Below are 113358 nucleotides of genomic sequence, written 5' to 3'. Positions count from 1 at the left end.
CGATCGTGGTGGTCCCGGTACCGCCGCCGAGGGTGATGCGGCGGAAGTCGGCCGCGCCGGTGCCGTCGTCGTCATAGGTCACCGCCAGCGTGCCGACCGCGTCGATCTGCGCGATCGCGCCCTGCAACTGGGCGACATTCACCGCATCGCTTGCCGCGCTGCCCGCAGCAACATGGCTGATCTGGCGTTCGCCACCGGCGAAGCCGACCGAGACCTCACCGGCCGACACCTGCGTGCCGTTCAGGCCGAATGCGGTGTAGCTGGCCTGCGCACCGCGATTGGCGGCCGAACGATAGCCCAGCGCGACACTGTTGGCTTGGCTCGAGCTGGCCTCCGCGCCCAGGATGGTCTGGCCGTTGGCCGTGCCCAAGGCACTGTCACCGACGATCACGGAATGTCCCATGCGCGCGGCATAGTCCGCAGTCGGCACGCCCGTCGGATCCCCGGCATGGTTCAGACCCGCGCCCGGGAATGCCACATTCGCATCCTGCATCGGCAGCTCATGACGAGCATTGGCACCGATGACCACCTCCTTGGAACCATTGGCATACGCGCCGTCGCCGACCAGCACTTGATAGTCCTGGGCTGCATTGACCGCCCAGCAGTCCACGCTGGCAACGAGCGCGTTGACACAGGTGTTCGACCACGCTGGCGATCCGTCGGGCAACAGCAGACCCAGCAGGCCGTTCGGATTGCCGTTGTTGATGTTGTAGATGTAGCTGTCGGAGGTGACACCACCAATCAGGGTGAGGTGCGAGCTGCCGCCCGTGCTCGCGTTGCCCAGGCCGTCGAGCAGCGTACCGACAGGCGTCAGGTTCACAGTCGGGATGCCCAGTACGTTGGTCACCGCATACGTCTGCATGACGTTGGCGCTGCTGACCGCCAGGTTGCCGTTGCGCACATACCCATCACCGCCCAGCAGTCCTTGCCCGGTCGGGCCCACCAGCTGGGACAGGGAGCCAACCAGACCACCGGTGCCGATGATCAGCCCGGCATTCGGGTCCGCCGGCGCCGGTGCCTTGGGGTGGCCCGGCGGCAAGGAAGTGGGTGACGGGAGTACCGTACCGATGATCGGGGTGGTGATCGTGCCCACCGCCCCGAGGACCGGCGAGGTGATCGCGCCTACCGTGCTGCCCACGCCATCGAGCAAGCCGCCCACAGCGCCACCTACGCCATTGAGCAGGCCACCCAGTGCGTTGCCCAGCCCATTGGGTGCCAGCGCCATTGAGGTGGTCTGCACTGCAGTGATGCCGGCATCGACGAGCTTGGGGTTGCGGTCGGCGGCATCGACCACATGGCCGAGCGCATCCACGCGCACACGGCCGGCCACGTTGCTGGCCAGCGAGCCGTTTACTGCGTCAGGTGCATCCGGCGTGACGGTTGCTTCGGCGATGAGCGCCGCGGTCGCCTCCACATCCGCCGCCACGCGTGCCTGTGCGGCAACATCGACCTTGGTGGTCAGGGCAGCCTTGAGCGCGGACGGCGACGCCGCCACGGCGACGTTCGCGTTCGTGCGGACCTCGGCGCGCACCGCGGGTGCGGCAACGCGCTTTGGCGGCGCCGGTTGGCTGGCCGGCGGTGTGCCGAGCGTGAGGTTGACGCTGGCATCGGCACTCAGCAGCGGTGCGGTGCCACGGTCCCGTGCGGCTGCCGCCAGGGCAACCTCGGCGTCCAGCTTGACCGGCAACGGCGCGGTGTACTTGGCCGCCAGTGCCTGGAGATCCGTGAGCGTCTGGTTTTCTCCAGCCCATGCACTGCCTGTGCACAGCGCCAGCGACAAGCCCAGCGACAGGACCGACATCGGCACCTTCAGGTGCACCACCACCGGGCCGGCGGCCAGGCTGCCGCGCGCGGTGGCGATTTCGGAGACGACCACCAGGGCATTCAGCCGGTGGCTCCACACCAATCGAAAGATACGGTTCATCAGGTATTCCCCCGTGTACGAACGCGTTGAACATCACCGGTGCCTGAGGGCACGTGGATGTCATTACAGACGAGGGGGCAAACCGCGGGCACTTCATTCCGGCAGCACGAACGTGCGTTCCGGCAAGACGACGGGTAAAACCGGCAGCGGTATAGGCAATTCCGGCAGGTTGCCGAATATGTGCACGCCGCACCGGCGCGGTGGAGAAATGAATCAAACGAAGACGATCAGGCCGGGCTGCCCATCTGCGCAGGGGCGCGCATCAAGGTATCTCTCGGCAATTCACCGAATACCCGGCGGTAGTTGTCGGCAAAGCGCGACAGATCCCACAGACCGCAGCTCAGTGCGATGGCCTTGACCGATTTCCGGCTTGAATCGGCCATGGACAGGCCTCGGCACGCCGCGCACAGGCGAAGCATCGACAGATAGCGGTTGGGCGAGGTTCCGAAAAGATCTTCGAACGCATAGCGCAGCGCACGCTCACTGACACCGGCCGCATCACAGATTTCATTCATGTAGATATAACGGCGCAGATTCAGCCGCATGAAATTCTCGGCCCGCTGCGCAATCAGATAATGCGTCCGCCGACCACGGCTGCAGACGGGGTGGTCATCGCCACCGGCGCCGAGCAGCGCCTGGATGTGGTCGTGCAGCAGCGTGTCCACGGCATCGCTGGCGAGCGGTTCCTGCTGCGCGGTCAGGCAGTGGTGCAGTGCTGCATACCGTTCCCGCAAGCGGATACCGCCAGGCCCGCCACCGGTCTGGAACAAGGAGAGGCCTTGACCGGAAGGCAACGTACTGCGCAGGCTGAGTTCGGTCAGCTTGCGTTGCACGCGCTGCACCGGGGCCAACAGCAGGGTCAGATGGGTACCGGCACTGAGCGTGAACTCGCTGATGCCTTCGGGCAACACGGTCAAGGCCATGCCTGCCGCCAGCGGCATGCCGTGGCACCAGCTGATCGCCTCGTCGGTGTCATGGATCATGCCCAGCAGGCACCAGTCCTGGGGCAGCATGAAGCGGCCGCGGAAATGGAAACCGCTGGTTGCAGTGCAGAACAGCGCCTGATCGTGCACCTGCGATTCAATCGACGCGCGCGGTCCGTTCCCGTCCAGCAGCACCATTTCCAGATCGCAGACACGCAGCACGCCGCTGAGCGTGGCCAGGTCGAATGGCCTCAACTCGCGCTCGATACGGTCGTCCACTACACCATCTACCATGACAGTGATGCCCCCTCTGGCCTGGATCCCCGGTGCCGCGGCTGCACGCCCACCGGGTTCGCACTCCTGCGTTTCCTGCTGCGCATTGTGTTACGGCGCACCTGCCACGACGATGCCCATCCGCACCGCCTTCTAAATCACTCAGCGACTCTGACTAAATGACCCGGTCACGTTTCCGCCGGATGCCCGAGAGATTATCCCTGCGCATTTCCGGAAAGTATGCCCGAACTGGACGCAGCATAAACAGAATCACGCTGCACGTCACAAATGTGGCCTGAACCCGCGAAACCCCACGTTTATGCGGCTTATAACCGCGCCAATTAATTGACATCACGCAGCCATCACATTCTGTACACCTGACGTTTACTTTGCGGCGCTTACATGGAGCCACACCTATAGCGACAGTGCGGCGTGCAGATTCACTCAAGTTGATGCCACCACTGCCGATTTTGTGCATTGGATACCGCGTTATTCGCCGAGCATCCCATCAGGACGCCCGGCTGCACCGAAGCGGTCACCGCGACGTAGAGAAACAAGGGGGAACGCCATGGACAGCAACCTTCACCGCGACTGCCTTCACTGCCGACGCCGCACGCCGGCACCAGTGACCGCACTGTCCAACGCGATCTGCCACCAATGACGTCGGCCGGGCATTGCCCGGGCGATAGCGCAGGCCAGTAATGGCCGCACCACGCAGGACGCGTGGTCGGGATGGCAGTCCTGGCGGAGCCAGGCAACACCATCGGCACAGGGGCTGTATCCGCCCGTTCGGGCTCTGATTGGGAAAGGGAGAAACCGTCATGAATGCATCCGTTCGCAAGTTCCTCGTGGAAGAAGATGGTGTGACCGCACTCGAGTACGGCCTGCTGGCCGCGGTGATCGCGGGCATTCTGGTCGCGGTGGGCAAAGACCAGATCACGGACTTCTTCGAGAATCTGTTCGATAAGCTCGGCAAAGTCGTCGACGACGCTACGGCGGAAGCCGCCTGATCCAGCGATGTTGACTGCGAGCCTGTCGCCCGGCGTTGCCGCGGCGACAGCGCGGCGTGGGCCGGAACGTCGCACGACCGATTCGGGGGACTCAACGCATATGGAACTTCTTCCCCTGGTGACACTGTTGCTCGGCGTGCAGGTAGTCATCAACGACCTGTACGCCCGGCGTGTGTCCAACCGCGGGTTGCTGATTGCTTCGGCGGTCGCGCTGATCGGCCTGGCCTGGCAGTGGCTTGGCGCTGCTCGCGGTTTTCCAGCCATGCACCTGATCGGCTTCGCGCTGGGCCTGCTGTCGCTGTTGCCGTTCTACGCGATCGGCTGGATGGGCGCGGGGGATGTGAAGTACTTCGCCGTGCTCGGGCTGCTGCTCGGGGCCGGCCCGTTGCTGCCAATCTGGATCGTCGCCAGTCTGCTCGCCGGTGCCCACGCGGTATGCGTGATCGTGGCGCGTCGCTGGGCCCCGCGCCTGGCGGGCCTGCCACTTGCCGATCCGAGCGGCCCGGTGACGCGTCGGCTGCAGCCGGTCATCGCCCAGTGGCGTCAGGCTCGCCAGGGACGCGTTGGCATTCCGTATGCCGCCTACCTTGCGCTTGGCAGCATGGGGTGGGTGGTGCAGCAGTACCTGGGAGCGCCCAGATGAAGACCGCCTTCGCGCGCACCGGAACGACCCGACGCCAACGCGGCATCGCCACGCTCGAGTTCGCCTTGATGCTGATGTTCGGCCTGTTGCCCTTGCTGCTGGTGATGTACTCCGGCGTGATGATCATGGCCGTGCAACAGACGCTCTCGGCGGCTTCCGCCGAGGGCGCACGTGCCGCCTTCCGGCATGCGACGCCCACAGAACGGCGCACCGCGGCCTGCCTGGCGGCACGCCGCTCGATGCAGTGGCTGCTCACCTATGCCAAGCAGACGCCCAGCTGCACCACACCGGGCGCAGCACCGATCCATGTCTCGGCCCCTGCACCGTGCGCGGACCTGCCCAGCGCGCAGTGCATCAGCGTGCAGGTGAGCTACGACTACCGCACGCACCCCTTCCTGCCCGGTACCGGGCGTGTCTATGGCTGGGTGATGCGCACGCCCCTGCGCAGCACGGCCGTGTCGCAGCTGGATTTGGGTGGCAATTGATGATTTTCCGGAGAACCCCATGCTCAAGTTGACCCGCGTCGCCGCGATACTGCTGATCGGCCTGGCCGTGATCCTGGCGATCGTTGCCTTCGGGATCAGCCGGCGCGCCGCACCGGTGGCACCGGGCATCCCGGCCACGGCCAGTGCGCCGGCGCAGCCTGCCACCTGGCCGGTGGTCGAGGCGGCCGTCGCGCTGCCGGCAGGACGCCCCATCGAAGCGGGGGATCTGCGTGTCGCCGGCCATCCCGAACAATCCACGGGAGGCTATACGTCAATCAACGCGTTGGTGGGTGCCGTGCCCACGCAGGACATTGCCGTGGGAACCCGAATCAGCACCTCCCAGATCGCGCAAGGTTTCTCGCTGCGCCTGAACCCGGGCGAGCGTGCGCTGGCGGTGCCGGTGGATGAACTGGCTGCGGCGGGCAACCGCATCCAGCCCGGCGACTTCGTGGATGTGTTCCTCAACCTGCGTGCCTCCGGGGGGCTGCGCAACGAGGGCGACGCCCAGACGCGGCTGCTGGTGTCGCGCCTGCGCGTGCTCAGCTACGGTGCCCACGATCTGCAGACCGCCACCGACCTCGCCAGCGATGGCGCTCAGGCGACGGCGGACAGCCGCGCACAGGACATCACCGGCGAAGGCAGCGCCAGCAACCGTTCGCGCAATGACCCTGCCACTGCCCCTGCACGCAGCGCCGTGCTGGCGGTGCCGGTCGCCGAGGCGAACCGGCTGCTGCTGGGCGCGCAGCAGGGCAAGCTGTTCCTGGCCCTGCGCAATCCCGCCGACATCGGCCTGCCCGACCACGCCTTGTTCCCCACCCCGGGCGGCGTACTCAGCCCGCGGCGCGAACTGTCCGCCGAGGAACGGTTGGCGTTGCAGCGACCCGAGAACGATGCCTATGCGGGTCTGGACAGCGATGCGCTGGCCGGACGCGGGCGCAGCAGTGTGGCCGCGCTGCCCGGTCCATCCAGCACGCCGCGCCGTGCATCACCGCGAGCGGATCGCGGCATCGAGATCATCCGTGGCGATGTTTCCTCCCACAGCGGGTCGCGTTGAGCCCATGCCGAGACAGCCCATGACCGAATGCCCCACCCTCGCGCATCGCCTCCGCCACGCCCTGCCACGCTCCCTGCTGGTGGCGGTTCTGATCGGCAGCCCGTTGCTGGCCAGCGCCGATGCCGAGCTGGTGCTGCAGACCCGCGAACAGCGTCCGTGGTCATTGCCGGCCAATCTGGAGCGGGTGGCGATCGCCGACCCCAGCGTGGCCGACGTGGTCATGCTGCGCAGCCGCGAGGCCCTGCTGGTCGGCAAGGCACCGGGGAGCACCACGCTGCTGCTGTGGCGCAACGGCAGCCGCGAGCCGGAACGGCTGCAGATCGAAGTGCGCAGCGCGGTGCAAGGCGCGTTGACCGCACAGGGCGGCGGCACCGGGCTGATCGTGCAGGATGGCCAGGGCCTGCTGCAGGGCCTGAGTCCGTCACTGCTGGACCACCAGAACAGCATCAAAGCCGCGGCAATGGCGGTGGGCAAGGAAGGGCAGTTGGCCGACATCTCGACCATCGGCAGCGGTGGCGTGGTCCAGGTGGAAGTGAAGATCGTGGAGTTCAACAAGTCGGTGCTGCGGCAGATCGGCATGAGCTTCGGCAACAAGAACTTCAACGGCAACAACGGCTTCTACTACGGCATCACCCGCCCGGGCGCCACCCTGCCCGGCGTGCTGCCCGTCGGGGAATCGGCAGGCGATGATTTGATCGTCACCAACCCGCTTTCCTCCGCGTTCGGGCTGGTGTTCAAGTCCCTCACCCACGGCTGGGATGCCAACATCGAGCTGCTGCAGAGCAACGGCATGGCCCGCGTGCTGGCCGAACCGACCCTGGTCGCGCTTTCCGGGCAGAGCGCAAGCTTCCTGGCCGGTGGCGAGCTTCCGATCCTGGAACCGCAGGGACTGGGCACCACCACGGTGACCTTCAAACCGTTCGGCATCGGCCTCACCGTGACCCCGACCGTGCTCGGCCCCAATCGCATCGCCCTGAAGGTCGCTCCCGAAGCGAGCGATCTGAACTATGCCGCCGGCATCACCTACAACAACGTGCAGGTCCCTTCGATCACCACGCGCCGCGCCGATACCACCGTGGAGCTTGGCGATGGCGAGACGTTCGTGATCGGCGGGCTGGTCAGCAACAACGTCTCGTCCAACGTGGACAAGGTGCCGCTGCTCGGCGATCTTCCGATCATCGGCTCGTTCTTCCGCACGCTCAACTACAAGAAAGAGGAAAAAGAGCTCGTCATCATCGTCACGCCGCGGCTGGTGCAGCCGCTGGCCCAGGGCACGGAAGTTCCGTTGCCGGGCCAGCGCGAGGCCTCGCCGAATCTGCCGGTCTGGGGCGCCTGGCTGTTGAGCCCGGCCTCGTCGGACCAGCTGCCCGGGTTCTCGCGCTGAACCCGATGACAGGAACCCGCCCGTCATGTCCACCGCCCTCCAGCTTGTCCACCCCCGGGATGCGTCGATGAAGCTCGTGCTGTTCGCGCCGGATCGCGAGCTCGCCACGCTGTTGTCGGCATTGCTGCCGTCGCTGGGTGTGCAGTGGCTGGACAGCGCAGCGCCGGCCTCCGCGCTGGAACCGCTGCGCGATACCGGCTGCGTAGTGCTGCTCGATTTCCGGCATCAGCACGCGGCGTTTTCCGCGGCGCTGACCCGCCAGCTGCAGGCCCAGGCACCGGAGCTGCCACTGGTGGCGATCGGATCCACCCATGCCGACCATATGGATGGCGTGGTCGCCGCCCTGCGTGCGGGGCTGCGCGATCTCCTCGACCTGGACGGTGCGCCGCAGGAAATGGAAGCGGTGCTGCGCCGCGCCGCTGCGCTGGCCCTGCGCGGAGAGAGCGCCGCCACGGCCGCACTCCCGGCGCCGGCCAAGGCGCGGATGGTGCTGCTGCTCGGGGCCCGCCCCGGCGTGGGCAGCAGTACGCTGGCGGCGCACCTGGGCGTACTGGACCAGCAACTCGCCGCCAGCCAGACCCCGCCCCCTGAGGCCGCCCAGCCCGGCAACCATCTGCTGCTGTTGGATCTGGGCCAGCCGACTGGCGATGCAGCGCTGTACCTCAATGTCGACCCGACCTTCCACTACGAGGATGCGCTGCGCAACGTGGGGCGGATCGATGCCACCCTGGCCCGCACCGCCATGGCGCAGCATCCCACCGGGCTGACCCTGCTGGGGCAGCCGCCGGGCATGGAAGGCACTGCACTGGCCGACCCGGGCATGCTCATGCAGCGCCTGCGTGGCGTCTTCCATACCGTGCTGTGTGATCTCGGCGGGATCTGCCCGCGCCAGTTGCCGATTTCCCTGCTCAACAGCGCCGACGAGATCTGGCTCATCGCCGATCAATCGATCGGCACGCTGGTCTCGCTGGATCAGTTGCTGCGCCACCTGGAGCAGGTCGGTGCACGCGACGCACGCCTGCAACTGGTGATCAACCGCCACGATGATGCCAGCGGACTGAGCCCCGACCAGATCGCCGCGCGCTTCGCGCTGCCGTTGCTGGCCACCCTGCCCGACCGCGCCGCCCTGCGCTCCAGCGCCAGCCATGGCCGCCTGTTGCTGCAGGACGCCCCCCGTGACCCGTATGTGCGTGCCCTTGCCCCGCTGCTGTCGCACCTGGATCCGGCGGCTCCCGCGCCGGCCAGGGGCTGGCGGGAACACCTCGCCCTTCGCCTGAGTGGTTCCCCATGGAAGACAAAGTGACCCCGTTCCCTTCCGGTGCCACGCGTGCCGACGCCGGTCCCGAACCGGACGGCCAGCCGCCCTCGTTCGAGCAGTCCGAGCAGTACCAGAAGGTACTGATCGCCGCGCATGAGCACCTGCTCAACAGCATCGAGGATGAGCGCATCGACATCGACGCGTGGGCGCCGGACACCGTGTCGCGCTATGTGCACGCGCAGACCGCCGGCTTCGTCCACGAATGGCGTATCCCGATCAACGAGGCCGAGAAGGACATCGTCGCCAATGCGCTGGTCAAGGAGCTGACCGGCTTCGGCCCGCTCGACGATCTGCTGCACGATCCGGAGATCGAGGACATCCTGATCAACGGCTACAAGGACATCCATGTCTCTCAGGGCGGCATGCTCAAGCGCGCCCCGCAGCGCTTCAGTGACGACAGCCACCTGCTGCGCATCCTGCGCCGCATCCTGGCCCCGCTCGGCCGCCGCCTGGATGAATCCAATCCGATGGTGGATGCCCGCCTGCCCAATGGTGGGCGCCTCAACGCCATCATCTCGCCGCTGGCCGTGGATGGGCCGATGGTCTCCATCCGAAAGTTCCGCAAAGACCCCTTCACGCCGGACGAGCTGCTGCGCATGGGCACCTTCGACCGGCCGATGCAGGCACTGCTGCACGCGATGGTGCTGGGCCGCTGCAACATTCTCGTGTCCGGTGGCACCAGCTCGGGCAAAACCTCGCTGCTCAATGCACTGGCGAACTACATTCCGGCCAATGAGCGTGTGATCACGGTGGAGGACACCGCCGAGCTCTCGCTCAACCACCCGCACGTGGTGCGCCTGGAAAGCCGCATCGGTGGCGCCGACGGCAACGGCGCGATCAGCATCCGCGATTTGGTACGCAACAGCCTGCGCATGCGCCCGGACCGGATCGTGGTCGGCGAAGTACGTGGCGCCGAAGTGCTGGAAATGCTGCAGGCGATGAACACCGGGCATGACGGATCCATGGCCACCATCCACGCCAATTCGCCGCGCGACTGTCTCTACCGCATCGAGATGCTGGCCGGCTTCGCTGGTTTCCAGGGCAGCGAGGACAGCCTGCGCCGCCAGATCGCGAGTGCCATTGATTTCATCGTGCAGATTTCGCGCCTGGGCAGTGGCCGCCGGGTGCTGGTCTCGATCACGGAAATCACTGGCGTCACCGACAACATGATCGCCACCCAGGAGATGTTCCGTCACGAGGTGCAGCTCGACGCCGACGGAAAGGAATACGACCGCTGGGTCGGGCTGGGCTTCCAGCCGCATTCGCACAAGCTTGAGCCGTTCCGTCGTCAATTGCGCGAAGCGCTCGGTGGAGGTTTCTGAGCATGGTCACGGTCCTGCTCCTGTGCAGTGCGGCGCTGGTGCTGGTGGCGCTTGCCGTCGGCCTGTGGAGCGGTGCCAGTGCGCGCGAGCAGCGCCGGCTCTCCACGCAGCACGCCGAGCAGCGCCTGAGCCGGACTGACAGTGCGCCGCGGCTGGCCGGGCTGGGCGACGCGCCCGCACCGATGCCGGTCAGCAACGCCGTGCCGGCCGGCCTGCCGTGGGACGCACTGATGCGCCGCGCCGCCCTGCCGACCGGCTGGCGGGTACCGCTGCTGATCCTTGCGGGCGCCGCGTTGCTGGCATGGATCACCGCCGCACGTCTTGGCACTGCGTGGGCAGTGCCGATCGTTCTGGCGCTGAGCGCACTGGCAAGCGGGTTCTGGATATCGCGGCGGATCTCCCGCCTGCAGTCCAAGCTGTTGCGCCAGCTGCCGGACTTCCTGGACAACCTGGTCCGCCTGGCGGCCCTCGGCAACAGCCTGCAGATGGCCTTCCAGACCTCGGCGGCACAGGTGCCGATGCCGTTGCGTGGGCTGCTCGACACGACGCTGTCCTACACCCGCAGCGGGCTGGACCTGGACCGCGCCCTGGCGCAGGCGGCGCAGCCCTATCGGCTCGAAGCCTTGAACGTGCTGTCGGTCGTGCTCGGCGTCAGCGTACGCATCGGTGGGCGGGCCGATCAGATCCTGCAGCGCATGGCCGATTTCATGCGCGACCTGGACCAGGCCCAGCAGGAGCTGATGGCCACCACCTCCGAGACGCGCATGTCGGCCTGGGTGCTCGGCCTGCTGCCACCGATCAGCGCGGTGCTCATGGCGATCACCAGTCCCGACTTCTTCCAGCCCATCATCCACGAGCCGCTCGGCCACACGCTGCTGCTGTGGGCATTGGGGCTGGAACTGATCGGCGGCTTCCTGCTCTACCGTCTGGCCAAATCGATATGACACACCGCCGCCCCGCGTCCGCCCAAGGAGGCCATCAATGAGCGCCGATCACTGGTGGATCGCGGCCCTGTTGGCCCTCGCTGCCGGCATTGCCCTTCTGGGCCTGCGCGGCTGGGTGTTGAGCAGCCGTGATCAACGCAGCCAGCAGGCCCTGCAGTCCGCACTGCGCCCGCGCGATGCCGCAGCCATACCAGCAGCGTTGCCCACGCCCAGGCGGTCGCTGCGGCAGCACTGGCTCGATGCCATTGCCGCGTTCGGCGAGCGCTTCAACGGCGGGCGCATCGAGGCGGCCCTGCTGGCCCCGGAAGATCGTCTGCTGCTCGACCAGGCCGGATGGAACACGCAGGCCGGTACCGCCATCTTCCTGGGCCTGCGTGTTCTGATCGCGGTCGCTACCGTGCTGCTGGTGCTGGCCTTCAATCACAGCACCGGCTTCAGCCGCGCCATGGTGATCTTCGGTGCGCTGGCCTTCGGCATCCTGTTGCCCAAGGTCGCCCTGCGCGCGTGGGCAACGCGTCTGCGCAGGCAGGTCACGGCCGAATTGCCGCTGCTGATCGATCTGCTGCGTCTGCTGCAGGGCGTCGGCTTCAGCATGGACCAGAGCCTGCAGACACTCGGCGACAAGCTGCGCAACGCCGTGCCGGTGCTTGGCCGTGAGATCCACCAGGCGAACCTGGCCTACATGCACGGCCGCAGCCGCGAGCAGTCGCTGCGCCGGCTGGGTGAATCGTTCGACGACGAGGATCTGCGCAGCCTGGTGCAGCTCATCCTGCAGGTCCACGCCCACGGCGGCGCGGTACAGGAGCCGCTGCGCCAGTTCAGCCTCCGCCTGCGCGAACAGCGCCGGTCCACCCTGAAGGAGAAGGTCGGCAAGCTCTCGGTAAAGATGACCGTCGTGATGATGTTGACGCTGTTGCCGGCGCTGATGCTGGTGCTGGCCGGCCCGGCGATCATCGCCCTTGCTTCCGCCCTGACCAAACTGGATTGACCACCATGCGCCATGCCGTGCTGTCCCGCGTCTGCCTGCTGCTCGCCGCCACCGCCGTGTGCGCCGCGTGTTCGAACATGCGCAACGGCTATCGCCAGGATCCGATGGCGCTCGCCTCGCCCGAGGTGCAACCGCAGGACGACAAACAGCTGTATGCCGAGCTCATCGCCAAAATGCAGCAGCAGGGCGCTTACTACGCCTCGCTGGCGCATGTGGATGCCTACCGCCAGCGCTACGGCGACAGCCCGCAGCTGCGCCTGTTGAATGCCGATGCGCTGCGCGAGACCGGCCAGCGCGAGGCTGCCATGACGATCTACAACAGCCTCACCAGCGGGCCGCAGGCAGCGGCGGCCTGGCACGGCCTTGGCCTGATCGCCGCCCGCGAGGGTGACGCCGCCCGCGCCGAACAGGCCCTGGCCCGTGCCGTGCAACTGCAACCGCTCAACACGGGCTACCTGGGCGATCTCGGGTTTGCGCGGTTGCGCGCGGGCGACTGGTCGCGCGCGCAGGAGCCGCTGGCCAAAGCCGCCGAACTGTCGCCCGGCAGCGCCAAGGCGAATGCGAATCTGGCGGTGTGGGCCCTGCTGCGGGGCCAGAACGAGATGGCCGAGACGATCATGCGCAATGCACGGCTGACCGATGCCGCACAGGCCGAGGTCCGCCGCCTGGCCGACCAGCTCCGCCAGCAGGCCACCCCGGCCCCCTCGATACAGCGCGCTCCGGCCAGCGTGGCGGCAACAGAGGCCACACCCACACCGACATCGCGCCCCGCGCGAGTACCTGCATCAGCACGCCGCGTGGCGGTCGATACCGAACGCCGTATCGGCGCCGACGCGCGGCTTGCGCCGTCCATGCTCGAGCGCTTTGGCGCCTCCCCCCCTTCCAGCGAGATCACCCCATGACCCGGTTGCCACGCCTTTGTACTCCGTTGCGGCGCGTTGGAACGACCGCGGTGCTTCTGGTCGCTGTGCTGCCCGCGCTCGCGGCTGCGCAGCAGGCCCCGCTGACGGGCCAGATGCTGGGGGGACACAACGCCGCCCCGGCCGCCCCTGCACCGCTCCCTGCGGCTCCGCCGGCAGGAGCTGCCCCGCTCCCCACGGCGAGCGCGCCGGTCGAGCGGTACACGCCTCCGTCACCGCCGCCACGTACCGAGATCGGCCAGACCACTCGCGATCTGCTGCGCATGCAGGCCCAAGGAACACACGCCGGCCCGCGCCTTCCGATCCTGGGCGATCAGGCCGCCGCAAGCTACCAGCGCTACCTGAAGAGCTTCGAGCATGAGATCCCGGAGTTCCTCAAAACCAGCGTGAAGAAGGATGTCAGCGGGACCAACTAAGGAGGTTGAGGCCATGTACCAGTCCAGCGTCCGTGTGCCACGCACCTCCCGGCAACGGCTGCGCGGCGGGATGTCGGTGACGATGATGCTGCTGCTGCTTGGGCTGGTCGGCATGCTCGGCCTGGTGGAAGTGGGTTATCTGTACTGGGCCAAGCGCGATGCACAGAAGGTCGTGGACCTTGCCGCACTTGCCGGCGCCCAACGGTTGGACCTGTGCGCCGCAGACAACCGCGACAACCGTGCCGCGCGCGGCAACGCAGAGGGCGACAATGGCTTTGCGGGCACGTTGGCGATCCAGTGCGGCAACTGGAATCCCGCGCACACCACTCCTGATCATTTCAGCGTGACGCTGGATGCAGGCAACCCGCTCAATGCGGTCAAGGTCGAGGCGACCCGCTCGATCGTGCCGTTCTTCGGCCAGAACACCCGCCTGCCAACGCTCCGCGCACAGGCCGTAGCGACGCGCGCTCCCCCCATGGCCGTGTTCTCGGTGGGCTCGCAGCTGCTGCGGGTCAATGGCAGCACGCCGCTGGGCAACGTGCTCAATCTGATCGGGGTGAACCTGGATCAGACCACCCTGCTCGGCTACGACGGACTGGCGCAGGCAAAGGTCACTCCGGGCGGTCTGCTGCAGGCACTAGGCATTCCCGTCAAGGCCGATATCGGCGTCGCCGAGTTCAATGCCCTGCTTGCCGCCAACCGGGTTTCGCTCGGGCAACTGCTTGATGCCACCGCCACCGTGCTGACCAACAGCGGCGTCGCCCATGTGGATCTGACCGCGTTGCGCACTGCGCTCGCGGCGCGGATGGATCTCAACCAGCTCAACGTGCAGCTCGGCAGCACCGACAGCGCGGGCGGCCTGTTTGCGCGCGTGGTGGCCCCCGAGGGCCTTGCATCGCCCGCCCTGCAGGCCGACGTCAGTGCGCTGGACCTGATCACCACCGGCATCAGCATCGCCAGCGGCGGCAACGGCGTTGCAGTGAACAATCTCGACATCCTGGGCCTGGTACAGACCCGCGCGGCGATCATCGAGCCGCCGTCCATTGCCATCGGCGGCGTAGGCACCCGTGCCTACAACGCGCAGGTCCGGCTGAAGATCAACATCGATACTGCCGGGCTGGCGCTGCTCGGCCCGGTCCTCAGCGGTCTGGGCATCCGGCTCAATCTGCCGATCCATGCCGACGTGACCAACGCGATGGGCACGCTGGAATCGCTGCAGTGCGGCGCCACCCCGCCCACCGCGACGGTGCGTGTGCAGTCCTCGTTGCTGCGCGCATGTGTCGGCAAGGTCGCCGAAGCGAATCAGTTCTCCCAACGCAACGTCTGCGATGCCGGGCTGCAGAACGAACAGCTGCTCACCCTGCTCGGCGCCCCGCTGGTGACCGACAAGATCATGCTCGATACGTTGACGCACACTGAGAGTGTCACCCTGACCGCGGGCGAGACCGCCTCCACCCGCTTCAACCAGGCCCAGGTAGGCGCGGCGGTGTCCGCGCTGGTGAGCGAGCTGCTGCGCGTGCTGAGCAATGTGGTCACCCCGGGCAAACAGGGCAGTAATGATGCCGCCACGGCCGCGCGGCTGGCGGATCAGTATCTCAAGGCAGCCAATCCGGGTAACGGGTTCTACGACGCAAAGAAAACCATCGAGCTGCTGCGCCATGGCGATCCGGCCCGCGGCATCGGTGCGCTGGGTGACTGGGAAGTACCCAACGGCGTGCCCTATCCGTGCGGCCTTCTGAATCTGGAGACCTGCTTCAAGCCGGGTTCGGTCTGGGTCGGTTACAACGCCACGGTCACGGGGGAAGGCATGGGCGGACTCAGCGGCGTGCTTGGCCCGATTCTCGGCGGACTGCTGATCAACCGCTGCAACAGCCTGCTCAGTACCCTGCTCAACTACAACAACTGCGTCAAATCCAACCTGACCTCGTACCTGCAGACCCGGCCCGGTGGCCTGCAGGATGTGGGCGGGGGCAGCGGTGTGGCCGAGCCCGGCACCGACCAGGTCCGCTGCAGCGGCCTGCTGTGCCTGGCCCTGACACCGGTACTGGAAACGCTCAAGCCACTGCTCAATGGCGTCGGCACCCTCCTCTCCCAGACCCTCGGGCAGATACTCGGCGTAGAGCTGGGGCGGACCGACGTGCACATGCAATCGATTCAATGCACGCCGGCACAGTTGGTTTATTGACGCTGCCGTGGAATGCAGGCCGAAGGAAAGTGCATGCTAGACTCCGGCTGGGGACATTACTTCACTGATAATCCACTTGTGGATGGCCTGAATATGCGAGAGAGAAAAGGGGTTGGTTCCATCGTCACGCACACGCTGACCGGTGGGATCGTATTGCTGCTGTCGTTGAGCCTTGTGCCGCAGGCAATGGCCGCACGCACGCCGCGTGCCGAGCCGGCGTTGGATGCTGACGCGCGCCAGGCACCGGTGGTGCGCAATACCGTGGACGAACTGCGCCAGCTGGTGGATTCCAAACAGCTGACCGAGCTGCGGACCACCTATAACGGCAGTTACGGTGCCAGCCTGCTGTTCAATACCAGCACGCTCAATTACTACGTGGCGCTGTTCCACGACAAAGACTTCTGGCGCGTGATCAAGACCGATTCGGTGGACAACGCGGAGAAGGTCTACCGCACGTTTGTGGAGCAGACCGAACAGCTGGCCCAGGTGTATATCGATACCACCCGCCTGCAGGCCGGCAAGCGCTATACGGAAAACCTGGTCGCCTACAACGAACAGCGCCTGCGCAGCCTGCAGCAGGAAGCGGATCTGCAGCGCCAGCAGTCGCTGCAGGTCAGTGCCGCACTGGAACAGGCCAAGCAGCAGGCGGTCAGCCTGAGCACGGACCTGCGCAGCAGCCACAGCGAACTGGACGCGCTCAATCAGCGTATTCAGACCCTGCAGGCCCAGCAGCTGAACCCGGCCATGTCGCTGCCTTCGGCCGAGGCGGCCACGCAGCAGCCGGCGTCGCAGGGCAATCCCGGCACACCGTAACGGCGGGCAGCGCCCTGCCTTGGCAGGGCAGGTGACGGACGGCGCCGATGGAGCGCGACCGAGGGCAGCGATCGTTCACCATGAATGAACCTCAGCGGCAGGCATCGTGCACCAGGTCGTCCATCTTCCGGCTCAGCGCCAGGCTCGGCCGGTCGCCTGCCTTGCGGTACGTCGCCTCGCGCTGACGGCGCGCGGCGGCGCAACGGACCGGATCGGCATGCACGGAGATGACCGCACCCCGGATGGCAGGCAGCTGCCGCAGGCCGGGCCGCTGCGATCGACGCGGGCGCACCGGCGTCGATTTTTCGCCGTGTTTGTCCTTGAGCGACTGACGAAGCGATTCGATGTACAGCTCATTGGCCCAGGTGTCGGTGACCGGTGGCATCTCGCGGATGCGTTCGGTCCGGCCTGTGCAGGGCAAGGACTGGTACTGACGAGCACCATCCACGACACAGGTATGCACTTGCCGCGGCGCAGGCACGTTCACTACGGCGCCCATCATCATGGCGAACATCCACACAGGCATGGCTCAGCTCCATCCAGGAGAGCTGCAGCATGTCCTCGCACCGTGACTCATCGCCGTGACCGGCCGCACGCAAGTGGTGCGATGCGCAGGATTCCGACACGGAATCACTGCCACGCCCTACGCAAATGTTACGGCGTCGCGCCCACGTGCAGTTCCAGCACCTCATCGCCCAGCGCATCGATCTCGCCGGTCGGTCGCCAGCCCAGGTAGCGATAGAACCCATGCGAGCGCACCGCCGGATCGGCCGCACACCCCAGAATCAACCGCGAATGCCCCGCCTTCACCAGATCGGTGATGGACAGATCCAGCAAGCACCGCCCGATGCCCTGCCCTTCATACGCCGGGAGCAATGCGAGCACCACGATCTCGCCGCCCTCGCGATCGCCGAAGCAGTAGCCGACCATACGCTCACCCGCCAGCGCGATATGCCCCGGCAGTGCGTCGTCACGGATGCCCGCCGCCCAGCTGTCTTCGGTAATGCCGAGTTCGGCGAGATCGGCCGCGGAAAAAGCGTTCTCGCGGGTGCGGCCACGGAGATCGATCCAGGCAGCGGCATCATCCGGCAGCGCGCGGCGATAGTGAATCAGATCGGTCATACGTACATCCTTGCAATCACCGAATGCTCGGCAGCGCGCAGTATGCCGTCGCCTGCATTGAAAACCCAAACGCAGCGGGCCCGGCATTGCCGGGCCCGCGAGCGGATTACAGGAAGCGGTAATCAAACTCCAGCCATAGCTGACGGCCGTAAGGATCGTAGTTGCCGACCGGGTAGAACGGCCAACCACCACCGTTCTTGTCTGCCGGTGGGCGGCTGTCGCGCAGGTTGTTGACGATCAGGCCCAGCGTGGCGTTGTCGCTGAGCTTGCGGTAGAGACTGGCGTTGTAGGTCATGTACGGCGCGATGCGGCCGCTGCCGTCGGTCTTGGGCAGCGAGCCGTAGCGCATGCCGTACAGCGTGGCGGTCCAGTCGTTGATCGCCCAGGTCACGCTGCCGTTGACCTTGCTGCGCCACTGGTAGGAATCCAGCGAGTTACGCTGGTCCTGCACGTCATCGCCGGCGAACTGGCGGTAGCGGTGATCGATCACCAGCGAGTACGCCATGCGGGCGGAGAAGCGACCGTAACGGCCCGCATCCCAGCGCACCGTCGACTTCAGGTCGATACCGCGCACGGTTTCGGAGGCGGCATTAATCGGGTTGATCAGCACGCGCACCACCTGGTTGGGCTGCACGGCGGCATCGGCCGGGTTGCGGATCACCCGGCGCAGCGCGTCCTGGCATTGTGCCGAGCCGATATCGCGTGCGTCGCCGCCCATGGTCTGCCCAAGGCGGCAGTCCGCTTCATCCTGGAGGATGCGGGCGGCATCGAGGTTGGTGACCTCGTCGTCGATGCGGATGTCGTAGTAATCCGCGGTGAAGTCCAGATTGTCCGACGGCGACCACACAAACCCCAGTCCATACGATTTGGCGGTTTCCGGCTGCAGCTGCGGGTTGGCGCCACTGGTGTAGTCGATCGCCAATCCGCTGAAATCGCAGTCGTCATATGCTTGGCCGGCGCTGCGACAGCGCCAGTAGTCGGTCATGCCGGGGTTGTAACCCCGCGTTTCGGTTGCGAATACATAGTTCATGTCCGGCGCGCGGAAACTGGTGGCCGCACTGGCGCGCAGCAGCAGCGTATCGAACGGACGGAACTCCAGGCCGGTGCTCCAGGTCGCCTTGCCCAGGTGATCACCGGCCGCACGGTACTGGTCATAACGACCGGCCACCGTGGCGGTCAAGCGCTCCAGCAACGGCAGCTGCAGTTCCACACCAGCCGCATACCGGTCACGCTCGCCACCGGCGGGGACGCCCGCGTTGAGGTTCCAGAACACGCCCTGCGCCAGGGCCGGGTCCGGGCGGTTGCGGTAGCCCTGGCTGCCCGCTTCAACGACCGCTGCCAGCGCGGCACGGCCACCGGGCAGATCAAACAGCTGGCCGTTGACGCTGACGCTGGCCGTCTGCAGCCACGCGGCGTTGCGGCTCTCATACCGGCCCGACAGGCCTTCATACTCGCCCGGGGTCAGCGGCTGGTACAGGCGCGACGGATCCGGCGCATACACCTCCACGCCATCGCGGGTGCCCAGCTGCGGGCCGAGCAGGTACGTATTGACGTCGACCAGCAGGCCCGGGCGCTGCGTCCTGTTCTCATAGCGCGAACGGCTGTAGGCCGCTTCGTAGTCCCAGTCCGAACTGCCGATGCTGCCGCGTGCGCCCACGTTGAACGACCAAGACTGCTCCAGGAATCGATTGGCATTGCGCTGCACGCCGCCGATCTCCTCCGGTGCGAAACGCCGGTACCAGCTTTCCAGCTGACCGCTGTTCTGGTTGTAGAAGTAGTTGCGCGAAGACGTCCAGCTCGGTGCACGGGTATTGTTGTAGATGCGCGCGGTGCCGATGGCCGCATCGGCGAACAGTTCCTGGCGATCATTCAGACGCCAGGTCACTGCACTGTAGGCATCGATGTTGCGCTTCTCGGTCTGCACGGTCCAGAACGTGGGCGAGGCTTCATTGCTGCCGCAGTACCAGCCCTGGCGCGGATTCTGTGCGCGGAACACGCTGCCGCCGTAGAGCGCGCTGGAGGTATCGCAGCCGTCGGCACCGGGATCGATATAGTTGTTGGTGGAGGCGTTGCGGCGATACGCCACCGCCGTCGCCAGCGGCGTGACGCCACGCGGGTCATCGGTCAGCGAGTCCATGAAATCGCGCTGCGAGCCGTAGATCGCCTTGCGGTTGGCGATCTCCAGGCCGAAGATCGCGTCCCACTGCTCACCCGAGCCGCCGCCGACCGCCTGCAGGCGCTGGTTGTCACCGCCGCCCTGTTCGGTGGTGCCGGCGCGCACATTGATGCCGACACCGTCATAGGTCTTCTTCAGGATGATGTTGACCACACCGGCGATTGCATCGGAGCCGTACACCGCCGAGGCACCCCCGGCCAGCACTTCGATACGGTCGATCAGCGCGCTGGGAATGTTGGCCAGGTTGACCACATTGACCGAGCCTTCGTAGGCCAGCGGGTAATCGGACTGACGGCGACCGTTGACCAGCACCAGGGTGCGATTGGGGCCAAGGCCGCGCAGATTGATGGTGTTGGCGGCCGGGGTGAAGGTATTGCCGAAATCCTCGCCCTGCACGTTGCCGGTGTTCTCGGTCAGCGCGCTGAGCGCTTCGAAGGCACTGCGGTAGCCCTGCGCCTCGATCTGCTCCTGGGTGATTACGGTCACCGGAGAGGGGCCTTCCACACTGGCGCGGGGGATGCGCGAACCGGTGACCGTGACCGCATCGAGCTGGGTGGGCGGATCGGCCGCATGCACCAGTGAACTTGCGCCAAGCAGGGGCAACAACGACAACACCAAGGCCCGCCGACGCAGCGGGCGATACAGCACAGACATGCAGAATTCCGGTAAATAAGAACGCGCCAGCGCGGGAAGGCCCGCGCCGGATCGTGGTGGAGAGAGGGCCGGGATTTTGCTGAACAGGCAGCGAAGGGGGAAATGACCGGCCGGGATATGCTTATCGGGAATTTGCCTAAGCCCTGCCCTGCAAGGACTCCGCATGCGCTTCATCCAGACCTTCCAGTTGTACCCCTTCCTGGACACCGTGGTCAGCCTGGTGGCCGCCTTCGTGCTGGGCACACTGATCGGTGCCGAGCGCCAGTACCGTCAGCGCACCGCTGGGCTGCGCACCAATGTGCTGGTGGCGGTCGGCGCGGCGGCCTTCGTGGATCTGGGCATGCGCATCGCCGGCAGTGTCGAGGCGGTACGGGTGATTTCCTACGTGGTGTCCGGTGTCGGCTTCCTGGGCGCGGGCGTGATCATGAAGGAAGGCATGAACGTGCGCGGCCTCAACACCGCCGCGACGCTGTGGTGTTCGGCGGCGGTCGGTGCATGCACCGGTGCGGACATGCTGGCCGAAGGCGCGCTGCTGACGGTGTTGATCATCGCCGGCAACACCCTGCTGCGGCACTTGGTCAACGCGATCAACCGCATCCCGATCAATGAGGCCGCCTCTGAAGCCACCTACGAGGTGCGCCTGAGCGTGGACCCTGCCGCCACGCCCCTGGCACGCGAACGCCTCGTCGACGCGCTGGAGGCCGCACAGTATCCGGTCAGCGATGTGCAGGTGATCGAGCACGGCGACGGCCCGGTGGAGCTGGTCGCGATCCTGGTCAGCACCGCCGTCAGCGCCGATGAGCTCGATACCGTGGTCGCGCGGTTGCAACGTCAGCCGGGTGTGGTGCACGCCAACTGGGAAGTCAGTACCCGCGACTGATCGCGGCGGTTCCCGAACAATGAAAAACGGCGGCCCTGTGGCCGCCGTTCCGGTTGCTGCCTGCGTGCCGGGCCTCAGGCCTCGGCAGGCACCTGGCTCTGCCGGTTCACCAGCGCGCTGAAGCGCGCCAGCGAGCTCAGGTGGTGATGCACCAGGGCCAGCCAGCCGCTGCGGTGCCACGCCACCACGGTCTCGTCCGGCAACGCGGCGAACTTCTCCACATCCACCACCTGGAAACCGTTGACCGACATTTTCCGACCATCGGCCAGGGTGACATCAATATTACGGTCGATGAGCAGATCGTTCTCGATCAGGGCGGCCGAGAAGCGACGGGTATGTTCGTGCTCGCGGGTGTAATCGCCGCAGAAACGCATCGCGTTGTCGACCAGTTCGGTCGCCTTGCCATCCTGGAACAGCGGCAGGCCTTCTTCGCTGTCGCCCTGGTTGACCTGCTTGGCGGCCGCATCCACGGCGAGGACGTAGTTGTCCGGCTCACCGGCCTGCATGAACACGAACGGATAGCGGCGCACGTACGCCGGTACGTAGCTCTGCTCATCCCATACGCCATCGGCGACGAACAGATTGCGATGGGACAGGCCCACGGCCACCAGCGGCATCGCATCCTGACCGGTGAAGATGATCGGGTAGTGCTGCGCCAGCGAGCCGAACTCGCCGATCACCGCGGGGATCGCGTTGGTGTCAGCCGCGAAATTCGCGGTGTCAGGCAGCAGGCGCCAGTTGGCGTGCTCGTCCGAACGCAGCGGCACAGCCTGTTGGTAAAACAGCGGACCGGTGGCCTGGGACGGCGCAGCGGTGGGCGGAGTCGTGGTTTCAGCAGTCATGGAATAAGTCGAATACGACGCGCCAGTCAGCCCGGGCGCGAAAGCGGGAATTGCATTGAATTAGCACTATAGCGTGCCGGGCCTCACAGCACGCCATCCAGCGGGCCTGCCGCCCCGGTGAGGGCTGCGCAGGCGTGGTCCTGCAGTTCCTCGCCGCTGGCCTTGTTGCCGGCCTCCAGATCCAACCGCGTGGCCAGCAACACGAAACCCGGGGCGCCGGCGACATCAGTCTTGCCGGCCACCACCAGCGACCAGTTACCGAGATCGGTGGGGTCTTCCAGATAGTCGGCAAGCAAACGGACCGGGTTGGCCGTCAGTTGGGCCCCCGGCAGCCCGCGGGCGAGATACGCATGCCCACGCAGCGGCTCCGGCAGCGGCTGCCAAGCGGTACCGATGGCAGGCTGCAGCCGGTGCAGCTGCGTCATGACATCAGCGCGCAGGCAATCCACGTGGATGTGCAGCTGGTGCTGGGAACGTCCGTGCGGTGAGTTCAGGGCCAGGCTGGCCACGTCACGCGGTAATGGCCGGCCCAGCGCCCGCTCGGTGTGGCTGCGGGCGGCCCAGGCGGCAGCGAAATAGTTCGGCGCATCAGCCCTCAGCAACGTCGGGCTTTCAATGCCCGAGACCCGGTCCAGCGGCAGCACCAGGAACTGGAAGTGGCCGTGCGAATCCTTGAGCAGCACATCGCGCCGATGCGCGTCGGCGGACACCGCAAGGCAGCTGCCACGGGGTGCGCCATCACCGGCGCAGTCGCGCTGGATGATGCTCCACAGGGCATCCGGGTTGGCGGTGGGCTTGGCCGGCGGCAGTACCGGCGTGGCGCAGGCGGTCAACAGCAGCAGCGCACAGAACAAGGACAATCGGGCGATCACGGACAGGCTCGTACAAGGGTGCAGGCCCGGCCAGGTACGGGCGGCGGGCGATCGCGATTGTACCGTGCCGGTTCTGTCGCTTTCGTGTCAGTACGTGCTGTAGGGCACCTCGACCACCACCGGCGAGGCGGGCGCCGGCGGCTGCAGGGTGTAGCGATCCAGCGCACCGTTGTCATCGGCGAACCGCTGCGACTGGGTCTGCAGGCGGTAGCTGGTTGCACCGAGCTTGACGCTGCCGCCCTCTTCCAGCGCGGCACCGGCCGGCAGCAGCAGCCCGCCCAGGTCGCTGTAGGCACCCCCGGCATCGGAGAAGACGTGATCCACCAGAGCATCCTCGCGCTTCATCGCGAACACGTGGCGGTCGCCATGACGCTGGTTGAAGTCTTCGTTGCCGAGCAGATCGGCGATCCAGACGCCGGGCAGGCGGTAGCGGGTTTCCAGCGCGATCGCATCGAGCCGTTCGCTGTCCACGACCAGGCAGCACACCGCCTGCTTGTTCTCGCGGTCCAGGACCGCAAAGCGGCTGCCCTTGGCGACGTCCCGCGGCAGGATCGCGAACGGCAGATCCTCCAGCACGGGCGCCGCCCCATTGGCCGAATGCAGGTTGCGCCAGCCGCCAAACACCGGCGCTTCCGGCTCGGCGGCCATCACGCTGCCTGCCAAGGCCATTCCCACCGTCACGATCAAGGCGGCCGTGATCTTCCTGCTCTGCATGCTCTGTTTCCGTTGGTTGACCTGTCGCGGCGATATCGCCGGACCTCACAAGACCGCGACACTATGCGCCAGCGACAGGCCGACGGGCAATCGGTGCCGCTCAGCCGATCACGATGTAGTCACTGACCAGGGTGATGCCCTGGTGGTCCCCGCGTTCGAGCTGCACGTGGCGGCCGCCGACCTGATCGATGGCGATGCAGTCATCCACTTCCAGCAGCGCATCGGTATGCGGCTTGAACCAGCTGGCATCGCGCAGCGCCTTGGCTTTGCGCTTGGCCTCTTCGACACTGGTGGCGACCAGCAGCTGGTAGTCATGCGCCTCGCCCAACGCGCCGGCGGCATACCCACCGAGATTGAGAAAATACAGCCGCGGCCCACCGGCAGCCGGAGCCACATCGGCGAAGCGAACCCGGTACTCCTCCACTCCATCCACGGCGAGCCAGCCATCGACATGCAACCCTTTGCGCTCGCCGAACCAGTCCTGGCGCAGCTGCGGGTAGGCGTCCTCGATGACATCGACGTTGGCGAACGCCACATCGTGGACCTCGATCCGGGCCCGGGCGTGCCGCCCACCAAGCATGAACACGTGCAGCACCTGCGACTCCCGGCATGACCGATGTTGAGCGGGTCTCCAGTGTAACGCCAGGCCGGCGGCGTCCTGGCCCCGCGCGCAGTCCACGCTGCGTCGAATAGTCGCGCGGTAGCCACCACACGTCCATGCGCGCCGCGGTGGTATGGTCGGCGCCTGACCCCGCAGGAGCGACCCGATGGCATCCCTTTCCCGTTATCCCCTCGCCGCGATCATGTTCGCAGGCACCCTGTCACTGACCGCCTGCGTCAGCACGCCGGGGCCGGAAATCAAGGGGCCGGGCCTGTGCAAGGCCGACGCGCTGGGCTGGGCCGTGGGCCAGAAGGCCGACGAAGCCAACATGCGCAAGCTGCTGGTGCAGAGCGGCGCCGGCCTGATCAATCCGATCGGCCCGGCCACGATCACCACCCGTGACCTGCGCCAGGACCGCCTGCGGGTGTTCATCGACAAGGACAACGTGATCACCGCCGTCCGCTGCGAGTGATTCCACGCAGGTTGAGCCACCCCACGGGTGGCTTGGCCACTAGATGGCAGGGTTTTCGTGCAGCCACCCATGGGGTGGCTCTGCCGGTGGTTGGCGCCGTTGGGTGGCGTCCACCAGCGAATCGGCACCGATATCGGCGATGGTCTTGGCGCCGGTAAGCGTCATCGCCACGCGCATTTCCTTGGCCATCAGGTCCAGCAGATTGGCGACGCCGGCCTCGCCCTGCGCAGCGAGCGCATACACGAACGCACGCCCCAGCAGCACGCTGTCCGCGCCCAGGGCAATCATGCGGACCACATCCAGGCCGTTGCGGATGCCGGAGTCGGCCAGGATCTTCAGCTCGCCCTTGACCGCGTCGGCAATCGCCGGCAGCGCCCGCGCGGTGGACAGCACACCGTCGAGCTGGCGCCCGCCATGGTTGGAGACCACGATGCCGTCGGCCCCGAAGCGGACCGCATCTCGCGCATCCTCCGGGTCAAGGATGCCCTTGATCACCATCGGGCCGGTCCAGAACTCACGGATCCACTCCAGGTCTTTCCACGAAATGGACGGATCGAAGTTGGCGCCCAGCCAGCCGATGTAGTCGGCCAGGCCGGTCGGGCTGCCGCGGTAAGTGGAGATGTTGCCCAGGTCGTGCGGGCGCCCGAACAGGCCGACGTCCCACGCCCAGCGCGGGTGCGTCACCGCCTGCAGCATGCGCCGCGCCGGTGCATTCGGGCCGCTCATACCCGAGTGCGCGTCACGATAGCGCGCGCCCGGCGTGGGCATGTCCACGGTGAACACCAACGTGGTCACCCCGGCCGCCTTGGCCCGCTCCAGCGCATTGCGCATGAAGCCGCGATCCTTGAGCACATACAGCTGGAACCACATCGGCCGATCAATCGCCGGAGCCACTTCCTCGATCGGACAGACCGACACGGTAGACAGCGTGAATGGAATCCCCCGACTCGCCGCTGCCCGCGCCGCCTGCACTTCACCGCGGCGCGCGTACATCCCGGTCAGCCCGACCGGCGCCAGTGCCACCGGCATCGCCAGGCGTTCCCCGAACAGCTCTGTCTCCAGGCTCAGGTCGGACATGTTGCGCAGGATGCGCTGGCGCAGCGCGATGTCCGACAGGTCGGCGACGTTGCGCTTCAGGGTGTGCTCGGCGTATGCGCCGCCATCGATGTAATGGAACAGGAACGGCGGCAGACGGCATTGTGCCGCTGCACGGTAATCGGTGGAGGCGGAAATGATCATGGGTCATCTGCGCTGGAACAGCCTCCAGTGAACCGCAGAATGCAGAGCATGCCAACTAGACCATTGGTCGAGCGCCTTTCCGGCAGCTCTGCGGGCTATCAGCCGCAGTCGCTGGAGCGACCCTTCAGTTCCACCAGGTTGCCGTCGGGGTCACGCAGGCGCAGCGACAGCCCATCGCCTTCCGCGCCGTAATTGCGCTCGGCCTTCCCTTCCAGCGTGAGCTGCTGCCCCTCCAGATGCGCGCGCACGTCTGCCTCATCGAAGGGCTCCACGCGCAGGCACAGATGATCGAGGTTGCGTCCTTCGCGTCCCGGCGCCGCACCGCCTTTGACGCCCAGGGGGCCGTCCACGCTGACAAGGTCGATCATCGATTCGCCTGCATGCAGATGCACCATGCCCAACGAGGGACGCTCACGGGCGACCGTGCAACCGAGAACGTCGCGGTAGAAGCGCACCGCACGCGGAAGATCCTGCACCCGCAGCACCACATGGTCGATGCGTTGGATCTGGAAGGGACGTTCGCTGCTCATGACGAGGACTCCAGTTTTTTGGCGATACGGCTGAACACCACCAGCACGATCAGGCACAACACACTTACGCCGATGGCGATCACGTACTCACCGATGCCGACCGCGATGCCGATGGCAGCGGCCATGATCAGCGAGCTGGCAGTGGTCAGTCCGCTGACCTGATCATCGCGCGAGCCCCGCAGGATCGTGCCGGCGGCGACGAAGCCAACGCAGGCCACTACCGCTTCGATCAGTCGCACCGGATCGACCTGCAGCAGGTCGCGGTAACGCTCTTCCTGGAAGTGTTCGGCGATGCTGTCACCGAGCCCGACAATCAACGCGGCCGCGCCTGCGATCAGCATGTGCGTGCGCAGGCCAGCCGCATGCTTGCCCATCTCGCGCTCGATGCCGAGCGTGGCCCCCAGCAGCATCGCCACGGCTATCCGCAGCAGGATCGATAGATCTTGTTCCAGTCCCATCTGCGTCTCTCATCCGGCAATGGACGGAGCGTCGCAGACAGGGGCGTCTGAGCACCGTGAAGCAAACGGCAGGCCTTGGTGAGCCTGCCGTCGCAGGGCCTACTGCGCCAGATAACCGCCATCGATCGCGTAGTACGTGCCCGTCGCAAAGCCGGCATCGGCACTGGCCAGCCAGGCTACCAGCGCGGCAACTTCTTCCGGCTTGCCGAGACGCCCCAGCGCATGCTTGCTTTCCAGCGCCTGCTTCACCTTCGGGTCCATCTTGTCCAGCAACGGCGTGGCGATGAAGCCCGGGCCGACCGCGTTGATACGGATCTTGTCCGCCGCGTGTTCCCACGCGGCCGTCTGGGTCAGGCCGACCACGCCATGCTTGGCTGCGACATAGGCTGCTGAATTGTTGAACCCGACCTGGCCGAGGATGGAGGCCATGTTGATGATGCTGCCACCATTACCCGAGCTGCGCATCGCCTGGATCTGCGCCCGCTGGCACAGGAACACGCTGTTGAGATTGACGTCGATGACGTTCTTCCAGCCATCCACCGGGTAGTCACCGCTGGCCGCCGACGGCCCGCCGATACCCGCGTTGTTCACTGCGATATCCAGCCCACCGAGTTCCTCGACGGTCTGCTTCACGGCCGCTTCAACGGCGTTCTCGTCGGTGACGTTCAACGCGATGCCGATCGACTTCGCGCCTTTCCTGCGCAGCGCTTCGGCAGTCTTCTCGACGGCATCGGCCTTGAGATCCCATACCGCGACCGCGGCGCCGGAATCGGCCAGCAATTCAGCCACGGCCAGGCCGATACCGGAGACGCCGCCGGTGACGATGGCGACCTTGCCCTTGAGTTGATAATCAATCATCGCGTTGTTCCTCGGGTTGGAATAAGGCTGCGGGCAGTGCCTGCCCATGCCTCGACCATACGCCGCGAAAGCGTTACAGAACGTGCACAGCAGGCTCCGCAACAATCCTTCCCATCGCTGCAACGCACCTGGGCCTATGCTCGGGGTCGTATGCCCACATACCTGTTTCATCCGCCGATGGCGGTCCCCCTCCCCCAAGGTAAGCCCATGACAGAGTCCAGTGACGGCCAGTTGTTCTCCCCCACCCGTCTGGGGGCCATCGAGGTCGCCAACCGCGTTGCGATGGCACCGCTGACCCGCAACCGCGCGATCCACGACCGCATTCCCAATCCCCTTGCGATCCAGTACTACGAGCAGCGCGCCAGTGCTGGGTTGATCATCGCCGAGGCCACCCAGATCAGCCCGATGGGCCAGGGCTATCTCGACACGCCCGGCATCTACAGCCAGACGCAGATCGATGCCTGGAAAAAAGTCACCGATGCCGTCCACGCGCGCGGCGGAAAGATCGTGCTGCAGCTGTGGCATGTTGGCCGTATCTCGCACACCAGCCTGCTGCCCGAGGGCGAGGTTCCGGTAGCACCGAGTGCACTGCGTGCCAACACCAAAACGTTCACCGCCAAGGGCTTTGAAGAGGTTTCCGAGCCCCGCGCCCTGCGCCTGGATGAGATTCCCGGCCTGATCCAGGACTTCCGCCAGGCCGCGCGCAACGCGATCACCGCCGGCTTTGACGGCGTGGAAGTGCATGCCGCCAACGGCTACCTGATCGATCAGTTCCTGCGCGATGGCAGCAACCAGCGCACCGACGAATACGGTGGCAGCATCGAGAACCGCACCCGCCTGCTCGATGAAGTGGTCCGCGCGATCGTCTCTGAAATCGGCGCCGAACGTACCGGCGTGCGCCTGTCACCGGTGACGCCGGCCAACGATGCCGCCGATTCCAACCCGCAGCCATTGTTCGAACTGGCGGTCGAGCGCCTGGATGCCATCGGTCCGCTGGCCTTCATCCACGTGATCGAAGGCGCGACCGGTGGTCCACGCGACAACATCGCCTTCGACTATGCCGCGCTGCGCGCCAAGTTCACCGGTGCCTGGATCGCCAACAACGGCTATGACCAGGCACGCGCGGAAGCGGCCGTGGCGTCCGGCTATGCCGATATGGTCGCGTTCGGTCGCCCCTTCATCGCCAACCCGGATCTGGTCGAGCGTTTCCGTCTCGGCGTGGCGCTGTCCGAGCTGGACCAGGACACGCTGTATGGCGGCGGTGCGCAGGGCTACACCGACTACCCCAGCGTTTCAGGCTGATCCGCGTGCTGCTACCGGTCGCGCATCGCATCGGTCACATCGCCGCCGGCCAGCACCGGCAGCAGCGCTGCAGGTAACTTGCAGGGGCGCGTGGGCACACTGTCCACGCGCCACCCGCGTCCGAGCAGGACGCCCTTTCCCTTTGAAGGCGGACCATCGCCGGGTGCCGGGCAGCTGATATCACTGAGCAGCACCTGTCCGTCGCGATCCAGCCATTGCTGGACGAAGTACTCGCCATCGGCAAAACGCATCGTGCCGAGATTCACCAGCGTCAGCGGCTGCCGTTCCACATCCCCCTGCCAGGTGGACTGCAGTTCCACACCACTGAACAGCAGACGTCGTCGCAGCAGTACCTGGTGGTTCTCGTCCAGCAGGGTCAGCGCCTCATCGCCCCCGTCCAGATGGCGGCGCGTCCAGGTGCGGTCCGTGCCCCAGGGCAGGATATCGAAGCTCTCTGGCGGCGCCGGTTCGCTGCCATCGGCCAGCATCATTCCCAGTTTTCCGTCCCGGCGGAATACCACCCGGCCCCCGTCCATGCGCACCACACCTTCGAAGGGACGCCCCACGATGCGGCCACGCTCGAGGTTGTACAGGTGGTTGACGCCGGCGGCCTGCTCCCGGAGCAACAACAACGGGGGGCTGACGTGGTCATCGTCGATGGCCATGTCGGCAGGTACCGTGAAGGCCGTGCGTCCATCCCACCACAGGCGGGGCGAGGATTCGCCGACGAGCGTGCCCAGCAACCCGCCGGCAACCGAATCGAAGCTGTCCACGTTCGGCGGCGCGAACACCACCTCGCCGTAGCAGTCCAGTACCGCAGCGGTATCTGTATCGGTGGCATGCCGGACGCGCCACGGCGGTGCCTGTCGCTGTTGGGCATCGGGTTCGTCGAGCACGACTGCCAGCGCCGCGGGGGCGGCGGTGGGCGGAATGGCACCCGCCTTGTCCAGTACCTGCCAGCGGCCACCACAGTAGTCCAGGCGCACGTTGCCGTGCTGTGCGGCAAAGTGTCCGTCGGCCATCAGCCAGCCGGGCTCGGGCGTGTCCTCGGCGCTGCCGGTGGCGTGCCGATAGACCTGCTCGGGCCAGTCGCGCCGGCCTGCGCTACCGCCGTACTGTCGGTAGCGGGGATACAGACCATCCTGCTGGTAGCGGGCGATGTCCGTCGCCCTGCCCTGTGCATCCACCCGCCGCCACAGCTCGCCCTTGCGCAGCCACCAGCCACCGTCGGTGACCGGCAGCAGTGCGTCGATGTCATCGGAAAACAGCGTCGTACCGGATTCATCCCGCACGTCGCAGTGCTCAGGTACCTGGACACTGCACGCGACATACACGTGGCGGCCGGCGAACGGCCCAGCCACCCATTGGACCTGCCGCTCGTCCAGCTCCATGACCGCCCGCCCGTGCAGGTCATGGAAGCGCAGCGGACCACTGCGGGCGTTCCACAGCACGCGATCGGGTACCGCCAACGGCACCCATTCGCCATCCTTCAGCGCTGGAAAGCGAACCTGACCCAGCGCATCCACCACGCCCCGGCCACCGGCCGCCTCACCATCGGCCTGGATGAACGCCTCCCACAGCGGATCACCGGAGACGGCCTGCCGCAGCACGAACCGTTCGTGGTACTCGGTGTAACCGCGGTCCTCACGCAGCAGGCGTCCTGCATCGTCGTACCACTGCTGCGGCGTGGTGGGGCCCTGTGCGCGCATCCAGCGGTCGGCGGACAGCCGATGCATGCGCGCGCCATTGGGCGGCACCAGCAGGCGGCCATCGAGGGACACCAGCGCCTCGGCGCCGAAACTATTGCCCAGCACGGTGAACGACTGCGCGGGCGCGCCGCCTGCCAGCGACATCAGCGCGCCTGCCACGAACATCCTTTTCATCGGTCGCATCATGCAAAGTGGAGCTGCACGCTAGCGCCTGTCCCTTGGCGATGCAATGCATCTGGCACCATCCGTGCGCGCGATACTCCTGGACTCAGTACACCGGCAACGAAATGAAACTGGCCTGCTGCGGCGCGTGCCAGATCTGCTGCGTCGCCTTCTGGTAATCGCCCGGCTTGGCAAGATAGATGTTCGGCACGAACGTCTGCGGATTGCGGTCGTACAGCGGGAACAGGCTCGACTGCACCTGCACCATCACCCGATGGCCCGGCTGGAACACATGGTTCGCCGTTGGTAGACCGAACGTGTAGTCCAGCACCTGGTTGCTTGCGATCGCCTTCGGGTCGCTGAAGCTCTCCCGGTACCGGCCACGGAAGATCGCCATCGAGACCGACAGCTCATAGCCGCCCATCTCCGGCGTCGACGGCATCTGGTCCGGATACACGTCGATCAGCTTCACCACCCAGTCGCTGTCACTGCCACTCGTGGCTGCCTGCAGATTCACCTGCGGCGCACCGCCGATCCGCAACGGCTCGGTCAATGGTTCGCTGACGAAGGTCAGCACGTCCGGGCGACCGTCCACGAAGCGCTGATCCTTCACCAACCAGCTCGTCCACATATCGCGGTCGGCGAAGCGCACCGGGCGCGGCACGAACGGCACCGGCTTGGCCGGATCGGACACATAGGCCTCAAAGGTCGCTTCACCGGCCTGCGGTGCCTCGAAGGACAGCTTGCCGCCCGCCCGCAGGTACAGCGGCTTGGACTGCGCCACGCTGCGCGGCCACTGCTGCAGCCTGTCCCAGTGGTTCTCGCCGGTGTTGTAGATCAGCACCGGCGGTGTCTGCGCCTTGGGCGCGCCATCCACCAGGTACTGATCGAAGAACGGCTTGAGCACATCGCGGCGGAACTGCAGCGCGGTGTCCCCGTCGAACTTCAAGGCGCCCAGGCTGCTGCCGTCATAGTTGACCTGGCTGTGCCGCCACGGCCCCATCACCAGATAATTCAGCGTGTTGCTGGTGTCACGCGGCTCCATCGCCGCATAGCTGTGCACCGCACCCCACATGTCTTCTTGGTCCCACAGGCCCTGCAGCCACATCGTGGGCACCTTCAGCTCGGTCTTGGCCATGCGCGCGTCCAGCGCCTGTTCCTGCCAGAACGTGTCGTAGCTGGGGTGCTCGATCAGTTTGTGCCACCACGGCAACTGGTCCAACCCATTGGCCTTGGCGTAGTCCCCGGCCGAGCCGGCGCGCAGGAAGGTGGTGTAGTCGTCGTAGCCCACGCTGGGAATGGATGGGCCTTTGCCACGCTTGGCCAGCTGCCCGGTGAAGTAGCCGAAATTGACTTGCCGGAACGCGCCGTAGTTGAGCCAATCATCACCCATCCAGCCATCGATCATCGGGCTCTGCGGCGCAGCCACCTTCAATGCCGGGTGCGGGTTGGTCAGCGCCATCACCACGGTGAAGCCCTCATACGACGAGCCCAGCATGCCGACCTTGCCATTGCTCTCGGGCACGTGCTTGACCAGCCAATCGATGGTGTCCCACGCGTCGGTTGCGTGGTCCACCTTCGTGGTGTTGAGCGGCCCACGCAGCGGCCGGGTCATCACGTAATCGCCCTCGGAGCCGTATTTGCCGCGGATGTCCTGGAACACCCGGATGTAACCGCCATCAACGAACACCTCATCGCCCTGCGGCAGGATGTCGCGCATGTTCGGCGAATCCATGCGTTTGGCGCGGTTGGCGGCATCGTACGGCGTGCGGGTCAGCAGGATCGGCGCGTGCCTGGCGCCCTTGGGCACCACGATCACCGTGTAGAGTTTCGTTCCGTCACGCATCGGCACCATCACCACGCGCTTGTCGTAGTTGTCCTGCGCCGTGGGCGTCACGAACCCCTTGGCCGGAATATCCGGGGTCATCGGCGAGGTCTGCGCCGACACACTGGCCGCCACCATCAGACTCAACAGCGCAACTGGCACTACACGCACACGCATGGGGGCTCTCCCGGCAGTGATGGCAACCTCCGCAGCCTAGCGCCGCGCGGCCTGCGCCGGTAGATGCCGATCGGCGTGTTGTCGGGCCGCTTGGCGCATTCAGCCGCCAACCGCCGTTTCATGCAAAGCCTGCCAGCGCAGCGTGCCGTCCGGGCGGCTCACGAGAACCGCCAAGGCCTCACGTCGATTGCCGGTGGCATCCGCGCCGATCTGATCCTCGCGATAGCGCACCGCGCAGGCGTTGGCACCCAACGGCAGATACTGCAAGGCACCGACGGTGATCTGCAGGCCTGGCCGGCTGCCATGGGCCGATCCGAAGAAGCTTGCCAGCGCCGGCTTGTCCAGGCGGACGCCACGAATCCCGACCATGCTGAAGTCCTCGCTGAAACGGGCCAGCAGTGTGTCCAGCGCAGCCAGTGGCGAGCGCCCGGTGAACCAGTCTTCGATCAGCACATGCAGGTCATGGATCTCGTTGAAGGCAAGCGTGTCATTCATGGGGAGGTTCTCAGGGAAAGGGAGGACGCCGACAGGCGCCACAACAACAGGGTCGGCAGCAGGCTCATACCGGCCGCCAGCATCAGGGTGAGCGTGAATGCCTGTGCCGGCAGGACGGCGGAGAGCAGCGCCAGGACGCAGGCCAGCAGTGCGGCGGCCAGGCAGAAACTGAGCTGGCGGTTGAGATTCCACAGCGCGCTGCCCGGCAGCAGCTCCGCGTCCGCCAGCCCTTGGAAGGCGAGCGTCTGCGCGCTGCTGCTGCACAGGCTCCCGCCCAGCCCCATCAGCCCGAAGGCCAGCACGGGCAGCCAGGGCTGACCGGCCTGCACGCCGATCAGCAGCACGATCCCGACGGCCTGGCATCCCATGCCGACGCTCAACAGCGGGCGCGCCCCGATGCGTGGCAGCCAGTGCCTGGTGGTGGCGATCGCGCAGGCCGAGGCGATCGCCCACGGCAACATGAAGCCACCAATGGCAGCGGCGCCGTAACCCTGCCGATGCAGCATCAGCGTCGCCACCAGTTGCGTGCCGATGAAGGTGCCCGGCACCAGTAGATAGACCAGCATCGCCAGCCGCAGCGAGGCATGTCGCAGCAGCGACCAGTGGAGCACCGGCTGATCGGTTCGATGCGCACTGCGGGCGTAGAGAAACAGCACCACGGCGGCGGCAACCAGCAGCCCAGCGCCCACGCGCCGCTGGCCCGGTTCGGCGATCAGGCTCAGCGCGACCAGCAGCACGCTCAGCCCCGTCGAGCCCAGCAGCAGCCCGCGCCGGTCCAGCGCTGGCGCGGACAGCGGCGCACCCGGACGGACCCAGCAGGCCGCCAGCACCAGGGCCACTACGGCCAGCGGCACACTGACCAGCAGCACGCCCCGCCACGAGCCCCACTCCACCAGCAGGCCGCCCAGCGTGGGTGACAGCGCCGGCACCAGCAGTGCGACCGCCATGATGCGGGCGGTCAGGCGCCCACGATCGGCCGGTGGGCATTCGCGGTAGGCCATCGCCTGCCCCACCGGAATCAACAGCCCACCGCCCAGCCCCTGCAGCAGGCGCCACGCGATCAGCCACCCGATGCTCGGCGCGGTGCCCGCCAGCACGGCGCCTACGGTAAACAGGGCCAGCGAGAGGCACAGCACCCGGCGCTCGCCAAGGCGCGCGGCCAGCCAACTGCCCAGTGGAATCACCACGGTCAGGCCGAGCATGTAGGCGTTGCCGATCCACGCCAGCTGCGGCACGGAGGCCTGCAGGTCGGCGGCGATGGCCGGATATGCGACGGTACCGATGAACATGTTCACCAGGTCCAGCGAGAATCCCAGCAGGTACAGCGTTTCCACCCTGGCCCGGTATGTCATGCGGTGCTCCGATTGCGAGGCGGCAGCATGCGCGTTGGCGGCGGCTGGATAAACGGGCAACCGGATGCAAGACTGTCAAACCATTTTTGACAGTAAAAACGTCGCCATGGTCAGCCTGGACCGCTTCGAGACCTTCAAAACGATTGTCGATGCCGGCAGCCTGACCGCGGCCGCGCAGCGCCTTGGCCAGAGCCGGGCCGTGGTGAGCTTCAACCTCAAGCGACTGGAGCAGGAACTGGGCGTGACCCTGCTGGTGCGCAATACCCGCAGCCTGGCACTGACCGAGGCCGGCGAACGCTTCTACCAGCACTGCACCGCCCTGCTGGCGACTGCCGAGCTGGCGATCGAGGAGGCCCGCAGCGAACAGCTGCAGCTGCGTGGCACGCTGCGGCTGACCACCACGCCGGAATATGCGATCGCACGGGTCGTGCCGGTGTTGGAGTCGTTCCGCGCCCTGCATCCTGAGCTGCGCCTGCACCTGTCCACCTCACCGGCGCCGGCGGACCTGATTCCCGAGCGGTTCGATCTGGCGATCCGGTTGGGGCGGCTGCAGGACTCGCAGCTGCGCGCGACCCTGCTGGACGAACACGCGCTGTGCGCGGTCGCCGCGCCGTCGTTGTTGTCCACGTTGCCGGATGATGCCGCGCGCGATGACCCGGACTGGGTCCGCATGCTGCCACGATTGGGGTATCCGCGCCTGGCGGATCTACCGCTGGTGGCGCCCGATGGCAGCGACCAGGTATTTGCCTGCAACCCCGCCCATGCGGTGGTTACGGTCGATAACGCCTCCACCCTGCGTGCCTTCGCGCTGGCCGGGGCCGGCGCGACCGTGTTGCCGCAGTGGTTGATCGATGACGATCTGGCGCAGGGCCGGCTGCTGCCGATCCTGCGCCGTCATCGTTTTCCGCGCCAGGGCGTCTATGCGGTGTTTCCCAACACCGCCCAGCCCTCGCGCCGGGTCCGGCTGCTGCTGGCGCACCTGCGCGAGCACCTGCCGGGGTAACCGGGGCACGACCCACGGCCGTGCCCCGCCCGTCAGCTCAGCGGACGACCTGCTCCGTCAGCTCCAGCGGCACGCGCTGCACCGGCGCATTGGCCGCGCGCGAGAGCTGCACTTCGTACTGCCCACCGGCAATCTTCCACTGCTTGGCGGCGGTATCGAAGCTGGCCAGCGTCTTCGGCTCGGCTTCGATGCGGATCCGGCGGCTTTCACCCGGCTGCAGCGTCACCTTCTGGAAACCGATCAGGCGGATCGGGGTGGTGCTGCCCTGCGGCAGCTGCAGGTACAGCTGCGGCACGTCCGCACCGGCAACCTTGCCGGTGTTGCGCACGTCCACGCTGGCGACCACACGCTGGCCTTCCACCACCACCTGCAGGTTGTCGTAGCCGAAGCTGGTGTAGGACAGGCCATGGCCGAACGCGTACTGCGGGGTCAGGCCCTTGGCGGCGAACCACTTGTAACCGACGTTGGCACCTTCGATGTTGTAGTCGATGGTGTCATCCGGCTTGTTCTTCGGGTTGAAGCCCAGGCCGTTGACGTGCGGGCGCGGCAGCTGGCTGACATCGGTCGGCCAGGTCACCGGCAGGCGACCGGACGGATTGACCTTGCCGGTCAGCAGTGCGGCGATACCTTCACCGCCCCGGATGCCCGGGTACCAGGCCTGCAGGATGGCCGGCACCTGCTGCAGCCACGGCAGCTCGACCGGGCCATTGGTTTCCAGCACCACCACCGTCTTCGGGTTGGCCTTGGCCACACCGGCGATCAGCTTGTCCTGGTTGTCCGGCAGCTGCATGTGCGGCAGATCGACCGATTCGGCCGACCACTGCGTGGCGAACACGATGGCCACATCGGCGGCCGCGGCAGCGCGCGCGGCGGCGGCCACATCGCGGCCATCCACGTAATCGATGCGGGCATCCGGACGCTCGGCACGCAGCGCTTCCAGCGGCGAGGACGGGTGGAAGATCACCGGGCCCGGCCAGGTGGTCGGCATCACGCCCGGCACCGCATTGGTGCCCCGCGCGGTCCAGCCCACCATGGAAGAACCACCGCCACCGATCACGCCCTTGTCGGCATGGCCACCGATGATGACGATGCGCTGCACGTCCTTGCCCAGTGGCAGCAGATCATCGGCATTGCGCAGCAGCACGCTGCCTTCTTCAACGGTGCGCTGCGCGGCATGGAAGCCGGCGTCGTCGTCGATCGGCTCATGCACCGGCGGCAGATCGAAGTTGCCGTGCGCGAACATGGTGCGCAGGATGCGACCGACCATGTCGTCCAGGCGCGCCTGCGGCACCACGCCACCGGCCACGGCCAGGCGCAGCGGTTCGTCGAAATAGACCGCCTTGTCGAACACTTCGCCGGCCGACTGCTGGTCCAGACCGGCCAGCGCCGCCTTGGAACCACTATGCACGCCGCCCCAATCGGACATCACGAAACCGGGGAACTTCCATTCCTGCTTGAGCACCTCGTTCATGAGGTAATCGTGTTCGCAGCCGTAGGTGCCGTTGATGCGGTTGTACGAGCACATCGCCGAACCGGGCTTGCCGATGTCCATGGCGATCTCGAACGCCAGCAGGTCCGATTCGCGCATCGCCTGCTCGCCGATCTCGGCACTGTGGAAATTGCGCGAGGTCTCCATGTCGTTGAGCGCGAAGTGCTTCATCGTGGAGATGACGTGCTGGCTCTGCACGCCGCGGATCGACTCGCCGACCAGCACACCGGCCAGCAGCGGATCTTCACCGGCATATTCGAAGTTGCGGCCGTTGCGCGGATCGCGCTGCAGGTTGACGCTGCCGGCCAGCAGGATGTTGAAGCGCTGCTGCCAGGCTTCACGGCCCATGGTGGCACCGCCAGCGAAGGCGATATCCGGGTTCCAGCTGGAGGCCGTGGACGGGCCCGACGGCATCGCGGTGGCGTGGTCGCCCTTGCGGATGCCGCCCGGGTTGGTCACGCCGACACCGGCATCGGCCGACTGCTGCGAGGGAATGCCCAGGCGTGGAACGCCCGGCACGAAACCGGCCGAACCGACCGCGCCTTCCGGCAGCGGACCGCCGTCTTTGCCCAGCCCGAAGTAGCTGTGCAGCATCTGGAACTTTTCGTCCACGGTCATCTGCGCGACCAGGGCCTTGGCACGGGCATCGGCGTTCAGGCCGGTGTCCATCCACGGCGTCTCGCCACCCACCGGCGCGGCATAGCCCAGGGTCAGCAACGTGGCGGCGGTGGTGCCCTTTTTGCCCTCATGGGTGCGCAGCTTGATCGCCGCCGACGTGGCCGACTGGAAGCCATCGCTGAAGTAGCTCTCGTTGGCTTCCAGCGCGACGCGCGACGGATCGAACCCGGCGGTGGTGGCCGCATCGGCGCTCACCGCGCCCAGCAGCACGGCCGGTGCGCCCAGGCGCGAGCCGGTGACCAGTGGCGGCAGTGCTGCGGCATCGGCGGCGCTGGTGTACAGCGCGACCACGTGGCGGCCATCGTTGAGGCGCAGGTAATTCAGCGACGGCTGCTCGGTGCCCGACTCGGCCTCGATCGGCAGGCGGGTCAGCACGACGCTGCCGGTCTGCTGGGCGGCGGCAGGATCGGCGGTCACGAAACGATAGTGGTAGCCCAGCGCATCGGCCAGACCCTGCAGCGGATCCACGCGATCGGCGCGGCGCTCCACGTTGCGCACGGTCACGGCATCGACCTGCAGTTTGTCCAGCTGGGCGGCGACCACGGCCGCATCCAGGTCGCCCGGAGTCTGCTCCAGGGTGAGCACGGTGAACGCGTCGGTGGTGGCGACCGGGGCGGCAGCCCAGGCGGAAGCGCTCAGCGAGAGCGCGATGGCGGCCGTCAGGGCCAGGGGCTTTGAAATCGTTTTCATGAGCGGACGAAACACCTTTGCTTGCGCAATAAATCCAGGGAGTCTTGCCGCAGAAGGGTGCAGCGCCATGTCGGCGGGAACCACGCGCGGGCGCGCGGAACCGTTTACAACGCAAGGCGATGACGGCTACGTCCAGGCCCCTCCGCCCGTCGTGACAGCCGCACCACCCGGGAGGCCCTGACCAGCGCCTCACCCCCGAAGAGTGTCCGAGCCTGTTCATGCCTGTCAACAGGATGCTTACATTTGAGACGCCAGGGGCGTTCCCTTTTACGCCGAAACCGGCTTGATCACTGCTGTAGCGGCGGCGTCCACGACCTGCCCGCGCTGGTCACGCGGCTGCATCAAGGCCAGCGGCAACCCATCGCTGGCGGCCTGCAGTACCGAGCGCGGCTCGCCCGGCGCGAACAGGAATGCCTCGCCCCATTGGCGCAGCGCCACCACCAGCGGGAACAGCGCGCGGCCGCGCTCGGTGAGCACGTACTCCTGATAGCCGCGGCCCTCGCCCAAGGGCTGCTGGGTCAGCACGTCCGCCTCCAGCAAGGCCTGCAGGCGCTGGCTGAGCATGCTGCGCGACATCCCCAGGCGGCGTTGGAAGTCACTGAAACGGCGCGCCCCATCGAAGGCCTCGCGCACGATCAGCAGCGACCAGCGGTCGCCAACCAGATCCAGCGCGCGTCCAACCGGGCAGGTGGTTGTGGGTTCGATTGCCATGAGCACTCTCCTTTCAAGGTTTCATTTTAGAACCACTTACCCCAGACTCAACTGGTTCTATTTTGAGACTATGCCGTGACTGTCCTCACTCCACCCTCCGCGTCCCGCCTTCCGTCCGCCCTGCTGCTGTTGTTTGCCTGCGCCGCGGGCCTGAGCGTGGCCAATGTCTATTACGCCCAGCCCCTGCTGGATGCCCTCGCCGCCGATCTGCAGATCAGCACCGCCCGCATCGGCGCAGTGATCGCCGCGACCCAGCTGGGTTCGGTCGCCGCGCTGCTGTGGGTGGTCCCGCTGGGCGACCGCATGGACCGGCGCCGCCTGATGGCGATCCAGACCGGCGGCCTGGTGCTGGCGCTGTTGGCCGTCGCGATGGCGGCGCAGGCCTGGAGCCTGCTGCTGGGCATGTTAGCGGTCGGCCTGCTGGGCACGGCGATGACCCAGGGGTTGATCGCCTATGCGGCCGCCGCCGCAGGCGAGCACGAGCGTGGGCGCGTGGTCGGCGCCGCACAGGCGGGGGTGGTGGTCGGCTTGTTATTGGCACGCGTGGTGGCCGGCGCGGTGGCCGATCTGGGTGGCTGGCGCGCGGTATACCTGCTCTCGGCGGCGGTCATGCTGGTGACGGGCACGCTGTTGTGGGCGCGCCTGCCGCGGTTGCCGGTCTCGACGTCCCCCACCGCGCGAACCGGGTTGATCGCCTTGCTGCATCAACAGCCGGTGCTGCGCCAGCGCGGCGTGCTGGGCCTGCTGCTGTTCACCGTGTTCGGCCTGTTCTGGAGCAGCATGAGCCTGCCGCTGGGCGCACCGCCGTATGCCCTCAGCCACACCGCCATCGGCGCCTTCGCGCTGGTCGGCCTGCTCGGTGCGTTGGCGGCCGCACGCAGTGGGTACTGGAGTGACCGTGGCCATGCCGGGCGGGTCACCAACGGTGCCCTGTGGCTGATGCTGCTGAGCTGGTTACCGATCGCCGCGATGTCCCACCATCTGGGCTGGCTGGTGCTCGGCGTGTTGCTGCTGGATCTGGCGGTACAGGCGCTGCACGTGACCAACCAGAGCCGGATTCTGGCCGCAGCCGCGCACGCACAGGCCCAGGTGATCGCCGCCTACATGCTGTTCTACGCTGCCGGCAGTGGGCTTGGGGCGCTGGCTGGCAGTACGTTGTTTGCCGCGTTCGGCTGGCCCGGGGTCTGCATGGCCGGCGCGGGCGTGTCGCTGTTCGCGCTGGTGGTGTGGTGGGCGATGCCGGGTCATCTCGCCCCGCGCCCAGCGCGTAGATCCACGCCCTGCGTGGATGGGCGCCTGAAGCATTCAGCACCTTCAACCGGTTCGGAATCCGGTCGCCGAATTCGTTAGCATTTTTACTAATTGCGGGTAGGATTGTCGGTCTCAGCCTTTGACACGCGTGCTGCCGATACTCGCCGCCATGCCCTTGTTTCCTGCCCGTTTCCGCCTGCTCCAGCCCTGCCGGGAGGCCCGCTGATGGGCGCCGTGCTGGCCCTGGACCGGCTGCTGGAAACCCGCCGGGTCTGGCGGGGGCAGCCGCGCGCGGCCTTCCCGGAGGTGGCGCCCCACCCGACCGGGCACCCCGCGCTGGATGCCCGCCTGCCCGGCGGCGGCTGGCCGCCCTCGGCGCTGTCGGAGGTGCTGCTGGCCTCGCCCGGGGTCGGTGAGCTGGCCCTGGTCTGGCCGACCCTGGCGCGGCTGAGCCAGCAACAGCAGACCGTGGTGCTGATCGCCCCGCCGCACCTGCCGCATGCCCCGGCCTGGGCCCGCGCCGGGTTGGCACTGGGCCAGGTGCAGGTGGTCCAGGCCAGCCCGCGCGATGCGTTGTGGGCCGCCGAACAATGCCTCCGCTCGGCCGCCTGCGCGGCAGTGCTGTGCTGGCCACAGCAGGCCGATGACCGGGCGCTGCGCCGGCTGCAGGTGGCGGCCGAAACCGGCCAGTGCCTGGGCTTTTCCTTCCGCGATGCCCGGCACGCGCGCAATCCCTCCCCGGCCGCGCTGCGCCTGCAGCTCGACGATGGCCAGGTGCGGGTGCTCAAGTGCCGCGGCGGGCTGGCACCGGCGCAGCCGTTGCCGCTGGCCGTGGCCCATTGAGCCGCCATGGACTGGGCCTGCCTGCTGCTGCCGCACCTGGCGCTGGATGCTGCCCTGCGCCAGCAACCGGACCCGGCCGCGCCACTGGTGCTGGTCACCGGCCCGGCGCAGCGGCGCGTGCTGCATGCCGTCAGTCCCGCGGCACGGCAGCGGGGGCTGCGCCGCGGCATGCTGCTTTCGGCCGCGCAGGTGCTCACCCGCGACATGCTCACCGTGGAGTACGACCCGCGCGCCGAACAGGCCACCCAACAGCTGTTGGCCAGTTGGCTGTACGGCATCAGCTCGCAGGTCAGCCTGGATTTCCCGCACGCGCTGGCGTTGGAGATCCGGGCCAGCCGCGCGCTGTTCGGTGATTGGCCCAAGGTCGAGCAGCGGCTCACCCGTGGCCTGACCGAACTGGGTTTCCGGCATCGGCTGGTGGCCGCACCCAATCCGCATGCCGCCAGCGTGCTGGCCCGCGTGCATGGCCGGCTCGGCGTGGATGCACATCAGTTGGATGCCGCGCTGGCACAGGTGCCGATTGAACGCAGCGGGTTGCCGGTCGAGGCGGTTACGGTGCTGGCGCGCTCGGGCCTGCGAACGCTGGGCGCCGCCTTCGGTCTGCCGCGCGAGAGCCTGGCCCGGCGCTTCCCACCGCAGGTCCTGGCGCATCTGGATGCGCTGCGTGGGATCAGCACGCCGCCGCTGCGCTATTTCCAGCCACCGGACCGCTTCGATGCGCGCATCGAGTTCGAGTACGAGGTCGAGTCCACCCAGGCCATGCTGTTTCCGCTGCGCCGGCTGACCGCCGATCTGGCCGCATTCCTGTGCTCACGCGATGGCGGCGTGCTGCAGTTCGATCTGTGGTTCGAACACGAACACCATCCCGATACGCGGCTCTCGATCGGCCTGCTCGCGCCCGAGCGCGAACCGGCGATCCTGTTCGAGCTGGCCCGCAACCGTATGGATCATCTGCAGTTGCCAGCCGGCAGCCGCGGCCTGCGCCTGCAGGCCGAGCAACTGCCACCGTTCGTGCCGGCCGCACGCGATCTGTTCGACCCGCGCCCGCAGCAGGCGATGCCCTGGGAACAGCTGCGCGAGCGTCTTCGCGCCCGGCTCGGCGATGACGCCGTGCAGGGGCTGGGGCTGCGCGCCGACCATCGGCCCGAACGCGCGACCGGTGATGCCCAGTGTGCGCCCAAGGCTCCGCCCCCGGCACTGCCTATGCGCCCGGGCTGGCTGCTGGCCCAGCCGCAGACATTGCAGGATCCGCACCTGCGCATCCTGTCCGGGCCGGAGCGGATCGAATCGGGCTGGTGGGATGCCGAGGACATCCGCCGCGATTATTACGTGGTCGAAACCACGCAAGGCCAGCGCGGCTGGGCCTACACCGCCGCCGATGCACGCAGCGGACCGTTCATGCTGCACGGCTGGTTCGCATGAGCGCACCGCTGCCCGGATACGCCGAGCTGCATTGCCTGTCGGCCTTCAGTTTCCAGCGCGGCGCGTCCATCGCCGAAGAGTTGTTCGCGCGCGCCAAGGGCCAGGGCTACCATGCGCTGGCGATCACCGATGAGTGCTCGCTGGCCGGCATCGTGCGCGCCTGGCAAGCGGCGCAGAAGCACGCACTGCCCTTGATCACCGGTGCCGAATTCCAGCTGGAAGATGGCCCGAAACTGGTGCTGTTGTGCACCGATCAGGGCAGCTACGCCGCGCTGTGCCAGCTGATCACCACCTGCCGCCGGCGCGCGCCCAAGGGCGAGTACCGCTGCCTGCGCAGCGACATGGAACAGCTGCACGCCGGCCTGCTGTGCCTGTGGGCAGACCCTGCCCCCGGCATCGAGGATGCGCAGTGGCTGCAGGCCTGCTTTCCACAGCGGCTGTGGCTGGCAGTCGAGTTGCACCGCGAGGCCGATGATCGCGCGCGCCTGCAGCGCCTGCGTCGTTTCGGCCGCGACCAGGGCATTCCACTGGTGGCCAGCGGCGATGTGCACATGCACGTGCGCCGCCGCCGCGCACTGCAGGACACCCTCACCGCGATCCGCCACCACTGCACGCTCGGCGAAGCCGGCTGGCGCCTGTTCCCCAACGGCGAGCGCCACCTGCGCACCCGTCAGGCCCTGGCCACGCTCTACCCGCCCGAGCTGCTGGCCGAAACCCTGCGCATCGCCGAGCGCTGCCACTTCGATCTCAAGCAACTCAAGTACACCTACCCGCGCGAACTGGTGCCGGCCGGACACGACCCCGCCAGCTGGCTGCGGGTGCTGGTGGAAGAAGGCATGCAATGGCGTTGGCCAGCGGGCGAGACGCCCCAGCAGCGCCACCAGATCGAACACGAACTGGCGCTGATCCATACCAAGCAGTACGAGTCGTACTTCCTGACCGTGCACGACATCGTGCGCTTCGCGCGCGGCCAGCAGATCCTCTGCCAGGGCCGCGGCTCGGCCGCCAACTCCTCGGTGTGCTACGTGCTGGGCGTGACCGAGATCGACCCCAGCGAGATGGCGCTGCTGTTCGAGCGCTTCATCTCCGCCGAACGCGACGAGCCGCCGGACATCGACATCGACTTCGAGCACGAGCGCCGCGAGGAAGTGCTGCAGTACGTGTTCAACCGCTACGGCCGCGAGCGCGCCGCCTTGACCGCCGTGGCGATCAGCTACCGGGGCCGCAGCGCGGTGCGTGATGTGGCGCGTGTACTGGGCCTGCCGCCGGACCAGGTCAACGAACTGGCTGCCTGCCTGGACCGCTGGAGCAGCCACGAGCCGCTGCCCGAGGCCCTGCGCGAGCGCGGCTTCGATCCGGAGACCCCGCTGATGCGGCGGGTGGTGGCGCTGACCAGTGAGCTGGTCGACTTCCCGCGCCACCTGTCCCAGCACCCGGGTGGTTTCGTGATTTCCGAACATCCCCTGTCCACGATGGTGCCGGTGGAAAACGCGGCCATGGCCGACCGCACCGTGATCCAGTGGGACAAGGACGATCTGGATGTCACCGGCCTGATGAAGGTCGACTGCCTGGCGCTGGGCATGCTCACCGCGGTACGCAAATGCCTGGCCATGCTGGAGGCGCATGGCGGACCGGCGATGACCATGGCGAAGATTCCGCAGGACGATGGGCCCACTTACGACATGATCTGCCGCGCCGATACCCTGGGCGTGTTCCAGATCGAATCGCGCGCGCAGATGGCGATGCTGCCGCGCATGCAGCCGCGCTGCTTCTACGATCTGGTGATCGAAGTGGCGATCGTGCGCCCTGGCCCGATCCAGGGCGACATGGTCCATCCGTATCTGAACCGGCGAAAGAAACTCAAGGAAGAAGGCATCGAAGAGGTCGACTACCCGCCCGAGCTGGAGAAGGTCTTCAGACGCACCCTTGGCGTGCCACTATTCCAGGAACAGGTGATGCAGCTGGCGGTCGCCGCCGCCGGTTTCAGCCCCGGGCAGGCCGACGCACTGCGCCGCTCGATGGCCGCCTGGAAGCGCCACGGCGGACTGGAGCCGCACCGCGACAAGCTGCTCGCCGGCATGGCCGCCAACAATTACAGCCGCGAGTACGGTGAGCGCCTGTTCGAGCAGATCAAAGGCTTCGGCAGTTATGGCTTCCCGGAAAGCCATGCGGCCAGCTTCGCCCTGATCACCTATGTCAGCTGCTGGCTCAAGTGCCATCACCCCTCCGCATTCGCCGCCAGCCTGATCAACAGCCAGCCGCTGGGGTTCTACACCCCGGACCAGATCCTGCAGGACGCGCGTCGCCACGGCGTACCGGTGTTGCCGGTGGACGTGCGCTACAGCGCGTGGGACTGCACGCTGGTGCCGCCTACCTCGCCGGGCAGGCCGTTCGGCATCCGGCTGGGCATGCGCCTGATCGACGGCTTCAGCGAGGCCGTCGCCACCGGCGTGGTGCAGGCGCGCCACCGCGCGCCCTTCGACAGCGTCGCCGACCTGAGCCAGCGCGCACAGCTGGACCGTCGCCACCAAGGCCTGCTGGCCGATGCCGGCGCACTCAAGGGCTTGAGCGGCCATCGCCATCGCGCGCGCTGGGAAGTCTCCGGCGTGGAGAAGCCGCTGCCGCTGTTCGAGGCTGCACGCGCCACCGCCGAAGCCGCCGTCCCGTTGCCGCTGCCCAGCGCGTTCGAGGACATGCAGGCCGACTACAACACCACCGGCACCACGCTGGGTCGGCACATGGTCTCCTTCATCCGCAGCCAGCTGCGCCAGCGCCGCTGTCACCGCTCCGACGAGCTCGCCGCCCTGCCACACGGGCGCAGCGTGCGCTTTGCCGGGCTGGTACGCATGCGCCAGCGCCCGCAGACCGCCAGCGGGGTCACCTTCCTCACCCTGGAAGACGAATGCGGCATGGTCAACGCGGTGGTCTGGCGCAAGATCGCTGACCGCCAGCATCGCGTGCTGGTTGAAGCGCAACTGATGCAGATCGATGGCCGGCTCGAACGCGTGGACGGCGTGCAGCATCTGATCGTCCGCCAGATGCACAACATTGACACCCTGATCGACGGCGTGCGCACCCACAGCCGCGATTTCCGCTGAGCCATCCCGTGACAGACGTCACGCTCTGAATGTAATTCCAGACTTTTCCGACTGGTGTCGTGAACGGCCTATCCGGTATCGTCGCAGCCTTCCAAGGATCCGGAGAACTGCATGTCGCGCGCGTTGACTGTCACCACGCTGGTCATTTCCAGCCTCGCTCTGGCCATCTCCGGCTGGACCGCGCTGCAACTGCATCAGAGCCAGTCCGATGAGCGCGTCATCACTGCACGCGGCCTGGTGATCCGCGATGCCAGCGGCCAGGCGCGGGTGATCCTCGGCGCGCCGGTCCCGGATCCGCTCACCCAGGACGCCCGCCAAGGTCCGCGTGCCTCGCCGTTGTCCGGCATGGTCCTGCTGGGCACGGATGGCGCCGAGCGTGGCGGCTTCGGCACCGCCGAACTTGGCGATGAGGCGATCCTCACCCTGGACGATGCCACCGGCACCACCGAGGTGTTCAAGGTGACCGCCAATCCGGACCGCGGCGCGACCCTGGTGATCAAGCACCAGAACAGCACCGGTGCGATGCTGACCTCCTGGCAGGGCAAGCCGGAACTGATCTTCGTCAATGACAACGGGCAGTCGCACTACGTCAGCCCGAACGCCGCCGCCGCACCCTGAGCTCAGCCGGCCATCGCCTCGCCCAGATCCTTGGCGAAGCGTCGCGCCTCCGTGGCAGTGAGCATTGCAGTGGTGATACGCAGCCCGTGCACGGGCGTATTCACCGAGAACACCTCGCCGGCCCGCACCTGCCAGCCACGCTGGGCCAGGGCCATCACCAGCGGTTGGCTGTCCTGCTTCAACGACAGCCACAGATTCAGCCCGTCCATCTGCGCCGGCACCGCGATACCTTCGTCCTGCAGGGCCTGCCGCAGTCCTTCCCGGCGTGCCATGTAATCGTCGGCGGCCCGCTTCACCCGCGCAGCCACGCGCGCAGAACCCAGCGCCGCAGCGGCTGCGTCCTGCAATAGATGGCTCACCCAGCCCGTGCCCGGCGCCATCCGCAGGCGTAGTCGCGCCGCGGTTTCGGCGTCACAGCCGACCATCGCCAGGCGCAGGTCCGGCCCCAGTGACTTGGACAGCGAGCGCACCAGTGCCCAGCGGCGGGTCGTGGGCGGAATCACGGCGTGATACGGCTGCCGGGACAACCATGCGAAATGGTCATCGACCAGCACCAGCACCTGTGGGTATCGTTCCAGCACCTGCCGCAGCGCGCGCGCACGGCGCCGGCTGAGGCTGGCGCCGGTCGGGTTGTGCGCCCGCGGGGTCAGCAGCACTGCCCGCGCGCCCCTCGCCAGGGCCTGCTCAAGTACCTCGATCTGCATGCCCTCTTCGTCGATTGCCACGGCCAGCGCGTCGTAACCGGCGGCACGCAAGGTATTGAGGCTGCCGAGGAAGCACGGATTCTCGACCGCCACAGGATCGCCAGCCACCAGCCAGCACGCCAGCACCCGCTCGATCGCGTCAACCGCCCCATGCGCCAGTTCCAGCGCATATCCGGGCGGACAATCACCGGCCAATTGCTGATGCGCGAGCGCGGCCAGTACCGGATCGATCGTCGGTGTGCCATACAGACGCGGCGGCCGCGCCGGCAGCAGTGCGCGCAGATCCGGCAGGCAGCGCGGGTCGGGATTGCCGCTGGCCAGATCGTGCAGCGTCGAGCCCGGCTGCGTGCCTTCCTGTGCGCCCTGGCTGGGCCGGGCGCTGACTACCGTCCCGCGCCGGCCCTGGGTCTGGGCCAGTCCTGCGGCATCCAGTCGTTTGTACGCGGCGGCGACCGTGTTGCGGTTGATGCCCAGCGCGAGCGCGAGATCGCGCACCGGAGGCAACAGTTGCCCGGGCGCCAGTGCACCACTGAGCACCTGCTGACGGATGCTCTCGAACACCGCACTGGCGGTCTGGCCGATGATTTTCATTTTGTCCTATGCCAATATATCCATCGTCACGGGACAGTGTTGCACGTGCGACGCCGCCGTGCAGCCTCCCCCGCCTCCGGAGCTGTTCATGCCCATTGCTGCCCCCACCTGGCCACAGGCCACCACCGTCGATGAGATACGCCACAACCTGGAGGCGGTGCGAGCGCGCATCGCCCGCGCCTGCCAACTGGCCGGCCGCGACCCGGCCAGCGTGCGCCTGTTGCCGGTCAGCAAGACCGTCGATGAAGCCCGGCTGCGCCTGGCCTGGGACGCCGGTTGCCACGAACTGGGCGAGAACAAAGTGCAGGAAGCCCAGCGCAAAGCGGCGGCCATGGCCGACCTGCCCGGCCTGCGCTGGTCGGTGATCGGCCACCTGCAGACCAACAAGGCACGCGACGTTGCGCGCTTTGCCAGCGAGTTCCAGGCACTGGACAGCCTGCGCGTGGCGCAGGCACTGGATCAGCGTCTTGAACTGGAGCAGCGCACGCTGGATGTGTTCGTGCAGGTCAACACGTCCGGCGAAGACAGCAAGTACGGCCTGGACCCGATCGAGGTCGCCGACTTCGTGCAGCAGCTGCCCGCCTTCTCCAACCTGCGAGTGCGCGGCTTGATGACCCTGGCGCTGTTCTCATCCGACCCGGAACAGGTACGCCCCTGCTTTGCGCGTCTGCGCGAGCTGCGCGAACGGCTGCGCCCCACGCTGCCGCCGCGCATCTGCCTTGACGAACTTTCGATGGGCATGTCCGGCGACTTCGAAATCGCCATCGAAGAGGGCGCAACCGTCGTGCGCGTGGGCCAGGCCATCTTCGGCGCGCGCTCGACGCCGGACAGTTTCTATTGGCCAGCGCCTGCGACGGAGGGCGCGCCATGATGCCTGCTGCACGTCGCCACGCCGTGGCCATCCATCACGTCGCCTTCGAAGACAGCGGGACCCTGGCACCCTTGCTTGCCGAGCGCGGCTGGGCGCTGCAGCGCCTCCAGGCGGGCATCGATCCACTGGAGGCTGCCGAACATGCCGACCTGCTGATCGTGCTGGGTGGCCCCATCAGCGCCAATGACCACGACAAATACCCGCATCTGGTTCGCTTGCAGGCGATGCTGCAGGATCGCCTGTCGGCGCATCGCCCGACCGTGGGCATCTGCTTGGGCGCACAACTGATCGCCCGCGCGCTGGGTGCCACGGTGACCCCGATGGGCGGCAAGGAGATCGGCTTCGCACCGCTGTCGCTGACCGATGCCGGACTGGCGTCACCGTTGCGCGCGCTGGTTGGAATCCCTGTCCTGCATTGGCATGGCGAGGGCTTCAGCCTGCCGGCCGGGGCAACGCGATTGGCGGCGACGGCCGCCTGCGCCCAGCAGGCCTTTGCTGTCGGCCGCCATACGCTCGCGCTGCAATGCCACCCCGAAGTGGACGCCACCCACCTGGAAACCTGGCTGATCGGCCACGCCGACGAACTGGATCATGCAGGCATCGACCCACGCACCCTGCGCGAACAGGCCCAGCGCTACGCCGCGCCGCTGGCGGCTGCCGCGCGCGATCTGTTCGGCAGTTGGCTGGATGGGTTGCCTGTCCGTACCGCTGACACACACAAGGCCCACGCATGAGCAACTATCGTCTCATCGTTCATTGCCACGACCAACGCTGGGGACAGTTCGACAGCGACGGTCCGCAGGCACGTGAGCATCTGATCGCCCTGGCCGCCCGGCTGCCCGGCGCGGAAGGGTTCAAGCTGCAGTGGCAGCAGACCATCGGCGAGCAGCGGCTGCTCCACAGCGGTCCGGATGGATTGAAGGTACTGAGCAGCCAAGCGCTCTATCGGGACATGCCCGCGCCCTGAGCCTGCAGAAAGAAAATGGACGAGCCGCCGAAAAGCAGCTTGTTCAGTTGCGTACCCGCGATGCCCTGCTTTCCAGCCGCAGGCGGCCGGCATCCTTCGCCGGCGGTAGGCCGAACAGTCGCGAATAGTCCCGACTGAACTGCGAGGGACTGTCATAGCCCACCGCATACCCGGCATTGGCCGCCTCCATCCCGTCGCCCACCATCAAGCGCCGGGCTTCCTGCATGCGTAGTTGCGTCCTGAAATCCAGCGGACTCATTGCCGTGACGGCCCGAAAATGCTGGTGGAAGGTGGATCGACTCATGCCGGCCACACGTGCCAGCTCTTCTACCCGGCAAGCGCCCGTGAAGTTCGCCCGGATCCACGCAATCGCGCGGGCAATCTGCCCCTGCCGGCTGTCGGCCCGCGTCATCGCCTGCAGCACGCCACCATTTGGGCCCGTCAGCAGCCGGTACAGGATTTCCCGGACGACCAGGTCGCCCAGGGCCCGTGCGTCGTCCGGTGCATCCAGCAAGGCAACCAACCGGGTGCACGCGTCCAGCAGCCCAGGTGTCATTGCAGTGAGGGTCAGACCCGCGGCGACCGCGCGCTCGCCGGCCGGTCGAGGGTGTTGCAGCGCAAGCTCACTCACCAGTGCCGGATCCAGATCGAGTTGAAGGCTCAGATAAGGGTGCGCCGGCGTCGCTTCGATCACGGCGCCCATCACCGGCAGCCCCACCGAGGCCATCAGGTAACTGGTGGGATCGTAGTGAAGCACGCTGGCGCCCAGCGTCGCGCGCTTGCGCCCCTGTGCCACGAAGCAGACGGTCGGCTCGTAAATGACCGGCATCGGCATCGTCGGCGTCGCGCAGCGGATCAATCTCACCCCGGGCAGCACGGAGGCGAAGGTGCCATCCCCCGGCGCGTGCCGGGCGATGGCGTCACGGAACTGCGCCAATGAGGTCATACCAAGGATCTCCGATCATGCGCTGGGCGACCCCATCATCCGTCGCATCCGGACGATCGTGCAAGCATTCCGGAGGACGTTGCTACCGGCCCGGCATGGGCTGACGGAACAATGCGGCCACGCAGGCACCGCCCTGTCCCGCCATGGAGAACGCCCGCATGACCTCACCCACCTCGCTCGATCACTATCGCCTGCTGGGCCGCTCCGGCCTGCGCGTCTCGCCGCTCTCACTGGGCACGATGACCTTCGGCGCCGACTGGGGCTGGGGTGCAGACGACGCCGAGGCCCGGCGGATCTTCGATGCCTACCTCGACCGTGGCGGCAACTTCATCGACACCGCGGTCAACTACACCAACGGAGCCGCCGAGCAGATCCTCGGCCGTTTCGCCAAGGCCCAGCGCGACCGGCTGGTGCTGGCCACCAAATTCACGATGGCCCGTGATCCCACCAATATCAACGCCGGCGGCAACCATCGCTACAACCTGGTGCGCTCGGTGGAGACCAGCCTGCGCCAGTTGGATACCGATCGGATCGACCTGATGTACCTGCATGCGTGGGACTTCACTACCCAGCCGGACGAAGTCATGCGCGCACTCGACGATCTGGTGCGCGGTGGCAAAGTGCTGTACCTGGGTATCTGCAACACCCCTGCCTGGCGCGTGGCCGAACTGCAGACCCTGGCCGACCTGCGTGGCTGGGCCCCGTTGGTGGCGCTGCAGATCGAATACAGTCTGGTGGAACGCACCGTGGAACATGAGCTGCTGCCGATGGCAAAGGCCCTGGGGCTGGGGGTACTTCCGTGGTCGCCACTGGGCGGCGGCATCCTGACCGGCAAATACACGCGCGACGATCTGTCCGACGAAAATGGCGCGGATGTGGCGAGCAGCCGCAAAGGCGTGATCGCATCGATCGGTCATCTCAACGAACGCTCACTGGCCATCGCCGAGGTGGTGGGTGAGGTGGCCGGCGAACTGGGTGTCTCCCGCTCGCAGGTGGCCATCGCCTGGACGCTTGCCAACCCGGCCGTGGTCTCACCGATCATCGGCGCACGCACCGTGGCGCAGGCGGAAGACAACCTGGGCGCGCTCACCGTGGTGCTGAGCGATGCGCAACTGACACGACTGGATGAGGCCAGCGCCCCGGCACCGATCTTCCCTGCACGCTTCATCGGGCGGCCCATGGCCCAGCAGCTGATCTTCGGCACCTCCACCCTCAACGGGCGACGGTAATCGATGGCGATCACCCAACCGACAGATTGAGTGAAAAAGCCTGCCAGACCCCCGTGAGACAATGTGGTTCATGACTTCACCGGACTCTCAACGCCCGCTCCTGTCCAGGGACGCGTGGAAGCGGCGTGCCGCGCTGTGGGGCGGCGCGGTAGCCGTCGCTCTGGTCGCGATCGTGTTCGCCAAGGCCAGCGACGCGGCCTTCCGGGTGTTCCAGTGGATCATCGCGCATTCGATCTGGTGGGCGCTGCTGGTGACGCCGGCAGTGTTCGCCCTGTTGGCCTGGCTGACCAGTGGCGCACTCAAGCCGACGCGTGGCAGCGGGATTCCACAGGTGATCGCCGCACTGGACGTTGCCACGACCGAGTTCCGGCGCGACAACCTCTCGCTGAAGGTATCGGCCGGCAAACTGGCGCTGACCACACTGTCCCTGCTCGGAGGTGCATCGGTGGGCCGTGAAGGCCCCACGGTGCACGTCGGTGCCAGCCTGATGTACATGTTCGGGCGCTGGTTCGGCTTCCGTGACCCGAAGGAGCTGTCGCATTTCCTGCTGGCCGGTGGCGCAGCCGGTATCGCCGCCGCGTTCAATACACCGCTGGCTGGCATCGTGTTTGCCATTGAAGAGCTCAGCGGCCGCTTCGAGCACCGTTTTTCAGGCACCTTGCTCACTGCGGTCATCGTCGGAGGCGTGGTGTCGCTGGGCCTGCTCGGCAACTACACCTACTTCGGCAAAGTCAGTGCCACGCTCCCGTTGGGTCAGGCATGGCTGGCGATCCTGGTGTGCGGCACGGTCGCAGGCCTGCTCGGTGGCGTGTTCGCCAAGGCGGTACTGCTCACCATGGAGGGCCGACCGCGATGGCTGGGCAGGCTGCGCCAGCGGCACCCGGTGCTGCTGGCTGCCCTGTGCGGGCTCGCGCTGGTGCTGCTCGGTGCCGCCTTCGGCGCGGGTGCGTTCGGCACCGGCTACGAGCAGGCCAGGGGACTGGTCCAAGGCGGCGCAACCGTCGGTCACGAATTCGGCCTGATGAAACTCCTCGCCAATCTGGTGTCGTACGTTGCCGGCATTCCGGGCGGGTTGTTCTCGCCCGCACTGGCCGTTGGTGCCGGGCTGGGACACAACCTTGCCGCCATCATGCCGTCCGTGGATGAGCGCATCTTTGTCCTGCTCGGCATGTGCGCCTATCTGACCGGGGTGACCCAGGCCCCGCTGACCTCTGCGGTCATCTCGCTGGAACTGACGGACAGCAGCGACATGCTGCTGCCCATCCTGGCGACCGTCCTGATTGCGCGTGGCGTCTCCGGGCTGGTCTGCCGCGTGCCGATCTACAAGGCCATGGCCGAACAGCTGGTCAAGCAGCTGCCGGGCCCCCACCCGCGTTCGGCCTAGCGCACTGGCGAGAGGCTGGAACCAACGCCCTTCGTCAGCGTCCGGCGGCAGGATCACGCGTTGACGTCGACCACCGTGCGGCCCTGCACACGCCCCTGCAGCACCTGCTCGGCCAATGCCGGCACCTCGGCCAGGCCGATCATCTGCGTGGTGCGAGCCAATTTGCCCAGATCCAGATCGGTGGCCAGCCGCGTCCAGGCCTGCTCCCGCGCAGCGTAGGGCGCGTTGACCGAATCAATGCCCGCCAGGGTCACGTTGCGCAGGATGAAGGGAAGGACGGAGCCCGGCAGATCCGCGCCCTGGGCCAAACCAAATGCAGCCACCACGCCGCGATAGCGGGTCTGCGCCAGCACATTGGCCAGGGTGTGGCTGCCCACCGCATCGATCGCACCGGCCCAGCGCTCCTTGGCGATCGGGGCTCCGGCCTCGGAAAGCGTCGCGCGGTCGATGATCTCCGCCGCGCCGAGTTCCTTGAGATAGGCCGATTCCTCCAGTCGGCCGGTCGACGCGACGACCCGGTAACCCAGCTTGGAGAGCAGTGCGATCGCGATGGACCCGGCACCGCCGTTGGCGCCCGTGACCAGAATATCGCCCTGCCCCGGTGACACGCCGCCATGCTCCAGCGCCAGCACCGAGAGCATCGCGGTATAACCGGCGGTGCCGATGGCCATTGCTTCCTGGCTGGAAAACGCGGCGGGCGTTTTCACCAGCCACTCGCCCGGCACACGCGCCTTCTGCGCATAGCCGCCATGGTGGGTCTGGCTCAAGCCCCAGCCGTTGACCAATACACGGTCGCCCGGCGCGAAACCCGGATGGGCGGACGTTTCGACCACACCGGCCAGATCGATGCCGGGGATCAGCGGGAAGGTGCGGATCACCGGCGAACGGCCGCTCAGCGCCAGCGCGTCCTTGTAATTCACCGTGGAGTACTCCACGGCAACGGTGACGTCGCCGGGCATCAGGTCCTGCTCGGTCAGCTCCACGACGCCGGCACTGATGGCGTCACCGTTTTTGGTCGCAAGAAGGGCATTGAAGGTCATGGGATCTCCGGTTGCTGTGCATGAGGGACGTTGCAGACGGGGTAAGTGTGCGCACGGCGCTGTACCGTCCTGTTAAATCATCCTTTTCGGGCGGGTGCCTCACTCGTCCAGTATGTGCGCAATCGCACGCGAGAGCAGGCCCCGCACGGTCTCCGCCGCGAGGTCTGGATCGCGCACTGCGCGCATCGCCAGCCCCTCGACCAGCAACCGCATCAGCAACGTGCGCCGTTCCAGATCGGCGTTCTCCGGCGTGCGCCCACGCGCGCTGTCGTGCTGCCGAAGCCAGCCGGTGATGGCCGCGCTGGTCTGCCTGTCGTGCCGGCGCAGCACCTGCGCGACCACCGGATCGCGGTGCGCTTCAGCGGTGATCTCCGCATACAACGCGACATTGGCGATGGCATTGCCACGGGTTTCCAGCGTCTCCCCGCGCGCCCACAGCTGGTAGCAACGCAGCAGTCCGTCAACCAGATCGGCCGCCGCCGGCATGTGGCCGATTGCGTCCTGGTCGTAGGCGAGCTGTCGTTCGATCAGCGCCAGGATCAGCGCACGTTTGTTCTCGAAGTAGCGGTACATCAGGCCCTGGCTGATCTCCGCCTCTGCGGCGATGTCACTGATCGAGCCGGCATGGAAACCGCGGGCGATGAAACAGCGCTGCGCGGCGTCCAGGATCCGCTGGCGCTGCGCTTCGGCACGCACGGCTGCAGCGTCTTCGGCGGCGGGGCCGGAAAGGGGGGTAAGCGTCATTGCTAGTCGTAGATGGCGTCCAGTTGAGGGGTGATGGTACGACAACCGGACGCTGAATGAACGGTCATTCATCTGTCATTTTGCGCGCACAGACTGCGCCGGCCCCCTCCTCCCGTGAACGAACCCGATGCGCCACGCCCAGCTGCACCGCCGCCTGTTAGCTCTTGCCATCGCTACCGCCCTGCCCGGCCTCGCCGTGGCCAATGACGCCACCACTGTCGCCACCGCCGATACCGCCGCCCGCGATGTGGTCGCGCTGGACCAGGTGGTCGTTACCGCCCAGAAGCGTGCCACCAATCTGCAGGACACCCCTATCTCCGTGTCCGTGGTGGATGCCGAAGCACTGAAGGACCGCAGTGCGATCTCGATCGGCAGCCTCTCCGATGGCTCGATCCCCTCACTGCGTGTCACCCCCTTCGCCACCCGCAGTTCCGCGCTGAACCTCGGCATCCGCGGGATCGGTGCCTCCGGTGACGCCAACCAGCCAGCGCGCGATGCCGGCGTCGGCGTGTATGTCGATGGCGTGTTCATGGGCCGCGCGCAGGGCCTGGGCAGCATGCTGTATGACGTAGAGCGCATCGAGGTGTTGAAGGGCCCGCAGGGCACCCTGTTCGGCCGCAACACCGAAGGCGGTGCGATCAGCATCGTCACCAGACAGCCCACCGGCGAGTTTGGCGGCAGCGTCAGCGCCGGCGTCTCCAACTACAGCGGCTACACCACCGGCCTGCATCTGGACCTGCCGAAGGTGGGCGATGTGAGCTTCAAGATCGACGCGGTGCAGGCCAAACGCGGCGGTACCACCGACAACCCGATGCGCGGTCAGCGCGACTTCAACAGCTACGACAAGCGCGGCGCACGCTTCACCGCGCTGTGGCAGCCCAGCGGTGATTTCTCCGCGCTGTATGCCTTCGACCGCTCCTACGATGCCACCACGCCGTACCACACCCAGTTACTGGTGCCGGGCGCCTACGTGAGCCCGCTGCAGAAGGCCAGCGCCAGCGAGGATCGACGCGATTCCGCCATCCTCGGTGGCCCGCAGGAAGACAACATCGGCCGTACCAGCGGGCATCTGCTCAACCTTGGTTGGACCCTGAGCGACAGCCTGGAACTGAAGTCGATCAGCTCCTACCGTGAACTGACCCAGGGCCAGTTCGACATGGGTCTGGTCGACGCGATCTCCGCCTATGGCGGCCCCAACACGCCGTTCGGCCGCTACAGCCTCGCCCAGGTCTACCAGCACCAGTACAGCCAGGAATTCCAGCTGATCGGCACCACCTCACAGGTGCAGTTCCTGGCCGGTGCCTTCTACTATCACGAAACCGCCGGCGACAACGCCCAGACGCCCAACATGCTGCTCTGGGGCCCGGGCGGCAACAGCTACACACTCAACCCGGCCACCACCCCCTTGAATCTGGGCAACGTGCGCATCGACCGCGCCAGCAAGGCGTGGACCGACAGCCTCGGCATCTTCGGCCAGGCCACCTGGACGCCGGCCTCGCTCGAACGCCTGCACCTGACCGCGGGTGGCCGCTACACGCGCGATGACAAGAAGGGCAGCCTGTACATCGTCAATGGGGCGGCTAAAGACCTCGCCTTCGATGATGCATGGGGCCGCTTCGATCCGATGGTCAACATCGCCTACGACCTCGGCGGGAACGCCATGGTCTATGCAAAATACAGCACCGGGTTCAAGGCAGGCGGTGCCAACTCGCGCTCGACAACCTATACCGCCTTCGCGCCCGAAGAGGTGACGGCGATCGAGCTCGGCTTCAAGTCGCAGTTCTGGGACAACCGCGCGCGCCTGAACCTGGCCCTGTTCGATTCGAAGATCGAACACAAGCAGATGGATTTCTCGCTGCCGTTCGATCCCAACAGCGGCGAAACCCGCACCACGATGGTCACCACCAACGCGCTCAGCAACGGCACCTCGCGCGGTGCGGAGCTGGAGTTCAACGTGATGCCGGTGGACAACTTCACCGTGGGGTTGAACTACGCCTACACCCGCATCGATGCGCAGAGCGCGGTCGACCCGTTCGGCGCCGGCGTGCAGGTCACGGTGCAGCCATTGCTGGCGCCGAAGAACGCCGGCAGCGTATCGCTGGACTATCTGGTGCCGTTCGCCAACTTCTCCGCGCTGAAGTTCCATCTCGACGGCAACTGGTCCGACGGCTTCTACACCAGTGAGTACGACCAGATGCTCACCGACAGTTCCTTCATCGTGAACGCCCGTGTCGCCCTGATAGACGTGCCCCTCAACAGCACGGGCTCGACCATGGCCGTCTCACTGTGGGCGCGCAACCTGCTGGACGAAGAGCACCTGTTCTACAAGCTCAACAACGCCTCACTGGGCCAGAGCGGAATCTTCAATGACCCGCGCACCTATGGCCTGGACGTCACCGTCACCTTCTGATCGCCCTGGAGATCCTGATGCACCTGCGCCGCACCCACCTTGCCCTTGCCGTTGCCCTCAGCCTGCCGATGCTCGCTGGCGCCGGCCTCGCACTGGCCCGCTCGCCCGTCACCGATACCGCCGCCGCGCCCACCACCGCGGCAAGCGCCAACGTGCAGCCGGTTGCCGCCGATGCGCAGCGCGTCATCCCGCTGCAGGGCGCCTGGAACACGCGCACCTTTGCGGGCCTGCAAGGCAGCCATGGTCCGATCCCGGCCAGCGCCTTCGTGCGCACCTCGGACCTGGGCCGCCTGACCCCCGCCGACCGCGACGCCCTGGCCGCTGCCGGCGTCACGCTGGATATCGACCTGCGTACCGCCGATGAGCAGGCGCAGTCGCCGGATCTGCTGGCCACCGATGCCCGCTTCGCCTACCAGCGCACCTCGCTGATGGGCACCGAAAAGATGGACCTGCAGAAAATGATGACCACCTTCCCCGACTCGCTGGGCGCAGCCTATGTGCAGTGGCTGGATCACAGCCAGCCGCAGTTCAAGCAGGTCTTCCAGCGCATTGCCGCCGAGCGCGACGGCACCGTGCTGTTCCACTGCACCGCCGGCAAGGACCGCACCGGCATCATCGCCGGGCTGCTGCTGGACCTGGCGGGTGTGCCCCGGGCGGACATCGTGCACAACTACGCGATTTCCGCGCACTACCTCGAAGGCCAGCCCAAGGACAGCGCGATGAACGCGCAGATCATGGAGCTGATCAAGCAGAACCCGGAGATCGGCAGGAAGATGGCCGGCATGTCCGGCACCGCGCCGGAGAACATGGAGATGTTTCTTGCCGCTCTGCATGCGCAGTACGGCGGTGCCGAGGGCTATCTGAAGTCCATCGGCGTCAGCGAGGCGGAGATCGATCAGTTGAAGGTGCGGTTGGGTCAGGCGGGCTGATCTGACCAGCGTGTCGCGTGTCGGCCATGGATGGCCCACACGTCACGCACTGCATGGCGCATGCCGGCGCTCGCCACTGGCAGGACGTGCAATCGGCTGGATCGAACCCACTGAGGTTGTCTGCGCTGGTTCGGCCATGATGCGCTCGATCCAGTTACGATAGTGACTCACGCGCACATTGCAGGTGACCTGCCCATAGCGCCCGGGCCGGGTGGTCAGCACATTGCCCTGGACGACCTTCCACGCGCCCTGCCCGGCCAGCAGCCACTGACCATCGCGCTCGATGAGCACGGGGCCACCGCTGTCACCGTTGCCCAGCACGCCCTCCAGGGGCAGCGCTTGCGGCGGTTCGTCGAAGACATAGCAGAGCCAGCGGTCGTAGGCACTGGTGATCGTGTTGAACGCGCGCCGCAGCTCGGTGCGATTGGGGCCACTGGGAGAATGCCCGGTGGCGCCCGTGCCCGTAGCGCCCTTTCCCAGAATCTTCGCGATCTGACCGGCCTCGTCGGTGCCACTGTAGATGGCCACAGGCGCAACGTCGGTCACCGGCGCCTTCAGCCTGATCAACGCAACATCGTCGCCCGATGCAAGGAACACTACGATCAACATTGCCTCGCCACTGGCCATCGCCTGATCGATCAATGTCTGCGGCAGCGTCCTGTAGCCGGGATGGACGACAACGCGCTCGACGTCCCGGGCCGTTCCGTTGATCACTACCTGCTTGAGGTCGGCATGCATCGGCAGCGTGTGCGCGGCCGTCAGCACCCATTGAGGGGCGATCAACGCGCCGTGGCCTTCGCCGGGCATGTCCACGAGCGCGGGAAACTCGGTGGCGGGAACGCGATACTTCGCATCATCCACGTCATGCCGGATGACGATGGCATGGGCAGTTGCGGACACGGCGAGCAGTACCCCGAGTAACAACAATCGCTTCATATGTGATGCCTTGTGAGGTTCCGACAGCGGGATCAAGATGCCGGGCGCGGCACCGCAGGCTGGCTGGGTGTGCCGTTACGGCTCACGCTCACGGGATTCCAGCGCGCCGGCGAACTTTGCCATCAATCGCACCAGCTCCGATACGTCCTGCGCGGGCCATGAGGCGAAGATCTCCCGTCCGATCCGCTCGCGGGCCGCGTCCAGCCGGTCCGTCATGTCTGCGACAACCGACGCGGCCGGGAGGTCCATCAGCTTGATCTCGGGTACGCGGACGCATCGCTCTCGCTACCGGGCGAGCCCCGTACCGGACGCATCAACCCCGGCAGCCACGCTCCCGACGCCCTGTTGCAGGGCGCAGGTGGGCAGCCAATGCGCTTGTTTGAGGTGCTGCGCGGGACGCATTGGACGTTTTATTTGCGAGCGGAACGTGCGCTGCTTGCCTCGTTGTCCTGCGCAGCCTCACGGCTTTTCGCGAACTCCGGGAAAGTTTCGGCTATCGAAGCGTTGTCCGGCAGAACGTAGAACACTCCGCCCCGCTCGAAGGTGGAACGGATGACCGCCTCGTAAAACCCTGGCGAGACATTGATGCAGCCGTGCGTCACGCGGTTGTCGTCGGGCGAAGGCGATGCGAGGCGTTCGGCGCGCCTCTCGGCCGGCACACCGGTAGCGGTCGGGTGAATGGAGACGGCGGACTCGTAGTCCACCCACAGCACGCGCCCCGCATCGATTGATGGGCCGTAACCGCCCACAAAGCGACCGGCGGGTGTCGTGCGGTCCCGCCCTGGAATTTCGCGAAGCGCGAGGCCGGCAACGCCGGGCGCCGTGTGGTCCCCGGTTGCCGAGCCAAACAGACCGGACGCCGCGCCGCGAAGCCGGCCGTTGCCATCAAACACCAGTACCTGTGCCGCCGCTTTGTCCATGATCGCAAATGGATAGCCTTGCGCATCCTTGCTTGCGACCACCCAGCCGGCAAGCTCGATCACGGTTTCGGACACCTCTTGGCCCTGCGGCAGCTCGTCAACGGCCGCCGCCGGCGGCGCGGCCGCATCCTCAGCGCCAGCGGTGCCGATACCAGCAAATGCCAACGCCATGGCCAACGCACCGGCAAGGGCACGGTTCACGGGGTATGAGTGCGTACGAATGGGACACTTCCTTTCAATGCAGACGGTACCGCCAAAGGAAACCAGCGGCCTGCATCGGCCACTGGTCCCTGATTCAGACGTTCCTCACCAATGGTGCAGGAGCGATCAACCGCGCGGCTTGCGGCGAGGGGCCTGTTCAAGCTGCTGGACGCGGCCTTCAATCTGATCCAGACGCTGGTTGGCCTGCTGTGCGGATTGATTGGCGGACTCGGCGCTCTGGGCTGCGCCCTGCACCTTCGTGTCGAGCTGATCAAGGCGTGAGTTGATCGTGGCGAACTCGTCCTTGTACGTGGCGCAGGAGCTGAGGCCTACGGTAGCGATGATTGCCACAGCCAGCGTACGCGCCGTCGTCAGTTGCTTTGTGGTCATAAACATTGCGGTGCCTCCTTTGTCTGGGGTGTTCGGACTATAGCGGCGTTTTTGCCAGCGCCATGACCGGCATTCAGTTGAAGCTGGGAGACGTGGAGGGAGCGTGATGACGGCTTACCGCGGGCGTGATACAAGACGCAGCCTTCCGCTCAAGGCGGAAGTCAGGACGGGGCAGCTTGGTTGATCAGCACTGCGCCTGCCCAGCGACCGATGAATCGACGGCCGCAGCGGACGCCAGCAGACCCGCACTCAGCGTTGTTGGTAAATGACCAGAATCCTCCGATCACTACGCCAATCAGCGCACGGCCGATCATGTTGACCGGGTAGTTCGGCGCCAAGGCAACCACCAGGCCGGATACCGCCATCAATGCGGTGAGCATCAGAAGCGCCGTTCGCCTGTTAAGGTTTCCGGCCATCGGGAAATCGACAGGCCGACAAGCACGGCGACGGCCCCCTGAGATCACCATGCCGTACGTCGACATGGCCGTGATGGGCGTCGGCTATCCTTCTCACCTTGACCAGAACACGGAATAAACCGCATGGCGTCCATCGATGTGCGCGCTGGATGTGCCCTTTGCCGCGATGCGAATCCGCTGCAGTTCGACTTCAGTTACGCATTCCAGCCCATCGTGGATGTTCATGCACGAAAGGTGTTCGCACATGAAGCGCTGGTGCGCGGCCCTGCCGGGGAACCGGCAAGCTCGGTACTGTCACGTATCACCGCGGACAACCGCTATTCGTTCGACCAGGCCTGTCGCGAGAAGGCGATCCGGATCGCTGCGTCGTTGAATCTGCCGTCCCATCTTTCAATCAATTTTCTGCCCAATGCAATCTACCGGCCCGAGGTGTGCATCCGCTCTACGCTTCAGGCCGCGGATCGGCATGGCTTTCCGGTTGAGCGAATCATCTTTGAGACCGTTGAGGGAGAGCAGGTCAGCGATGGCAAATGGCTGGCTGAGATCCTGAGTGAATACAAACGGATGGGCTTCAAGACCGCGATTGATGATTTCGGGGCCGGGTTTGCCGGTCTGAACCTGCTGGCCGATTTCCAGCCGGACATGGTCAAGCTGGACATGGCGTTGATCCGGGGCATCGACCAAAGCGCGTCACGCCGTGCCATCGTGGCCGGCGTGGTACGCATGTGCGGGGAATTGGGTATCGACGTGATTGCTGAAGGTATAGAAACCGGTGATGAGGCGAACTGCCTGTCCGATCTCGGCATCCGGCTGATGCAAGGCTACTGGTTCGGCCGCCCGCAGTTCGAGGGCGCTGCGCGGGAAGCCGACATACCCATGCATCCTGCATGAGGAGCGGGCTCCCTGCTTACCTGACGCGTAGATCGCAGGCGCGTAGGAACAGCGCGGCCGTTGCATGACTGTCAGGCGCTCGCCTGCGCCCTTGAGGCAAGCCATGCTCTGCAAGAAGGAGGCTGACAAACCGCTCCCCGTCGCCGGAGCAGGTCGAGCCGACAGAAACGCGCTCAAAGGCCTTTTCCGCCAGATCGAGATACGGTTCCAGCACCGTGCTCCAGCGTTCCCGGTAAAGGTCGATGCCAGGACCGGAGCGCAACAACGATCTGCAGAATGCCAGACACGAGGGGTTTGCGGCCAATCGTTCAATGCCGCCGGCGATGCACATCAACGCGTCGCCAAGATCGGTGCCCGCAGGCAGGCTGAGCTCGCCTGACGTCATGGATGCCAGATGACCGTCCATGACCGATGTGTAGAGACGCTCCTTATCACGATAGTGGGCATAGATCGTCACTTTGGTGACACCACAAACGCTGGCGATTCGCTTCATCGTGGTGCGCTCAAAGCCGTCCTCCGCGAAGACGGTACCGGCCGCGTCCAGGATGCACTGCCGGCTCTGCGCCCTCGCCCGCTTCCAGCGCAACGCGGTTCTGCTTGGGAAGGTGGGTGACTCAACCGTGCTCATAGACGTGTTCACAGGCGCCGGAATACTGCACTGGCATTCACGCCACCAAAGCCAAAGCCATTGGTCAGCGCAAAGGCCATATCGGCATGACGAGGCTCCCCGGTGACGATCGACAGCCCTTCCGCCAAGCGATCTGGGCTGAGGAGGTTGAGCGTCGCTGGCGCGACCTGATCGCGCAGCGCGAGCACGGTGAAAATGGCCTCGATGCCGCCAGCCGCCCCGAGAAGGTGGCCCGTGCTGGACTTGGTGGCAGAGATCAGAAGATCGGGGCGGGAACCGAACAGCGCCCGCATCGCCGCGAGCTCCGCCCGATCACCCACCTGGGTGGACGTCGCATGCGCATTGATGTGATCAACCTGATCCGGCGTAATACCCGCCTGCGCCAGCGCAATTTCCATCGCCCGCCGCGCGCCACTGCCGTCGTCGGGGCCGGCCGTCAGATGGTAGGCATCAGAGGTTGTGCCGTAGCCCACCAGCTCGGCAAGCGGCTTGGCACCACGCGCCGAGGCGTGATCCAGACGCTCGATCACCAGCAACCCTGCCCCTTCGGACATGACAAACCCGTCCCGCTGCTCATCAAAGGGGCGAGATGCAGCTTCGGGCGCGTCGTTGAACGACGTGCTCAACGCCTTGGCCGCCGCGAAGCCGCCGAGGCTGACCCGGTGCATCGCCGCCTCGGCACCACCGCACAGCGCGATGTCCGCCTCACCTGAGCGGATCAGGCGCGCAGCATCGCCGATCGCCTGGACGCCCGCTGCGCATGCCGTGACGGGTGCGCCCTGCGGACCCTTGAACCCGTAGCGGATCGATGCCTGCCCTGCCGCCATGTTGGCCAGAAAGGTGGGCGCAGTAAACGGTGACAACCGACCAGGCCCACGGCTTTCGGTAGTGTGGACCGCATTGACGATCGATCCAAACCCGCCGATTCCAGTGGCAATCACGGTAGCGGTTCGCAGCAACCCCCGCTCATCAGCATCACGCCACCCCGCCTGCGCAAGCGCTTCGTGGGCAGCGACCAGCGCGAACTCAACGAACCGATCCATCTTCTTGAGATCTTTCGGCGCGATGATCCCGGTGGAATCAAAGCCCGCCTCCGGATCTTGAACGCGGTCAGGCACGCGGCCGCCTACTTCGCAGCCGGTTCCCGCCGCAAGATCGGCACCCAGCGACCCGATCCCGGAGCGCCTCGCCAGGAGGCGCGACCAGACGATCTCGACCCCGCAGCCGAGTGGGCTGACCACGCCCATTCCGGTCACCACGATGCGGTCTTTGTCAGCAATGCTCATGAATCACTTCCCATATAAAAGAGGTCCGGGCCAATGTCAGGCAACGGGGGTCTTTTCCGCTCGGACCTTGAACCAGATGGCATACATCGCCGGAAGGAAGGCCAGCGTCATCACGGTGCCGGCGATGGTGCCGCCGATCAGCGTGTAGGCAAGCGTTCCCCAGAACACCGAATGGGTCAGCGGAATGAAGGCAAGCACCGCAGCCAATGAGGTCAGGATCACCGGGCGCGCCCGGTGAACGGTCGCCTCGATGATGGCGTGGAAGGTCTCCATCCCAGCTTCTTCGTTCTCGTGGATCTGCCCGATGAGGATGAGCGTGTTGCGCATCAAGATGCCCGACAACGCGATCAATCCCACCAGCGCGTTGATGCCGAATGGCTGCTGGAACAACAGCAACGTCGGCACAACGCCGATCAGCCCCAACGGACTGGTCATGAAGACCATGATCATTGCCGAGATGGACCGCACCTGCAGGATGATGATCAGCAGGGTCACCGCCAGCATGATCGGGAACAGCGGCAGCATGGCGCTCATTGCCTTGCCCGATTCCTCGATGGAACCGGCCTGGGCAATGGCGTAACCCTCTGGCAGAGCAGCAATGAGCGGCTCAAGCTGCTTGCTGATCGCGGTGGATACATCCGGTGGTTGCAACGCATCGTCAATGTCACCCCGCACAGTGATGGTGGGCACCCGATCACGACGACGCAGCACCGGCTCTTCCATCCGAACCTCGACCGTGCCGATCTGGGAAAGGGGCACGCGCTGGCCAGCAGCCCCGACCAGGGTGAAGTCCGCAATCCGCGCAGGATCCAGGCGCGTGTCCCCGCCTGAGCGAGCAACAACCTCGACGGTGCGGATGTCCTCACGCACGGCAGTGACCGGCACCCCGCTCAGGAAGAACTGCAATTGTTGTGAGACGGATGCCGACGTCATCCCCATCGCCTGCAGACGGTCCTGATCCAGGGTGAAGTGCAGCGTCGGCGTGCGCACGCCCCAATCGGTATTCACAGTGCGCATCATCGGGCTGGCGTGCAGGGTCTGCTCGACCTTGGCCGCAATCCCACGGATGACATCCGGATCCGGGCCACTGACACGGTAGGCCACCGGATAGGGCGAGTAAGGCCCAAACACCAACTGGGTCACGCGCACCCGCGCCTCGGGCGCCAAGCCCTCGGCCACGGCCTGACGGAGTTTGGCTTTCAGTGCATCGCGCTGTTCCTGGCTGTCGGTGCGAACCACGATCTTGGCAAACGCCGGGTCCGGCAGTTCCGGGGAAATGGCGAGGTAGAACCGGGGCGCGCCCTGACCGATGTAGGCCGTGACGATCTTCGCTTCTTCCTGCCCAGCGAGCCACTGCTCCACCTTCCTGGTGGCCAGGCTGGTCTGTTCGATGGCGGTGCCGTAGGGCATCTGCACTTCGACCAACACCTCCGGACGGTCGGAGATGGGGAAGAACTGCTTCTTGACCAGCCCCATGCCCACCACAGAGAGCACGAACAGCGCGATCACCGATCCGGCGGCAAGCCACTTGCGCGCAATCACGCGCGCCAGGATTGATCGGAAACGGTGGTAGCGCGGCGTGTCGTAGAGGCTGCTGTGCCCGCCTTCCACGGTCTTGAGTTCAGGGAGAAGCTTCACCCCCAGGTAGGGCGTAAAGAACACCGCGACCACCCACGACACGATCAGCGCGATGCCCACGATCCAGAACATGTTGCTGGTGTATTCGCCCGCGGTTGACCGGGCAAAGCCATTGGGCATGAAGCCCACCGCCGTCACCAGCGTGCCGGCGAGCATGGGCGCTGCGGTATGACTCCAGGCATAGGCCGATGCCTTGACCCTGCTGTAGCCCTCTTCCATCTTCACTACCATCATTTCGATGGCAATGATGGCGTCGTCAACCAGCAGACCGAGCGCGAGGATCAACGAGCCGAGCGTGATGCGGTCAAAGTTCTTGCCGGTGGCGGCCATGACCAGGAACACCGCGGCCAGCGTCAGCGGCACGGCTGCCGCCACCACGACACCCACCCGCCAGCCCATGCTGACAAAGCACACCAGCATCACCACCAGCAGCGCGGCGAAGAACTTCATCATGAACTCGTCAACCGACGCGCTGATGTTCACGGCCTGATCGGTGACCTTGTCCAGTGCCATGCCCACAGGAAGCCCGTCATTTATCTTCTTGACCTCCGCGTCGAGGGATTCACCAAGATCCAGGCCATTCCAGCCGTCACGCATGACGATACCCAGCAGCATGGCCGGCTCGCCGCCGTTGCGGATCATGAAGGTCGATGGATCCTCATAGCCCCGCTTGACGGTGGCAATGTCCTGCAATTTGAGGGTCTTTCCCTGTGCAACGATGGGCGTATCGCGAATCTTGTCCAACTGATCCAGTGCGCCATCGAGGCGAATGAAGATCTGTGGGCCCTTGGCCTCGACCGAGCCTGCGGAGGTCAGGGCATTCTGTCCGTTCAGCGCTCCGAAGACCTCCTGTGGCGTGATACCGAGGTTCGCCAACCGCTCGTGGGAAAGCTCCACATAGATGCGCTCGGATTGCTCACCGATGATGTTGACCTTTTTCACGCCAGGAACGTGCAGCAAGCGCTGACGCAGCGTCTCGGCATCACGCGCAAGCAGGCGGAACGGCTCACCCTTCGCTTTCAGTGCGAACAGAGCGAAGGTGACGTCCGCATATTCGTCGTTGACCATCGGGCCGATCACGCCTGCGGGCAGGTTCGCCGCTTCGTCATCCATCTTTTTGCGCGCCTGATAGAACTCCTCCTGCACCTCCGAAGGCGGCGTGCCGTCCTGCAACGTCAGCGTGGTGAAGGACAGCCCAGGCCGCGTGTAGGTTTCGCTGCGGTCATACCAGCGAAGCTCCTGCAATCGCTTTTCCAGCTTCTCGGCGACCTGGTCCTGCATTTCGGTGGGCGTAGCGCCAGGCCACGCCGTCACGATGGTCATGACCTTGACCGTGAAAGCAGGATCCTCAGCGCGGCCGAGCTGGAAGAAGGACACGATGCCGGCCACGGAGATCAGAAAGATCAGGAAAACAGTGATGGCGCGCTCGCGCACCGCAAGCGCCGACAGATTGAACCCACTCACTGATGGGCTCCGTTTGCAGCGGTGGTCTTGGCGCTGTCAGCCAGGCGAACCACCTGCCCTTCGCGGAGCATGTGTGCGCCAAGCGCCGCCACGCGATCAGAGGCCTTCAATGCGCCTTCGACCAAAGCATGATCATCGCCCAGCTGCTTGACGGCGACCGGCGTCCAATGAGCTTTGAGCGGCTCACCGTTGATTACCCATACGCCCGTTCCGGTGCCAGGATCGAACAGTGCGCCCAGCGGAACCGCAACTCCGGCCGAGACGCCGACAGCTGCGGCGCCTGCAAGCTCTACGGCCACCGTTGAACCCAGCGGCAATGGGGTGTTGCCCTCTTCCAGCGTGTAACGGGCTTCGAAAGTTCGGGTGGCGGGGTCTGCCGATTGAGAGAGCACGCGCAACCGTGCCGGGATCTTGCCGCTTCCCCCAAACGAGGACGCCGAGGCCACGGAGCCGATCTGGGGACGAAGCGTCTCTGGGAGCTGAACAACTGCTTCCCTGCTCCCAGCGCGGGCAAGCCGGGCGACAATCTGCCCCGCCGCCACAACCTGACCGGGCTCAGCGGAGATGGCCATGACCATCCCATCGGAATCTGCAACGAGCGCGGTGTATTGACTGGCATTACGCGCTACCCGGGCTTGCGCTTCGGCCGCGTTGAGCTGTGCCGTTGCTGCGTCTGCCCCCGCTTTGATCTGATCATAGGCCGACCGGGACACGACACCCTTTGCCGCCAGATCTCGATACCGCGCTTCGTCGGCAATGGCCTGAACGCTTTGCGCACGGGCCGCAATCACCGCTTGCTGCTGAGAGGCCGCTGCCAAGTTCAGATCGATCGGATCAATCCGGTAAAGCACATCGCCACGCTTGACCGTTTGCCCGGTCTCGACGAGGCGTTCAGTGATCTTGCCACCCACTCGGAAAGCGAGATCGCTCTGCACCCGCGCGGCGATGGTCCCCGTAAACGTGCGTGCATTTCCGGCGCCTGCTTGGACCTGAGCAAGCCGGACGATAGGCGGCGAAGTGCGGGGGTCGATTTCGTCAGACTTTCCGCAGGCTACAAGGAAAAGCGGAGCGACACAGGAGATGGCTACGACTACAAAGCGGCGACGCATACGGCCTTCCGGAGTGGGATATCCGGACGCATTCTGTTCCTAGTGACCGCTTTCGTCAATAGTCACAACCGTTGAGGTGAAAGGCTCCTGAGAACCAGCTCCTGCAAGGCTTTGGGCGATTCTTCGTGCATGACCGACACGTGTGGAAGCGTCACCGGATTCAGATACGGGACCAGGATCTGGTACACCGCGCGACTGGTCTGATCGAGCGGTGTCTGGGTCTCAAACGCCCCGGAGGCGCGGCCATCTTTCAAAATGACCTCGACAAGCTGCCGGATGCGGCCTTGGTAGGCCTGGGTCGACGGCCATTGATCCGTCGCGGCCGCCACAGCGATTTCATAGAGGCGGCGATCCTGGAGAAACAAGCGAAGACTGGCCTCCACGATGGTGGTGAAGAGCACCCGCAGCCGATCGGGCGCAGCGTCTACTCCCCGCAAGGCCTCATGTACATCACTTTCGATCTGGGCGAGGCAATTGGCACAGATGACCTCTCCGATCGCCTGCTTCGAGGCGAAAAACTTGTAGATATAGGCCTTGGAAAAGCCAATCGCCTTGGCCAGGTCGGACACCGTGGTCTTGTCGTAGCCGTAATGGCTGAAATGCGCGGTGGCAGCCTCGATGATCTGCGTGCGCACATCGTGCTCAGCGGGGCCGCGCCCGGCGTCCAGTGCTGCGGAGGGTGAAATAGACATCGGGCAAGGGTAGCGCCGTGTGCCGATGCGGGCAAACAGCTACCATTCGAGTATGGGGTCACGCGCGCCATGCACTGCACACCGATCACACCGCCACATGCCCGGTTCCGTTCTTCCATGTCCGGTTAAGGCCAGAAGCAGACATCCAAGACGTCGTCCGACTATCAACAACCACCTTGGCGCTTGACTGCTGCGATCAGTTAGTAGACTCCTGCTGTCGGGTCTATGATCAGTTGCGCCTTGTTGGTTACGCACCACTGTGCAAGCTCACTTCTAAGCTCCAGCCAAAGGTGCTCGGCCCATGAGGGCGCCGCTCTCTTGAACGCATCTTCAGTTGGGAGGTAGGCAGTAAGAATTCCCATTGGCAACTCAAGGACGAACGTGCCGCCCGGCCCGGTGCAGACCAATTCTTCCTTCCACCTTGCCCTGAACTCGAAGACGGACATTAGCACCCAGCCTCTTAATATTTGAACGCACAGGACAGATTATCCCATTAATACCCGGCATCCTCTGGGTCGATAGCCAACAGTAGCACTGGCGGGTTGCTAAGGTAGTCCTCATATCAGCTTTCGGCCAAGAGCAGCCGTTCCCAGCAGACAGTCAGGCCGAGCCGCAAAGCGGCGTCGCCTTGAATGAATTCTTAGATCCGCTCACAGGTGGACTCGACAGCCGCATCTTTGTAGATGGAGTTGACTGGAATGGAGCGCGAGTGCGTGCCATTGAACTCAAGGATCCGAGATTCATAGACGGACTTCTTGGCTAGCTGCTCATCTTGCGCCCTCTGCCCGGCATCCTTGGTGATCGATGGATCTGATGCCGAGAGAAACTCGACATGGTTGATCCGAGACCTCACGACGTCACCGACAAGCTCCCACGTGCCGCTACTGCGATCTTGGAGTGCGAGAGGAGCCTTACCTGGAGCGGAGATCACGCTACGGGAGTGACCAGTGAAGGTGCCGTCCGGAAGCTTGGTGGTTTCATCAGTTACCGTGACAGTGAAGCCTGGTCCCTGCATGACAGTTGGGCCGCACCGCCAAGTGCCAAAGAAATCTGATGGACTGAGGGGCGACGTCGCTGCCGCTGCGGAGCCGGCAGCGACGAGAAAAATGGCAGCTGCACATTTTCGATGCATTTTTGCTCCAAGCGCATTCAACTCCGGAATCAAGCCGACTCGCGTAGCGAGTGAAGTCCTTGGGCCCGGAAGCTGGATCTTAGGGCGGCTGGGTGCAGCTAACAAGCCAGCGTCTAGCCGGTCCCCGCGATCGTAAGCTCCCCCGGCACCCAGCCTTGCGGATCGTCGATGCCTCGTTGATCATCCTGTGCCCGCTCACTTCCGCGGGTGCGCCTGCACTACTTCGTACGTTTCACCGGATGTCCATCGCACGCAGATCGGCCATCCCCTGAAATCTGCGCAAGACCCTGAATGCCACTACCCGCATGGAATGCACAATGTCCCCCTTCCCCCGTGCGTTGGCTGTCCTGCTGAGCGTGTGCCTGCCGGCGGCGGCCCAGGCCGAACCTGTTTTCTTTACCAGTTATGGCGATTTCTACCGGTCACTCGGCGGTGCCTTGTTTCCGGAATCGGGAACGTCGCTGGGCATGCCTTGCACGGAATCACCCCGGAACTGCATCTGGGTGACCTCCATGCACCAGGCGCTGCGCCGGTACGACCAACCGTTGTGGACCACGCCCGGCGATCTGCCCATGATGCCGCCCAAGGGTGGCCTCGATGTTGCCTTTGATGGCCAAGCGTTGATGGTGGGGACGCGGCGCTGGCCACTGAGCCGTGCTGTGAGCCTGGCGTCATCGCACTGGCGCAGCGAGACGGCGATCGACCCGGAGAACCTGACGGCCGTAACGGCCTGGCAGCGCGGCACGTCGGTTTGCCTGGATATGCGCTATTCCAGCAGTGGCACAGCCGTCCGCTACACAGTGGTGCTGTTGTTGCATGGTGAGCGCCTGTACACGCTGCCACCGCTGTTTGCCACGTGTGCAGCCGTACGGAAGGCGCCCCATGGCGGCTTCAGCTATCCGAGCAACACCTACCTCGGTGCTGAGCAGGAACACCCTCGGCCCGGCCTGCAAGTGGACTATGTGTTGCCCGATGGCAAGACACGCATTGCGCGCTACTTGCTGCGCTTTTCCGATCAGGGCAATCCCTACCGCTTTGAAGCAACACGCGGCGAATGACCGTGATGCCAGTCACCGCATCAGGGCGGTGCCGCTGACGGCGGCGGGGAATCGGGTGTTCGCGGGGAAACCCCTAGCGGTGTCTGTTGGGCACACCACCCAGCCGCGCCAGCACGTCGTCCCGGCACGCATCCAGGATCTCGTCCGCCAGCGGCGAGTCGTCCGGGCAGGACCTGGACAACACCATCGCGCCGACAGCCTGGGCCATCAAGGCGATACGCCGCGCACGCGCCTGTTCGGACCTGGGGCCGTCTGACTGGCCTTCCGGGTAGTGGCGGGATACGCCCAGCTGCGCCTCGATACCTGCCGCGAAGGCCGCCTTGACCGGATCCGGCTGACGCGACGCGTCGGTGCACAGCGCTGACATGGTGCAACCCTGGCCTGGCGCGTCACGATGCTGCCGGGAAAGGTAGTGGCTCATGAAGCTCGCCAGGTCCATGTCGGCCGCGGCATCGGCCGATTTTTCCAGGCCGCAGCTCGCCGCCTCCGCCATCAGGTCGGCCTTGGAGCCGAAGTGCTTGTAGAAGCCGCCATGGGTAAAGCCGGCGGCCGCCATGAGGTCTGCCACGCCCACACCGTCGTAGCCCCGCTCCCTGAAAAGGGTGGAGGCGGTGTCGACGATGTGCGCCCGGTTGGCCTGCGCCTGTGCCTTGGTGACCTTCATGACTCGTTGTCTCTTGACGCTCTGCCGCGATAGGCCCGCAGTTTACCAAGTATAGATGGCCATCATCATCAAACCATTGACACCTAAGATTACGATCGTCATCATTGCAGCGCTTCCAGGCGCCGCCACTGCCGGCCCGCCCGCGCCACCCCCTCAACGACCACGACCCCGCACCCGCCATGACGACCTCGACACTCTTCCAGCCCTACCCCTTGGCCCGCTGACCCTGGCCAACCGCATCGTGATGGCACCGCTGACGCGCAACCGCGCCGGTGCCGGCCTGGTGCCCGGTCCGCTCGCCGCCACCTACTACGCCCAGCGCGCCTCGGCCGGCCTGATCATCACCGAGGCCACCCAGATCTCGGCGCAGGCCCAGGGCTACCAGGACACCCCGGGGCTGTACACCCAGGATCAGATCGATGGCTGGCGCAAGGTCACCGACGCCGTGCACGCGCGCGGCGGACGCATTTTCGTGCAGCTGTGGCACGTGGGCCGCATCTCCCACGTGGATCTGCAGCCCGGCAACGCCGCGCCGGTGTCCGCCTCGGCCATCCGTGCACAGACCAAGACCTTCGTCCACAACGGCTTTGTCGATGTGTCCGAGCCGCGTGCACTGGAGATCGACGAACTACCGGCCATCGTCAACGACTTCCGTCAGGCCGCCGCCAATGCGATCGCCGCCGGGTTCGACGGCGTGGAACTCCACGGTGCCAACGGCTACCTGCTCGAACAGTTCATCAAGGACGGCGCCAACCAGCGCACCGACGCCTACGGCGGTTCGATCGAAAACCGTGCGCGCCTCCTGCTGGAGGTCACGGCCGCCGTAGCAGCCGAGATCGGTGCCGATCGCACCGGCGTGCGCCTCTCGCCGGTCTCCCCGGCCAACGCCATCGCGACCATCAGCGATCCGCAGCCGCAGTACGACTACATCGTCGATCAGCTCAGCGCGCTGGGCATCGTCTACCTGCATGTGGTCGAAGGCGCGACGGGCGGCCCGCGCGATGTCGCCCCGTTCGACTTCGACGGCCTGCGCCGCCGTTTCACCGGCACCTACCTGGCCAACAACGGTTATGACCGGGAACTGGCCAACGCGCATCTGGCCAGTGGCAAGGCCCACCTGTTCGCCTTTGGCCGTGCCTTCATCAGCAATCCGGATCTGGTCGAACGCCTGAAGACCGGCGCGCCCTTGAACCCCCTGAATCCGGCCACGTTGTATGGCGGCGGCGCGGAAGGCTACACCGACTACCCCGCCCTGACCGCCACGCTCGCGCAGTAACTCCGTCGCCATCGCCACGCTGCATCCCCAATGCCCCATTACTTTTCAAGAGACACACCATGAGCCTGCTTCCTGCTGTCCTCATCACCGGCGCCTCCAGCGGCATCGGCACCGTTTACGCCGAACGATTCGCGCGCCGCGGCCACGATATTGTCCTGGTCGCGCGCGACACGGCGCGGCTGGACGCACTGGCCGCGCGCCTGCGCCACGACACCGGCGTTGCCATCGACGTACTTCCGGCCGACCTCACCCAGCGCGCCGACCTGGCCGCCGTTGAAACCCGCCTGCGCGACGATGCCCGCATCGGCATCCTGATCAACAACGCGGGCATCGCCCAATCCGGTGGCTTCACCGAGCAGTCGGCCGACAGCATCGAACAACTGATCACGCTGAACACCCTCGCCCTGACCCGCCTTGCCGCTGCCGTTGCACCGCGGCTGGCCAGCGCCGGCGAAGGCGCGATCATCAACATTGGCTCGGTGGTTGGCCTGGCGCCGGAGTTCGGCATGTCCGTCTACGGTGCGACCAAGGCGTTCGTGCTGTTCCTGTCGCAGGGACTGAGCCTGGAGCTGTCGCCCAAGGGCGTCTATGTGCAGGCCGTGCTGCCCGCGGCGACACGCACCGAGATCTGGGAGCGGGCCGGGATCGACATCAACACGCTGTCGGAGGTAATGGATGTCGGCGAGCTGGTTGATGCGGCGCTGGTCGGCTTTGATCGCCGCGAGACCGTCACCATTCCACCGCTGCATGTGGCCGAACGCTGGGACACGCTGGACGCATCGCGTCAGGGCCTGCTCTCGGACATCCGGCAGGCGCAGGCGGCGGAACGCTATCGCCCCACCGAGTGAAGCCCTGACCCCACAGGTACGCGACCATGACGCTTTCCAGCACGCTCCCCGAATCCAGGCACGGGTTCGAGAATGCACCAACCGGCTCGCTGGAGGTCGATGGCACCCGGTTTGCATACCGCGAACTGGGGCCACGGCACGGCATCCCGCTGGTCATGCTCAACCACTGGGGTGCGGTGCTCGACAACTTCGACCCGCGCATCGTGGATGGCCTGGCCAGCAGTCATCGCGTCATCGCCATCGACTACCGTGGCATTGGAGGATCAGGTGGGAAAGCACCGCTAACCGTCGCGGAAATGGCGCAGGACACGATTGCGCTGATTCGCACGATGGGCTTGGGCTGCGTCGATCTGCTCGGCTTTTCGCTCGGCGGCTTCGTCGCGCAGCAGGTGGTGCTGGACGCGCCCGACCTGGTGCGGCGGCTCATCCTGACCGGCACCGGGCCGGCGGGTGGCCGCGGTATCGACCGGGTGGGCCGCGTGTCCTGGCCCTTGATCCTCAAGGGCCTGCTGACGCGGCGCGATCCCAGGTACTACCTGTTCTTCACCGCCAGCGCCCGCAGCCGACAGGCAGCCACCGCGTTCCTGCAACGCTTGAGGGAACGCGCGAATGATCGCGACAGGCCGGCCTCACCCGGGGCGTTCCTGCGGCAACTGAAGGCGATCACCGCGTGGGGCAGGCAATCGCCCCAGGACCTGGGCGACATCCGCATCCCGGTACTGATCGCGAATGGGGACAGCGACATCATGGTCCCCACGCCCAACAGTGGCGATCTGGCGCACCGCATTCCCGATGCGACGCTGGTCCTCTACGACGACGCCGGTCATGGCGGGATATTCCAGTATCACGCAGAGTTTGTACGGGACGCGCTGGCGTTCCTCGATAACTGATGCACCCACCACCCCCCTGCCCCGCAGCCCGACGGCATCCCTCAACCAGAGACACACCGCCCATGAAAGCCTTCGACCGTTATGGCAAAAAGGAGACCGGCGGCATCGGTGACGCGCCGCAGCCGCCCCTGCGCGATGACGATGTTCTCATCCGTGTGCACGCGGCCAGCGTGAATGCACTGGACACCAAAATCCGGACAGGCGAATTCAAGTTGATCCTGCCCTATCGCCTGCCGCTGGTTCTGGGCAACGATGTGGCTGGGACGGTGGAGCGTGTCGGTGCCGGCGTACGTCAGTTCAAACCGGGCGACGAAGTGTATGCACGCCCCGACGATGATCGCATCGGCACCTTCGCCGAGTTCATTGCCATCAAGGCAACCTCTGTCGCCCTCAAACCCGGCAACCTGGGCATGGTGGAGGCCGCCTCGCTGCCCCTGGTCGCACTGACCGCATGGCAGGCGCTGGTCGAAACCGCCCAGCTCAAACCAGGCCAGAAGGTCTTCATCCAGGCCGGCTCCGGCGGCGTCGGGACGGTGGCGATACAGCTGGCCAAACATCTGGGCGCTTTCGTTGCCACTACCACCAGCACGGCCAATGTCGGGTGGGTAAAGGCATTGGGGGCGGATGTCGTCATCGATTACAAGCAGCAGGATTTCGCCACCGAACTGGCTGATTACGATGTGGTGCTCAACAGCCTCGGCAAAGATGAGCTGACCCGCTCGCTGAAGATTCTCAAGCCGGGCGGGCATCTCATCTCCATCTCCGGGCCGCCCACGCCCACCTTTGCCACTGCGCGCGGGCTGGCTTGGCCACTCAAGCAGGTGATGCGCCTGCTCAGTCATGGCATCCGCAGCAAGGCCGAGCAGAAGGGCGTGACCTACACGTTCGTGTTCATGCGGGCCAGTGGGCAGCAGTTGGGCGAGATCACCTCGCTGGTGGAGGTCGGTGCGATCCGTCCGGTCATCGACAGGGTCTTCCCGTTCCAGGAGACCCAGAGCGCCTTGGCCCATGTCGAGAGTGGCCGGGCCAAGGGCAAGGTGGTGGTGGAGATGCGGTAGGTCGCAGGCGATCCAGAACCTCTTCTACCTGCGGTTAGCACCTTCCTTCAGGCTCGTCAGACGCCAGCCGTCAGAGTCCTTCTCCAGTTGCCAGCCCTCGCTGAGAGCGAGGGTCCAGCCTGGTCCTGTCCAGTTCGAAGCACCACCAGCAAGCGCGCCGCCGCCCAGGGTCACAAGCGTCCAGTCTTTCGACAGCAACGCACCAGATTCCGCCGTCAGCTCGCCCCATTCGTCGCGCACCGTCAGCGGCGTATAGACGGTTCCCGATTCGCCCAGCGGAAAGAGCGTGCGAGGATCGAACGACGCGGAGGGCTTGCTCAGTGGCAGGCGAACTGCATCACTTCCGAGGAACCGTTCCCGATACACGGCACTGCGCTGCGCCCGGATCGCTGCGCGCTCCTGCTCCTGGGCACGCACCTCCTCCATCTCATAACGGCGACCGACACGTTCCGCGCCGGTCGCGGTGATCGGAGTGCCCAGGTATTTGGCCAGCAGGCCAGGCAGGTCAGAGGCAGGCGACAGGCCGTTGCGCCAGTGCGGCGACCACCGATCCAGCAACATCGCGTACGCCGGCCCGGTCACGTAGGCTGCCGAGCGTACGAAGCTTGGTGAGGCATCCGCCGCAGCCAGAGACTCCACCAACGCCGGCACCACGTTCCCCCCGTTGGCAGCAGCCGCGACCCGGCGGCCTGTGTATTCGGCAAGGCCCTCATTGCGCTCAACCCTCGCCTCTTCCGCCAGCAAGCGGGCGCCCGATGCCGAGCCCGCCGAACGAAGTGCGCGGAATCGCAGCGCTGCGGCGACATGCGGCCGGGCATCACGATCATCGTTGGCGGACAGTGCCTTCGCCAACGCACGCATCTCCAACCTCAGCGCCATTCGGCCAAGCTCACCATCAAGATGCGCTGTGTCGCCTTCGGAAGCCGAAAGACCAAGCACGGCCTGCACGCAGTGCCATTGCTCATGCCAGAACAGCGTCGCGAGTACGTCGTTGTCTGTGGGCAGCGGCAGCATCAACAGGACGTTGGCGGCGCCGTCGATATCAATGCATGTATTCGCAGGCGGCTGGTCCTTCCGCAGAGCAACAGACTCCACATCCCCCGTGGCGACGTTTCGACGCCAACTCGTTCCGGTAGCGCGGTCATGCAGCACCACAGGGGCATCCATCGGAACTCCCCAGAGTGCCTCTGCTGCCTGCTTCGACGCGGGCATCTGCGCAATCGTCGTCACGCGTTGCAGCGCCTCTTCCAGCCCAGACGGCTGCGCCGCTCCCGCTGCCGCAAATGGAATCATGCCAGTAACGGCAATCGCAACGCTACGAAACTTGGCTATAGACATCCGTGTCATCTCAGGCGCGTCTCCTTGACGGTGGGATACCGGACATGATCCGCGACACGGCGAAGGTCTGCTTCGGACAGTTGCATGCCAGGTTCCGCCGATTCTAGTCTTCGCGGCGCTTGAAGGTGTAGGGGCGCGGTCTCCGTGTGGAAGTTCCGCCCGAGAGGTAGCCTGGGCTTGTAGCGGCGCGCTCCTGCTGGCCGAAGCCGGGTTGCTCGATGGCCGTGAAGCGACGCCCGCTTGGAGCGATGTCCGAGAACTGCGCGAACGCTATCCCAGGGTGCGTGTACAAGCCGACGCCATCTATACCCACGACGGCCGCGTGTGGACCTCGGCGGGAATCACTGCGGGAATGAACATGGCCCTGGCCTTGGTCGCAGAGGACCATGGGGCATCGCTTGCACTCAACGTGGCAAAGCGGATGGTCATGGCCAACAAGCGCTCTGGCGGGCAAAGCCAGTTCAGCAGACAGCTTCAGTCACTGGATCTGCCTGACCAGTTCCAGCAGCTGGAGTACTGGATGCGCGACAACCTGCATCAGGGTTTGAGTGTGGACGAGCTTTCGCAATGCCTCCACATGAGTCCCAGGCAATTCAACCCTGCACTTCCAGGTGACCACGCGACCCGGGATCATGAGCAGCGAAAGGTTGCCGTTTGTGCTTGATCAGTTCCGTGCCAAAGGATCTTCGGGCGCATGGAGCGTCAGACACAGTGAGTTTCCGTTGGCCGAGAGTGAGTTGGAACTTTGATGGCGGGATAGTGGCCGATCATAAGGATAGACGACGGTCGATCTCCGCACTCCGGAATGATCGACCGTCGCCCAGCAGACGGCCCCCGCTCTGCTCCGATCAGCGCCAGCCGCGGTTGTGGTTGCGGCGGTCATGGTCCCAGCGACGCTGGTCATGACGACGATCGTGGCGGCTGGTGCGCTCGTAACGATGGTCGCGGTCATAGCGGCGATCGCGATCATGGCGATAGTCGCGGTTGTCGCGGCGATCCTTGGTGGTCACATTGCCGATCGCGCCGCCGGCCACAGCGCCGCCAGCGGTCATCATCGGGTCGCCGTTGGACAGCACGTGCCCCGCAACGCCACCCACGACGGCACCGACCAGTGTGTTCCTGTCCTTGCGCGACAGCGCGGAGGCATCGCCTGCGGCGATGACGCCAGCGGTCAGAGCCAATGCCATGGCCAGGCCACGGAAGCTGAAAGCGGTTGAGGTGAGCATCGTTGGATCCTCCAAACGTATCGGTGTGGAATCGAATCTGGTGGCCGAAGATTGCCGGAACATTGCGTACCCTCCACTGAACCGCCCCCTGTTCAGGTTGGAGTCCGGCCGGTCGATGCGAACGCCATCCGGACGTTACTTCCGGCATTCGCAGGATGAGTCGGTAAAGCCGCATCGTCACGCTCCGTCTACCGATGAGTCAGTCGCCCATGCTTCGCGCCGCGCTATATGTTGTGTTGCTGGTCGCCCTGCCCTCACTGGTCCATGCAAGAATCCAGGCTTCTGCCGTGTCGTGCGACGATGCGGCGCCGTCGCCGCAGCTGCGCGACTCGCGCTGCATGACCGTGCAGGTACCCCTGCGGCATGCCGAACCGGACGGCGAAACGATCTCGTTGTTCGTTCGTCGCGTTCCGGCAGCGACCGATCTCGCAAGACGAGGAGAGGTCTGGTTGCTGTCCGGCGGTCCCGGCGAAGCCGGCGCCTCGCTGTATCCGATGCTGTCTACCTACCAGCGCGCGTTCCCGGGCTTCGACCTGGTGATTGCCGATCACCGCGGCACTGGACGCTCATCGCGGATCTGCCCGGTTCAAGAGGCACCCGACAGCCCAGACGGTGTGGGGCTTGCCGGGACCGAATGGGGGCCGTGCATCGGGGCAATGTACGCCAACCCCACGCGGACCATGGCGTTTTCCATCACCGAAGCCGCGCAGGACCTTGGTCTTCTGATCACAAGCCAACGCGGCAGCGGCGAGTTGCTGGTATATGGCGTTTCCTACGGCACCCAGCTCGCGCTGCGGGCGTTGCAGGTCGCACCCTTTCCGCTGGACGGACTCATTCTGGACGGCTTGGTGCCACCCGAGGCAACCCAGCAGTGGGACCTGAGCCGGCGCACGGCACTGGTGGACGAAGTCGGCCGTCAGGTGCTGCGCGGCCCTGATGTGGCGGCGTACTCGCAACTGCTTGCGTCTGGACCTGATGCGTCTTGGCGTAAGCAGGTGCCCGGCGGCGACCTGCGCCGGTTCTATGGCGCGCTGCTGAGCTTCCCGGCGCTGCGCGATCGTATTCCACAGATGACGCGGGACCTCTCCCGCGGCGATGCCCGCTCGCTGGAGCGCACAGTGACCGACTGGAATGCCGCATTGGCGCAGCTCGGACAAAGCGGGGACAACCGCCCTGCCCTGCCCCTGGTGATGCTGATCGCCGCATCGGAAAACAATGCGCGCCCGGACCTGACCAAGGCCACGGTGGAGGCCGAGGAAAAGGGGAAACTGTTCGTCAGTCCGATTCCTGGATTGTTGGTCGACAGCCCGGTGCCGCGCTATCCGCGCGACGCGTGGTTCGGCAAAACGCCAACCGGCCTGCCAAAAACGCTGGTGGTGCACGGCACACTGGATCCGAACACGGCTTACGCTGGTGCCCGCGAGCATGCCGCCGAGCTCGCCAGGACCACGGCACTGACATTCCACACAGTAGACGGTGGCGCGCACCTGCTGGCGTTGGTTGCGCCATCCTGCTTCGCCAACGCGGCGCGGGCCTTCGTTGAAGGGCGCAAGGTGTCCCAGCGGTGCACAGAACCGAAGGAGCCCTGATCCTGGTCGAACGGCTTGGCGCCAGCGCAACCGCTGTTCCAGGCAGCATCGCGCGCGAAAAGATGACTTCACACCGGCATTTGCTATGGTGCCCACCGACAGTCCCCTCTTACTTGGAATTCCATGCCCCGCAAGCCCTCCACCGCCTCCTCCGCATCAACGATGAACGCCACCTTGGCAGCTGCGGTCGCGCGATCGGGGATGGATGAAAGCGCGCTGCTGCGGGCCGCCACGAAGGAGGCGTTCGAGCGCGCACTCGTGCTGCTTACCGCCTCCTACGCCGATTTCAGCCCGGAACAACAGCGCAGGATCCGGGCAGCGGTGGGCAGCGAGGGATCGGCCAGCGCCATTGCACGCGCCAAGCCAGCGAAAGTCCCCCGCGAAGCGCTGCCGCCCCGCTTCTGGCTGCCGCACAGCGGTGCCACCTGGTCCGGCCGCGGGCGCATCCCCGGTGCCTTCCTCGCCTGGGAGGGCACCGTGGCACATACCGAATGGAAGAAAACACACCCGGATCAGCGCTTCCCGTCCTACCCGGGCTGAGCAGGCACTGCGTTTCGCGACGCAGGGCGATTGATCCAAACGACTATGATGGTCGCCATTGAACGAAGCAGTGGTTGCACATGAGTCGCGGAATCAAGATGCGCAAGGCCGTGGGAACGCACGGCACCCTGCACCGGTTGGCCGACCTGCAGAAGCGCCATGACGCGCAGCAGACCCTGCCCACGTTGCTCTGCGATGGCTGCGCCGTGCCGGTCCGATTCGTCCCCGCGCACGACAGGAGCGGTGCCGACGGCGCCTTTCCCGCCTCGGTTCCTGCGTACATCGCGTTGAACAAGGGGACTGAGCACCTGCCAGGGTGCCGCTACAACGCCCCCTCACATCTCCAGACCCTGCTCGCCAGCGGAACCGATCCCGAGTTCCTGCCCGCCTTGGGTGATGGCGCGTATGAGCTGCGCCTGTTGATTCTCCAGCAGGCCCTGAAGCGCCGCAGCGCCGGATCGACCCTGCTCCCGGCCGACGCGCCACTCGACGGTTACCTGCGCACCCTCACCGACCTGCTGATCCTGCAGGCGATGTGCGAGGACGACGCGCTGCTGACCTCGCAATTGACCCTGCGCCTGGGCAAGAAGCGGGTCGACTGGGCGAATTTCCTTTACGGCCAGGACCGCTACGACGAAGCATGGGAACGGCTGGGCACGGCATCCAGCGAGCTGCCGCTGGCGCTGCTCGGGACGGTGCGGTCACATCGCACGCCGCAGCCCGGTGATCCCCATGGCGTCACCTTCCTCAACTGTGCTCCGAAGTATCAGCAGACCGGCGTGACCGACCGCAGGGACTTCTACGAAGTGAGCGTCGGGCACGCCGATGCGGCATGGCTGAAGTCCTACCCGGTGGGCGCGGCGATCGTGATGTTCGGGCTGTGGCGCCAGGGCAGAAGCACCACCGCCTCACGGCCGCACCCGACCGACCCGCGCCGGACCATCACCAGCATCACCCACAAGCTGGCACTGCGGCCGGTGGTTGCCGGACAATTGGTCTTGGTGGAATGACCGGTTCGTTGGCGCCCGCCTGGTTGCCAACGTGTTCCATGGATGACATCGCTATAAGGAGATAGCAGTCGATGAAGAAGAAGCACTACTGGTTTGTCGCGCGGTCCCATGGCTGGGGATGGGGCCTTCCGTGCGCCTGGCAGGGATGGGTGGTTTACGCCATCGCGTTCGCCCTTCTGGCGGCCGGGCCGTTCGTGTTCTCGCCCTTCAAAGAACCGGTGGTATTCCAGGTTTGCACGTGGACGGTGGTGGTAGCGCTCGTCCTGATCTGCTGGAAGAAAGGGGAACCGCCGAGCTGGCGCTGATAAAGGGGACACACAGCAAACGTATCGTTACATTTCAAATGCGAATGGTTCGTGATACGATTGTTAAGAGTTGTTGAAATTCCCCACACGGACGTCCCCAAGCCATCGCCAGCGGACCCCTCTTTCCCAGGAGTACTGCGTCGATGTTGTCCCCCTCTCCCCGTTCCCGTCGTTCCGTTGCCACCCTGACTGTCGCCATTGGCCTTGCCCTGGCGAGCCAAGCGCATGCAGATGCCTCCGCAGATGCCGCCTCGGCCAAGCAGATGGACACGGTCGTCGTTACTGCCACCGGCGCCCAGCAGTGGATCAAGGACGCGCCGGCCAGCATCAGCGTGATCACCCGCGAGGAGATCGAACGCAAGCCGGTCAGCAGCATCGGCCAACTGCTGAGCACCGTTCCCGGCGTCACCGGCGGCTATGCGCTGTCGGGTGCGCAGTCCAAGATCCGCCTGCGCGGCCTGCCCGAGCAGTACACCCTGATCCTCATCGACGGCCGCCGCCAGGGCAATTCCTCGGGCGTGAACTACCGCGATGATCTGGGTCCTCAGGATCTGAACTGGCTCTCGCCGGACATGATCGAGCGCATCGAGGTGGTCCGCGGGCCGATGTCCTCGCTGTACGGTTCCGACGCCATGGGCGGCGTGATCAACATCATCACCCGCAAGATCGCCAACGAATGGGGCGGCTCGGTCACGTTCAACTACAGCAAGCCCGATTCCCCTACCCGCGGTGATACCACCCAGATGGGCGCGCTGTTCAGTGGCCCGCTGACCGAGAACCTGGGCCTGCGCGTCGGCGCCAATGTCACCAACCGCGAATCGGATACCGGCCGCCGGCAGACGCCCGGCAACAAGGCCGAGAACGCCAACGCCCTGCTGAACTGGCGCGTCAACGACGACCACACCGTGGGCTTCGAAGCCTCGCGTGGCGAGCAGCGCAACAGCGGTGCCGGCGCGGTCGGTGCGTGGGGCCTGTCCAAGCTGGTGCAGACCGGCTACGTGGTCATGCACGATGGTCGCTACGGCGATGCCGCCACGTCCAAGACGACGCTGGTGCAGAACGACTACGAAGACAAGGGCAGTGCGGTCGGCAACCACTCCAAGGAGACGGTGTTCGATACCGCGTTCACCCGCAGCTTCCACTGGGGCTTCGAGCAGAGCTTGAACGTGGGCGGCCAGTGGAAGCGCGAAGAGCTGAAGAACACCGACACCATCGGCACCGTGCCGGTGACCTGGACCGGCACTGGGCGCATCAGCCCGGTCAGCGAAGCCGACTCCTGGGCGCTGTTCGCCGAAGACCACATCACCCTGCACGAGCGTTTCATCCTCACCGTGGGCCTGCGCTGGGACAACACCGACAACTACGACGACAACCTCAGCCCGCGCGTCTACGGCGTCTGGCACCCGTCCGATGACTGGACCGTGCGCGGCGGTGTCTCGCAGGGCTTCCGTGCGCCCACGCTGAAGCAGGGCACGGCCGGCGCGGCGACGCAGTCCGGTGGCAACGGCTGCACCGCGTTGACCGTGGAAGGCTGGACCAACCGCTCGGTCAGCGCCGATGGCACCACCGGCTGCTACATGGCCGGCAATCCGAACCTGGAACCGGAAACCAGTACCAACTACGAGCTGGGCGTCGGCTTCGACAAAAACGGCTGGTCGGCCTCGGCCACCTACTTCCTCACCGATTTCGATGACAAGATCCAGCAGGTTCCGCTGCGCGAGATTCCCGGCCAGACGACCAGCTTCGTCAACGGGTTCTGGTGGACGGTCGCGCAGAACATCCAGAAGGCCCGCACCCGCGGCGTGGAAGCCAGCGTCACCGTGCCCCTGCATGAGCGACTGAACTGGATCACCAACGCCACGCGCATGCTGGAATCGAAGAACCGCACCACGGGCGCCAGCCTGCTGGTGGTGCCCAAGCTGACCGCCAACACCTCGCTGGACTGGCAGGTCACCGATGCGTGGTCGCTCAACCTGAGCGCGCAGCACATCGGCGAGCAGCTGGTGTCCTCCACCAGCGCGACGTTCGCCAAGGCGTACACCACCTGGGACCTGGTCACCGGCTATGACGTCAACGAGCATCTGACCGTGCGCGCGGGCGTCCTCAACCTGGGCGATGTCTCCACCATCGAGGAAGGCAACAACTACGACGGGGGTGCGCGCACCTTCTTCGTGGGTGCCACGGCGCGGTTCTGACCGCGCCGGGTCGAGTGCAGACCTGAAGCAACCCAGGGCGGCGCGGACTTAACCGCGCCGCCCTTCTGCGTTGTGGAGCAGCGCATCGTTGCGCGCCACCGTCCATGCCCGCAACCCCGTTACGGCCAGGCCGACGAACACCAGATACAGCACGGCGGTCACGTGCAGTGACTTGACCATGTACATGCCGACGTAGACGACGTCGACCAGGATCCACAGCCACCATGCGGCCGTGTGACGCCGCGCCTGCCACCACTGGGCGACCAGGCTCAGCGCAGCCAGCATTGCATCCAGCCACGGCAACGCTGCATTGGTAAGGAAGTGCATCGCCGCGCCGAGCGCAATCCCGAAGGCCACGCCGATGCCGAGGTCACGCCACATCGTCACCCGCGCCAGCGGCACGATCGCGACCCGGCCATCGTCCTCGACCTGGCCTCGCCAGCGCACCCAGCCGTACACCAGGAAGCCACCGAAGACGACCTGCAGCAGCGTGTCCGAGTACAGCCGTGCCTCGGCGAACACCAGCGCGTACAGCGCGACCGAGATCAGTCCGACCGGCCAGGCAATGGTGACCCGGCGCGTCATCAGCCACACGCCAAGCATGCTGACGATGGCGGCCGACCACTCCAGGATTGCCGGGTTCATAGTGCGAACGTGACCGACAGCCGGGCCTGACGCGGTGCGCCCGGGAACAGGTAGTAGTCGCCGGAACTGCTGCCGGTGTCACGCCAGTAGAAGCGGTTGAACAGGTTGTCCACCGAGAGGTTCCAGGTCACCGGATGCTCACCCAGCTGATGTCTGAAGCGCAGGCCGGCGTCGAACACGCTATACGCCGGTGCGCTCACGCGACCATCGGCAGTGGCCACGTTGGAGGCCGCGTAACGCCAACCGCCGGTCAGCCCCAGGCCGGTCACGAACGGCAGCTGGTACTCCGCATGCACGGTCGCGCGCGTCTTGGGCACGTTGATCAGCTGGTGGCCTTCGTAGTCTGGCGTGCCGGCATCGCGGGCGCGGGCGCGCAGCACACTGGCGCTGGCGGTCAGCGACAGGCGCTCGGTGAGCTGGCCCTGCGCGGTGAGCTCCAGCCCGGTATGCGTCTGCTGCCCCTCCTGGACGAAGCTGTAGCCGGCATCACTGCCGTCCGGCTTGGCGTACTGGAACGGCTGCGAAGTGCGGAACAGAGCGGCACCCAACGTCAGCGCATCGCTGGGCACGTACTTGACGCCTACTTCGGTCTGGCGCGACAGCACTGCAGGCAGGAACGTGCCTTCGTTGGAGGTCCAGAACGGCGCTTCCTGGCCGAGCGAAATCCCGCGCACGTAGCTCACATAGGCATTGACCTCATCGGTCGCCTTCCAGACCAGCGCGGTCTGCGGCAGGAAGCGCGACAGGCGGCTGTGGCGCTCGGGGTTGCCGCGCTTGTCATAGGCACGCTCGTCCAGGCGGACAAAACGCCCGCCGGCCAGCCACTGCCACTCGCCGAAGCTCATCCGGTCCAATGCGAACACTGCGGTCTGCGCACTGTCCAGACGCCGCGCGGAGGGGCCCGGCATCAGCGGCGACGGTTCGAACTGCGGCACCTGCGCATCGTGGATGTTGGCGGTGCCCACGTACTCATTGACGTTGCGTCGCTTGTCCACGGTGCGCTCGAAACGGTCCGCACCCACACTCAGCTCGTGCCGGACATCGCCGGTGGCGAAACTGCCGCGCAGCTCGCCACGGAATTCCAGGTTGCGGCGGGTGTCGTCCGGGCTGCGGTAATCGTAGATGTCGTAGTCGCCGTTGGGCGCGAAGTAGTTGCCCGGCACGCTGCCATCGGCACAGCCGGCGGCGTAGTAGCAGCCGTAGGCGAAGGCGACGTTGTCGTCGATCACCGAGCGGCTGTAGCTGGCCGACACCCGCGATTGCCACCTCGGGCTGAAGTCGTAGGTATGCAGTGCAGTGAGGTTGGTGCTGTCGATGCCGACCGGCCGCTGCCACGCCTGGTAGCCCAGCATGTGCTTGCGGTCCACGCCGCGCGGCAGCTCGGTGGCGCCCAGCAGCTGATAGCCCGAGGCCGAGCGCTGCGCGCTGGTCTGGTAGTTGGCGTCCACCTCCAGCTTGCCGCGTTCGCCGATCAGCCAGTCGGTGGCCAGCGAGTAGAAGTTGCGGCGGCCATCGGCGTGGTCGATGTAGGAATCGCTGTCTTCCCAGGCGGCATTGAAGCGAACGCCAAAACGCGGCGACAGCCAGTGGCCGAGATCCACCGCGGTGTAGCGGGAGCCTTCCGAATCGGTGCCGAGGGTGACGTTGCGGACCTCGGCCGGGCGCTTGCCCACGTAATTGATGATGCCGCCGGGCGCCATGACGCCCGCGGCGAGACCCGCCTCACCCTTGAGGATCTCCACCGACTGGATGTTCTCCAGCGCCAGGCGCTGCTCGCCGGTGATGGCCAGCCCGTTGAAGCGGTAGCCGGTGCCGGTATCCAGCGGGAAGCCGCGGATCGCGATGTTCTGGTAGTAACCGACCGGCGCGTAGCTGTCGCCCAGCGAGGCATCGTTGCTGGCCAGTTCGGACAACGTGCGGACCTGGCGGCTGTCCAGCAGATCGCGATCCAGGACGTTCACCGAGGCCGGGGTGCTCTTCCAGTCACCCGCGCCGAAACTGCTGGTCTGCGTGGTGGTGGCTGCCGGCTGATGCGCCTGCACGCGCACGGCGGCGAGCTCGGTCGGCGAGCGCTCGGGCGCGTCCGCGAGATCGTTGGCATGAAGTGGCAGCGCGGCGCAGAGGGCGGCGGACAACAGCGTGGGGCGGAAGCAACGGTTCATTCGATTCGTCATCAGCTGGGGGAGACGAAGCGAAGGCACGCAGGCGCACCGACCCATCACGGCGGTATGCCTGCTGCTCAAAGCTCCCTACGCCGGTGCAAACCGGATCAGGTTCCAAGGGACTCTCTCAGCCTGGTTTCGCCAGGCACCCCCGCTTCTGTGACTATTTCACTACAAACCGTACGGATTTGCGAGCCTGCCCTCAGGCGGCGGCGTGCAGCGCCTTCAGCAGGCCCTGCCCTGCCGGGGTGCTGAACCAGTCAGCATGCCCGAGCAGGAAGGTGTGGTAGGCCACGTCGGCATTGGCCGGCGAGTGCGTCACGCCCTCGAAGTACTCCACTTCCGACAGCGCGAAGTCGAGCTGGACGATAGGGAGCAGGTCGGCCAGCAGGTGCACGCGCTCGGCAGACAGCGGCACGATCTCGCGGTAGCCGGCCAGCAGAGCCAGCGCGATATCCACGCGCACGGCCGCCTCGCCGCTTTCCAGCGCCAGCCAGGCCACCGCGTTGCGTTCAATGGCGGTGGCCAGGTCGAACAAGGCACTGGTCGGCGATGCCAGGCCGACATCGAGCACGGTATCCACCACGTATCGCTCGCCGTCCTGACGCCAGAGCAGGTTGGACACATGGAAATCGTTATGCGCCCAGAGGCGCGGCTCGGCCTGCAGGCGCTCAGCCAGCCCGGCGTGCCAGGGCAGCACCGCCCGCCGAAGATCGGCCTGCCAATCCTGGCGCGCGAGGTAGGCCGCCAGGCCCGGACGATCGCCGAGCCCGGCCTGCAGGGCCGCGATAGGATCGGCGGCGCGGAGCAGATCATCGCGCGCGACCAGCAGGTGCGTGCTGCGTTGGGGTGCGTGATAGCTGGCTGACGCGTGATGCAGTCGCGCCAGCATCCGGCCGGCCTCGCGCGCCTGTGCGGCGTCGGTCAGCAATGTCCAGGACGGCGCATCGCGGTAGATGTCCTGCCCACGGCCCACGGTATGCAGCTCGTAAGTCCAGCCATCGTGTTCGACCGCGGTTGCGCCGTCCCGATCATGCAATACCTCGACCACGGGCACGCCCTGAGCGGCGAGGTGCTGGAGCAGGCGATGCTCTTCGGTCAGCCCGGCCGCCGTGCGTACGCTGCCATGGTGACGCTTGACGAACACCCTGCCCTGTTCGCTCTCGACAATGGCGGCGGCGGACATCGGCCGCGGGCTGTGCCACAGCACCTGGCTCGCTTCGCCCAGCTGCGGAAACCGCTCACGCAGCCAGGTGATCTCCCGGTCGGTGATGGCGGGCCAATCGGCGGCCACCTCATCGTTGTTGAGGCCTTGAACGCGGTGGGGGCTGTTGCTCATGGGATGACGGGTCGATGACGGCGAGAGGCACGCTGTCACCAGACAGAGGGCGCGGCGAGGATACCAAGCCGGGCCCACCGAGGGGAGCCAATCACTCTGTCAGGGCGTGCCGTTGCCCTGCTTCGTGGCGGCCGGCTTGGCCGGCAGCAGCCGCGGCTGCTCGGCATACCAGTCGCGGGCGCCGGCAAGGTGCCACTTGCGCTGCTGGCCCTGCAGCTCGATGCCGGCCCCCAGCACGCCCCAGCGCAGGTAAAGATCGCCGCGGCGCTTGCCATGACTCAGATCCAGCCGCGCCTGCAGGGACAGCCGCTCGTTCTCGGCCTGCAGATCCTCCACGATCAGCTCGCCACTGCGCCAGCGCAGCTGCCCACTGGCCTGCACCTCCCCGGAATCCAGCATCCCGAGCACCCAGCGCGGGTATTCGCTGCGCTGGGCGAACACGCCGAGCAATGGCCCGGCATCGCGCAGGCGCAGGTCGGCCAGGCCATCCACCTGGAACGGCGCGGCCGCATCAATGTGGCCACTGCGGATCGCCACCTTGCCCCACCAACGCCCGTCACTTTTTTCATCCCCCACGTGGATGTTGCGCAGGTCCACGGTGGTGCCGCCGAGATCGAACTGGCGGCTGTCGAAATCCGCACGCTGCAGGCGCGCCTGCAGTTGCGCATCGCCGCGCATGGCGATGCCCGCCACACTGAGCCGGGCCCCGGTGCCGCGCAGATCGGCACTGCCCTTGCCTACCCGACCGGAGGCATCCAGCGAGACATCACCGCTGAGCAGACCGGTCCCGCCGAGCAGGCGCACGTTGTCGTTGCCCAGATAGCGGTTGTAGGCGGTGAGGTCGGGCACCCGCGCATCGGTGAAACGCAGCTGGGCGCGCATGCCATCACTCAATTCCTTCAATCGGGCATCGCCGCGCAGGGTCAGCGCCAGCTGGCGCCCATCGAACAGCACCGCCTTCGGCGCATTGGTGGGCGCAGCCTGGAAGCGCGGGATCTGCACCTTCAGTTCCGCCTGCGGTGGTTCGCCCTCCACGATCCGGCCCTGTGCATGGGCGTCGCCGCGCATCCTGACCCCTGCAACCTCGGCCACGGCAGCCACCTGCGGGATATCCACCGTGCTGCCCGGCGCCAGTTGACCATCGGCGAGGATGACGTCTGCCTTGAGCAGCCCACCGCCATCAAGGTGGAACCACGGCTTTTTCACGAACAGATCGCTGATCCAGTTGAGCGACTGGAACTGCCAGGCGCCCTGCACTTTGCCAGACAGCCGTGGAAGCAGCTCGCCCGGCGCCTGGAACGGAATCTTCCGGCCGGTCACGCGCAGATCGGCATTGAGTTCGCTGCCCGTTTCCGGATCACGCGGTAGCCGGGCCTGGACGCGCATGTCCTGCGCCACGTCCAGTTGCAGCGACAGCAGGCCACGGTCATCGGCGTGGACGCCGGCATGCAGGGGCAGCCGCCAGACCAGCCGGCTGCCCGGTCGCAGCGCGCCCTCTTCCAGGGTCACGTCCGCGGTGAGGCGGGCATTGGAGACCGCACTGCCCACTTTGACGTGCGGGCCACCGGTGTCGATGCGCAGGCCTTGGCTGCGGGCATCGATCTGCAGCTGCGCCCAGGTGATGCCAAGTTTCTGCAATCCCGGCGCGTCGTCACGATAGTGCCGCGGGAAGTGGAAGCGCGCGGCGATATGGGCATCGTCCAGCACGTTGACCCCGTCGAAACTGACCTGGGCATCATCGAAGCCCGCCGTGGAATCGAACAGCTCCGATGGCCCGCCCTTGAGTTGCTTGAGGAAACCGACATTGCCGCGCCCTTGGCCAACGATCAGCAGCTTGCCGAAGCGCCCACTGCGGATAGTGTCGCTGTGGATCGCATCGAACCGCAGCGTCCAGCCACGGTCACCCCGCGGCGGCGGGGGAATGGCCTTTTCGACCCGCTCGACCTCGGCTTCAACCCCCGTGGCATCAATGCGCGGAATGCGCACTTCCTTGCGCAACAGCGCCGGCAGATCGATCCAGGCACTCGCCCGGTCGGCACGGAACACATACTGCGTTCGATTGGCCTGGCCGCGCATGCGGATGTTCCAGACCACGGCCTGCCCGGGCATCAGGGTCAGCGCCGGCCCGGTCTGCATTGTGAACTTTTCAGGTTTGCGGTTGGTGACCGCATCGAACAGCGGCGTATTGAGGAACACATTGCCCGCCAGCAGGTACAGCGCGTAGAGCGCCAGCAGCGACAGCAACACCACGCGCCACGGCCGGGGCCAGCGCTGCACGCGCTCGGGAATCAGGGGCATGTGGGTCCGCAACAGGAAGCAGGATGACGTCCCACTATCGGCAAGACGCAGCCGTGACCGCGTGAAGGCGTGCTACGGAAGCTTCGCGATCACCTTGATCTCCACGTCGAATCCATACAGCCAAGTCACGCCGATACCGGTGAGCGTGGGATACGGCGCCTCGCCCCAGTACTCCGGAACGACGGCCCACACCCGCTCGAAGATCTGCTCGGGATTGACCAGGAACACGGTCACGTCGACGACATCATCGAACGTGCACCCGGCCGCGCCAAGCACCGCGTTGAGGTTGTCGAACGCACGCCGTACCTGCGCCTCCAGCTCGGGCTCGGGCGAACCGTCCTCGCGGCTGCCAACCTGCCCGGACACGAACAGAAAGCCATTGGACCGTACTGCCGGCGAGTAGCGGTTGCGCTCGTACAGGGCCTGGCGGCCCGGCGGAAAAACGACGTCACGTGTTGCCATGAACCACCTCTGCCCTGGGCCGATACCGGCCCATCTGGAATGAAAGGCCACAGTAGACCGCCGTGGGCACCGGATAAACGCGGTCCGCTGCCCAACATTGTTTGTAGAATCCAAACAATCAGCCCCCAGGGAATGCAGATGGACCGGTTCGACGCAATGCAGGCCTTCGCCCGGGTGGTGGAAACCGGCAGCTTCACCAAGGCCGCCGAAACGCTGCACATCAGCCGCACCACGGTCACGCAGCTGGTACAGCACCTGGAGGCCCGGCTGCGGGTGCGCCTGTTGAACCGCACCACCCGGCAGGTGAATGTCACCGCCGATGGCGCGGCCTACTATGCGCGGGTGATCCGGCTGCTGGCCGACATCGACGACGCTGAAACCAGCCTGTCCACTGCGGCTGCCGCGCCTCGCGGGCGCCTGCGGGTGGACGTGCCCGCCCCATTCGCACGGCGGGTGCTGGTGCCGGCCCTGCCCGACTTCCTTGCCCGCTATCCGGAGATCCAGCTCGATCTGGGCGTCAGCGATCGCCACGTGGACCTGATCGACGAGAACGTGGACTGCGTGATCCGGGGTGGACAAATCACCGATCAATCGCTGGTCGCCCGCCATATTGGCGATCTGCCGGCCGGCATCTACGCTTCGCCCGCCTACCTGCAGCAGGCGGGTATCCCTTCGCATCCGCAGGACCTGGAGCAGGCCCCGCACCGCGTGGTCGGCTACCTGCGCTCGCGCAGTGGCACGGTTCTGCCCTACACCCTCCAGCGCGGCGACGAACCGGTCACCGTGAAGGGGCACCACCTGCTCGCGGTCGATGATGGCAATGCGTATCTCGCCGCGGGCGTGGCGGGCCTGGGTGCGCTGTGGCTCCCGGACTACATGGCCGCCCCGCACGTGGCCGCCGGCGAGCTGGTCCGGCTGTTCCCGGGGTGGCGCATCGATGCGATGCCGCTGCACCTTGCGTTCCCCCCGAACCGGCATGTCAGCGCCAAGCTGCGGGTCTTCATCGACTGGGTCGCGGCGCTGGTGGAGCAGCGCATGCCGCGTATGCCTCCGTAAGCGCGGACGGCGGACGGCACTCGCCGCGCCCCCCTGCTATCGGCCACGCGTTGGCGTCTGTGGCTCCAGCGCAACCGCACGATCATCGGGTGTTTTCTTCAGCGGCGCGATGACCAGTGTGTCGCCCCTGCACACATCCACATCGCGGTAGACCACCCGTCGTCCGTTGCGGAACGCGACACGAAGATCGAACCGGCAGCCCTCGTCGGCCAGGCGGATCATGGTGCTGCCGCCGCCACCCGCAAGAATATCGATCGACCGCGGCGCAAACGCTTCCGTGCCGGCTGGCGCGACATCGACGGTCACCACGCTGTCGTGCGCCCGGTTGAGCAGACCCAAGTAACGCGCCTGTCCGCCGTGGGCGCTGGCGGCGAGCAGCAACGAAACGAGCAGAAGGGGGCGGATCAGGATCATGGCGGTGCTCCAGGCAGGTGATGGACACCCGCATCACGCGCCCGCCGGCCGGATCGGCCAACCGGTCCGGGACGAATCGTCGCCACGACCAGGCCAATCGTAATGGGCCGTCATGGCGCTTCCCGCCCTCCCGCCGCCTGCCTAAGATGAGCGTCGCCAGAGATGCCTGGCCCGGAATCGACCATGTACATTCGCCTTGGCAGCACCCGGATCCGCCTGTCCCGCTACCTCGCCCTGTGGACGGCGGTGGCCGTGGTGTTCGCCCTGCAGACCTCGATCAACGCCGGTCTACCGAACAGCCAACAACCCCTCTGGGATCTGCTGCGGTGGTCGCTGATCCAGTGGTACACGTGGGCTGCCCTGGCACCCACGGTCTTCCGCCTCGCCGAGCGCTTTCCGGTACGCGGCAGCGGGCGCCTGCACGGGCTCGGCGCACAGGCGGTGGCCAGCGTCGGCATGACGTTCATTGCCATGGTCGTGGGCGCGATGGTCTCCACCCTGTTCGAGCCGAGCGGTTTCTTCGAGCAGCTGGGCTACTTCCTGGAGCAGCACTTCGCCATCGGGCTGCTGACCTACTGGACCCTGTTCGCGATCCAGCAGGCCATCCATTTCCACGCCGAGAAGGCCCGCCGTGAACTGGAGGCGAGCCAGCTGGCCACCGAGCTGGCACAGTCGCGTCTGCTCTCGCTGAAGTCCCAGCTGCAGCCGCACTTTCTGTTCAACACCCTGCACGCGATCATTACCCTGCTCGACGAGGACAAGGTCTCGGCCGAAGACATGCTGCTGCGCCTGAGCGACCTGCTGCGCGCGTTCCTGGAAGACTACGACGGGCAGGAAATCAGCCTGCGCCAGGAACTGGACCTGATCGAGCTGTACCTGGGCATCCAGCGCACCCGATTCAAGGATCGGCTCACCACCCGCACGTACATCGCTCCGGACACGCTGGACTGCGCGGTGCCCAGCCTGATCCTGCAGCCGCTGGTGGAGAACGCGCTGCGCCATGGCATCGGCCAGCGCGTGGGCAGCGACACGATCGAGATCGAGGCCCGCCGCGATGGCGACACGCTGTGCATCGAAGTGCGCAACCGCAACAGCACCCTGTCGGCCGAACCGACCGCATCGGCCGGACACGGCATCGGCATGTCCAATGCACGCCTGCGCCTGAAGGAACTGTACGGCGATGCCGCCGACGTCCGGCTGGACATGCTCTGGCCAGAGGGTGTCGCCTGCCGCGTCCGCGTGCCGTTCCGTGAACTGGACAGTGCCGACGAGGCACCCGAATTCACCCCCGGTACAACGCCGGGGATCGCGCCGGCATGAGCCTGACCGTGCTGGTGGTCGATGATGAGCCGATCGCCCGCCATGCGATCGTGCGGTTGCTGCGCGATGATCCCGAAATCGACATCGTCGGCGAATGCGGCGATGGCATCTCGGCGGTCGGCGCGATCCGCAGCCACTCACCGGACCTGGTGTTCCTGGACATCCAGATGCCCGCGATCAACGGCATGGACGTGGTGGCCACCCTCGGCGCGGCGCGAATGCCGGCCACCGTGTTCGTCACCGCGTACGAGCAGTACGCAGTGAAGGCCTTCGAGGCCAATGCCGTGGATTATCTGGTCAAGCCGTTCAGCCGCGAGCGCTTTGCCGCCACGCTGCAGCGGGCGAAGGCGCGGCTGTCGGCGGCGAGCGGCATGGGCGCACAGGCCTCGGCGCAGATCCTGCAGGCGCTGGATGCACTGCGCCAGCGGGACGACTACCTGCAGCGCATCCCGGTGCGGGTCGATGAGCATGTGGTGCTGGTGGCGGTGGAGGACATCGTCTGGATCAAGGCGGCACGCAACACGGTCGAGATCCACCTGGTCGACCGCATGCACGAGCTGCGCGAGACCATGACCACCCTCGCCGCCCGGCTGGATCCGCGGCATTTCGCGCGCGTGCATCGCTCGGCGATCGTCAACGTGCGCCGGGTCAAGGCGATCCATCCGTGGTTCAACGGCCACCACGTGGTGACCATGGACACCGGCCAGCAGCTACGCATGAGCCGGTATCAGAACGAGGCGTTCCTCAAGCTGGTCTCCACGCGCAGCGAATGAGGCCGCCGAGCCAGGTCCGGCGGCCGCGTCAGCGCACTACGCGCTCGTCTGCCCGCAACGTCAGGACGTCGACTCCATCGGCAGTCACCAGCACCGTGTGCTCGGCCTGTGCCGAGAGCTTCCCGTCACGGGTGGTCACGGTCCAGCCGTCGTCGCTCATGTCGATGGCCGCGCGGCCCTGGTTGATCATCGGCTCGATGGTGAAGGTCATGCCCTCTTCCAGCTCCAGCCCGTCGCCGCGGCGCCCGTAATGCAGCACCTGCGGCTCTTCGTGCATCTCCTGGCCGATGCCATGGCCGCAGAATTCGCGGACGACGCTGTAGCCATGCGCCTTGGCATGCTGCTGGATCGCAAAACCGATGTCGCCCAGCGTCGCGCCCGGGCGCACCACGCCGATCCCCTTCCACATCGCCTCGCGCGTGACCCGAACCAGCCGCTTCGCCGCGTAGTCCACCTCGCCGATCAGATAGGTCTTGCTGGAATCGGCGATGTAACCGTCCTTCTCCAGGGTGATGTCCAGATTGACGATGCTGCCGCTGCGCAGGATGGCATCGGGCGATGGCACCCCATGGCAGACCACGTTGTCGATGGAGGAATTGAGCACGTAGGCAAAGCCGTACTGGCCCTTGCTCGCCGGGCGCGCATGCAGCTGATCGACGATGAAGCGCTCGACCCAGTCGTTCACCTGCAGCGTGCTCATGCCCTCCAGCGGCAGCTCGTCCAGCGCCTCGAACACCTGTGCCAGCAGGCGCCCCGATGCGCGCATCAGCGCCTGTTCTTCAACGGTCTTGATCATGCTTCGGCCACCCGCAACGCGCCCGGCTCGACCCCGGCAGCACGCAGTTCACGGCTGACGATCTCCTGGTAGCTCATACCCGGATTCATTTCACACAGCATGCCGATCTTGATCCAGAAGCCCGCCTGGGCATTGATGGAACGGCCCGAAACGCCGCTGGCGCGGCGCAGGTTGTCGTGCAGTTCGTCGTCGATGTTGACGATGCCCATGGGCGAGCCTCAAAAAGTGGATATACACATCATATATGTTTCGTATATCACAGTAAAAGGCTCGCCCCGGAGTCGCTCAACGGGTGTAGGCCGTCGCCTCGATCTCAAACAGCATGCCGTCCAACGCCAGCCGCGGCACCGGGATCAGCGTGCAGGTCGGCGCACGGCCCAAGCGCCAGCGTCGGCCGATCTGTTCGGACAGGATGCCGAGTCGGTCCTGATCGTGATCGACCACCAGCACGGTGAGCTTGGCCACGTCGGCCAGGGTGGCACCGGCCGACGTCAGTGCAAGGCTGAGATTGTCCAGCGCTTGGGCGACCTGCGCATCGAAGCACGGCGGCAGCGCGCCATCGGCGGTTTCCCCGCCCTGCCCGGCGATGTGGATCACGCGGGCCGGCAGCCGCACCACCGCAACGTGGGAATAGCCGTTCGCGGTCGGGTCGTACAGCCCGGACGGATTAATGAACCCAAACAGGCCGGCAGGCGCAACAGGGGCATCGGTCAACATGGGGGGAGGCTTGGTCAAGGAATGAGTACGCAGTCTCTTGCCTCAACCGCGGTTGAGGTCAACGCAGGGCATTGCAACGCTGCGGTGCAGTCATGGATGATTCGTGCACTCCCGGCCATCCGGGCGGGTCGTACGTTCCTTCAAGCACGTTCACGAAGAACACCACCGGAGCTCAGGATGAGAATGGTCTGGACTGCACTGCTGTTGCTGATCGCCCTTCCCTGCCTGGCCGGGCCGCAGAACCTCAAGGAAAGCGCCGCACTCAAGCCCGACGAAGGCCTGCTGATCACCACCAGCCACTGCCCGGAGAACACCTTCGGCATGCAGTTGTACGCGCCGGGCACTTCAGCCAAGGGGCTGATCGGCCCGTACCGTTTCAAGGGCGTGATCGTCTGCAACGAGCCCACCACGTCGTTGCGTATCAAGGCCGGGCGCTATTACATCGGACTGCTGTTTTACCGGCAAGGGCAGACTTTCGCCCTCGACGAGGCCGATGCCCCACGCCTCACGATCGAAGCCGGCAAGGCCACCTACATAGGCGATGTGTACGTCGTGACGGGCGAGCCGAGCCAGCAGGACGCCCGCCGGGTGATGGTGCACAGCTTGGCATTCACCGACCGGCGCGATGACGCCCAAGCCGTGCTGGAGCGTGACTACCCCTGGCTGCTGCCGCGCTACCCGTTCGTGGTGTCTCTGCCGCAGAACGCAACCATCATCTCGACGTCCAGTGAGAGCCAGACGGCCCCACCTTGAGCGCTTGCGCGCCGAGTCAGGTCCAGGCCGGATCGGCCGTGAAATCGATGGTCAGCCAGAACTCGCTGCCGCGCGCATCCAATCGCTCGGCGATCTCGTCGCGCATCGCGTCCACGTTGCCGATGGTGCCGATCACCGTTTCCGGACGGGTCAGGATGTGGATTTCCACGAACCGCATGCGGCCCATCTTGGCCACGTGGCTGGTGAAGTCCAGATAGCCGTGCTCGGCGACGAAGTCCTTCATCACCGCCTGCACGCGCGCATCCAGCGTATCCGGCGCCACCTGCAGCACTTCGCGCATGGCCTTCCAGGCGCTGCGCAGCGGTACCGGCAGCACCGCGACACTGATTGCGGCCAGCACCAGTGGATCCAGATAAGGAATCCAGTGGGCGTGCTCGCCGCCGCGCAGCAGCAGCGCGATCGCGAACGCCAACACCACGGCCAGGCTCATCAGCCCGCTGAGCAGCCAGGCGCGCACGTCCAGCCACAGCAGCGCCGAATGCAGCTGCATCGCACGGGTACGCACGAACGCCGCCATGGCCAGGTTGCTCACACACAGTACGGCGGCCCACAGCAGCGCAGGCCCAGCCTTGACCTCATGACCCCCGGTGGTCAGCCCGATCACCGAGTTGGCCAACGCATAGATGCAGGCCAGCGACAGGATCGCCCCGCCAAGCGCCTCCACCATCGGCTCCAGGTGCCAGTACCCATACTGGAAGCGCGGGCTTTCTTCCCGCGCCACCAGCCGCAGCACCGACAGCGCCACCAGGGTCAGCGCCACATCCACCAGGCTGTAGACGCCGTCGAACAGGATGGCCTGCGATCCCACCAACAGGCCGCCGATGAAGCCGATGGCGCTGACCGCCATCGTCACCCCGATGGAGAATGTGAGGACCCGCTGCTCGCGTGCTGTATCCATCGCTGGCCGAAGGTTCTCCGCGCAGGCGTCAGACCTTCAGCACCTCCACCTTGTAGCTCGGCGCGTCGCCGTCGGTGTCGATGATAAGCCCGTGCACATCCGACTCGAAGCCCGGGAAGCGCGCGTTCTGCTCGCGGGCGATCCGCAGCGACTGGATGATCGGCTCATCGCTGGCGCCGAAGCGCTCACCCGGCATGATGGTCGGAATGCCCGGCGGATACGGCACCAGCATGGTGCCGGCGATACGACCGCTGAGCTGCTCGATATCGACCCGCTCGATCTGGCCGCGCACCAGGTGGTCGTAGGCCTCGGCCGGCGTCATTACCGGCTCGGGCAGATCCACGTACATCGCGCGCATCACCTGGGCCACGCCGAACTCATCGTTGAAGGCATGCAGCGCATCGCACAGATCGCGCAGGCCCCAGCCGGCGTAGGCGATCGGGAACTCGGCGGCGAGCTGCGGCAATGCGCGGGTCAACGGCGCGTTGCTGTCGTAGAGTTCCTTGAAGGCCATCAACTCGGTGACCAGGGTGCTCCACTTGCCCTTGGTGATGCCCATCGAGAACAGGAACAGCACCGAGTAAAGGTTGGTCTTCTCCACCGTGATGCCGCGGGTCCACAGGAACTTGCTCAGCACCGCGGCCGGGATGCCACGCTGGCCCATCCCGCCGTCCATCGACAGCCCGGGCGTGAGCAGGGTCACCTTGATCGGATCGATCAGCACGTAGTCATCGACCAGGCCATCAAAGCCGTGCCAGTGCGCGCCCGGCTGCAGGTACCACTCGCTGCGCTTGGCTACCATCGGGGCCGGCGCATCGCCCTTGGCCAGCGAGCGCTCCAGCTTGTCCGGCTGCCAGACGCTGAACCACCAATCGTCGCGCCCCAGATCCTCACGCACGTGCAGCATCGCGCGGCGGAAGGCGATCGCTTCGTCATGCATCTCCTGCACGAGCGATTCGCCTGCCGCGCCCTCCATCATCTTGGAGGCCACATCGCAGGCCGCGATCACCCCGTAATGCGGGCTGGTCGTGGTGTGCATCATGAAGGCTTCATTGAAGCGCTCGGCATCCAGCTCACGGGAGGCCGCATTGCGCACGTGGATCATCGAGGCCTGCGAGAAGGCGGCCAGCAGCTTGTGCGTGGAGTGCGTGGTGAAGATGATCGCATCCTGCTCGCGCGGCTTGCCCTTGGCCATGCCGTAATGGTTCTCGTAGAACGGATGGAAGGCGGCGTACGCGTACCAGGCTTCGTCGAAATGCAGGAAGTCCACCGCGCTGCCGATCTCCTCGGCGATCTTCTCGGCGTTGTAGCAGAGCCCGTCGTAGGTCGAGTTGGTCACCACCGCGATGCGCGGCTTGGACCCGGCCTTGTACGCCTTGCTGGCCAGCGGGTTGGCCGCGATCGCCTGCTGCAGCGACGCGGGGGTGAACTGATCCAGGCTGATCGGGCCGATGATGCCGTGCGCATTGCGGCTCGGGGTGAAGTACACCGGGATGCCCCCGGTCATGATCAGCGAGTGCAGCAGCGACTTGTGGCAGTTGCGGTCCACGAATACCACATCACCCCGCCCCACGGTCCCGTGCCAGACGATCTTGTTGGCAGTGGAGGTGCCGTTGGTGACGAAGAAGGTATGGTCGGCGCCGAAGTTGCGCGCCGCTTCGTTCTCAGCGTCCTTGATCGGGCCGGTGTGGTCGAGCAGCGACCCCAGCTCGGGCACCGAGATCGACAGATCGCTGCGCAGGGTGTTCTCGCCGTAGAACTGGTGGAACGCACGCCCGACCGGCGACTTGGTGAACGCAACGCCGCCGGCATGCCCCGGCGTGTGCCAGGAATAGTTGGACTCGGCCGCGTGGTGGATCAGGGCCTTGAAGAACGGTGGCAGCAGGTTCGCCATGTAGTCTTCGGCCGCCCGCATCACCTGGCGGGAAATGAAGCTCTTGGTGTCTTCGAACAGGAAGATGTAGCCGTGCACGAACTTGAGCAGCTTGCTCGGCACCTTCTCGATGGTACGCCGTTCGCCGTACAGGAAGACCGGCAGGTTGGCGCGGCGGGCTGTCTGCTCGCGCAGGAAGCCCAGCAACCGCTGGAACTGCTCGGGATTTTCCTCGGTGCCATCGATGGAGATCAGCACCGCCGAGGCCGCCACATAGGTGCGCGCGCCGGCCTGGGCATCGGCCAGGGTCAACCCGCACAGCACGCGCTGGTCGTTCTTGCGCAGCTCGTCCACCAGCGCACGGATCAGGATGCCGCCGATGCGCGGGGATTCGTAGTCGTCATCGATGACGATGATCGGATAATCAAGGGACTTGAAGTACACAGGGATTCTCCTGGGGCAGTATCACGAAAGCGTCGTGCGGACGGCGGCGTCAAGCGCGGGCAGCTGGCCGCGCTGGCGGCGACGCTCCTCGCTGAAGAACGGGTAGAACACCGTGATGAACAATACGAACAGGAAGGCGTACTGCACGATGTTGCCGGCCGAACCGAAGATCGCCCACAGGCAGTACACCACGGTGACACTGGTCAACAGCCAGAACGCACCGGTATGGACCAGCGTGTGCGAGCGCTCGACCACGAAGTAGCAGGCCACGCAGGAGTAGATGTACGGCAGCAGGGTCAGCACGACGGCCGCCGAGGTGATCACATCGAACTGGGCCGAGGCGGTCTCGGAGGTAGAGGTGACCAGCACCGCCAGGGTCATCAGGACCGCCACGATCAGCACGCCCTTGACCGGCACATCATCCTTGTTGGTCTTGCTGAAGATGCTCGGGAACAGGCCGTCATCCGAGGCCGCCTTGGCACTCTGCGCGGTCAGCAGGATCCAGCCGCCAAGCGAGCCGGCCGCACCGACGAAGGCGCACAGACTCACCAGTGCTCCGCCCCAGCCACCCACTGCATTGGCGGCAGCCAGCGCAAACGGCGCATCGGAGACCTGCAGCTCGCCATTGGGCACCATGCCCATGATCACCGAGGAGCTGGCGATGTAGGCGATCGCGGCCAGGAACACGCCGGCCAGCGTCGCGCGGGCCACGTTCTTCTCGGGGTTCTCGACCACACCGGCAGTCACCGACGCCGATTCCACACCGATGAACGCCCACAAGGTGAGCGCGGCGGCACTGGAGATTGCGCCAAAGTTGGATTCCCCGGACACGTTGTAGGCGCCCTTGAAGATCGTCGGGTCGAAGAAGAACCAGCCAAAGATGGCGATGCCCAGGATGGGCACCAGCGCGAAGCTGGTGGTCACCGTCTGCAGCTTGCTGACGAACGACGGGCCGATGACGTTGGCGAAGCTCAGCGCCCACACCAGCGCCAGCACCGCGATGCAGCGCGGGAGTGGTTCGGACAGGATCGGGAAGAAGTAACTGAAGTAGCCCACCGCCGCGATCGGAATGGCGACATTGCCGATCCAGTTGGCGAACCAGTAGACGGCATTGGTCTGGAAGCCCATGTAGGGTCCGAACCAGTCACGCGCATGGGCATACGGTCCACCAGCCTTGGGCGCCAGCTTGCCGAGCTTGGCGAAGACAAAGGCCAGCAGCAATGCGCCGGCCGTGGTGATCAGCCAGCCCCAGATGGAGGCGGTGCCGATCTTGGCCAGGCTGGAGGGCAGCAGGAACACCCCCGACCCCATCATGTTGCCAGCCACCAGGAAGGTGGCACCGACGACCCCGATCTTCTTTGCTTGTGCCATGACGCTTGCTCCTTTGCCAGGCCGGAACCCGGTCGTGCCGGGTGGAGGGAGTTACTTGATGAAGTTGTATTGCAGGCTGCCCTGCAGCCGCACCGTGTCGCCGCGCTGTCCGCCTTGCTGCTCCAACTGCCCGTAAAGCAGCTCCATACCCATCGTCCATGAGGGCGCCGGGCTCCAGAGCAGGTTGAAGACGCCGTAGCGGCTCTGCCGGAAGGCATCGGCGGCCAACGCCTCGTTGCGCCCGCTGGTGAGCTGGCCGTAGATCAGGTTGGATCGCCACAGCGGCGACCAGTAATGCGTGTATCCAACGAAGCCGCCGTACAGCGACACCGCCTGCAGGCGGCCATCGGCGGTCACCACTGCATCCATGCCAGACCCGGTCAGGTCGGCCGTGTAGCGCGCCAGCCCTTTACCACCGAGCATGCCGAACAGCAGCAGGTCCTGTTCTCCCGCCGCCGCCGAACCGCTGAGCTGCACGCCACCGGCAAAGCGCCGGCCATCGCCGGTATCGCCGTCGTAGCCCAGGCTGCGCGCGACCGCGCCCAGCTGCAGGTGACCCCAGTCACGTTCCATGCGGGCGGTAACGGTGACATCCGGCAGTTGATCGACCGGCATGATCCCCGCGGCAGGGTTGCTCAACTGAGTATCCGGATCTTCGGCAGCCACGGTCAGCGTGTTGCCCTTGCCCATCGCGAAGCTATGGTGGATGCCGGCCACCAGCAGGTAGCCCGCCCCGCCCGGCCCGGCAAAATCCAGGGTGTCGGGCAGGCTGTCGGCGTCCATGAAGGTGGAATAGCCATAGCCGGCATAGGTATTGCCGAGTTGGCCGTAGGCATGGCGCAGGCGGAATTGATAGCTGTCACTGCTGCCGAAGAAATCGTTCTCCAGATAAAAGCGCAGGTTGCCGTGCGTGGTCGGGCGCCGCGCTTCGAAGCTGAAGCGGGTCTGCTTGGCATGCAGGGTGAAATTGGCGACATCGCGGTGCGTGCTGCCGACCGGAATGGACGAGGTGATGAACTGTTCCTGGTCGCCGGCCGCACGCGCATCAGTGATCGCATCAAGCTTGGCGTAGCCGCCGATGCGGATCAGGGTGTCGGTGTTGGGGATCGCGAAGAAGCCTTTCAGCTCGGGATCGGTCGGGCCGGCAGCGCTGTCCGGGCGGGATGCGGCGGTGGACGGATCAGCAACGGAGTCGCGTTGCGGGAGGATCGCCCGGCCCATGCCCGGCACCTGTGCCTGGGCGGTCGGCGGGGCTGGGGGTGCAGCGGGAAGATCGGTCGTGCCGGCTGCAACGGGTGCGCTGATGACGCCCCCGGTAGGCGGAGGCTTCCCGGATTCAATCGCCTGCAGGCGTTTTTCCATCTGGTCCAGCGTCAGCCGCAGCGTCTGGATATCGTGCCGCAACGATGCGGCCGAATCCTGCGCATGCGCCGGTACGGCAGCCAATGCTGCCGCGCACACGATCATCACTGCAGGCAGGCGCATCACCCCATCCTCCATGACCCGTAAACAGCCGGATGCACCCTCGCCAGCCGGCGTCGGTGACGTCGCGGGCGATGGGCACGCTCACACGGGATCCCCTCATCCCTGAGGGCAACACTGCCAGCGCAGCGCTGCCAGCGGCTTGAGTAACAAGCGGGAAGTGAGAACATCGTGAACGTTTGCAGGCAGTTTCCTGACTGAACGCTCCCGTTTTCGGGACGGACCGGGCATTTCAGCAGAGTGCGCATGGACACCAGCGTAGCCAGCCACGCGAAACCGACCTTGATTCAAATCAAAGTGAACACGCGCAGGCGCAGCCAGACCGTAACATCGCGCGCCGGGCAGGACCCGGCGCGAGAGGCAACGTTCGGAGGACGGCTCAGCGCGGGCCGAGCACCACCGTCATGTCATCGCCCTGCGGCATACCAGAACGGCGCTGCACCATTCCCTTGGCGTCCTTGAACAGGATGCCCGGAGTGCCCTGGAAGCCCAGTTCGATCATCAGCACCTGATTGGCATCGAGCTTGTTGGCCACCTCGGCGGTCAACGATGCCGCCGGCTTGATGCCACCGCGATCAAACAGCCGCTCATTCTCCAGCAGCGCAGCGCCGGGGTTGGGCGCAGCAAGAATGGCCGCCGCCTTGGCCGGGCTGTCTTCACGGATGACCCCAACCAGGACGTGGCGAAGCTGCACCTTGCCGGCATCCACCCACGGCCGAGCTGCTTCCCAGAAGCGATGACAGTAGGGGCAATTGGCATCGCTGAAGGTGTAGACCACGCGCGGGGCATCGGCGCGGCCATCGCGCACCCAGGCGCTCTCGTCGAGTTTCTTCCAGGTGCGCTCGGACATCGGCTTGGCCACCAGTTTTTCCAGCGGCGCCTCGCCCACGTCCTGGCCGTTGGCATCGAACAGGCTGCCGACCACGACGTGCTTGCCGTCTGCGGTCACATACGCCGCCGCCGGCTGCTGCCCGCCAACCATCCCAGCGAAGCCACGCAGGCCACCGGGCGCATCGAACTCACCGATGACCTCAAACCCGTGTTTTTCGATGCCCTTCAGAACGGCCGGGCGATCAGCGGCGGCCGGCGCCGTTGTCGCATCACCAGCCTTGGGCGTCTGCGCCTGGCTGCAGCCGGCCAGTGCGATCAGCAACGCGGTGACCAGCGTGCGCGGGGAATTCAACGTCATGACAACTCCAGATTCAAAAGACAAACGACTCACGACTCACGACTCACGACTCTTAGAGATCGTCGAGCTTGGATTGCAGGCCCGCGGCGGTCAGCTCGCCAAGGTGAAGGTGCTGCAGGCGGCCCTGCCCATCGAAGAACAGGGTAGTGGGATACGCGTGGACCTGCAGCTGCTCGGCGGTGAGCGCGTCTTCATCAAGCAGTACGTTGTGCAGCGCCAGCTGCTCGGCCGCCATGAACGCGTCGACCTCGTCGCGCGTTTCTCCTTGGTTGACGAACAGGAATCCGACATCCGGGTGGCGCTGCTGCGCACGGGCGAGCACCGGCATTTCGCGGCGGCACGGGCCGCACCAGCTGGCCCAGAGATTGATCACCACCGGCTTGCCCTGCGTATCGTTCAGCGCGGTCGGGCGGCCGTCCAGCGAGCTCAGCGTGATCGCCGGCAACGTCACCCGTGATTGCTGAAGCCACCCAGCACCGGTCGACAGCACCGCCCAGCTCAGCAGACCCGCCAGCGCAGCGGCACCCACGCGACGGCGCAGTGCGGGCCAGCGACGCAGACGCCATGCGCCCCATCCCAACCCCACCAGCAGCGCCGGCCACAGAAGGAATCCACCATCGCCGATCCGCAGCATCGCCCAGGGATCGGCGGCATAGTCGCCAGCATGCCGGATCACAAAGCCGGCGCGTCCCGCCAGCAGGCCCAGCAGCAGCATGTCCACTACCACCGACCGAGGACGCGGCGCGCCTTCGGTTGCCGTCCCCCGCATGACGCTGGCCACCAGCATCGCGATACCGGTGGCCACCAATACCCACACCACCGCAAGCGGTACCGGGCCTGCACTACTGATCATTCGTCGTCTCCACCGTCGCGCAGGTTGTTTCCGGGCGACAGCTGCATTGCATCGGGCCCGCGGGCATGGTCACCGCAAGGCCCTGGGGGATCAAGCACGAAGACCTTGCACGATTCAGGCAGCCGAGCGGATCGGCTCCGCCACCCGCCCGGATGGGCCGCTGGTAGCACGCTCGCGGTGCTGCGCCGCCACCTGCCGCCGATAACGCGCCGGTGTCAGCCCGACGATGCGCAGGAACAACCGGCGGAACGCGCTCTGATCGGAGTAGCCCACGGCCCAGGCCACCTGATCGACTACACCGCCGCTTTGCAGCAGCAGCTGTGCCTTGGCGATGCGCAACCGCTGGCAGTACTCGATCGGGCGCATGCCGGTGGCTTTCAGGAAGCGCCGCTGCAGCGTGCGCGGTTCAAGCCCGGCCTGCGTGCAGATATCATCCAGGCCCACGCCACGGGCCGCGATGCCGTGCAGCCAGCGCTGCGCCTTGAGAATGCACCGGTCGCCATGCGCGAAGTTGGGACTGAAGCGCTCCAGATCGTCCAGCTCCGTCCGCGGAATCACCAGTTGCAGCTGCTGGATCACGGTGTTCATCACGCTTTGGCCGTAGACGCGGGCCAGAAGACGCAGGCTCAGGTACTTCCACGCCTCCTGCCCGGCGGCGGTGAGCAGATCGCCATCGTCGACCAGGGTGCGTTCGCTGGGCAGCCAACTCGGCACCATCGTGCGCAGTGCCGGGCAGCGTGCGGGATCGGGCACGCTTACCGAGCGTCCCGCCAACACGCCGGCGGCGGCCAGCAATAGACCCCCTTCGTCGCAGCCGGCAAGCAGGCTGCAGCCCTCATGGCATTCGCGCAGCCACGCCAGCAGGCGCTCATCGGGCGGCGCCATGGCCCAGCTGGACTCGCTGCCCGGGATCACGATGATCGTCGGCAGCGTATCGCCGAACAGCTCGGCACCGGCGACGCGCTGCATCCCGCGCGGCGAAATCGTCCAGCGGGTCACCAGCATGCGGGCACCCGTGCGCCGTCCTGCCGCGACGGTGCGATTGCAGCGCTGGGCCAGCTCGGACAGGATCGGCGCGGCAGCACGCAGGCTACCGGGAAACTCCACCACAGCCACTTCCATCAGAGTCGGGGTGCCCAGCCGACGATCGGGCTGGAGCGTAATACGGGGTGCATCCATGGCCAAACTCCTGAAACGTTGCCGCCGGGCGTGGTGGCCGGCGGGCCTGAGCGGTTCGTAAGATCGCTTGAGGCTACGACTCTCCCGGAAGGACAGCCATGCAACTAGTTGCAAATTTCACGTGGAATGAATTTCCAGTGAGGTTTCAGCAAGGCTTGACTCTGGACCAGACTCCAGGGTTCACAATCACCCCATCATCCAGGAGGTGGTCATGAACATTGGACAGCTCGCACGCCAGGCCGGCGTACCTATCGATACCGTCCGCTACTACGAGCGGCAGCACCTGCTTCCCACGGCGCAACGCAGCGCGGGCGGCTACCGCGTCTTCAGCGTCAACGACCTCACCCGCCTGCAGTTCATCCGGCGGGCCAAGGCATTGGGCTTCACCCTGGAGGAAATCGGCGAACTGCTCGGCCTCAGCGATCAACGCGGCCAGGATATGGCCCAGGTCCGCGACAGCGCGGTGGTCAAACTCGCCGACATCGAAACACGCATCCGCGAACTCCAGCGGATGCACGCCGCGCTCAAGCAGTTGGTGGATGCGTGCCCGGGCCATGGCGATCTGCAGCAGTGCCCGATCCTCTCCGCACTGACGGAGACTCACTCATGAGCACACCGCACGCGCAGGGTGGCGGAAGTTGCTGCAGCGCCAAGGCAGGGAGCGGCGCCACTACCGTGAAGGATCCGGTCTGCGGCATGGATGTGGATCCCGCCACCTCCACCCATCACGCGCGGCATGACGGCAGCGACTTCCACTTCTGCAGCGACGGGTGCCGGCGCAGGTTCAGCGCCGATCCCAAGCGCTACCTGGATCCGTCCTCGCATGTGGCCGAGCCAGTGCCGGCGGGCACGCTGTATACCTGCCCGATGGACCCGGAGATCGTGCAGGAAGGCCCGGGCACCTGCCCGATCTGCGGCATGGCGCTGGAGCCGATGATGCCCAGCCTCGACGAGGGCGAAAACCCGGAACTCACCGATTTCCGCCGGCGTTTCTGGTGGAGCCTGCCGCTCAGCGTGGCCACGATGACGCTGGCCATGCTGGCGATGACGCCGCTGCTGCACGGCCTGTCGCCGGACCTGCGGGTGTGGATCGAGTTGGTGCTGGCTACTCCGGTGGTGCTGTGGGCCGGCTGGCCGTTCCTGCAGCGTTGGGCGCAGTCGATCCGCAACCGCAGTCCGAACATGTGGACGCTGATCGGGACCGGTGTACTGGCCGCCTATGGCTACAGCGTGGTCGCCACGATCGCACCGGATCTGTTCCCACCCTCGTTCCAGCAGCATGGGCATGTCGGGGTGTATTTCGAGGCGGCCGCCGTGATCATTTCGCTGACCCTGCTCGGCCAGCTGATGGAGCTGCGGGCGCGTGCCAAGACCTCGGCTGCGATCAAGGCACTGCTCGGTCTGGCGCCGAAAACCGCCCGCGTCCTTCGCGAGGATGGCCACGAAGAGGACGTGGACATCACCGCCCTGCAACCCGGCGATCGCCTGCGCGTACGGCCCGGTGAGAAAGTGCCGGTGGATGGCACGGTGCTGGAAGGCCGTTCCTCCATCGACGAATCGATGCTCACCGGCGAGCCCGTTCCGGTCGGCAAGGCCGTTGGTGACACGGTGATCGGCGCCACGCTCAACGGCACCGGCAGCCTGGTGATCCGTGCCGACCGGCTCGGCGATGACAGCATGCTGGCGCAGATCGTGCAGCTGGTGGCGCAGGCACAGCGCTCGCGTGCGCCGATGCAGCGCATGGCCGACACCGTCGCGTACTGGTTCGTCCTCGCCGTGCTTTCCGTTGCGTTGCTGACCTTCTTCGGCTGGGGTCTGTTCGGACCCGAACCGTCCTGGACGCACGCGGTGCTGAGCGCTGTGGCCGTGTTGATCATTGCCTGCCCCTGCGCACTGGGGCTGGCGACGCCGATGACGATCATGGTCGCCACCGGCCGCGCCGCGCAGCATGGCGTGTTGTTCCGCGACGCTGAGGCCATCGAAGCACTGCGCCAGATCGACACGCTGGTGGTCGACAAGACCGGCACGTTGACCGAAGGTCGGCCGGCATTCCGCGCAGTGCAGCCGGTTGCACCGTTCAGCGCCGAAGAGGTATTGCGCTGGGCGGCGAGCCTGGACCAGGGCAGCGAACACCCGCTGGCCGCGGCGATCGTTGCCGAGGCGCGTGCACGCGGTGTCACGCTGGCCAGCGTGGATGGGTTCGATTCCCTCACCGGCATGGGCGTACAGGGCGTGGTCGAGGGCAAGGCATTGTTGTTGGGCAACACGGCGCTGATGGGTGAGCACGGCATTGCGCTGGATGCGCTGCAGGACGCTGCACAGCATCTGCGGGAAGCCGCCGCCAGTGTGATGTACCTCGCCGTGGACGGTCGGCTCGGTGGTCTGCTCGCCGTTGCCGATCCTATCAAGGCGTCCGCCGCTGAAGCGATCGCGCAGCTGCATCGGGATGGCCTGCGCATCGTGATGGCGACCGGCGATGGCCTCGCCACGGCCAACGCGGTCGCCGCGGAGCTCGGCTTGGATGAGGTGCACGGTGAGATGCGCCCCGCCGACAAGGCCGCGCTGATCCGTTCGCTGCAGGCGCAGGGACGCAAGGTAGCGATGGCCGGCGATGGCATCAACGACGCACCGGCACTGGCGAGTGCGGATGTCGGTATCGCGATGGGCAGCGGCACCGACGTGGCGATGTCGAGCGCGCAGGTAACCTTGGTCAAGGGCGATCTGCGCGGCATCCTGCGTGCACGCCAGCTATCAACGGCGAGCGTGCGCAACATGCGCCAGAACCTGGGTTTTGCGTTCCTCTACAACGGGCTGGGCATCCCGGTTGCGGCCGGCGTGCTGTATCCGCTCGGCATCGCGCTGTCGCCGATGCTGGCCGCGGTTGCGATGAGCTTGAGTTCGGTATCGGTGATCAGCAACGCATTGCGTCTACGCCATCAACGATTGCCCAGCCGATGAGCGCGCATGCATGATGAACTTTCTTCACTTTTTCCTTGCCAATCCAAAACGTCGTCGCTATGATTTCGCTCCTCACGACGTGGGGCCATAGCTCAGCTGGGAGAGCGCCTGCATGGCATGCAGGAGGTCGGCGGTTCGATCCCGCCTGGCTCCACCAATCCGATCATTAGGCCGATCAGATTGCAGTGACAAAATTTAAAGTTTTCGTGCGTCCCCATCGTCTAGAGGCCTAGGACATCACCCTTTCACGGTGGCGACCGGGGTTCGAATCCCCGTGGGGACGCCAATTGCAACGCACTAAGCCCTGACTTCGGTCGGGGCTTTTTGTTTGTGACGCACCAATCCATGGTCGTCATTGGCGGCGTGTTTTTCCGCGTGCCTGTCGATGCACTCGCCTGGGCAAACACCAGCCTCTGCCGTTGTGCGCCTGCGTACCTTCTTTGTTCGTTATTTCAGAAAAAAGACTTGGCGAACGCTTCGCGGCCGCGTAGAATTCCGCCTCCAGCATCGTGGGGCCATAGCTCAGCTGGGAGAGCGCCTGCATGGCATGCAGGAGGTCGGCGGTTCGATCCCGCCTGGCTCCACCACTCCGGACCTTAGGCCGTTCGGGTGTGCTGAACAATTTGATGAGTTTATGCGTCCCCATCGTCTAGAGGCCTAGGACATCACCCTTTCACGGTGGCGACCGGGGTTCGAATCCCCGTGGGGACGCCACTCATCAGAAGAACACCGAGGCCCGGCATGCCGGGTCTTTTTGTTCACCGCCTACTCCAGTTGCGACGCGGATGCCTCAAAGGCTTCCACAAACGTGAACAGGCAGATATACTAGGCGGCTCGCGGTACAACGTGGGGCCATAGCTCAGCTGGGAGAGCGCCTGCATGGCATGCAGGAGGTCGGCGGTTCGATCCCGCCTGGCTCCACCACTTCTCCGGACACAGGCCGTCCGATAGAAGCCAAAATTCGGTTTAACGCGTCCCCATCGTCTAGAGGCCTAGGACATCACCCTTTCACGGTGGCGACCGGGGTTCGAATCCCCGTGGGGACGCCAGCTTCAAACAAACAGCCCTGACCTCGGTCGGGGCTGTTTGTTTTTACGAACCCCTTCCCATTCGGCAAGACCGCCGCTATGATAGGCGGCTCGCAGCACAACTGTGGGGCCATAGCTCAGCTGGGAGAGCGCCTGCATGGCATGCAGGAGGTCGGCGGTTCGATCCCGCCTGGCTCCACCACTTCTCCGGACACAGGCCGTCCGATAGAAGCCAAAATTCGGTTTAACGCGTCCCCATCGTCTAGAGGCCTAGGACATCACCCTTTCACGGTGGCGACCGGGGTTCGAATCCCCGTGGGGACGCCAGCTTCAAACAAACAGCCCTGACTTCGGTCGGGGCTGTTTGTTTATGGGCGCTATGCCACGACCTTGGCCATGCCCACCGAACGCGGCGCAGTCAACGCAAAGCCGAACTGCGCATACAGCCGGTGCGCCTGGCCGTCGGCGATCAGGCTCACATACGCACCCACGGCATGGCCCCGCAGCCACTCATCCAACTGCTGCATCACAGCCTTGCCCAGGCCCTGCCCTTGGCGGTCCGGCACGACCGCGATATCCACCACCTGCAGGAAACAGCCGCCGTCGCCGATGATCCGGCCCATGGCCAGCAGCCGGTCACCTTCGCGCAGGCTCACGCCAAAGACCGTATTGGGCAGGCCCCGCGCCGCCGCTTCGGCGGTCTTGGGACTCAGCCCGGCGAGTACCCGCAGCGCGCGATACTCCTCCACGCTGGGTGGCAACGGACTGCAGTGAACACCGGCGGGCAGTGACATGACGCGGCTCCAGTAATGAATGGACGCTCAGCTTGCCCGAGCGGTTTCGCAGGATGTGCGACACATCGGCCTATCCTGTCCCCCTGCCCGCCCTGTTGCCCTGCCATGTGCTATTCCGCCCAGATCCGTGCCGACTACACCAAGCTGGTTCGAGAGTACGGCGCCATGCTGTCGCTGGACGAGTTTGCCCAGTTGTATGCGCACGACGCCGGCAAACAGCGACCCAAAACCCCCAAGGCGATGGACGATGGCTTCGCCGGCGCGCGCACACCCCAGGGCCAGGAGATCGTGGCGCGGATCCAGCAGTGGCATGCCGAGGAAATGAAGGCACTCGACGAAGAAGTCCGGCTTCAGGGCGCGCGATTGAAGGCGGCCCAGGCGCAACTGGACGTCCGGCCCACGCAGAAGGCACGCAACGAGGCACGCGTGGCCGGCAACCGCATCGAACGCGCGCAGGCACGCCTGTCCGACCTGCAGCGCGCCGGCCTGGTACCACGCGACAGCCGCATCTTCCCAGGCGTGTACGCACCGGTGATCGTGTCCGAGCAGGGCCAGCGCGTGATCAAGCCGATGCGCTACCAATGCCGGCTGCCGGACAAGCCCGCGCGCAACGACGTGCTGTATCCCGGCACGTACAACGCGCGGCGCGACAGCCTCGAGGCCTACTGGAAATCCGCGTTTGGCCATCAGCATGGCGTGGTGGTGGTGCAATCGTTCTACGAGCACGTGCCGCGGCACGCCTTGGAACAGCGCCCCCTGTCCGTGGGCGAAAAGGCCGAGAACGTCGTGCTGGAGTTCAGCCCGCAGCCACCCCGCGATCTGCTCATCGCCTGCCTGTGGTCGGAGTGGGAAGGGCCGGAAGGCAGACTGCTGTCGTTTGCCGCGATTACCGATGCGCCGCCGATGGATGTGGCGCGCACCGGCCATGACCGCTGCATCGTGCCGATCCGGCCGGAACATCTGGATGCCTGGTTGAATCCGGATCCGCAGGACCTTGCCGCGCTGTATCGGATCCTCGACGACCGCGAGCCGGTCACACTGGCCCACGCCGAAGCCGCGTGAGTGCTGCTCAGCCGGCGACGGAATCGCCGACCTGCGCGCGCGCCAGGGCGGCGTTCAATTCAGCCGTCAGGTACGGCTTGCTCAGGATCACGCCCGAACGGAAGGCATCGGGCAGATGGTCAGTGGCCATGCCGGTGGCCAGGACGAAGGGGATCTGACGCGCAGCCAACGCTGCGGCCACGGACTCACTCGTTTCGTTGTTGGCCAGCCGATAGTCCAGCAGGGCAACCTGCGGCTGGGTCTCTCCCAGCAGCCGCAACGCCTCGCCCACCGAGGCCGCCAGCCCGACCACGATGGCGCCGGACTGGATCAGCTGCATCTGCAGCAGGGATGCGCTCATTTCGTCGTTCTCGACCACCAGTACCCGAAGATCCTGCAGCGCGCTCATAACGACTCCCTGTATGGTTCAGCGCGATGAGTATAGCGTTCTGTGTAGGTGAAACCCTGACAGGAGCTTAAGCATTCAGGCCTGCACAGATGTATGAATTTTGTATACACTACGCGGCCAGCCAGCCGAAGTGGCGGAATCGGTAGACGCAGCGGACTCAAAATCCGCCGCCCTTAAAAGCGTGTGGGTTCGAGTCCCACCTTCGGCACCATGGAAAACCAGAACGCCCCGGATCGACGGATCCGGGGCGTTTTTCGTTAACGCTCAGACCAGCCGAAGCGTCGGATGTGCGGCATTGGCCGCCGCCGCTCGCGCCACCCCGCCCGTCGCCCCCACCCGGAACGCCGCCACCGTCTGCAGCAACTGGGTGGACTGCTCTTCCATGCTGCGCGCGGCGGCCGACGCTTCCTCCACCAGGGCGGCATTCTGCTGGGTGCTCTCGTCGATATGCTCGACCACCTGGTTGATCTGCTCGATGCTGTCGCTCTGCTCACGCGCGGCCGTGCTGATATCCGCCATCAGATCGCTTACCCGCTTCACGCTGACGACGATCTCGTCCATCGTGCGCCCGGCGCTTTCGACCTGGCGCGTGCCCGCCCCGACCTTCTCGACCGAATCCCCGATCAGCTGCTTGATCTCCTTGGCCGCCTCGGCCGAGCGCTGCGACAGCGAGCGGATTTCCGAGGCCACCACGGCAAACCCGCGCCCGTGCTCACCGGCACG

General features: G+C 66.0%; 102 protein-coding genes, 9 tRNA genes, 1 pseudogene and 1 riboswitch (2 of these 113 cut by a window edge). Of the genes and pseudogenes, 57 read left to right on the top strand and 55 right to left on the bottom strand.

The window, feature by feature from the left end; genetic code table 11:
* Nucleotides 1–1924, bottom strand: partial view of a YadA-like family protein gene (locus tag AC13F7_RS12980; protein WP_483000929.1) — the 5' end (the start) only. 2276 nt of this gene lie to the left of the window's left edge; the window shows 1924 of its 4200 coding nt (coding positions 1–1924); the start codon lies at nucleotides 1922–1924; the stop codon falls past the left edge of the window.
* 227 nt (nucleotides 1925–2151) lie between these two features.
* Nucleotides 2152–3141 (bottom strand): AraC family transcriptional regulator, encoded by a 990-nt coding sequence (locus AC13F7_RS12975; protein WP_483000927.1) that lies wholly within the window; start codon nucleotides 3139–3141, stop codon nucleotides 2152–2154.
* Nucleotides 3142–3941: 800 nt separating this feature from the next.
* Here AC13F7_RS12975 and AC13F7_RS12970 point away from each other — a divergent pair.
* The 13 genes from AC13F7_RS12970 (at nucleotide 3942) to AC13F7_RS12910 (ending at nucleotide 16602) form a co-directional block, all read left to right on the top strand.
* Complete coding sequence (locus tag AC13F7_RS12970) at nucleotides 3942–4130, top strand: Flp family type IVb pilin (protein ID WP_346470940.1); 189 nt, start codon at nucleotides 3942–3944, stop codon at nucleotides 4128–4130.
* A 100-nt stretch (nucleotides 4131–4230) separates the two neighbouring features.
* Complete coding sequence (locus AC13F7_RS12965; RefSeq protein ID WP_346470939.1) at nucleotides 4231–4773, top strand: A24 family peptidase; 543 nt, start codon at nucleotides 4231–4233, stop codon at nucleotides 4771–4773.
* Complete coding sequence (locus AC13F7_RS12960) at nucleotides 4770–5258, top strand: pilus assembly protein (protein WP_346470938.1); 489 nt, start codon at nucleotides 4770–4772, stop codon at nucleotides 5256–5258. The genes AC13F7_RS12965 and AC13F7_RS12960 overlap by 4 nt, the downstream gene beginning before the upstream one ends.
* Before the next feature lie 19 nt (nucleotides 5259–5277).
* A complete protein-coding gene (gene cpaB, locus AC13F7_RS12955; RefSeq protein WP_483000921.1) occupies nucleotides 5278–6312 on the top strand; it encodes a Flp pilus assembly protein CpaB in 1035 nt (344 codons plus the stop codon).
* 19 nt (nucleotides 6313–6331) lie between these two features.
* Nucleotides 6332–7696, top strand: a complete 1365-nt coding sequence (locus tag AC13F7_RS12950) for a type II and III secretion system protein family protein (protein WP_483000918.1) — start codon at nucleotides 6332–6334, stop codon at nucleotides 7694–7696.
* A gap of 25 nt (nucleotides 7697–7721) precedes the next feature.
* Nucleotides 7722–8999, top strand: a complete 1278-nt coding sequence (locus AC13F7_RS12945; protein ID WP_483000914.1) for a P-loop NTPase family protein — start codon at nucleotides 7722–7724, stop codon at nucleotides 8997–8999.
* A complete protein-coding gene (locus tag AC13F7_RS12940) occupies nucleotides 8984–10336 on the top strand; it encodes a TadA family conjugal transfer-associated ATPase (RefSeq protein WP_123729456.1) in 1353 nt (450 codons plus the stop codon). The genes AC13F7_RS12945 and AC13F7_RS12940 overlap by 16 nt, the downstream gene beginning before the upstream one ends.
* 2 nt (nucleotides 10337–10338) lie before the next feature.
* The gene (locus AC13F7_RS12935) at nucleotides 10339–11280 is read left to right on the top strand and encodes a type II secretion system F family protein (protein ID WP_483000909.1); all 942 of its coding nucleotides are present in this window, start codon (nucleotides 10339–10341) and stop codon (nucleotides 11278–11280) included.
* 37 nt (nucleotides 11281–11317) lie between these two features.
* On the top strand, nucleotides 11318–12268 hold the full coding sequence (locus tag AC13F7_RS12930) for a type II secretion system F family protein (protein WP_483000906.1): 951 nt from the start codon (nucleotides 11318–11320) through the stop codon (nucleotides 12266–12268).
* Nucleotides 12269–12273: 5 nt separating this feature from the next.
* On the top strand, nucleotides 12274–13170 hold the full coding sequence (locus AC13F7_RS12925) for a tetratricopeptide repeat protein (protein WP_483000902.1): 897 nt from the start codon (nucleotides 12274–12276) through the stop codon (nucleotides 13168–13170).
* Between the two features lie 50 nt (nucleotides 13171–13220).
* Nucleotides 13221–13604, top strand: coding sequence for a DUF3613 domain-containing protein (locus tag AC13F7_RS12920; RefSeq protein WP_483000900.1), 384 nt, complete (start codon nucleotides 13221–13223; stop codon nucleotides 13602–13604).
* A gap of 13 nt (nucleotides 13605–13617) precedes the next feature.
* Nucleotides 13618–15789: a TadG family pilus assembly protein gene (locus AC13F7_RS12915; protein WP_483000898.1), complete on the top strand. Its 2172-nt coding sequence runs from the start codon at nucleotides 13618–13620 to the stop codon at nucleotides 15787–15789.
* Between the two features lie 93 nt (nucleotides 15790–15882).
* Nucleotides 15883–16602 (top strand): DUF2968 domain-containing protein, encoded by a 720-nt coding sequence (locus tag AC13F7_RS12910; protein WP_483000896.1) that lies wholly within the window; start codon nucleotides 15883–15885, stop codon nucleotides 16600–16602.
* 91 nt (nucleotides 16603–16693) lie between these two features.
* Here AC13F7_RS12910 and AC13F7_RS12905 read toward each other — a convergent pair whose 3' ends face one another.
* The 3 genes from AC13F7_RS12905 to AC13F7_RS12895 form a co-directional block, all read right to left on the bottom strand.
* Complete coding sequence (locus tag AC13F7_RS12905; protein ID WP_483000892.1) at nucleotides 16694–17107, bottom strand: hypothetical protein; 414 nt, start codon at nucleotides 17105–17107, stop codon at nucleotides 16694–16696.
* A gap of 149 nt (nucleotides 17108–17256) precedes the next feature.
* Nucleotides 17257–17724: a GNAT family N-acetyltransferase gene (locus AC13F7_RS12900; RefSeq protein WP_483000888.1), complete on the bottom strand. Its 468-nt coding sequence runs from the start codon at nucleotides 17722–17724 to the stop codon at nucleotides 17257–17259.
* 106 nt (nucleotides 17725–17830) lie between these two features.
* The gene (locus AC13F7_RS12895; protein WP_483000884.1) at nucleotides 17831–20554 is read right to left on the bottom strand and encodes a TonB-dependent receptor plug domain-containing protein; all 2724 of its coding nucleotides are present in this window, start codon (nucleotides 20552–20554) and stop codon (nucleotides 17831–17833) included.
* Between the two features lie 163 nt (nucleotides 20555–20717).
* Between AC13F7_RS12895 and AC13F7_RS12890 the strand changes: the two genes are divergently transcribed.
* Nucleotides 20718–21434 carry an MgtC/SapB family protein gene (locus tag AC13F7_RS12890; RefSeq protein ID WP_483000879.1) on the top strand — a complete coding sequence of 239 codons (717 nt, stop codon included), beginning with the start codon at nucleotides 20718–20720 and terminating at the stop codon, nucleotides 21432–21434.
* Between the two features lie 74 nt (nucleotides 21435–21508).
* Here AC13F7_RS12890 and AC13F7_RS12885 read toward each other — a convergent pair whose 3' ends face one another.
* The 4 genes from AC13F7_RS12885 to AC13F7_RS12870 form a co-directional block, all read right to left on the bottom strand.
* On the bottom strand, nucleotides 21509–22276 hold the full coding sequence (locus tag AC13F7_RS12885; protein ID WP_481470197.1) for a SapC family protein: 768 nt from the start codon (nucleotides 22274–22276) through the stop codon (nucleotides 21509–21511).
* 83 nt (nucleotides 22277–22359) lie between these two features.
* A complete protein-coding gene (locus AC13F7_RS12880; RefSeq protein WP_483001055.1) occupies nucleotides 22360–23145 on the bottom strand; it encodes a CDP-diacylglycerol diphosphatase in 786 nt (261 codons plus the stop codon).
* A 90-nt stretch (nucleotides 23146–23235) separates the two neighbouring features.
* Complete coding sequence (locus tag AC13F7_RS12875) at nucleotides 23236–23862, bottom strand: decarboxylase (protein WP_483000876.1); 627 nt, start codon at nucleotides 23860–23862, stop codon at nucleotides 23236–23238.
* 100 nt (nucleotides 23863–23962) lie between these two features.
* Nucleotides 23963–24457, bottom strand: a complete 495-nt coding sequence (locus AC13F7_RS12870) for a DUF1543 domain-containing protein (RefSeq protein ID WP_483000872.1) — start codon at nucleotides 24455–24457, stop codon at nucleotides 23963–23965.
* A gap of 172 nt (nucleotides 24458–24629) precedes the next feature.
* Here AC13F7_RS12870 and AC13F7_RS12865 point away from each other — a divergent pair, with 172 nt between their 5' ends.
* Nucleotides 24630–24935, top strand: coding sequence for a hypothetical protein (locus AC13F7_RS12865; protein ID WP_481470200.1), 306 nt, complete (start codon nucleotides 24630–24632; stop codon nucleotides 24933–24935).
* 39 nt (nucleotides 24936–24974) lie between these two features.
* Here the strand turns inward: AC13F7_RS12865 and lldD are convergent, their stop codons facing one another.
* The 4 genes from lldD to AC13F7_RS12845 all read right to left on the bottom strand — a co-directional run bounded on the left by lldD (nucleotide 24975) and on the right by AC13F7_RS12845 (nucleotide 28020).
* Entirely contained in the window at nucleotides 24975–26174 is a 1200-nt protein-coding gene (gene lldD, locus AC13F7_RS12860) for an FMN-dependent L-lactate dehydrogenase LldD (RefSeq protein ID WP_483000869.1), read from the bottom strand.
* A gap of 98 nt (nucleotides 26175–26272) precedes the next feature.
* Complete coding sequence (locus AC13F7_RS12855) at nucleotides 26273–26704, bottom strand: VOC family protein (RefSeq protein ID WP_481470202.1); 432 nt, start codon at nucleotides 26702–26704, stop codon at nucleotides 26273–26275.
* Nucleotides 26701–27162, bottom strand: a complete 462-nt coding sequence (locus AC13F7_RS12850) for an MgtC/SapB family protein (RefSeq protein ID WP_346470917.1) — start codon at nucleotides 27160–27162, stop codon at nucleotides 26701–26703. The genes AC13F7_RS12855 and AC13F7_RS12850 overlap by 4 nt, the downstream gene beginning before the upstream one ends.
* Nucleotides 27163–27261: 99 nt before the next feature.
* Entirely contained in the window at nucleotides 27262–28020 is a 759-nt protein-coding gene (locus tag AC13F7_RS12845) for an SDR family NAD(P)-dependent oxidoreductase (protein ID WP_483000864.1), read from the bottom strand.
* 207 nt (nucleotides 28021–28227) lie between these two features.
* Between AC13F7_RS12845 and AC13F7_RS12840 the strand changes: the two genes are divergently transcribed.
* On the top strand, nucleotides 28228–29322 hold the full coding sequence (locus tag AC13F7_RS12840) for an alkene reductase (RefSeq protein ID WP_483000861.1): 1095 nt from the start codon (nucleotides 28228–28230) through the stop codon (nucleotides 29320–29322).
* Nucleotides 29323–29333: 11 nt separating this feature from the next.
* Here the strand turns inward: AC13F7_RS12840 and AC13F7_RS12835 are convergent, their stop codons facing one another.
* The 4 genes from AC13F7_RS12835 to AC13F7_RS12820 form a co-directional block, all read right to left on the bottom strand.
* A complete protein-coding gene (locus AC13F7_RS12835) occupies nucleotides 29334–31205 on the bottom strand; it encodes a hypothetical protein (protein WP_483000860.1) in 1872 nt (623 codons plus the stop codon).
* Between the two features lie 94 nt (nucleotides 31206–31299).
* Nucleotides 31300–33195, bottom strand: coding sequence for a CocE/NonD family hydrolase (locus tag AC13F7_RS12830; protein ID WP_483000859.1), 1896 nt, complete (start codon nucleotides 33193–33195; stop codon nucleotides 31300–31302).
* Between the two features lie 99 nt (nucleotides 33196–33294).
* A complete protein-coding gene (locus AC13F7_RS12825) occupies nucleotides 33295–33690 on the bottom strand; it encodes a hypothetical protein (protein ID WP_483000856.1) in 396 nt (131 codons plus the stop codon).
* The gene (locus tag AC13F7_RS12820) at nucleotides 33687–35042 is read right to left on the bottom strand and encodes an MFS transporter (protein ID WP_483000852.1); all 1356 of its coding nucleotides are present in this window, start codon (nucleotides 35040–35042) and stop codon (nucleotides 33687–33689) included. The genes AC13F7_RS12825 and AC13F7_RS12820 overlap by 4 nt, the downstream gene beginning before the upstream one ends.
* Before the next feature lie 106 nt (nucleotides 35043–35148).
* Between AC13F7_RS12820 and AC13F7_RS12815 the strand changes: the two genes are divergently transcribed.
* Nucleotides 35149–36045 (top strand): LysR family transcriptional regulator, encoded by an 897-nt coding sequence (locus AC13F7_RS12815; protein WP_481470209.1) that lies wholly within the window; start codon nucleotides 35149–35151, stop codon nucleotides 36043–36045.
* Between the two features lie 37 nt (nucleotides 36046–36082).
* Here AC13F7_RS12815 and AC13F7_RS12810 read toward each other — a convergent pair whose 3' ends face one another.
* The gene (locus AC13F7_RS12810; RefSeq protein WP_483000849.1) at nucleotides 36083–38902 is read right to left on the bottom strand and encodes a beta-glucosidase; all 2820 of its coding nucleotides are present in this window, start codon (nucleotides 38900–38902) and stop codon (nucleotides 36083–36085) included.
* Nucleotides 38903–39169: 267 nt separating this feature from the next.
* Nucleotides 39170–39613, bottom strand: coding sequence for a winged helix-turn-helix transcriptional regulator (locus AC13F7_RS12805; protein ID WP_481470211.1), 444 nt, complete (start codon nucleotides 39611–39613; stop codon nucleotides 39170–39172).
* 75 nt (nucleotides 39614–39688) lie between these two features.
* On the opposite strand from AC13F7_RS12805, the gene AC13F7_RS12800 reads away from it, so the two are divergent.
* From AC13F7_RS12800 to AC13F7_RS12780, 5 genes are all read left to right on the top strand, one after another.
* Nucleotides 39689–40963, top strand: coding sequence for an MFS transporter (locus AC13F7_RS12800; protein WP_483000846.1), 1275 nt, complete (start codon nucleotides 39689–39691; stop codon nucleotides 40961–40963).
* Nucleotides 40964–41089: 126 nt separating this feature from the next.
* The gene (gene imuA / locus AC13F7_RS12795) at nucleotides 41090–41707 is read left to right on the top strand and encodes a translesion DNA synthesis-associated protein ImuA (RefSeq protein ID WP_179458734.1); all 618 of its coding nucleotides are present in this window, start codon (nucleotides 41090–41092) and stop codon (nucleotides 41705–41707) included.
* 6 nt (nucleotides 41708–41713) lie between these two features.
* A complete protein-coding gene (locus AC13F7_RS12790; protein ID WP_483000842.1) occupies nucleotides 41714–43129 on the top strand; it encodes a Y-family DNA polymerase in 1416 nt (471 codons plus the stop codon).
* Complete coding sequence (locus AC13F7_RS12785; RefSeq protein WP_483000838.1) at nucleotides 43126–46227, top strand: error-prone DNA polymerase; 3102 nt, start codon at nucleotides 43126–43128, stop codon at nucleotides 46225–46227. Before AC13F7_RS12790 ends, AC13F7_RS12785 begins: the two co-directional genes overlap by 4 nt.
* Before the next feature lie 111 nt (nucleotides 46228–46338).
* Complete coding sequence (locus AC13F7_RS12780) at nucleotides 46339–46845, top strand: hypothetical protein (protein ID WP_481470215.1); 507 nt, start codon at nucleotides 46339–46341, stop codon at nucleotides 46843–46845.
* A gap of 2 nt (nucleotides 46846–46847) precedes the next feature.
* On the opposite strand, the gene ptsJ is transcribed toward AC13F7_RS12780, so the two are convergent.
* Nucleotides 46848–48140: a MocR-like B6 salvage transcription factor PtsJ gene (gene ptsJ, locus AC13F7_RS12775; protein ID WP_481470216.1), complete on the bottom strand. Its 1293-nt coding sequence runs from the start codon at nucleotides 48138–48140 to the stop codon at nucleotides 46848–46850.
* 88 nt (nucleotides 48141–48228) lie between these two features.
* Here ptsJ and AC13F7_RS12770 point away from each other — a divergent pair, with 88 nt between their 5' ends.
* Genes AC13F7_RS12770 through AC13F7_RS12760 form a run of 3 tightly spaced genes read left to right on the top strand, consistent with a single transcriptional unit; the run spans nucleotide 48229 to nucleotide 49978 of the window.
* Entirely contained in the window at nucleotides 48229–49011 is a 783-nt protein-coding gene (locus tag AC13F7_RS12770) for a YggS family pyridoxal phosphate-dependent enzyme (RefSeq protein ID WP_483000831.1), read from the top strand.
* Nucleotides 49008–49745 (top strand): glutamine amidotransferase, encoded by a 738-nt coding sequence (locus tag AC13F7_RS12765; RefSeq protein ID WP_481470218.1) that lies wholly within the window; start codon nucleotides 49008–49010, stop codon nucleotides 49743–49745. The genes AC13F7_RS12770 and AC13F7_RS12765 overlap by 4 nt, the downstream gene beginning before the upstream one ends.
* Entirely contained in the window at nucleotides 49742–49978 is a 237-nt protein-coding gene (locus AC13F7_RS12760; protein WP_483000827.1) for a hypothetical protein, read from the top strand. Before AC13F7_RS12765 ends, AC13F7_RS12760 begins: the two co-directional genes overlap by 4 nt.
* Nucleotides 49979–50021: 43 nt before the next feature.
* Here AC13F7_RS12760 and AC13F7_RS12755 read toward each other — a convergent pair whose 3' ends face one another.
* Nucleotides 50022–50924, bottom strand: coding sequence for an AraC family transcriptional regulator (locus tag AC13F7_RS12755; RefSeq protein WP_483000825.1), 903 nt, complete (start codon nucleotides 50922–50924; stop codon nucleotides 50022–50024).
* A gap of 158 nt (nucleotides 50925–51082) precedes the next feature.
* Here AC13F7_RS12755 and AC13F7_RS12750 point away from each other — a divergent pair, with 158 nt between their 5' ends.
* Both AC13F7_RS12750 and AC13F7_RS12745 read left to right on the top strand, forming a co-directional pair.
* Nucleotides 51083–52153 carry an aldo/keto reductase gene (locus tag AC13F7_RS12750; RefSeq protein ID WP_481470221.1) on the top strand — a complete coding sequence of 357 codons (1071 nt, stop codon included), beginning with the start codon at nucleotides 51083–51085 and terminating at the stop codon, nucleotides 52151–52153.
* Between the two features lie 61 nt (nucleotides 52154–52214).
* Nucleotides 52215–53537: a chloride channel protein gene (locus AC13F7_RS12745; RefSeq protein ID WP_483000823.1), complete on the top strand. Its 1323-nt coding sequence runs from the start codon at nucleotides 52215–52217 to the stop codon at nucleotides 53535–53537.
* 53 nt (nucleotides 53538–53590) lie between these two features.
* On the opposite strand, the gene acuI is transcribed toward AC13F7_RS12745, so the two are convergent.
* Entirely contained in the window at nucleotides 53591–54577 is a 987-nt protein-coding gene (gene acuI / locus AC13F7_RS12740; protein ID WP_481470223.1) for an acrylyl-CoA reductase (NADPH), read from the bottom strand.
* 99 nt (nucleotides 54578–54676) lie between these two features.
* Entirely contained in the window at nucleotides 54677–55321 is a 645-nt protein-coding gene (locus tag AC13F7_RS12735; protein WP_483000820.1) for a TetR/AcrR family transcriptional regulator, read from the bottom strand.
* Nucleotides 55322–55448: 127 nt separating this feature from the next.
* Between AC13F7_RS12735 and AC13F7_RS12730 the strand changes: the two genes are divergently transcribed.
* Both AC13F7_RS12730 and AC13F7_RS12725 read left to right on the top strand, forming a co-directional pair.
* Complete coding sequence (locus AC13F7_RS12730; protein WP_483000818.1) at nucleotides 55449–57731, top strand: TonB-dependent receptor; 2283 nt, start codon at nucleotides 55449–55451, stop codon at nucleotides 57729–57731.
* A gap of 17 nt (nucleotides 57732–57748) precedes the next feature.
* Nucleotides 57749–58660 (top strand): tyrosine-protein phosphatase, encoded by a 912-nt coding sequence (locus AC13F7_RS12725; RefSeq protein ID WP_483000816.1) that lies wholly within the window; start codon nucleotides 57749–57751, stop codon nucleotides 58658–58660.
* 42 nt (nucleotides 58661–58702) lie between these two features.
* Here the strand turns inward: AC13F7_RS12725 and AC13F7_RS12720 are convergent, their stop codons facing one another.
* From AC13F7_RS12720 to AC13F7_RS12700, 5 genes are all read right to left on the bottom strand, one after another.
* Nucleotides 58703–59596, bottom strand: a complete 894-nt coding sequence (locus AC13F7_RS12720) for a S1 family peptidase (RefSeq protein ID WP_483000814.1) — start codon at nucleotides 59594–59596, stop codon at nucleotides 58703–58705.
* 75 nt (nucleotides 59597–59671) lie between these two features.
* The gene (locus tag AC13F7_RS12715; RefSeq protein WP_481470228.1) at nucleotides 59672–59845 is read right to left on the bottom strand and encodes a hypothetical protein; all 174 of its coding nucleotides are present in this window, start codon (nucleotides 59843–59845) and stop codon (nucleotides 59672–59674) included.
* 161 nt (nucleotides 59846–60006) lie between these two features.
* On the bottom strand, nucleotides 60007–60693 hold the full coding sequence (locus AC13F7_RS12710) for a hypothetical protein (RefSeq protein WP_483001051.1): 687 nt from the start codon (nucleotides 60691–60693) through the stop codon (nucleotides 60007–60009).
* 150 nt (nucleotides 60694–60843) lie between these two features.
* On the bottom strand, nucleotides 60844–61113 hold the full coding sequence (locus tag AC13F7_RS12705; protein WP_483000812.1) for a hypothetical protein: 270 nt from the start codon (nucleotides 61111–61113) through the stop codon (nucleotides 60844–60846).
* A 155-nt stretch (nucleotides 61114–61268) separates the two neighbouring features.
* Nucleotides 61269–61487 carry a hypothetical protein gene (locus tag AC13F7_RS12700; protein WP_483000810.1) on the bottom strand — a complete coding sequence of 73 codons (219 nt, stop codon included), beginning with the start codon at nucleotides 61485–61487 and terminating at the stop codon, nucleotides 61269–61271.
* 168 nt (nucleotides 61488–61655) lie between these two features.
* Between AC13F7_RS12700 and AC13F7_RS12695 the strand changes: the two genes are divergently transcribed.
* Entirely contained in the window at nucleotides 61656–62414 is a 759-nt protein-coding gene (locus tag AC13F7_RS12695) for an EAL domain-containing protein (RefSeq protein ID WP_481470249.1), read from the top strand.
* 16 nt (nucleotides 62415–62430) lie between these two features.
* Here AC13F7_RS12695 and AC13F7_RS12690 read toward each other — a convergent pair whose 3' ends face one another.
* The 5 genes from AC13F7_RS12690 to AC13F7_RS12670 all read right to left on the bottom strand — a co-directional run bounded on the left by AC13F7_RS12690 (nucleotide 62431) and on the right by AC13F7_RS12670 (nucleotide 69231).
* On the bottom strand, nucleotides 62431–63042 hold the full coding sequence (locus AC13F7_RS12690; RefSeq protein WP_481470231.1) for a TetR/AcrR family transcriptional regulator: 612 nt from the start codon (nucleotides 63040–63042) through the stop codon (nucleotides 62431–62433).
* Nucleotides 63043–63050: 8 nt separating this feature from the next.
* Nucleotides 63051–64328, bottom strand: a complete 1278-nt coding sequence (fabF, locus tag AC13F7_RS12685) for a beta-ketoacyl-ACP synthase II (RefSeq protein ID WP_483000808.1) — start codon at nucleotides 64326–64328, stop codon at nucleotides 63051–63053.
* 36 nt (nucleotides 64329–64364) lie between these two features.
* Entirely contained in the window at nucleotides 64365–67430 is a 3066-nt protein-coding gene (locus AC13F7_RS12680; protein WP_483000806.1) for an efflux RND transporter permease subunit, read from the bottom strand.
* Complete coding sequence (locus AC13F7_RS12675; protein ID WP_483000804.1) at nucleotides 67427–68539, bottom strand: efflux RND transporter periplasmic adaptor subunit; 1113 nt, start codon at nucleotides 68537–68539, stop codon at nucleotides 67427–67429. Before AC13F7_RS12675 ends, AC13F7_RS12680 begins: the two co-directional genes overlap by 4 nt.
* Nucleotides 68540–68601: 62 nt before the next feature.
* Nucleotides 68602–69231 (bottom strand): TetR/AcrR family transcriptional regulator, encoded by a 630-nt coding sequence (locus AC13F7_RS12670; RefSeq protein ID WP_483000802.1) that lies wholly within the window; start codon nucleotides 69229–69231, stop codon nucleotides 68602–68604.
* A gap of 1449 nt (nucleotides 69232–70680) precedes the next feature.
* Between AC13F7_RS12670 and AC13F7_RS12665 the strand changes: the two genes are divergently transcribed.
* Complete coding sequence (locus AC13F7_RS12665; protein WP_483000799.1) at nucleotides 70681–71421, top strand: hypothetical protein; 741 nt, start codon at nucleotides 70681–70683, stop codon at nucleotides 71419–71421.
* Between the two features lie 73 nt (nucleotides 71422–71494).
* On the opposite strand, the gene AC13F7_RS12660 is transcribed toward AC13F7_RS12665, so the two are convergent.
* Nucleotides 71495–72085 carry a TetR/AcrR family transcriptional regulator gene (locus AC13F7_RS12660; RefSeq protein WP_483000797.1) on the bottom strand — a complete coding sequence of 197 codons (591 nt, stop codon included), beginning with the start codon at nucleotides 72083–72085 and terminating at the stop codon, nucleotides 71495–71497.
* 179 nt (nucleotides 72086–72264) lie between these two features.
* Here AC13F7_RS12660 and AC13F7_RS12655 point away from each other — a divergent pair.
* The 4 genes and pseudogenes from AC13F7_RS12655 to AC13F7_RS12640 all read left to right on the top strand — a co-directional run bounded on the left by AC13F7_RS12655 (nucleotide 72265) and on the right by AC13F7_RS12640 (nucleotide 76157).
* Nucleotides 72265–73361, top strand: a pseudogene (locus tag AC13F7_RS12655) (alkene reductase).
* Nucleotides 73362–73420: 59 nt separating this feature from the next.
* Nucleotides 73421–74209, top strand: a complete 789-nt coding sequence (locus tag AC13F7_RS12650; protein ID WP_483000795.1) for an SDR family NAD(P)-dependent oxidoreductase — start codon at nucleotides 73421–73423, stop codon at nucleotides 74207–74209.
* Between the two features lie 26 nt (nucleotides 74210–74235).
* Nucleotides 74236–75099, top strand: coding sequence for an alpha/beta fold hydrolase (locus tag AC13F7_RS12645; RefSeq protein WP_483000793.1), 864 nt, complete (start codon nucleotides 74236–74238; stop codon nucleotides 75097–75099).
* A gap of 62 nt (nucleotides 75100–75161) precedes the next feature.
* Nucleotides 75162–76157 carry an NADP-dependent oxidoreductase gene (locus AC13F7_RS12640; RefSeq protein WP_483000791.1) on the top strand — a complete coding sequence of 332 codons (996 nt, stop codon included), beginning with the start codon at nucleotides 75162–75164 and terminating at the stop codon, nucleotides 76155–76157.
* A gap of 24 nt (nucleotides 76158–76181) precedes the next feature.
* Here the strand turns inward: AC13F7_RS12640 and AC13F7_RS12635 are convergent, their stop codons facing one another.
* Nucleotides 76182–77495, bottom strand: a complete 1314-nt coding sequence (locus AC13F7_RS12635) for a serine/threonine-protein kinase (protein WP_483000789.1) — start codon at nucleotides 77493–77495, stop codon at nucleotides 76182–76184.
* A 67-nt stretch (nucleotides 77496–77562) separates the two neighbouring features.
* On the opposite strand from AC13F7_RS12635, the gene AC13F7_RS12630 reads away from it, so the two are divergent.
* A complete protein-coding gene (locus AC13F7_RS12630) occupies nucleotides 77563–78159 on the top strand; it encodes a DJ-1/PfpI family protein (protein WP_483001048.1) in 597 nt (198 codons plus the stop codon).
* A 184-nt stretch (nucleotides 78160–78343) separates the two neighbouring features.
* Here the strand turns inward: AC13F7_RS12630 and AC13F7_RS12625 are convergent, their stop codons facing one another.
* Nucleotides 78344–78721 (bottom strand): hypothetical protein, encoded by a 378-nt coding sequence (locus AC13F7_RS12625; RefSeq protein WP_123729520.1) that lies wholly within the window; start codon nucleotides 78719–78721, stop codon nucleotides 78344–78346.
* A gap of 209 nt (nucleotides 78722–78930) precedes the next feature.
* Between AC13F7_RS12625 and AC13F7_RS12620 the strand changes: the two genes are divergently transcribed.
* The 5 genes from AC13F7_RS12620 (at nucleotide 78931) to AC13F7_RS12600 (ending at nucleotide 84360) form a co-directional block, all read left to right on the top strand.
* Nucleotides 78931–80310 carry an alpha/beta fold hydrolase gene (locus AC13F7_RS12620; RefSeq protein ID WP_483000784.1) on the top strand — a complete coding sequence of 460 codons (1380 nt, stop codon included), beginning with the start codon at nucleotides 78931–78933 and terminating at the stop codon, nucleotides 80308–80310.
* 123 nt (nucleotides 80311–80433) lie between these two features.
* Entirely contained in the window at nucleotides 80434–80850 is a 417-nt protein-coding gene (locus AC13F7_RS12615; protein ID WP_260232211.1) for an H-NS family nucleoid-associated regulatory protein, read from the top strand.
* A gap of 80 nt (nucleotides 80851–80930) precedes the next feature.
* Nucleotides 80931–81860 (top strand): hypothetical protein, encoded by a 930-nt coding sequence (locus tag AC13F7_RS12610; protein ID WP_483000777.1) that lies wholly within the window; start codon nucleotides 80931–80933, stop codon nucleotides 81858–81860.
* A gap of 71 nt (nucleotides 81861–81931) precedes the next feature.
* Entirely contained in the window at nucleotides 81932–82165 is a 234-nt protein-coding gene (locus AC13F7_RS12605) for a hypothetical protein (RefSeq protein ID WP_483000775.1), read from the top strand.
* A gap of 143 nt (nucleotides 82166–82308) precedes the next feature.
* Nucleotides 82309–84360, top strand: coding sequence for a TonB-dependent receptor domain-containing protein (locus AC13F7_RS12600; protein WP_483000773.1), 2052 nt, complete (start codon nucleotides 82309–82311; stop codon nucleotides 84358–84360).
* A 48-nt stretch (nucleotides 84361–84408) separates the two neighbouring features.
* Here the strand turns inward: AC13F7_RS12600 and pnuC are convergent, their stop codons facing one another.
* The 5 genes from pnuC to AC13F7_RS12575 all read right to left on the bottom strand — a co-directional run bounded on the left by pnuC (nucleotide 84409) and on the right by AC13F7_RS12575 (nucleotide 91266).
* A complete protein-coding gene (gene pnuC, locus AC13F7_RS12595; protein WP_483000770.1) occupies nucleotides 84409–85005 on the bottom strand; it encodes a nicotinamide riboside transporter PnuC in 597 nt (198 codons plus the stop codon).
* The gene (locus AC13F7_RS12590) at nucleotides 85002–87167 is read right to left on the bottom strand and encodes a TonB-dependent receptor (RefSeq protein ID WP_483000768.1); all 2166 of its coding nucleotides are present in this window, start codon (nucleotides 87165–87167) and stop codon (nucleotides 85002–85004) included. Before AC13F7_RS12590 ends, pnuC begins: the two co-directional genes overlap by 4 nt.
* Before the next feature lie 67 nt (nucleotides 87168–87234).
* Nucleotides 87235–87330, bottom strand: a riboswitch (TPP riboswitch).
* A gap of 39 nt (nucleotides 87331–87369) precedes the next feature.
* Nucleotides 87370–88506, bottom strand: a complete 1137-nt coding sequence (locus tag AC13F7_RS12585) for a phosphotransferase enzyme family protein (RefSeq protein WP_483000766.1) — start codon at nucleotides 88504–88506, stop codon at nucleotides 87370–87372.
* A gap of 99 nt (nucleotides 88507–88605) precedes the next feature.
* Nucleotides 88606–90804 (bottom strand): translocation/assembly module TamB domain-containing protein, encoded by a 2199-nt coding sequence (locus AC13F7_RS12580; RefSeq protein WP_483000763.1) that lies wholly within the window; start codon nucleotides 90802–90804, stop codon nucleotides 88606–88608.
* A gap of 72 nt (nucleotides 90805–90876) precedes the next feature.
* On the bottom strand, nucleotides 90877–91266 hold the full coding sequence (locus AC13F7_RS12575) for a RidA family protein (RefSeq protein WP_265308175.1): 390 nt from the start codon (nucleotides 91264–91266) through the stop codon (nucleotides 90877–90879).
* 138 nt (nucleotides 91267–91404) lie between these two features.
* Here AC13F7_RS12575 and AC13F7_RS12570 point away from each other — a divergent pair, with 138 nt between their 5' ends.
* Nucleotides 91405–92322, top strand: a complete 918-nt coding sequence (locus tag AC13F7_RS12570; RefSeq protein ID WP_483000760.1) for a LysR family transcriptional regulator — start codon at nucleotides 91405–91407, stop codon at nucleotides 92320–92322.
* Nucleotides 92323–92358: 36 nt separating this feature from the next.
* On the opposite strand, the gene AC13F7_RS12565 is transcribed toward AC13F7_RS12570, so the two are convergent.
* The gene (locus AC13F7_RS12565; protein WP_483000755.1) at nucleotides 92359–92736 is read right to left on the bottom strand and encodes a hypothetical protein; all 378 of its coding nucleotides are present in this window, start codon (nucleotides 92734–92736) and stop codon (nucleotides 92359–92361) included.
* 183 nt (nucleotides 92737–92919) lie between these two features.
* Here AC13F7_RS12565 and AC13F7_RS12560 point away from each other — a divergent pair, with 183 nt between their 5' ends.
* Together AC13F7_RS12560 and AC13F7_RS12555 are read left to right on the top strand one after the other, a co-directional pair.
* Nucleotides 92920–94056 carry a sensor histidine kinase gene (locus AC13F7_RS12560; protein ID WP_483000752.1) on the top strand — a complete coding sequence of 379 codons (1137 nt, stop codon included), beginning with the start codon at nucleotides 92920–92922 and terminating at the stop codon, nucleotides 94054–94056.
* Nucleotides 94053–94829 (top strand): LytR/AlgR family response regulator transcription factor, encoded by a 777-nt coding sequence (locus AC13F7_RS12555; protein WP_483000748.1) that lies wholly within the window; start codon nucleotides 94053–94055, stop codon nucleotides 94827–94829. The genes AC13F7_RS12560 and AC13F7_RS12555 overlap by 4 nt, the downstream gene beginning before the upstream one ends.
* A gap of 28 nt (nucleotides 94830–94857) precedes the next feature.
* Here AC13F7_RS12555 and map read toward each other — a convergent pair whose 3' ends face one another.
* From map to AC13F7_RS12540, 3 genes are all read right to left on the bottom strand, one after another.
* Nucleotides 94858–95625: a type I methionyl aminopeptidase gene (gene map, locus AC13F7_RS12550; RefSeq protein ID WP_483000744.1), complete on the bottom strand. Its 768-nt coding sequence runs from the start codon at nucleotides 95623–95625 to the stop codon at nucleotides 94858–94860.
* A complete protein-coding gene (locus AC13F7_RS12545) occupies nucleotides 95622–95834 on the bottom strand; it encodes a ParD-like family protein (RefSeq protein ID WP_088433419.1) in 213 nt (70 codons plus the stop codon). Before AC13F7_RS12545 ends, map begins: the two co-directional genes overlap by 4 nt.
* Nucleotides 95835–95910: 76 nt before the next feature.
* A complete protein-coding gene (locus AC13F7_RS12540; RefSeq protein WP_483000740.1) occupies nucleotides 95911–96342 on the bottom strand; it encodes a RidA family protein in 432 nt (143 codons plus the stop codon).
* 183 nt (nucleotides 96343–96525) lie between these two features.
* Here AC13F7_RS12540 and AC13F7_RS12535 point away from each other — a divergent pair, with 183 nt between their 5' ends.
* On the top strand, nucleotides 96526–97095 hold the full coding sequence (locus AC13F7_RS12535) for a hypothetical protein (RefSeq protein WP_483000736.1): 570 nt from the start codon (nucleotides 96526–96528) through the stop codon (nucleotides 97093–97095).
* Between the two features lie 16 nt (nucleotides 97096–97111).
* On the opposite strand, the gene AC13F7_RS12530 is transcribed toward AC13F7_RS12535, so the two are convergent.
* The 7 genes from AC13F7_RS12530 to AC13F7_RS12500 all read right to left on the bottom strand — a co-directional run bounded on the left by AC13F7_RS12530 (nucleotide 97112) and on the right by AC13F7_RS12500 (nucleotide 106405).
* A complete protein-coding gene (locus AC13F7_RS12530; protein WP_259259751.1) occupies nucleotides 97112–98014 on the bottom strand; it encodes a cation diffusion facilitator family transporter in 903 nt (300 codons plus the stop codon).
* A 28-nt stretch (nucleotides 98015–98042) separates the two neighbouring features.
* Nucleotides 98043–100331: an Orn/Lys/Arg family decarboxylase gene (locus tag AC13F7_RS12525; protein WP_483000733.1), complete on the bottom strand. Its 2289-nt coding sequence runs from the start codon at nucleotides 100329–100331 to the stop codon at nucleotides 98043–98045.
* A gap of 21 nt (nucleotides 100332–100352) precedes the next feature.
* Nucleotides 100353–101702 (bottom strand): arginine/agmatine antiporter, encoded by a 1350-nt coding sequence (gene adiC / locus AC13F7_RS12520; protein ID WP_483000731.1) that lies wholly within the window; start codon nucleotides 101700–101702, stop codon nucleotides 100353–100355.
* Between the two features lie 51 nt (nucleotides 101703–101753).
* The gene (locus AC13F7_RS12515; protein ID WP_483000729.1) at nucleotides 101754–103187 is read right to left on the bottom strand and encodes a DcaP family trimeric outer membrane transporter; all 1434 of its coding nucleotides are present in this window, start codon (nucleotides 103185–103187) and stop codon (nucleotides 101754–101756) included.
* A 376-nt stretch (nucleotides 103188–103563) separates the two neighbouring features.
* On the bottom strand, nucleotides 103564–104373 hold the full coding sequence (gene dsbG, locus AC13F7_RS12510) for a thiol:disulfide interchange protein DsbG (RefSeq protein ID WP_483000727.1): 810 nt from the start codon (nucleotides 104371–104373) through the stop codon (nucleotides 103564–103566).
* Between the two features lie 52 nt (nucleotides 104374–104425).
* A complete protein-coding gene (locus tag AC13F7_RS12505) occupies nucleotides 104426–105226 on the bottom strand; it encodes a TlpA family protein disulfide reductase (RefSeq protein WP_483000725.1) in 801 nt (266 codons plus the stop codon).
* A gap of 114 nt (nucleotides 105227–105340) precedes the next feature.
* A complete protein-coding gene (locus AC13F7_RS12500) occupies nucleotides 105341–106405 on the bottom strand; it encodes a helix-turn-helix domain-containing protein (RefSeq protein WP_483000723.1) in 1065 nt (354 codons plus the stop codon).
* 211 nt (nucleotides 106406–106616) lie between these two features.
* Between AC13F7_RS12500 and AC13F7_RS12495 the strand changes: the two genes are divergently transcribed.
* The 10 genes from AC13F7_RS12495 (at nucleotide 106617) to AC13F7_RS12450 (ending at nucleotide 110718) form a co-directional block, all read left to right on the top strand.
* Nucleotides 106617–107015: a heavy metal-responsive transcriptional regulator gene (locus AC13F7_RS12495; protein WP_481470775.1), complete on the top strand. Its 399-nt coding sequence runs from the start codon at nucleotides 106617–106619 to the stop codon at nucleotides 107013–107015.
* Nucleotides 107012–109363 (top strand): heavy metal translocating P-type ATPase, encoded by a 2352-nt coding sequence (locus AC13F7_RS12490; protein ID WP_483000721.1) that lies wholly within the window; start codon nucleotides 107012–107014, stop codon nucleotides 109361–109363. The genes AC13F7_RS12495 and AC13F7_RS12490 overlap by 4 nt, the downstream gene beginning before the upstream one ends.
* 81 nt (nucleotides 109364–109444) lie before the next feature.
* Nucleotides 109445–109520: transfer RNA gene (locus AC13F7_RS12485), tRNA-Ala, on the top strand.
* Between the two features lie 53 nt (nucleotides 109521–109573).
* Nucleotides 109574–109649 (top strand) — tRNA-Glu (locus AC13F7_RS12480).
* A 225-nt stretch (nucleotides 109650–109874) separates the two neighbouring features.
* Nucleotides 109875–109950 (top strand) — tRNA-Ala (locus tag AC13F7_RS12475).
* A 51-nt stretch (nucleotides 109951–110001) separates the two neighbouring features.
* A tRNA-Glu gene (locus AC13F7_RS12470) sits at nucleotides 110002–110077 on the top strand.
* A 134-nt stretch (nucleotides 110078–110211) separates the two neighbouring features.
* A tRNA-Ala gene (locus AC13F7_RS12465) sits at nucleotides 110212–110287 on the top strand.
* A 49-nt stretch (nucleotides 110288–110336) separates the two neighbouring features.
* Nucleotides 110337–110412 (top strand) — tRNA-Glu (locus AC13F7_RS12460).
* A gap of 105 nt (nucleotides 110413–110517) precedes the next feature.
* Nucleotides 110518–110593: transfer RNA gene (locus tag AC13F7_RS12455), tRNA-Ala, on the top strand.
* Between the two features lie 49 nt (nucleotides 110594–110642).
* Nucleotides 110643–110718, top strand: a tRNA-Glu gene (locus AC13F7_RS12450).
* Nucleotides 110719–110768: 50 nt separating this feature from the next.
* Here the strand turns inward: AC13F7_RS12450 and AC13F7_RS12445 are convergent.
* Nucleotides 110769–111185 (bottom strand): GNAT family N-acetyltransferase, encoded by a 417-nt coding sequence (locus AC13F7_RS12445; RefSeq protein ID WP_483000719.1) that lies wholly within the window; start codon nucleotides 111183–111185, stop codon nucleotides 110769–110771.
* A gap of 105 nt (nucleotides 111186–111290) precedes the next feature.
* Between AC13F7_RS12445 and AC13F7_RS12440 the strand changes: the two genes are divergently transcribed.
* Nucleotides 111291–112247, top strand: a complete 957-nt coding sequence (locus AC13F7_RS12440; protein WP_483000717.1) for an SOS response-associated peptidase family protein — start codon at nucleotides 111291–111293, stop codon at nucleotides 112245–112247.
* Between the two features lie 7 nt (nucleotides 112248–112254).
* Here the strand turns inward: AC13F7_RS12440 and AC13F7_RS12435 are convergent, their stop codons facing one another.
* Nucleotides 112255–112635: a response regulator gene (locus AC13F7_RS12435; RefSeq protein ID WP_483000715.1), complete on the bottom strand. Its 381-nt coding sequence runs from the start codon at nucleotides 112633–112635 to the stop codon at nucleotides 112255–112257.
* Between the two features lie 124 nt (nucleotides 112636–112759).
* Here AC13F7_RS12435 and AC13F7_RS12430 point away from each other — a divergent pair.
* Nucleotides 112760–112846: transfer RNA gene (locus AC13F7_RS12430), tRNA-Leu, on the top strand.
* Between the two features lie 53 nt (nucleotides 112847–112899).
* On the opposite strand, the gene AC13F7_RS12425 is transcribed toward AC13F7_RS12430, so the two are convergent.
* Nucleotides 112900–113358: the 3' portion of a methyl-accepting chemotaxis protein gene (locus tag AC13F7_RS12425; RefSeq protein ID WP_481469752.1), read on the bottom strand. Its footprint extends 1392 nt past the window's final position; the window shows 459 of its 1851 coding nt (coding positions 1393–1851); its start codon lies off the right edge, out of view; it ends in the stop codon at nucleotides 112900–112902.

This window comes from Stenotrophomonas sp. K-6, from assembly GCF_056861555.1.
The sequence above is the reverse complement of the archived record's forward strand: the minus strand, read 5'-3'. Positions and strand labels throughout refer to the sequence as shown.

Coding starts and splice junctions, on each gene's coding strand:
- AC13F7_RS12975 (WP_483000927.1), bottom strand. CDS start 3,141: ATGGTAGATGGTGTAGTGGACGACCGTATCGAGCGCGAGTTGAGGCCA.
- AC13F7_RS12970 (WP_346470940.1), top strand. CDS start 3,942: ATGAATGCATCCGTTCGCAAGTTCCTCGTGGAAGAAGATGGTGTGACC.
- AC13F7_RS12965 (WP_346470939.1), top strand. CDS start 4,231: ATGGAACTTCTTCCCCTGGTGACACTGTTGCTCGGCGTGCAGGTAGTC.
- AC13F7_RS12960 (WP_346470938.1), top strand. CDS start 4,770: ATGAAGACCGCCTTCGCGCGCACCGGAACGACCCGACGCCAACGCGGC.
- cpaB (WP_483000921.1), top strand. CDS start 5,278: ATGCTCAAGTTGACCCGCGTCGCCGCGATACTGCTGATCGGCCTGGCC.
- AC13F7_RS12950 (WP_483000918.1), top strand. CDS start 6,332: ATGACCGAATGCCCCACCCTCGCGCATCGCCTCCGCCACGCCCTGCCA.
- AC13F7_RS12945 (WP_483000914.1), top strand. CDS start 7,722: ATGTCCACCGCCCTCCAGCTTGTCCACCCCCGGGATGCGTCGATGAAG.
- AC13F7_RS12940 (WP_123729456.1), top strand. CDS start 8,984: ATGGAAGACAAAGTGACCCCGTTCCCTTCCGGTGCCACGCGTGCCGAC.
- AC13F7_RS12935 (WP_483000909.1), top strand. CDS start 10,339: ATGGTCACGGTCCTGCTCCTGTGCAGTGCGGCGCTGGTGCTGGTGGCG.
- AC13F7_RS12930 (WP_483000906.1), top strand. CDS start 11,318: ATGAGCGCCGATCACTGGTGGATCGCGGCCCTGTTGGCCCTCGCTGCC.
- AC13F7_RS12925 (WP_483000902.1), top strand. CDS start 12,274: ATGCGCCATGCCGTGCTGTCCCGCGTCTGCCTGCTGCTCGCCGCCACC.
- AC13F7_RS12915 (WP_483000898.1), top strand. CDS start 13,618: ATGTACCAGTCCAGCGTCCGTGTGCCACGCACCTCCCGGCAACGGCTG.
- AC13F7_RS12910 (WP_483000896.1), top strand. CDS start 15,883: ATGCGAGAGAGAAAAGGGGTTGGTTCCATCGTCACGCACACGCTGACC.
- AC13F7_RS12905 (WP_483000892.1), bottom strand. CDS start 17,107: ATGATGATGGGCGCCGTAGTGAACGTGCCTGCGCCGCGGCAAGTGCAT.
- AC13F7_RS12900 (WP_483000888.1), bottom strand. CDS start 17,724: ATGACCGATCTGATTCACTATCGCCGCGCGCTGCCGGATGATGCCGCT.
- AC13F7_RS12895 (WP_483000884.1), bottom strand. CDS start 20,554: ATGTCTGTGCTGTATCGCCCGCTGCGTCGGCGGGCCTTGGTGTTGTCG.
- AC13F7_RS12890 (WP_483000879.1), top strand. CDS start 20,718: ATGCGCTTCATCCAGACCTTCCAGTTGTACCCCTTCCTGGACACCGTG.
- AC13F7_RS12885 (WP_481470197.1), bottom strand. CDS start 22,276: ATGACTGCTGAAACCACGACTCCGCCCACCGCTGCGCCGTCCCAGGCC.
- AC13F7_RS12875 (WP_483000876.1), bottom strand. CDS start 23,862: ATGCAGAGCAGGAAGATCACGGCCGCCTTGATCGTGACGGTGGGAATG.
- AC13F7_RS12865 (WP_481470200.1), top strand. CDS start 24,630: ATGGCATCCCTTTCCCGTTATCCCCTCGCCGCGATCATGTTCGCAGGC.
- lldD (WP_483000869.1), bottom strand. CDS start 26,174: ATGATCATTTCCGCCTCCACCGATTACCGTGCAGCGGCACAATGCCGT.
- AC13F7_RS12855 (WP_481470202.1), bottom strand. CDS start 26,704: ATGAGCAGCGAACGTCCCTTCCAGATCCAACGCATCGACCATGTGGTG.
- AC13F7_RS12850 (WP_346470917.1), bottom strand. CDS start 27,162: ATGGGACTGGAACAAGATCTATCGATCCTGCTGCGGATAGCCGTGGCG.
- AC13F7_RS12845 (WP_483000864.1), bottom strand. CDS start 28,020: ATGATTGATTATCAACTCAAGGGCAAGGTCGCCATCGTCACCGGCGGC.
- AC13F7_RS12840 (WP_483000861.1), top strand. CDS start 28,228: ATGACAGAGTCCAGTGACGGCCAGTTGTTCTCCCCCACCCGTCTGGGG.
- AC13F7_RS12835 (WP_483000860.1), bottom strand. CDS start 31,205: ATGAAAAGGATGTTCGTGGCAGGCGCGCTGATGTCGCTGGCAGGCGGC.
- AC13F7_RS12830 (WP_483000859.1), bottom strand. CDS start 33,195: ATGCGTGTGCGTGTAGTGCCAGTTGCGCTGTTGAGTCTGATGGTGGCG.
- AC13F7_RS12825 (WP_483000856.1), bottom strand. CDS start 33,690: ATGAATGACACGCTTGCCTTCAACGAGATCCATGACCTGCATGTGCTG.
- AC13F7_RS12820 (WP_483000852.1), bottom strand. CDS start 35,042: ATGACATACCGGGCCAGGGTGGAAACGCTGTACCTGCTGGGATTCTCG.
- AC13F7_RS12815 (WP_481470209.1), top strand. CDS start 35,149: ATGGTCAGCCTGGACCGCTTCGAGACCTTCAAAACGATTGTCGATGCC.
- AC13F7_RS12810 (WP_483000849.1), bottom strand. CDS start 38,902: ATGAAAACGATTTCAAAGCCCCTGGCCCTGACGGCCGCCATCGCGCTC.
- AC13F7_RS12805 (WP_481470211.1), bottom strand. CDS start 39,613: ATGGCAATCGAACCCACAACCACCTGCCCGGTTGGACGCGCGCTGGAT.
- imuA (WP_179458734.1), top strand. CDS start 41,090: ATGGGCGCCGTGCTGGCCCTGGACCGGCTGCTGGAAACCCGCCGGGTC.
- AC13F7_RS12790 (WP_483000842.1), top strand. CDS start 41,714: ATGGACTGGGCCTGCCTGCTGCTGCCGCACCTGGCGCTGGATGCTGCC.
- AC13F7_RS12785 (WP_483000838.1), top strand. CDS start 43,126: ATGAGCGCACCGCTGCCCGGATACGCCGAGCTGCATTGCCTGTCGGCC.
- AC13F7_RS12780 (WP_481470215.1), top strand. CDS start 46,339: ATGTCGCGCGCGTTGACTGTCACCACGCTGGTCATTTCCAGCCTCGCT.
- ptsJ (WP_481470216.1), bottom strand. CDS start 48,140: ATGAAAATCATCGGCCAGACCGCCAGTGCGGTGTTCGAGAGCATCCGT.
- AC13F7_RS12770 (WP_483000831.1), top strand. CDS start 48,229: ATGCCCATTGCTGCCCCCACCTGGCCACAGGCCACCACCGTCGATGAG.
- AC13F7_RS12765 (WP_481470218.1), top strand. CDS start 49,008: ATGATGCCTGCTGCACGTCGCCACGCCGTGGCCATCCATCACGTCGCC.
- AC13F7_RS12760 (WP_483000827.1), top strand. CDS start 49,742: ATGAGCAACTATCGTCTCATCGTTCATTGCCACGACCAACGCTGGGGA.
- AC13F7_RS12755 (WP_483000825.1), bottom strand. CDS start 50,924: ATGACCTCATTGGCGCAGTTCCGTGACGCCATCGCCCGGCACGCGCCG.
- AC13F7_RS12750 (WP_481470221.1), top strand. CDS start 51,083: ATGACCTCACCCACCTCGCTCGATCACTATCGCCTGCTGGGCCGCTCC.
- AC13F7_RS12745 (WP_483000823.1), top strand. CDS start 52,215: ATGTGGTTCATGACTTCACCGGACTCTCAACGCCCGCTCCTGTCCAGG.
- acuI (WP_481470223.1), bottom strand. CDS start 54,577: ATGACCTTCAATGCCCTTCTTGCGACCAAAAACGGTGACGCCATCAGT.
- AC13F7_RS12735 (WP_483000820.1), bottom strand. CDS start 55,321: ATGACGCTTACCCCCCTTTCCGGCCCCGCCGCCGAAGACGCTGCAGCC.
- AC13F7_RS12730 (WP_483000818.1), top strand. CDS start 55,449: ATGCGCCACGCCCAGCTGCACCGCCGCCTGTTAGCTCTTGCCATCGCT.
- AC13F7_RS12725 (WP_483000816.1), top strand. CDS start 57,749: ATGCACCTGCGCCGCACCCACCTTGCCCTTGCCGTTGCCCTCAGCCTG.
- AC13F7_RS12720 (WP_483000814.1), bottom strand. CDS start 59,596: ATGAAGCGATTGTTGTTACTCGGGGTACTGCTCGCCGTGTCCGCAACT.
- AC13F7_RS12715 (WP_481470228.1), bottom strand. CDS start 59,845: ATGGACCTCCCGGCCGCGTCGGTTGTCGCAGACATGACGGACCGGCTG.
- AC13F7_RS12705 (WP_483000812.1), bottom strand. CDS start 61,113: ATGTTTATGACCACAAAGCAACTGACGACGGCGCGTACGCTGGCTGTG.
- AC13F7_RS12700 (WP_483000810.1), bottom strand. CDS start 61,487: ATGCTCACCGCATTGATGGCGGTATCCGGCCTGGTGGTTGCCTTGGCG.
- AC13F7_RS12690 (WP_481470231.1), bottom strand. CDS start 63,042: ATGAGCACGGTTGAGTCACCCACCTTCCCAAGCAGAACCGCGTTGCGC.
- fabF (WP_483000808.1), bottom strand. CDS start 64,328: ATGAGCATTGCTGACAAAGACCGCATCGTGGTGACCGGAATGGGCGTG.
- AC13F7_RS12675 (WP_483000804.1), bottom strand. CDS start 68,539: ATGCGTCGCCGCTTTGTAGTCGTAGCCATCTCCTGTGTCGCTCCGCTT.
- AC13F7_RS12670 (WP_483000802.1), bottom strand. CDS start 69,231: ATGTCTATTTCACCCTCCGCAGCACTGGACGCCGGGCGCGGCCCCGCT.
- AC13F7_RS12665 (WP_483000799.1), top strand. CDS start 70,681: ATGTCCCCCTTCCCCCGTGCGTTGGCTGTCCTGCTGAGCGTGTGCCTG.
- AC13F7_RS12660 (WP_483000797.1), bottom strand. CDS start 72,085: ATGAAGGTCACCAAGGCACAGGCGCAGGCCAACCGGGCGCACATCGTC.
- AC13F7_RS12650 (WP_483000795.1), top strand. CDS start 73,421: ATGAGCCTGCTTCCTGCTGTCCTCATCACCGGCGCCTCCAGCGGCATC.
- AC13F7_RS12645 (WP_483000793.1), top strand. CDS start 74,236: ATGACGCTTTCCAGCACGCTCCCCGAATCCAGGCACGGGTTCGAGAAT.
- AC13F7_RS12640 (WP_483000791.1), top strand. CDS start 75,162: ATGAAAGCCTTCGACCGTTATGGCAAAAAGGAGACCGGCGGCATCGGT.
- AC13F7_RS12635 (WP_483000789.1), bottom strand. CDS start 77,495: ATGTCTATAGCCAAGTTTCGTAGCGTTGCGATTGCCGTTACTGGCATG.
- AC13F7_RS12625 (WP_123729520.1), bottom strand. CDS start 78,721: ATGCTCACCTCAACCGCTTTCAGCTTCCGTGGCCTGGCCATGGCATTG.
- AC13F7_RS12620 (WP_483000784.1), top strand. CDS start 78,931: ATGCTTCGCGCCGCGCTATATGTTGTGTTGCTGGTCGCCCTGCCCTCA.
- AC13F7_RS12615 (WP_260232211.1), top strand. CDS start 80,434: ATGCCCCGCAAGCCCTCCACCGCCTCCTCCGCATCAACGATGAACGCC.
- AC13F7_RS12610 (WP_483000777.1), top strand. CDS start 80,931: ATGAGTCGCGGAATCAAGATGCGCAAGGCCGTGGGAACGCACGGCACC.
- AC13F7_RS12605 (WP_483000775.1), top strand. CDS start 81,932: ATGAAGAAGAAGCACTACTGGTTTGTCGCGCGGTCCCATGGCTGGGGA.
- AC13F7_RS12600 (WP_483000773.1), top strand. CDS start 82,309: ATGTTGTCCCCCTCTCCCCGTTCCCGTCGTTCCGTTGCCACCCTGACT.
- pnuC (WP_483000770.1), bottom strand. CDS start 85,005: ATGAACCCGGCAATCCTGGAGTGGTCGGCCGCCATCGTCAGCATGCTT.
- AC13F7_RS12590 (WP_483000768.1), bottom strand. CDS start 87,167: ATGAACCGTTGCTTCCGCCCCACGCTGTTGTCCGCCGCCCTCTGCGCC.
- AC13F7_RS12585 (WP_483000766.1), bottom strand. CDS start 88,506: ATGAGCAACAGCCCCCACCGCGTTCAAGGCCTCAACAACGATGAGGTG.
- AC13F7_RS12580 (WP_483000763.1), bottom strand. CDS start 90,804: ATGCCCCTGATTCCCGAGCGCGTGCAGCGCTGGCCCCGGCCGTGGCGC.
- AC13F7_RS12575 (WP_265308175.1), bottom strand. CDS start 91,266: ATGGCAACACGTGACGTCGTTTTTCCGCCGGGCCGCCAGGCCCTGTAC.
- AC13F7_RS12570 (WP_483000760.1), top strand. CDS start 91,405: ATGGACCGGTTCGACGCAATGCAGGCCTTCGCCCGGGTGGTGGAAACC.
- AC13F7_RS12565 (WP_483000755.1), bottom strand. CDS start 92,736: ATGATCCTGATCCGCCCCCTTCTGCTCGTTTCGTTGCTGCTCGCCGCC.
- AC13F7_RS12560 (WP_483000752.1), top strand. CDS start 92,920: ATGTACATTCGCCTTGGCAGCACCCGGATCCGCCTGTCCCGCTACCTC.
- AC13F7_RS12555 (WP_483000748.1), top strand. CDS start 94,053: ATGAGCCTGACCGTGCTGGTGGTCGATGATGAGCCGATCGCCCGCCAT.
- map (WP_483000744.1), bottom strand. CDS start 95,625: ATGATCAAGACCGTTGAAGAACAGGCGCTGATGCGCGCATCGGGGCGC.
- AC13F7_RS12545 (WP_088433419.1), bottom strand. CDS start 95,834: ATGGGCATCGTCAACATCGACGACGAACTGCACGACAACCTGCGCCGC.
- AC13F7_RS12540 (WP_483000740.1), bottom strand. CDS start 96,342: ATGTTGACCGATGCCCCTGTTGCGCCTGCCGGCCTGTTTGGGTTCATT.
- AC13F7_RS12535 (WP_483000736.1), top strand. CDS start 96,526: ATGGTCTGGACTGCACTGCTGTTGCTGATCGCCCTTCCCTGCCTGGCC.
- AC13F7_RS12530 (WP_259259751.1), bottom strand. CDS start 98,014: ATGGATACAGCACGCGAGCAGCGGGTCCTCACATTCTCCATCGGGGTG.
- adiC (WP_483000731.1), bottom strand. CDS start 101,702: ATGGCACAAGCAAAGAAGATCGGGGTCGTCGGTGCCACCTTCCTGGTG.
- AC13F7_RS12515 (WP_483000729.1), bottom strand. CDS start 103,187: ATGCGCCTGCCTGCAGTGATGATCGTGTGCGCGGCAGCATTGGCTGCC.
- dsbG (WP_483000727.1), bottom strand. CDS start 104,373: ATGACGTTGAATTCCCCGCGCACGCTGGTCACCGCGTTGCTGATCGCA.
- AC13F7_RS12505 (WP_483000725.1), bottom strand. CDS start 105,226: ATGATCAGTAGTGCAGGCCCGGTACCGCTTGCGGTGGTGTGGGTATTG.
- AC13F7_RS12500 (WP_483000723.1), bottom strand. CDS start 106,405: ATGGATGCACCCCGTATTACGCTCCAGCCCGATCGTCGGCTGGGCACC.
- AC13F7_RS12495 (WP_481470775.1), top strand. CDS start 106,617: ATGAACATTGGACAGCTCGCACGCCAGGCCGGCGTACCTATCGATACC.
- AC13F7_RS12490 (WP_483000721.1), top strand. CDS start 107,012: ATGAGCACACCGCACGCGCAGGGTGGCGGAAGTTGCTGCAGCGCCAAG.
- AC13F7_RS12445 (WP_483000719.1), bottom strand. CDS start 111,185: ATGTCACTGCCCGCCGGTGTTCACTGCAGTCCGTTGCCACCCAGCGTG.
- AC13F7_RS12440 (WP_483000717.1), top strand. CDS start 111,291: ATGTGCTATTCCGCCCAGATCCGTGCCGACTACACCAAGCTGGTTCGA.
- AC13F7_RS12435 (WP_483000715.1), bottom strand. CDS start 112,635: ATGAGCGCGCTGCAGGATCTTCGGGTACTGGTGGTCGAGAACGACGAA.